The 114904-nt window shown below is 54.7% G+C and carries 109 protein-coding genes, 1 tRNA gene and 2 pseudogenes (2 of these 112 running past the window's edge); 49 read left to right on the forward strand and 63 right to left on the reverse strand.

Annotated elements, in window-relative coordinates; genetic code table 11:
- Together fbaA and pgk are read right to left on the reverse strand one after the other, a co-directional pair.
- Positions 1-22, reverse strand: the 5' portion of a protein-coding gene (gene fbaA / locus FA91_RS14690) for a class II fructose-bisphosphate aldolase (RefSeq protein ID WP_034916812.1). The gene continues 1058 nt to the left of window position 1, outside the view; 22 of the gene's 1080 nt are visible here — the first part of the coding sequence; the start codon lies at positions 20-22; its stop codon lies beyond the left edge, outside the window.
- 92 nt (positions 23-114) lie between these two features.
- Positions 115-1275: a phosphoglycerate kinase gene (gene pgk / locus FA91_RS14695; protein WP_034916814.1), complete on the reverse strand. Its 1161-nt coding sequence runs from the start codon at positions 1273-1275 to the stop codon at positions 115-117.
- A gap of 606 nt (positions 1276-1881) precedes the next feature.
- Between pgk and FA91_RS14705 the strand changes: the two genes are divergently transcribed.
- Complete coding sequence (locus FA91_RS14705; RefSeq protein ID WP_034916818.1) at positions 1882-2601, forward strand: polymer-forming cytoskeletal protein; 720 nt, start codon at positions 1882-1884, stop codon at positions 2599-2601.
- Between the two features lie 52 nt (positions 2602-2653).
- Here the strand turns inward: FA91_RS14705 and tkt are convergent, their stop codons facing one another.
- Positions 2654-4645: a transketolase gene (tkt, locus tag FA91_RS14710; RefSeq protein ID WP_034916819.1), complete on the reverse strand. Its 1992-nt coding sequence runs from the start codon at positions 4643-4645 to the stop codon at positions 2654-2656.
- 272 nt (positions 4646-4917) lie between these two features.
- Between tkt and FA91_RS14715 the strand changes: the two genes are divergently transcribed.
- Positions 4918-5670 carry a M48 family metallopeptidase gene (locus FA91_RS14715; protein ID WP_034916821.1) on the forward strand — a complete coding sequence of 251 codons (753 nt, stop codon included), beginning with the start codon at positions 4918-4920 and terminating at the stop codon, positions 5668-5670.
- A 48-nt stretch (positions 5671-5718) separates the two neighbouring features.
- Here FA91_RS14715 and speB read toward each other — a convergent pair whose 3' ends face one another.
- On the reverse strand, positions 5719-6642 hold the full coding sequence (speB, locus tag FA91_RS14720) for an agmatinase (protein WP_034916823.1): 924 nt from the start codon (positions 6640-6642) through the stop codon (positions 5719-5721).
- A gap of 38 nt (positions 6643-6680) precedes the next feature.
- Positions 6681-8657 (reverse strand): biosynthetic arginine decarboxylase, encoded by a 1977-nt coding sequence (speA, locus tag FA91_RS14725; RefSeq protein ID WP_034916825.1) that lies wholly within the window; start codon positions 8655-8657, stop codon positions 6681-6683.
- Between the two features lie 767 nt (positions 8658-9424).
- On the opposite strand from speA, the gene metK reads away from it, so the two are divergent.
- The 5 genes and pseudogenes from metK (at position 9425) to FA91_RS21070 (ending at position 13942) form a co-directional block, all read left to right on the forward strand.
- Positions 9425-10576, forward strand: coding sequence for a methionine adenosyltransferase (metK, locus tag FA91_RS14730; RefSeq protein WP_034919378.1), 1152 nt, complete (start codon positions 9425-9427; stop codon positions 10574-10576).
- Between the two features lie 413 nt (positions 10577-10989).
- A complete protein-coding gene (locus FA91_RS14735; RefSeq protein ID WP_034916827.1) occupies positions 10990-12387 on the forward strand; it encodes a sugar porter family MFS transporter in 1398 nt (465 codons plus the stop codon).
- A gap of 70 nt (positions 12388-12457) precedes the next feature.
- Positions 12458-12970 carry a SprT family zinc-dependent metalloprotease gene (locus FA91_RS14740; protein WP_051937203.1) on the forward strand — a complete coding sequence of 171 codons (513 nt, stop codon included), beginning with the start codon at positions 12458-12460 and terminating at the stop codon, positions 12968-12970.
- Between the two features lie 218 nt (positions 12971-13188).
- Positions 13189-13323: pseudogene (locus tag FA91_RS21495) on the forward strand (IS110 family transposase); the annotation flags it as partial.
- Positions 13324-13354: 31 nt separating this feature from the next.
- The gene (locus FA91_RS21070) at positions 13355-13942 is read left to right on the forward strand and encodes a metallophosphoesterase (protein ID WP_156103090.1); all 588 of its coding nucleotides are present in this window, start codon (positions 13355-13357) and stop codon (positions 13940-13942) included.
- Between the two features lie 249 nt (positions 13943-14191).
- Here the strand turns inward: FA91_RS21070 and FA91_RS20795 are convergent, their stop codons facing one another.
- From FA91_RS20795 to FA91_RS14755, 4 genes and pseudogenes are all read right to left on the reverse strand, one after another.
- The gene (locus tag FA91_RS20795; protein WP_051937205.1) at positions 14192-14569 is read right to left on the reverse strand and encodes an AbiV family abortive infection protein; all 378 of its coding nucleotides are present in this window, start codon (positions 14567-14569) and stop codon (positions 14192-14194) included.
- Positions 14547-14858, reverse strand: a complete 312-nt coding sequence (locus FA91_RS20800; protein WP_197060499.1) for an AbiV family abortive infection protein — start codon at positions 14856-14858, stop codon at positions 14547-14549. The genes FA91_RS20795 and FA91_RS20800 overlap by 23 nt, the downstream gene beginning before the upstream one ends.
- A gap of 251 nt (positions 14859-15109) precedes the next feature.
- Positions 15110-15601, reverse strand: a pseudogene (locus FA91_RS14750) (GNAT family N-acetyltransferase).
- Between the two features lie 234 nt (positions 15602-15835).
- The gene (locus tag FA91_RS14755; protein WP_034916831.1) at positions 15836-16576 is read right to left on the reverse strand and encodes an SDR family oxidoreductase; all 741 of its coding nucleotides are present in this window, start codon (positions 16574-16576) and stop codon (positions 15836-15838) included.
- Between the two features lie 388 nt (positions 16577-16964).
- Here FA91_RS14755 and FA91_RS14760 point away from each other — a divergent pair, with 388 nt between their 5' ends.
- Positions 16965-17501, forward strand: a complete 537-nt coding sequence (locus FA91_RS14760; protein WP_034916833.1) for a GNAT family N-acetyltransferase — start codon at positions 16965-16967, stop codon at positions 17499-17501.
- Positions 17502-17590: 89 nt separating this feature from the next.
- Here the strand turns inward: FA91_RS14760 and FA91_RS14765 are convergent, their stop codons facing one another.
- Both FA91_RS14765 and FA91_RS20580 read right to left on the reverse strand, forming a co-directional pair.
- The gene (locus FA91_RS14765; protein ID WP_034916834.1) at positions 17591-17905 is read right to left on the reverse strand and encodes a CcdB family protein; all 315 of its coding nucleotides are present in this window, start codon (positions 17903-17905) and stop codon (positions 17591-17593) included.
- The gene (locus FA91_RS20580) at positions 17906-18142 is read right to left on the reverse strand and encodes a type II toxin-antitoxin system CcdA family antitoxin (RefSeq protein WP_072032309.1); all 237 of its coding nucleotides are present in this window, start codon (positions 18140-18142) and stop codon (positions 17906-17908) included. It abuts the gene before it with no gap.
- Between the two features lie 231 nt (positions 18143-18373).
- Between FA91_RS20580 and FA91_RS14770 the strand changes: the two genes are divergently transcribed.
- Positions 18374-18967: a recombinase family protein gene (locus FA91_RS14770; RefSeq protein ID WP_034916835.1), complete on the forward strand. Its 594-nt coding sequence runs from the start codon at positions 18374-18376 to the stop codon at positions 18965-18967.
- Positions 18968-19072: 105 nt separating this feature from the next.
- Positions 19073-19564 (forward strand): DinB family protein, encoded by a 492-nt coding sequence (locus FA91_RS14775; RefSeq protein WP_034916836.1) that lies wholly within the window; start codon positions 19073-19075, stop codon positions 19562-19564.
- Positions 19565-19915: 351 nt separating this feature from the next.
- Here the strand turns inward: FA91_RS14775 and FA91_RS14780 are convergent, their stop codons facing one another.
- The 5 genes from FA91_RS14780 to FA91_RS14800 all read right to left on the reverse strand — a co-directional run bounded on the left by FA91_RS14780 (position 19916) and on the right by FA91_RS14800 (position 25704).
- On the reverse strand, positions 19916-20554 hold the full coding sequence (locus FA91_RS14780) for a TetR/AcrR family transcriptional regulator (RefSeq protein ID WP_034916838.1): 639 nt from the start codon (positions 20552-20554) through the stop codon (positions 19916-19918).
- A 224-nt stretch (positions 20555-20778) separates the two neighbouring features.
- The gene (locus FA91_RS14785) at positions 20779-23142 is read right to left on the reverse strand and encodes a hypothetical protein (protein ID WP_034919381.1); all 2364 of its coding nucleotides are present in this window, start codon (positions 23140-23142) and stop codon (positions 20779-20781) included.
- 15 nt (positions 23143-23157) lie between these two features.
- Positions 23158-23904, reverse strand: coding sequence for an ABC transporter permease (locus FA91_RS14790; RefSeq protein WP_034916840.1), 747 nt, complete (start codon positions 23902-23904; stop codon positions 23158-23160).
- Entirely contained in the window at positions 23901-24893 is a 993-nt protein-coding gene (locus FA91_RS14795) for an ABC transporter substrate-binding protein (protein WP_034916842.1), read from the reverse strand. The genes FA91_RS14790 and FA91_RS14795 overlap by 4 nt, the downstream gene beginning before the upstream one ends.
- Positions 24894-24909: 16 nt before the next feature.
- Complete coding sequence (locus FA91_RS14800) at positions 24910-25704, reverse strand: ABC transporter ATP-binding protein (protein ID WP_051937209.1); 795 nt, start codon at positions 25702-25704, stop codon at positions 24910-24912.
- Between the two features lie 117 nt (positions 25705-25821).
- Between FA91_RS14800 and FA91_RS14805 the strand changes: the two genes are divergently transcribed.
- The 3 genes from FA91_RS14805 to FA91_RS14815 all read left to right on the forward strand — a co-directional run bounded on the left by FA91_RS14805 (position 25822) and on the right by FA91_RS14815 (position 27728).
- Positions 25822-26538 (forward strand): GntR family transcriptional regulator, encoded by a 717-nt coding sequence (locus tag FA91_RS14805; RefSeq protein WP_034916844.1) that lies wholly within the window; start codon positions 25822-25824, stop codon positions 26536-26538.
- Positions 26539-26808: 270 nt separating this feature from the next.
- A complete protein-coding gene (locus tag FA91_RS14810) occupies positions 26809-27258 on the forward strand; it encodes a GNAT family N-acetyltransferase (RefSeq protein ID WP_034916846.1) in 450 nt (149 codons plus the stop codon).
- A 74-nt stretch (positions 27259-27332) separates the two neighbouring features.
- Positions 27333-27728, forward strand: coding sequence for a VOC family protein (locus tag FA91_RS14815; RefSeq protein ID WP_034916848.1), 396 nt, complete (start codon positions 27333-27335; stop codon positions 27726-27728).
- Between the two features lie 48 nt (positions 27729-27776).
- Here the strand turns inward: FA91_RS14815 and FA91_RS14820 are convergent, their stop codons facing one another.
- Entirely contained in the window at positions 27777-28226 is a 450-nt protein-coding gene (locus tag FA91_RS14820) for a VOC family protein (RefSeq protein ID WP_034916850.1), read from the reverse strand.
- 442 nt (positions 28227-28668) lie between these two features.
- On the opposite strand from FA91_RS14820, the gene FA91_RS20590 reads away from it, so the two are divergent.
- On the forward strand, positions 28669-29151 hold the full coding sequence (locus FA91_RS20590) for an NUDIX domain-containing protein (RefSeq protein ID WP_072032310.1): 483 nt from the start codon (positions 28669-28671) through the stop codon (positions 29149-29151).
- 132 nt (positions 29152-29283) lie between these two features.
- Here FA91_RS20590 and FA91_RS14825 read toward each other — a convergent pair whose 3' ends face one another.
- Positions 29284-30039, reverse strand: a complete 756-nt coding sequence (locus tag FA91_RS14825) for an SDR family oxidoreductase (protein WP_034916853.1) — start codon at positions 30037-30039, stop codon at positions 29284-29286.
- Between the two features lie 136 nt (positions 30040-30175).
- Here FA91_RS14825 and FA91_RS14830 point away from each other — a divergent pair, with 136 nt between their 5' ends.
- The 7 genes from FA91_RS14830 to ruvX all read left to right on the forward strand — a co-directional run bounded on the left by FA91_RS14830 (position 30176) and on the right by ruvX (position 35764).
- Positions 30176-30772 carry a TetR/AcrR family transcriptional regulator gene (locus FA91_RS14830; RefSeq protein ID WP_034916854.1) on the forward strand — a complete coding sequence of 199 codons (597 nt, stop codon included), beginning with the start codon at positions 30176-30178 and terminating at the stop codon, positions 30770-30772.
- A 547-nt stretch (positions 30773-31319) separates the two neighbouring features.
- Positions 31320-31793 (forward strand): hypothetical protein, encoded by a 474-nt coding sequence (locus FA91_RS14835; protein WP_034916857.1) that lies wholly within the window; start codon positions 31320-31322, stop codon positions 31791-31793.
- Between the two features lie 375 nt (positions 31794-32168).
- Entirely contained in the window at positions 32169-32882 is a 714-nt protein-coding gene (gene endA / locus FA91_RS14840; protein ID WP_034916859.1) for a deoxyribonuclease I, read from the forward strand.
- Between the two features lie 71 nt (positions 32883-32953).
- A complete protein-coding gene (gene rsmE / locus FA91_RS14845; RefSeq protein ID WP_034916860.1) occupies positions 32954-33685 on the forward strand; it encodes a 16S rRNA (uracil(1498)-N(3))-methyltransferase in 732 nt (243 codons plus the stop codon).
- A gap of 77 nt (positions 33686-33762) precedes the next feature.
- Positions 33763-34707, forward strand: a complete 945-nt coding sequence (gene gshB, locus FA91_RS14850) for a glutathione synthase (RefSeq protein ID WP_034916862.1) — start codon at positions 33763-33765, stop codon at positions 34705-34707.
- A 77-nt stretch (positions 34708-34784) separates the two neighbouring features.
- Positions 34785-35348: a YqgE/AlgH family protein gene (locus FA91_RS14855; protein ID WP_034916864.1), complete on the forward strand. Its 564-nt coding sequence runs from the start codon at positions 34785-34787 to the stop codon at positions 35346-35348.
- A complete protein-coding gene (gene ruvX, locus FA91_RS14860) occupies positions 35348-35764 on the forward strand; it encodes a Holliday junction resolvase RuvX (protein WP_197060501.1) in 417 nt (138 codons plus the stop codon). The genes FA91_RS14855 and ruvX overlap by 1 nt, the downstream gene beginning before the upstream one ends.
- Before the next feature lie 24 nt (positions 35765-35788).
- Here the strand turns inward: ruvX and FA91_RS14865 are convergent, their stop codons facing one another.
- The 3 genes from FA91_RS14865 to uxaC all read right to left on the reverse strand — a co-directional run bounded on the left by FA91_RS14865 (position 35789) and on the right by uxaC (position 40263).
- Complete coding sequence (locus FA91_RS14865) at positions 35789-37279, reverse strand: altronate dehydratase family protein (protein WP_034916868.1); 1491 nt, start codon at positions 37277-37279, stop codon at positions 35789-35791.
- A 10-nt stretch (positions 37280-37289) separates the two neighbouring features.
- The gene (locus FA91_RS14870) at positions 37290-38738 is read right to left on the reverse strand and encodes a tagaturonate reductase (RefSeq protein WP_034916870.1); all 1449 of its coding nucleotides are present in this window, start codon (positions 38736-38738) and stop codon (positions 37290-37292) included.
- A gap of 112 nt (positions 38739-38850) precedes the next feature.
- On the reverse strand, positions 38851-40263 hold the full coding sequence (uxaC, locus tag FA91_RS14875) for a glucuronate isomerase (protein ID WP_034916872.1): 1413 nt from the start codon (positions 40261-40263) through the stop codon (positions 38851-38853).
- Positions 40264-41168: 905 nt separating this feature from the next.
- Here uxaC and FA91_RS14880 point away from each other — a divergent pair.
- Complete coding sequence (locus tag FA91_RS14880) at positions 41169-42467, forward strand: MFS transporter (protein WP_034916873.1); 1299 nt, start codon at positions 41169-41171, stop codon at positions 42465-42467.
- 178 nt (positions 42468-42645) lie between these two features.
- Complete coding sequence (exuR, locus tag FA91_RS14885) at positions 42646-43422, forward strand: transcriptional regulator ExuR (protein ID WP_034916875.1); 777 nt, start codon at positions 42646-42648, stop codon at positions 43420-43422.
- 18 nt (positions 43423-43440) lie between these two features.
- Here exuR and FA91_RS14890 read toward each other — a convergent pair whose 3' ends face one another.
- Complete coding sequence (locus tag FA91_RS14890) at positions 43441-44436, reverse strand: PilT/PilU family type 4a pilus ATPase (RefSeq protein WP_034916877.1); 996 nt, start codon at positions 44434-44436, stop codon at positions 43441-43443.
- 14 nt (positions 44437-44450) lie between these two features.
- Here FA91_RS14890 and FA91_RS14895 point away from each other — a divergent pair, with 14 nt between their 5' ends.
- The 5 genes from FA91_RS14895 to FA91_RS14915 all read left to right on the forward strand — a co-directional run bounded on the left by FA91_RS14895 (position 44451) and on the right by FA91_RS14915 (position 48788).
- Positions 44451-45155, forward strand: coding sequence for a YggS family pyridoxal phosphate-dependent enzyme (locus FA91_RS14895; protein ID WP_034916879.1), 705 nt, complete (start codon positions 44451-44453; stop codon positions 45153-45155).
- An 8-nt stretch (positions 45156-45163) separates the two neighbouring features.
- Positions 45164-45715: a YggT family protein gene (locus FA91_RS14900; protein ID WP_034916881.1), complete on the forward strand. Its 552-nt coding sequence runs from the start codon at positions 45164-45166 to the stop codon at positions 45713-45715.
- Between the two features lie 25 nt (positions 45716-45740).
- Positions 45741-46331 (forward strand): XTP/dITP diphosphatase, encoded by a 591-nt coding sequence (locus FA91_RS14905; protein ID WP_034916883.1) that lies wholly within the window; start codon positions 45741-45743, stop codon positions 46329-46331.
- Positions 46328-47464 (forward strand): radical SAM family heme chaperone HemW, encoded by a 1137-nt coding sequence (hemW, locus tag FA91_RS14910; protein WP_034916884.1) that lies wholly within the window; start codon positions 46328-46330, stop codon positions 47462-47464. Before FA91_RS14905 ends, hemW begins: the two co-directional genes overlap by 4 nt.
- A 175-nt stretch (positions 47465-47639) precedes the next feature.
- Positions 47640-48788 carry an acyltransferase gene (locus tag FA91_RS14915; RefSeq protein WP_034916885.1) on the forward strand — a complete coding sequence of 383 codons (1149 nt, stop codon included), beginning with the start codon at positions 47640-47642 and terminating at the stop codon, positions 48786-48788.
- Positions 48789-48882: 94 nt separating this feature from the next.
- On the opposite strand, the gene FA91_RS14920 is transcribed toward FA91_RS14915, so the two are convergent.
- Genes FA91_RS14920 through trmB form a run of 3 tightly spaced genes read right to left on the reverse strand, consistent with a single transcriptional unit; the run spans position 48883 to position 50699 of the window.
- Positions 48883-49596: a DUF2884 domain-containing protein gene (locus FA91_RS14920; protein ID WP_034916886.1), complete on the reverse strand. Its 714-nt coding sequence runs from the start codon at positions 49594-49596 to the stop codon at positions 48883-48885.
- A 57-nt stretch (positions 49597-49653) separates the two neighbouring features.
- On the reverse strand, positions 49654-49980 hold the full coding sequence (locus FA91_RS14925) for a YggL family protein (RefSeq protein WP_034916888.1): 327 nt from the start codon (positions 49978-49980) through the stop codon (positions 49654-49656).
- The gene (trmB, locus tag FA91_RS14930) at positions 49980-50699 is read right to left on the reverse strand and encodes a tRNA (guanosine(46)-N7)-methyltransferase TrmB (RefSeq protein WP_034916889.1); all 720 of its coding nucleotides are present in this window, start codon (positions 50697-50699) and stop codon (positions 49980-49982) included. Before trmB ends, FA91_RS14925 begins: the two co-directional genes overlap by 1 nt.
- A 151-nt stretch (positions 50700-50850) precedes the next feature.
- Here trmB and mutY point away from each other — a divergent pair, with 151 nt between their 5' ends.
- From mutY to mltC, 3 genes are read left to right on the forward strand one after another with little or no spacing between them, the layout of a single operon-like run.
- Positions 50851-51939, forward strand: coding sequence for an A/G-specific adenine glycosylase (mutY, locus tag FA91_RS14935; protein ID WP_034916892.1), 1089 nt, complete (start codon positions 50851-50853; stop codon positions 51937-51939).
- On the forward strand, positions 51939-52211 hold the full coding sequence (locus FA91_RS14940; RefSeq protein WP_034916893.1) for an oxidative damage protection protein: 273 nt from the start codon (positions 51939-51941) through the stop codon (positions 52209-52211). Before mutY ends, FA91_RS14940 begins: the two co-directional genes overlap by 1 nt.
- 51 nt (positions 52212-52262) lie before the next feature.
- Entirely contained in the window at positions 52263-53342 is a 1080-nt protein-coding gene (mltC, locus tag FA91_RS14945; RefSeq protein ID WP_034919385.1) for a membrane-bound lytic murein transglycosylase MltC, read from the forward strand.
- 64 nt (positions 53343-53406) lie between these two features.
- Here mltC and FA91_RS14950 read toward each other — a convergent pair whose 3' ends face one another.
- The gene (locus FA91_RS14950; protein WP_034916894.1) at positions 53407-54234 is read right to left on the reverse strand and encodes a phosphoenolpyruvate hydrolase family protein; all 828 of its coding nucleotides are present in this window, start codon (positions 54232-54234) and stop codon (positions 53407-53409) included.
- A 1-nt stretch (position 54235) separates the two neighbouring features.
- Positions 54236-55462 carry a Tm-1-like ATP-binding domain-containing protein gene (locus tag FA91_RS14955; RefSeq protein WP_034916896.1) on the reverse strand — a complete coding sequence of 409 codons (1227 nt, stop codon included), beginning with the start codon at positions 55460-55462 and terminating at the stop codon, positions 54236-54238.
- 310 nt (positions 55463-55772) lie between these two features.
- Here FA91_RS14955 and FA91_RS14960 point away from each other — a divergent pair, with 310 nt between their 5' ends.
- Positions 55773-56357, forward strand: a complete 585-nt coding sequence (locus FA91_RS14960; RefSeq protein WP_343205762.1) for a TetR/AcrR family transcriptional regulator — start codon at positions 55773-55775, stop codon at positions 56355-56357.
- Here FA91_RS14960 and FA91_RS14965 read toward each other — a convergent pair.
- On the reverse strand, positions 56347-58491 hold the full coding sequence (locus FA91_RS14965) for an ornithine decarboxylase (protein ID WP_034916899.1): 2145 nt from the start codon (positions 58489-58491) through the stop codon (positions 56347-56349). The two genes, FA91_RS14960 and FA91_RS14965, sit on opposite strands and share 11 nt — an antisense overlap.
- 514 nt (positions 58492-59005) lie before the next feature.
- On the opposite strand from FA91_RS14965, the gene FA91_RS14970 reads away from it, so the two are divergent.
- Positions 59006-59081, forward strand: a tRNA-Phe gene (locus FA91_RS14970).
- Between the two features lie 491 nt (positions 59082-59572).
- Here FA91_RS14970 and FA91_RS14975 read toward each other — a convergent pair.
- Entirely contained in the window at positions 59573-60169 is a 597-nt protein-coding gene (locus FA91_RS14975; RefSeq protein WP_034919386.1) for a TetR/AcrR family transcriptional regulator, read from the reverse strand.
- A 117-nt stretch (positions 60170-60286) separates the two neighbouring features.
- Between FA91_RS14975 and FA91_RS14980 the strand changes: the two genes are divergently transcribed.
- Entirely contained in the window at positions 60287-61042 is a 756-nt protein-coding gene (locus tag FA91_RS14980) for an SDR family NAD(P)-dependent oxidoreductase (RefSeq protein WP_034916901.1), read from the forward strand.
- Positions 61043-61388: 346 nt separating this feature from the next.
- Here FA91_RS14980 and FA91_RS14985 read toward each other — a convergent pair whose 3' ends face one another.
- From FA91_RS14985 to FA91_RS15040, 12 genes are all read right to left on the reverse strand, one after another.
- Positions 61389-62066 (reverse strand): HAD-IA family hydrolase, encoded by a 678-nt coding sequence (locus FA91_RS14985; protein ID WP_034919389.1) that lies wholly within the window; start codon positions 62064-62066, stop codon positions 61389-61391.
- Between the two features lie 61 nt (positions 62067-62127).
- A complete protein-coding gene (locus FA91_RS14990; RefSeq protein WP_034916903.1) occupies positions 62128-63039 on the reverse strand; it encodes a tagatose-bisphosphate aldolase in 912 nt (303 codons plus the stop codon).
- A 39-nt stretch (positions 63040-63078) separates the two neighbouring features.
- Positions 63079-63612, reverse strand: a complete 534-nt coding sequence (locus FA91_RS14995) for an ATPase AAA (RefSeq protein WP_034916905.1) — start codon at positions 63610-63612, stop codon at positions 63079-63081.
- The gene (locus FA91_RS15000; RefSeq protein WP_034916907.1) at positions 63609-64046 is read right to left on the reverse strand and encodes a PTS sugar transporter subunit IIA; all 438 of its coding nucleotides are present in this window, start codon (positions 64044-64046) and stop codon (positions 63609-63611) included. The genes FA91_RS14995 and FA91_RS15000 overlap by 4 nt, the downstream gene beginning before the upstream one ends.
- A 6-nt stretch (positions 64047-64052) precedes the next feature.
- Positions 64053-64325 carry a hypothetical protein gene (locus tag FA91_RS15005; protein ID WP_034916909.1) on the reverse strand — a complete coding sequence of 91 codons (273 nt, stop codon included), beginning with the start codon at positions 64323-64325 and terminating at the stop codon, positions 64053-64055.
- A gap of 56 nt (positions 64326-64381) precedes the next feature.
- Positions 64382-65719, reverse strand: a complete 1338-nt coding sequence (locus FA91_RS15010) for a PTS sugar transporter subunit IIC (RefSeq protein WP_034916910.1) — start codon at positions 65717-65719, stop codon at positions 64382-64384.
- A gap of 14 nt (positions 65720-65733) precedes the next feature.
- A complete protein-coding gene (locus FA91_RS15015; RefSeq protein WP_034916913.1) occupies positions 65734-66024 on the reverse strand; it encodes a PTS sugar transporter subunit IIB in 291 nt (96 codons plus the stop codon).
- A gap of 9 nt (positions 66025-66033) precedes the next feature.
- The gene (locus tag FA91_RS15020) at positions 66034-67014 is read right to left on the reverse strand and encodes a 6-phosphofructokinase (RefSeq protein ID WP_034916915.1); all 981 of its coding nucleotides are present in this window, start codon (positions 67012-67014) and stop codon (positions 66034-66036) included.
- Between the two features lie 541 nt (positions 67015-67555).
- Positions 67556-68554 carry an alpha/beta hydrolase gene (locus FA91_RS15025; protein ID WP_051937212.1) on the reverse strand — a complete coding sequence of 333 codons (999 nt, stop codon included), beginning with the start codon at positions 68552-68554 and terminating at the stop codon, positions 67556-67558.
- 18 nt (positions 68555-68572) lie between these two features.
- Positions 68573-68887 carry an EthD family reductase gene (locus FA91_RS15030; protein ID WP_034916916.1) on the reverse strand — a complete coding sequence of 105 codons (315 nt, stop codon included), beginning with the start codon at positions 68885-68887 and terminating at the stop codon, positions 68573-68575.
- 32 nt (positions 68888-68919) lie between these two features.
- The gene (locus FA91_RS15035) at positions 68920-69870 is read right to left on the reverse strand and encodes an alpha/beta hydrolase (protein ID WP_034916917.1); all 951 of its coding nucleotides are present in this window, start codon (positions 69868-69870) and stop codon (positions 68920-68922) included.
- Positions 69871-69914: 44 nt separating this feature from the next.
- Positions 69915-71051 (reverse strand): MFS transporter, encoded by a 1137-nt coding sequence (locus FA91_RS15040; RefSeq protein WP_231566809.1) that lies wholly within the window; start codon positions 71049-71051, stop codon positions 69915-69917.
- Between the two features lie 226 nt (positions 71052-71277).
- On the opposite strand from FA91_RS15040, the gene FA91_RS15045 reads away from it, so the two are divergent.
- Positions 71278-71895: a TetR/AcrR family transcriptional regulator gene (locus tag FA91_RS15045; protein ID WP_034916921.1), complete on the forward strand. Its 618-nt coding sequence runs from the start codon at positions 71278-71280 to the stop codon at positions 71893-71895.
- A 68-nt stretch (positions 71896-71963) separates the two neighbouring features.
- Here FA91_RS15045 and fhuE read toward each other — a convergent pair whose 3' ends face one another.
- A complete protein-coding gene (fhuE, locus tag FA91_RS15050) occupies positions 71964-74177 on the reverse strand; it encodes a ferric-rhodotorulic acid/ferric-coprogen receptor FhuE (protein ID WP_082212596.1) in 2214 nt (737 codons plus the stop codon).
- Between the two features lie 350 nt (positions 74178-74527).
- Positions 74528-76315 (reverse strand): GGDEF and EAL domain-containing protein, encoded by a 1788-nt coding sequence (locus FA91_RS15060; protein WP_034916925.1) that lies wholly within the window; start codon positions 76313-76315, stop codon positions 74528-74530.
- Positions 76316-77016: 701 nt separating this feature from the next.
- Here FA91_RS15060 and FA91_RS15065 point away from each other — a divergent pair.
- On the forward strand, positions 77017-77265 hold the full coding sequence (locus FA91_RS15065; protein WP_152601422.1) for a transcriptional regulator: 249 nt from the start codon (positions 77017-77019) through the stop codon (positions 77263-77265).
- A gap of 17 nt (positions 77266-77282) precedes the next feature.
- Here FA91_RS15065 and FA91_RS15070 read toward each other — a convergent pair whose 3' ends face one another.
- Positions 77283-78200 (reverse strand): LysR family transcriptional regulator, encoded by a 918-nt coding sequence (locus tag FA91_RS15070; RefSeq protein WP_034919397.1) that lies wholly within the window; start codon positions 78198-78200, stop codon positions 77283-77285.
- 116 nt (positions 78201-78316) lie between these two features.
- Here FA91_RS15070 and FA91_RS15075 point away from each other — a divergent pair, with 116 nt between their 5' ends.
- The gene (locus FA91_RS15075) at positions 78317-79333 is read left to right on the forward strand and encodes a zinc-binding alcohol dehydrogenase family protein (protein ID WP_034916927.1); all 1017 of its coding nucleotides are present in this window, start codon (positions 78317-78319) and stop codon (positions 79331-79333) included.
- A 36-nt stretch (positions 79334-79369) separates the two neighbouring features.
- Here the strand turns inward: FA91_RS15075 and FA91_RS15080 are convergent, their stop codons facing one another.
- The 6 genes from FA91_RS15080 to FA91_RS15105 form a co-directional block, all read right to left on the reverse strand.
- Positions 79370-80638, reverse strand: a complete 1269-nt coding sequence (locus FA91_RS15080) for a glycoside hydrolase family 27 protein (RefSeq protein WP_051937214.1) — start codon at positions 80636-80638, stop codon at positions 79370-79372.
- Between the two features lie 86 nt (positions 80639-80724).
- Positions 80725-81630 carry a DMT family transporter gene (locus FA91_RS15085; protein WP_231566777.1) on the reverse strand — a complete coding sequence of 302 codons (906 nt, stop codon included), beginning with the start codon at positions 81628-81630 and terminating at the stop codon, positions 80725-80727.
- Positions 81620-82600: a BadF/BadG/BcrA/BcrD ATPase family protein gene (locus FA91_RS15090; RefSeq protein ID WP_156103091.1), complete on the reverse strand. Its 981-nt coding sequence runs from the start codon at positions 82598-82600 to the stop codon at positions 81620-81622. Before FA91_RS15090 ends, FA91_RS15085 begins: the two co-directional genes overlap by 11 nt.
- On the reverse strand, positions 82597-83469 hold the full coding sequence (locus FA91_RS15095) for a tagatose bisphosphate family class II aldolase (protein WP_034916931.1): 873 nt from the start codon (positions 83467-83469) through the stop codon (positions 82597-82599). The genes FA91_RS15090 and FA91_RS15095 overlap by 4 nt, the downstream gene beginning before the upstream one ends.
- A gap of 9 nt (positions 83470-83478) precedes the next feature.
- The gene (locus tag FA91_RS15100; protein WP_034916932.1) at positions 83479-84621 is read right to left on the reverse strand and encodes an SIS domain-containing protein; all 1143 of its coding nucleotides are present in this window, start codon (positions 84619-84621) and stop codon (positions 83479-83481) included.
- Between the two features lie 20 nt (positions 84622-84641).
- Positions 84642-85916, reverse strand: a complete 1275-nt coding sequence (locus FA91_RS15105) for a D-tagatose-bisphosphate aldolase, class II, non-catalytic subunit (protein ID WP_034916934.1) — start codon at positions 85914-85916, stop codon at positions 84642-84644.
- A 317-nt stretch (positions 85917-86233) separates the two neighbouring features.
- On the opposite strand from FA91_RS15105, the gene FA91_RS15110 reads away from it, so the two are divergent.
- Together FA91_RS15110 and FA91_RS15115 are read left to right on the forward strand one after the other, a co-directional pair.
- Positions 86234-87031 (forward strand): DeoR family transcriptional regulator, encoded by a 798-nt coding sequence (locus FA91_RS15110; protein WP_034916935.1) that lies wholly within the window; start codon positions 86234-86236, stop codon positions 87029-87031.
- Between the two features lie 359 nt (positions 87032-87390).
- Entirely contained in the window at positions 87391-89331 is a 1941-nt protein-coding gene (locus FA91_RS15115; protein WP_051937216.1) for a methyl-accepting chemotaxis protein, read from the forward strand.
- 56 nt (positions 89332-89387) lie between these two features.
- On the opposite strand, the gene FA91_RS15120 is transcribed toward FA91_RS15115, so the two are convergent.
- The 6 genes from FA91_RS15120 to FA91_RS15145 form a co-directional block, all read right to left on the reverse strand.
- The gene (locus FA91_RS15120; protein WP_034916936.1) at positions 89388-90467 is read right to left on the reverse strand and encodes an ABC transporter ATP-binding protein; all 1080 of its coding nucleotides are present in this window, start codon (positions 90465-90467) and stop codon (positions 89388-89390) included.
- The gene (locus FA91_RS15125; RefSeq protein WP_034916938.1) at positions 90460-92229 is read right to left on the reverse strand and encodes an iron ABC transporter permease; all 1770 of its coding nucleotides are present in this window, start codon (positions 92227-92229) and stop codon (positions 90460-90462) included. The genes FA91_RS15120 and FA91_RS15125 overlap by 8 nt, the downstream gene beginning before the upstream one ends.
- A gap of 63 nt (positions 92230-92292) precedes the next feature.
- Positions 92293-93381, reverse strand: coding sequence for an ABC transporter substrate-binding protein (locus FA91_RS15130; protein WP_034916939.1), 1089 nt, complete (start codon positions 93379-93381; stop codon positions 92293-92295).
- 311 nt (positions 93382-93692) lie between these two features.
- The gene (locus FA91_RS15135; RefSeq protein ID WP_034916940.1) at positions 93693-95357 is read right to left on the reverse strand and encodes a methyl-accepting chemotaxis protein; all 1665 of its coding nucleotides are present in this window, start codon (positions 95355-95357) and stop codon (positions 93693-93695) included.
- Positions 95358-95474: 117 nt separating this feature from the next.
- Positions 95475-96920, reverse strand: a complete 1446-nt coding sequence (locus FA91_RS15140; protein WP_051937218.1) for a methyl-accepting chemotaxis protein — start codon at positions 96918-96920, stop codon at positions 95475-95477.
- A gap of 355 nt (positions 96921-97275) precedes the next feature.
- A complete protein-coding gene (locus FA91_RS15145) occupies positions 97276-98850 on the reverse strand; it encodes an ABC transporter substrate-binding protein (protein WP_034916945.1) in 1575 nt (524 codons plus the stop codon).
- 158 nt (positions 98851-99008) lie between these two features.
- Between FA91_RS15145 and FA91_RS15150 the strand changes: the two genes are divergently transcribed.
- From FA91_RS15150 to ftnA, 9 genes are all read left to right on the forward strand, one after another.
- On the forward strand, positions 99009-100043 hold the full coding sequence (locus tag FA91_RS15150) for a dipeptidase (RefSeq protein WP_034916947.1): 1035 nt from the start codon (positions 99009-99011) through the stop codon (positions 100041-100043).
- Between the two features lie 171 nt (positions 100044-100214).
- Positions 100215-100286, forward strand: a complete 72-nt coding sequence (gene pqqA / locus FA91_RS20595; protein WP_072016902.1) for a pyrroloquinoline quinone precursor peptide PqqA — start codon at positions 100215-100217, stop codon at positions 100284-100286.
- A 56-nt stretch (positions 100287-100342) separates the two neighbouring features.
- The gene (gene pqqB, locus FA91_RS15155; protein WP_034916948.1) at positions 100343-101254 is read left to right on the forward strand and encodes a pyrroloquinoline quinone biosynthesis protein PqqB; all 912 of its coding nucleotides are present in this window, start codon (positions 100343-100345) and stop codon (positions 101252-101254) included.
- A 10-nt stretch (positions 101255-101264) separates the two neighbouring features.
- Positions 101265-102020, forward strand: coding sequence for a pyrroloquinoline-quinone synthase PqqC (gene pqqC, locus FA91_RS15160; RefSeq protein ID WP_034916950.1), 756 nt, complete (start codon positions 101265-101267; stop codon positions 102018-102020).
- A gap of 5 nt (positions 102021-102025) precedes the next feature.
- Entirely contained in the window at positions 102026-102304 is a 279-nt protein-coding gene (gene pqqD / locus FA91_RS15165; RefSeq protein WP_156103123.1) for a pyrroloquinoline quinone biosynthesis peptide chaperone PqqD, read from the forward strand.
- Positions 102291-103430, forward strand: coding sequence for a pyrroloquinoline quinone biosynthesis protein PqqE (gene pqqE, locus FA91_RS15170; protein WP_034916953.1), 1140 nt, complete (start codon positions 102291-102293; stop codon positions 103428-103430). The genes pqqD and pqqE overlap by 14 nt, the downstream gene beginning before the upstream one ends.
- Positions 103430-105748 (forward strand): pyrroloquinoline quinone biosynthesis protein PqqF, encoded by a 2319-nt coding sequence (gene pqqF / locus FA91_RS15175; protein WP_034916954.1) that lies wholly within the window; start codon positions 103430-103432, stop codon positions 105746-105748. Before pqqE ends, pqqF begins: the two co-directional genes overlap by 1 nt.
- A gap of 135 nt (positions 105749-105883) precedes the next feature.
- Positions 105884-107545: a methyl-accepting chemotaxis protein gene (locus tag FA91_RS15180; RefSeq protein ID WP_034916956.1), complete on the forward strand. Its 1662-nt coding sequence runs from the start codon at positions 105884-105886 to the stop codon at positions 107543-107545.
- Between the two features lie 266 nt (positions 107546-107811).
- Positions 107812-108315, forward strand: coding sequence for a non-heme ferritin (ftnA, locus tag FA91_RS15185; RefSeq protein ID WP_034916958.1), 504 nt, complete (start codon positions 107812-107814; stop codon positions 108313-108315).
- 200 nt (positions 108316-108515) lie between these two features.
- Here the strand turns inward: ftnA and FA91_RS15190 are convergent, their stop codons facing one another.
- The 3 genes from FA91_RS15190 to FA91_RS15200 all read right to left on the reverse strand — a co-directional run bounded on the left by FA91_RS15190 (position 108516) and on the right by FA91_RS15200 (position 110838).
- The gene (locus FA91_RS15190) at positions 108516-109016 is read right to left on the reverse strand and encodes a GNAT family N-acetyltransferase (RefSeq protein ID WP_034916959.1); all 501 of its coding nucleotides are present in this window, start codon (positions 109014-109016) and stop codon (positions 108516-108518) included.
- A gap of 13 nt (positions 109017-109029) precedes the next feature.
- Positions 109030-109470, reverse strand: a complete 441-nt coding sequence (locus tag FA91_RS15195; protein WP_034916960.1) for an SRPBCC family protein — start codon at positions 109468-109470, stop codon at positions 109030-109032.
- Positions 109471-109566: 96 nt separating this feature from the next.
- Entirely contained in the window at positions 109567-110838 is a 1272-nt protein-coding gene (locus tag FA91_RS15200) for a phosphatase PAP2 family protein (RefSeq protein WP_034916962.1), read from the reverse strand.
- A gap of 188 nt (positions 110839-111026) precedes the next feature.
- Between FA91_RS15200 and FA91_RS15205 the strand changes: the two genes are divergently transcribed.
- On the forward strand, positions 111027-111965 hold the full coding sequence (locus FA91_RS15205) for a LysR family transcriptional regulator (RefSeq protein WP_034916963.1): 939 nt from the start codon (positions 111027-111029) through the stop codon (positions 111963-111965).
- Here FA91_RS15205 and mdcH read toward each other — a convergent pair.
- The 4 genes from mdcH to mdcE all read right to left on the reverse strand — a co-directional run.
- Positions 111940-112845, reverse strand: coding sequence for a malonate decarboxylase subunit epsilon (gene mdcH / locus FA91_RS15210; RefSeq protein ID WP_034916965.1), 906 nt, complete (start codon positions 112843-112845; stop codon positions 111940-111942). The genes FA91_RS15205 and mdcH overlap by 26 nt on opposite strands.
- Positions 112842-113459 (reverse strand): malonate decarboxylase holo-ACP synthase, encoded by a 618-nt coding sequence (locus FA91_RS15215; RefSeq protein WP_034916967.1) that lies wholly within the window; start codon positions 113457-113459, stop codon positions 112842-112844. The genes mdcH and FA91_RS15215 overlap by 4 nt, the downstream gene beginning before the upstream one ends.
- 1 nt (position 113460) lies before the next feature.
- On the reverse strand, positions 113461-114420 hold the full coding sequence (locus FA91_RS15220; RefSeq protein WP_034916968.1) for an AEC family transporter: 960 nt from the start codon (positions 114418-114420) through the stop codon (positions 113461-113463).
- 129 nt (positions 114421-114549) lie between these two features.
- Positions 114550-114904, reverse strand: partial view of a biotin-independent malonate decarboxylase subunit gamma gene (gene mdcE, locus FA91_RS15225; protein WP_034916970.1) — the 3' end only. 446 nt of this gene lie beyond the right edge of the window; 355 of the gene's 801 nt are visible here — the last part of the coding sequence; its start codon lies off the right edge, out of view; its stop codon occupies positions 114550-114552.

Here is a 114904-nt window from a genome sequence, read left to right on the forward strand (position 1 = left end):
CGAAATCAAAAATTTTAGACATGTTTGTTGTCCTGTTTCGTCGGTCATATTAAGAGATTTAGCGCCTGTCATGCAGGCAAATTACCTTGCGGGAGCGCGGCTCCCGCCGAAAGCTTACTGTTTTGCACGCTCTTCGAGCATAGCAACGGCTGGCAGTTTTTTGCCTTCCACAAACTCAAGGAAAGCGCCGCCGCCGGTAGAGATGTAGGAAATTTTATCTTCAATACCGAACAGATCGATGGCAGCCAGCGTATCACCGCCGCCCGCGATAGAAAACGCATCGCTCTCTGCAATGGCTTTTGCAACAATTTCAGTGCCTTTGCGGAAGTTAGGGAATTCGAACACGCCTACCGGGCCGTTCCACAGAATAGTTTTGGCTTCTTTCAACAACTTAGCCATAGCCTGCGCGGTTTCGTCGCCGAAATCCATGATCTCTTCATCATCGTTTACGTCAGAGACTTTCTTCACCGTGGCGGGTGCAGTTTCAGAGAATTCCGTGCCTACGCGGGAGTCAGTTGGGACAGGAATTTTGAACTCGTCGCGCAGTTTTTTCGCTGCATCGACAAAATCAGGCTCATACAGGGATTTGCCGACGTTGTTATCGATTGCCACGAAGGTGTTGGCAATGCCGCCGCCGACAATCACGGTATCGGCGATTTTTACCAGCGAGCTCAGCACGTCGAATTTGGTGGAAACTTTAGAACCGCCCACCACGGCAACCATAGGACGCGCCGGGCTTTTCAGCGCTTTACCGAGGGCTTCAAGTTCATCAGCCAGCAGCGGGCCTGCACAGGCAACGGGGGCGAATTTACCAACGCCGTGCGTGGAAGCCTGCGCGCGGTGCGCGGTACCGAAAGCATCCATGACGAAAACATCGCACAGGGCGGCGTATTTTTTCGACAGTGCTTCATCATCTTTCTTCTCGCCTTTGTTAAAGCGAACGTTTTCCAGTACCACCAGCTCGCCTGCGGCAACGTCAACGCCGTCAAGGTAGTCTTTAGCCAGACGAACAGGAGAAGAAATTTTATCTTTCAGGTAGTTAACAACCGGCAGCAGCGAGAATTCTTCGTTATATTCACCTTCGGTCGGACGACCAAGGTGAGACGTCACCATTACCTTCGCACCCTGCTTCAGGGCCGCTTCAATGGTCGGCAATGAGGCGCGGATACGGGCATCGGAAGTGACTTTGCCTTCTTTAACCGGAACGTTCAGATCGGAGCGAATTAATACGCGCTTCCCAGCAAGATCCAGATCGGTCATTTTAATTACAGACATGGTGAATCCTCTCGTTGATTCTCATAGTGTTGACAGGCGCAAACCGCGCCCTGACTGAAATCGCCCGGGGCCAGACCAGCAAAGCCCCATGGGTTATCGCGCCACGCCAGCTTCTCAACCGCTGCCGACTACTGACCCGCATGCCTGGGGATCGTGGCTGAATTTACTGAAGACTGATGATAATTCCATGCGATCAACTATACCACGAAATGCGTATTTTGACGCGTTCGCGGCGGCAAGCCTGGTCAGCAGCATGGTATGCATTAAGGTTGCCGACACCTACTGAAACGGTTCAGCCAGAATAATAGAAGCATGGAATAATAGGAATGAGACAGATCAATCGCCGTTGTGTTTTTTCGACAGAGATCACATTCAGAAGAAGGCGCGCTGAAAACATTCCAGATGCCACGGACATCGTAGTATGGTAACTACAGCGTTAATTTTCCTGATGAATTATTCGGGAAAATAAATGAAAGGTAATTTTAAGTTAGTGTTCCAGGGAAGGAGCATCAAACGGCACTGTCATCGCATGCCGTTCTGGCGCATCGGGAATCGCGCTTCTTCAGCCCCTCCCTTTCCTCTCTGGTAATGAACAGAAACGGAAATATGAACTTCAATCTGCTGTGGTACGTCTGGGCGATCTGGGCTTTTGCTCTGATTGTTTATGCCATCGGCTGGGAAAACCTGCTATCGGTGTGGCGACATCGCACGCTGACAACGGTAACTTTCCTGGCGATAGCGACGTCCCTGCTGGTCGGTAAAACAGCACTTAACAAGGGAATGATTATGTTCAAACGTAAAGAAACGATACTCACATCGGGCGGCGAGCCGCTTCCTTCCACCGCCATTCAGGAGAGCGAGCCCGTTGACGAAGGCGTGGGCAGCGTCACGGTTTCCAGCAGCATCGCCCCTGCGATGGATACGACCACTATCCCCGATACCTGCCTGATCGCCGGCGATATCAGCGCCGCGGGCGATATTAAAGTTAACGGCACCATCGAAGGCAAAATCTTCTCCGATAAAACGGTCTTCGTGATGAAAAACGGCCGGGTTGAGGGCGAAATTTACGCGCACCGCGTTGAGATCAGCGGCACGCTGAAAGGCACCTGCCGCAGCCGTGAAATGGCCATTAACGCCGAAGGATTTATGGAGGGCATTATCGAATGTGAATCGCTGTCGGTGAACCAGAGCGGACGTTTCTATGGCACGTCAAAACCCTGGAAGGAAGAGGAACGCCCCGCGGCGGAGCACGCGCTGAAAAAGCGCGTTGAGCCGTTACGCGCGACGACCGATATCTCTCTTTCTGAAAATCTGCTGAATTTTTAGCGAAGGATGTGGCAAGAAAAGGGTTCGCCTGCGGCAGGCGAACCCTTAGCGGTTACATCACCGATTTTGCCGTTGCCACCACGTTGTCCACGGTGAAGCCAAACAGCTCAAACAGCTTGTCCGCAGGCGCAGATTCGCCAAAGGTGGTCATGCCCACTACCGCGCCGTGCAGGCCAGTATATTTCAGCCAGTAATCCGCAATGCCTGCTTCAATCGCCACGCGCGCCGCCACGGCTTTCGGCAAGACCGCTTCACGATAGGCCGCATCCTGCCTGTCAAACACGTCTGTCGAAGGCATGGATACCACGCGCACCCGGCGACCTTCTGCCGTCAGCCTGTCATAAGCGCTGACGGCCAGTTCAACTTCCGAACCGGTGGCAATAAGGATCAGCTCAGGCTGCCCTGCACACGCTTTCAGCACGTAGCCGCCCCGCGCGATGTCAGCCAGTTGCGCGGCATCACGCGTCTGCTGCGCCAGGTTCTGACGGGAGAAAATCAGTGCGGTCGGCCCGTCCTGGCGCTCAATAGCGTGTTTCCACGCCACTGCTGACTCAACCTGATCGCACGGACGCCACAGGCTCATATTTGGCGTCAGGCGCAGGCTGGCTATCTGTTCAACCGGCTGGTGGGTTGGACCATCTTCGCCAAGTCCGATGGAATCGTGGGTGTAAACCATCACCTGGCGAATTTTCATCAGCGCCGCCATACGGGCAGCGTTGCGCGCGTACTCGACAAACATCAGGAAGGTGGCGGTGTAAGGCAGGAAACCGCCGTGCAGCGCGATGCCGTTAGCGATAGCCGTCATGCCAAATTCACGCACGCCGTAATGGATATAGTTGCCCGCAGCGTTTTCATTGATCGGCTGAGAGCCTGACCACATGGTAAGGTTGCTGGGGGCGAGGTCGGCAGAACCGCCCAGGTATTCCGGCAGCAGTTTACCGAAAGCGTCCAGCGCGTTTTGAGACGCTTTACGGCTGGCGATGTTTGCCGGAGTGGCCTGAAGGTGGTCGATAAATTTCTGTGATTCACTGTGCCAGTTTTCCGGCAGTTCGCCGCGCATGCGACGCTGGAACTCAGCAGCCAGCTCAGGGTGCGCCTGGGCGAACGCGTTAAATTTCGCGTTCCAGGCCGCCTCTTTCGCCTGTCCGACCTCTTTCGCATCCCATTCGGCATAGATTTCAGAGGGGATGTCGAACGGGGCGTGTTGCCAGCCGAGCTGTTTGCGCGTCAGTGCGATTTCATCATTGCCCAGCGGCGCGCCGTGCGAATCATGCGTGCCCGCTTTGTTTGGCGAACCGAAACCGATAACGGTTTTGCACATCAGCAGCGACGGCTTGTCACTGACCGCTTTCGCCTCTTCAATCGCTTTTTTAATGGCGGCGGCGTCGTGGCCGTCAACGCCGCGCACCACGTGCCAGCCATAGGATTCAAAGCGTTTTGCGGTATCGTCGGTGAACCAGCCTTCTATGTGACCGTCAATGGAGATACCGTTGTCATCGTAAAATGCGATCAGCTTGCCCAGCTTCAGCGTTCCCGCCAGCGAGCACACTTCATGCGAAATGCCCTCCATCATGCAGCCATCGCCAAGAAACACCCATGAGTAGTGATCGACGATTTCATGGCCCGGACGGTTAAACTGCGCCGCCAGGGTGCGCTCTGCAATCGCCATGCCCACCGCATTGGCGATACCCTGGCCCAGCGGCCCGGTGGTGGTTTCCACGCCAGCGGTATAGCCGTACTCAGGGTGACCCGGCGTTTTAGAGTGAAGCTGACGGAAATTTTTCAGTTCGTCGATGGGCAGATCGTAACCCGTGAGATGCAGCAGGCTGTAAATCAGCATCGAGCCGTGGCCGTTCGAGAGGGTGAAACGATCGCGGTTGGCCCAGTTTGGGTTGGTCGGGTTATGGCTGAGATAGTCGCGCCAGAGAACTTCAGCGATATCCGCCATGCCCATTGGGGCGCCAGGATGGCCGGAATTGGCCTTTTGAACCGCATCCATACTTAACGCGCGAACAGCATTGGCAAGCACTTTACGAGAAGACATGTTCTACTCCGGTAGGATTAAACGCTTCGCCGTCCTTAACCTCTTTTAATCAATGAGTTATCAGGCAAAGTTGAAAAAGTCGGCACTCAATGTACATGAAATGCGTGGCGGCTGTACATGACATAGCATGGAAAAGTGAGGGAAAAAACTTGCGCTTTAAGAGCGTTGCGCTATGCATTGGCGCTGAAGGCGGCTATAAAGATTTTGCCTGAACCACTTTTCTCTGATGCTTTATCAGCGAATTTCCCCTTGTTACTTAATGGATGAATGACATGAAGATACGTATCTCACTGCTGGCGGTGGCATTAGCCAGCGCGCTTTCTGGCTGCGCGAATCTCGACAGCAACACGCTGATGCAGTCTGGCGCTCAGGCCTGGCAGGCTGCGACGCTGAGCGATGCGCAGGTGAAAGAACTTAGCGTGAAGTCCTGCGAACAGATGGACAGCGAGGCGAAGATTGCGCCAGCGGACAGCGAATACACGCAGCGGCTTAACAAAATCGCCGCCGCTCTGGGCGACAACATCAACGGCACGCCAGCGAATTATAAGGTCTACCTGACTAAAGACGTAAATGCCTGGGCAATGGCAAACGGCTGCATCCGCGTGTACAGCGGCCTGATGGATATGATGACCGATAACGAAGTAGAGGGCGTGCTGGGCCACGAAATGGGGCACGTTGCGCTGGGACACACGCGCAAAGCGATGCAGCTTGCTTACAGCACCACCGCTGCGCGTACTGCCGTTGCGTCCGTTGGCGGCGTTGCCGCATCGCTGTCGCAGTCTCAGTTGGGCGATCTTGGCGAGAAACTGGTTAATGCCCAGTTCTCACAAACGCAGGAGTCGCAGGCGGATGACTACTCGTTCGATCTGCTGAAAAAACGCGGCGTTAATCCGCAGGGGCTGGTCACCAGTTTTGAAAAACTGGCGAAGCTGGAAGGCAGCCATCAGAGCAGCATGTTCGACTCGCATCCCTCTTCCGAATCGCGCGCCGCACACATTAAAGCGCGCATCGCTGCCGGGAAATAAGCCATAAAAAAGCCGGGCGCGATGGCCCGGCTTATTCATTGCGGTAAGCTATTCGCCTTTGTTAACGGCCTGAACGTGCAGCATATCCAGCGCCAGCGTGGCCGCCGCCAGCGACGTCAGATCGGACTGATCGTAACCCGGCGCCACTTCCACCAGATCCATCCCCACGATATTCAGCCCTTGCAGGCCGCGCACCAGTTTGGTGGCTTTGTCCGTGGTCAGGCCGCCAATCACCGGCGTGCCGGTGCCCGGCGCATGTGCAGGATCGAGGCAGTCGATGTCAAAGGTCAGATACACCGGCATATCGCCCACGATCTGCTTCACCTGGCTGAGAATGTCATCCACGCTGCGATCGTTGATCTGCGCTGCATCCAGCACGTTAAAGCCTAACGACGCGTCAAACTCGGTACGAATACCAATCTGTACCGAGCGTGTCGGGTCAATAAGTCCTTCCTTCGGCGCATGATGGAACATGGTGCCGTGGTCGAACGTTGGGCCGTTAGAGTAGGTGTCGGTGTGCGCATCGAAATGCACCAGCGCCATTTTGCCAAAATATTTCGCATGGGCGCGCAGCAGCGGCAGCGTCACATAGTGATCGCCGCCGAAGGTGAGCATGCGCTTACCGTTTGCCAGCAGTTTCTCTGCATGCGCCTGTAGCTTATCAGTCAGATCCTGCGAATCACCGAAAGCGTAAACCAGATCGCCGCAGTCAATCACCTTGAGGCGCTGACGCAGATCGAAGTTCCACGGCCAGCGGCAGCCTTCCCAGGCGAGGTTGGTTGAGATTTGACGGATCGCGCCCGGCCCCAAACGGCTTCCCGGACGGCCGGACGTTGCGGCATCAAAAGGTACGCCGGTGATCACCCACTCCGCGTCGCTGTCGTACGGTTTAAAATTAACCGGAAAACGCATAAAACCAAATGCGTTAGAAACCAGAGAGTTATCGTACTGGTTATCCAGGGTGTTATACATGCCACATCCTCTTATACTATTAAGCAAGTCGCTGACGACTACTCGTCTTCCAAATAGGTATAACCGTAAAGGCCCGCCTCAAACTCTTGCAGGAACTGCGCGCGAAGGTCTTCGTCAAGATCGGTCTCTTTGATCTGATTGCGGAAATGCGTCAGCAGCTCCTGCGGATCGAGCTGCACGTACTCCAGCATGTCCGCCACGGTATCGCCTTCATCGGAAAGCTGCACTTCCACGCTGCCGTCAGGAAACGCAAAGACGTCCACGGCTTCAGTGTCACCGAACAGGTTATGCATGTTGCCGAGGATCTCCTGATACGCGCCCACCATGAAGAAGCCCAGCATCGGCGGATTATCAATATCGTACTGCGGCATCGGCATGGTGGTGGCGATACCGTCGCCGTCAACATAGTGATCGATGGTGCCATCCGAGTCACAGGTGATATCCAGCAGCACCGCGCGGCGCTCAGGCGGCTTGTCCAGCCCTTCCAGCGGCAGCACCGGGAACAGCTGATCGATCCCCCACGCGTCCGGCATTGACTGGAACAGCGAGAAGTTAACGTAAATTTTGTCCGCCATCCGCTCCTGCAATTCGTCAATAATTGGACGGTGCGCGCGGTTGCTCGGATCAAGATGCTGTTGAATGTAGTGACAAATGCTCAGATAGAGCTGTTCCGCCCATGCGCGCTGGGTAAGATCGTACGTGCCCTGCGAGTAACCCGTATGGATGTCGAACAGATCCATCTGGCTGTCATGCAGCCATTCGCGCAGCGAGCGGCGGGTATCAGGCTGATGCATCTCCTGCCAGGTATCCCACATGCTGACAATCGGGCGCGGTGAATCATCCAACGGCGCCTGCGGCTCACTGAACTCATTACGCTCAACGCCGATGATATTGGAAACCAGCACGGTATGGTGCGCCGTTACCGCGCGGCCGGATTCGGTGATCACCGTTGGATGCGGCAGATTGTGCTCATCACAGGCGTCACCAATAGCCCAAATCACGTTATTGGCATACTCATTCAGGCCATAGTTTACCGAGCAGTCGGACTGCGAGCGGGTACCTTCATAGTCCACGCCCAGACCGCCGCCGACGTCGAAACACTGAATATTCACGCCCAGCCTGGCCAGTTCAACGTAAAAGCGCGCCGATTCACGCACGCCGGTAGCGATATCACGAATGTTAGACATCTGCGAGCCAAGGTGGAAATGCAGCAGTTGCAGGCTGTCGAGACGACCGGCTTCACGCATGATCTCAACCAGTTTGAGTACCTGCGTGGCAGACAGGCCGAACTTCGATTTCTCGCCGCCGCTCGACTGCCATTTGCCGGAGCCCTGTGACGCGAGACGTGCGCGGATACCCAAACGAGGCACCACGTTCAGCCGCTCGGCCTCTTCCAGCGCCAGCTTCACCTCGGTCATTTTTTCCAGCACCAGATAGACTTTGTGGCCCATCTTTTCCCCGGTCAGCGCCAGGCGAATGTACTCGCGATCTTTATAGCCGTTACAGACAATGACCGAACGTGTCATGCCCGCATGCGCCAGCACCGCCATCAATTCGGCTTTTGAACCCGCCTCCAGCCCCAGCGGTTCGCCAGAGTTGATCAGGGATTCAATCACGCGTTTGTGCTGGTTGACTTTGATCGGATAGACCAGGAAGTAGTCGCCGCGATAGCCGTAGGATTCACGCGCGCGACGGAAAGCGGCATTTATCGAACGCAGGCGATGTTGCAGAATTTGAGGGAAGCAAAACAGTGCGGGCAGGCGCTGACCGTCAGCCTCTCGCTCTTTTACCAGCTTCGCCAGGTCAACGCGCGCTTCGGGCACGTCAGGATCGGGACACACGCTGATATGCCCGAGTTCATTCACGTCGTAATAGTTATTACCCCACCAGGCAATATTATAGGTGCGCAGCATTTTGCTGGCATCTTGATCGCTCATGGCCACCTCCTGCATTGAGCGGAGTACACCCTGTTCGCCTGCTGACGAACCTTTGATTGTTTTGATGTCGTCAGACATTGCGAGCCTCAAATTTTAACAATACGGAACAGTCGCCTACTATCGCAGGGATAACCCGCAACAACAACCCATCAAACAGCGCGGAATCCAGCACAAAACGCTGAGATTTCACGCTACTCAGTAACTGAAGTATAACATTAATCATGCTGCGGACTCCGTAACGGGCCAGCCGGTTCAAGCACACCAGCGAGAGCGCTTGCAGAAAGTTAATCTGTCGTCGTGTCGGAATGATGACCGGCGCGGTAACAACAGCCGTGGCGCGCGCGGACAGAGTGAGAACAGGGAGAGAAATGCCTCGCGTCAGAATGACGCAGGAAAATGGCAGTCAGCATTACGGTTATCACCTCCCCATGTGCGGATGCACCTGAATATTATAAGCCTGCGTGTAACCGCTTCGGCTGACGCGCTCGCTCTGCCCTGTCAATGCAAGGTTAAAAGCAGCGGCGTTTTATACAGCCGCAGGCGTTTAAATGCAAAATTTAAATGTGCGGAATTCGATGCCTGTCAGGAATTTATTCCACTTCCGTGTACAGGCAAATATTTCTCTCAAGAAAAAAGGCTGGCAATCCGATAAATGAGTAACCTAAAATAGCCGTCCAGATGTTAATCCATCTATATCGGTTAACTTCCAAGCGTCTCAAAGCTTAAGAACTGCTCATGGCTTTGCCTGAGGGGGCGCTGAGAAAAGGCCGCTTCAATACTGACTGGCCTCAGTCTTTAGCGCTATGCAGTCGATTTCAACCCGTATTTTTAAGGTAAAGAATAAAATGGCTAAACACCTTTTTACGTCCGAGTCCGTCTCAGAAGGACATCCCGATAAAATCGCCGATCAGATCTCTGATGCCGTGCTTGATGCCATCCTTGAGCAGGATCCAAAGGCGCGCGTGGCTTGTGAAACCTATGTGAAAACCGGCATGGTGCTGGTTGGTGGCGAAATCACCACGTCTGCCTGGGTCGATATTGAAGAGATTACCCGTCAGACCATTCGCGACATTGGCTATGTCCATTCCGATATGGGCTTTGACGCCAACTCCTGCGCCGTACTGAGCGCTATCGGCAAGCAGTCGCCGGACATCAACCAGGGCGTTGACCGTGCCGATCCGCTGGAACAAGGCGCGGGCGACCAGGGTCTGATGTTTGGTTATGCCACTAACGAAACCGATGTGCTAATGCCTGCGCCGGTGACTTACGCGCATCGTCTGGTGCACCGTCAGTCTGAAGTGCGTAAAAATGGTTCACTGCCGTGGCTGCGCCCGGATGCGAAAAGCCAGATCACCTTCCAGTACGATGCCGGTAAAATCGTTGGGATTGATGCCGTGGTGCTTTCCACTCAGCACTCTGAAGAGATTTCGCAGAAAGATCTTCAGGAAGCGGTGATGGAAGAGATCATTAAACCAGTGCTGCCGGGCGAATGGATCAACGCCTCCACCAAATACCACATCAACCCAACCGGTCGCTTTGTGATTGGCGGCCCGATGGGCGACTGCGGCCTGACCGGTCGTAAAATTATCGTCGATACCTACGGCGGTATGGCTCGTCACGGCGGCGGCGCGTTCTCTGGTAAGGATCCGTCCAAGGTTGACCGCTCGGCTGCATACGCCGCGCGCTACGTGGCCAAAAATATCGTGGCCGCTGGCCTGGCTGACCGCTGTGAGATTCAGGTTTCTTACGCTATTGGTGTGGCAGAACCGACGTCCATCATGGTGGAAACGTTCGGCACCGAGAAGATCCCAACCGAGCAGTTAACGCTGCTGGTGCGCGAGTTTTTCGACCTGCGCCCATACGGTCTGATTCAGATGCTGGATCTGCTGCATCCGATCTACCGTGAAACGGCGGCCTATGGCCACTTTGGCCGCGAACATTTCCCATGGGAAAAAACCGACAAAGCCGCACAGCTTCGTGATGCTGCCGGTTTGTAATTTTTGCGGAACATGGTAGTTAAGGGCGCCTTCGGGCGCCTTTTTTATTGCGCTCGTCTGGCGCTTTATCCGCCGCTGTCTACACTCTTCAGGCTCAATCAGCAGTTATTGTTAACGGTTACAATCATAAACCGCTTCTTTCACAGGCAGTTACCAACTTGCCTTTCTGAAAAATCACGCAGTAATGCGCTGTTTTCAGCGCTGTCTGATTGAGCTTTGACAGGGAAATGAATCAAAATATTTACGGCTATGACTTACTGGTTATAAAGCGTAAGCGCGCATGAATGGACATACTTTAAGACATTTCCGGCGTGTAACCGATTACACCAATGTGATCTGTGGCACAGTCTTGCGCGTAAAGCTTTTCTAACATCTATAACAACAATATGCGGCATCACTCACATGGAGGCTTTATGCCTGACAATAAAAAGAAGAACAGAACATCGAATAAGGCTATGACCTATTTCGTCTGTTTTCTTGCAGCACTTGCTGGCCTGCTGTTTGGCCTTGATATCGGCGTTATCGCTGGTGCATTACCTTTTATCGCGAAAGATTTTAACGTTACTCCACATCAGCAGGAGTGGATCGTCTCGTCGATGATGTTCGGCGCGGCCGTTGGCGCAATCGGCAGCGGCTGGATGTCCTCACACCTTGGCCGTAAAAAGAGCCTGATGATTGGCGCGATCCTTTTCGTCATCGGTTCGCTGTGGTCGGCAATGGCGCCAAATCCGGAAATGCTGATCGTTGCGCGCGTGCTGTTAGGCCTCGCCGTCGGCGTGGCGTCTTACACGGCGCCGCTTTATCTTTCTGAAATCGCGCCGGAAAAAATACGCGGCAGCATGATTTCGCTGTACCAGTTGATGATCACCATCGGTATTCTTGGCGCATATCTTTCCGATACTGCGTTCAGCTTTACCGGCAACTGGCGCTGGATGCTGGGCGTTATCACGCTTCCTGCGGCGCTGCTGCTGGTAGGTGTGTTCTTCCTGCCAAACAGCCCGCGCTGGCTGGCGGCCAAGGGCAACTTCCGCGACGCGCAGCGGGTGCTGGATCGCCTGCGTGATACCAGCGAGCAGGCCAAACGCGAGCTGGATGAGATCCGTGAAAGCCTGAAGGTGAAGCAGTCCGGCTGGAGCCTGTTTAAAGACAACGCCAACTTCCGTCGCGCGGTTTACCTGGGCGTGCTGCTTCAGGTGATGCAGCAGTTCACCGGTATGAACGTCATCATGTATTACGCGCCTAAGATTTTCGAAATCGCCGGCTTCACCAATACGACCGAGCAGATGTGGGGCACGGTAATTGTCGGCCTGGTCAACGTGCTGGCGACCTTTATCGCTATTGGTCTGGTGGATCGCTGGGGCCGTAAGCCAACGTTAAAGCTGGGCTTCCTGGTGATGGCGGCGGGTATGGGCGTTCTCGGCACCATGCTGCACATGGGCATTCATTCGCCTGGCGCGCAGTACTTTGCTATCGCCATGCTGCTGATGTTTATCATTGGTTTCGCTATGAGTGCCGGCCCGCTGATTTGGGTACTGTGTTCAGAAATCCAGCCGCTGAAAGGCCGTGATTTCGGTGTCACCGTCTCTACCGCCACCAACTGGATTGCGAACATGATCGTCGGTGCCACCTTCCTGACCATGCTGAACTCACTGGGTAATGCGAATACCTTCTGGGTTTATGCCGGCCTGAACGTGCTGTTTATCATTCTGACTATCGTGTTGATCCCGGAAACCAAAAACGTTTCTCTGGAGCACATTGAACGTAATCTGTTAAGCGGCAAAAAGCTGCGTGATATCGGTCAGCAAGACTGATTCACCTCCGGCCGGGGCAACCCGGCCGGTTCCATTGCCATCCGCCCTTCTCCGTCGTATTCTCATCGCTATGAAATCCCTCAGACTCCCCATTTCTCTGCAACAGGCGGTAATGCGTACGCTGCGTGAGAAGCTTCAACAGGCTAACCAGCACCTTGACCGCCACTATCCCGAACCGAAGCTGGTTTATCAGCAGCGCGGCACCGCTGCGGGCACGGCATGGCTGCAAAACTGGGAGATCCGCCTCAATCCCGTTTTACTGATGGAAAATCAGCAGGCCTTTATTGAAAACGTCGTGCCGCACGAGCTTGCTCATCTTCTGGTATGGAAACATTTTGGCCGGGTGGCGCCGCACGGCAAAGAGTGGAAATGGATGATGGAGACGGTGCTGGGCGTGCCCGCGCGCAGAACCCATCAGTTTGGCGTCGACTCCGTTCGCAGCCGCGCTTATCCCTACCGCTGTGGCTGCCAGCAGCATCAGCTGACCGTTCGCCGTCATAATCGCGTGCTGCGCGGCGAGAGTGAATATCGCTGCGTTCACTGCGGCGAGCGGCTGCTGCCGGGCGAATTTATCGCCAAATAAATCCCTCCCTTATATCTAATATCATGTGGTGATTAGCTACCACCACATGAAGCAGAGTGAGCCGGGCCCCTCCCTGAAGGTAAGTTAACAATTAACCTTACTTTGCAGCTTATGGCCCTCCGCTTCCCCTTTCACGCCAGCACAGTACATCGAACGGTTACCGGGAGCTCGACTCCGTATGAATAAGGCGAACAGGCGTGACGGTTTTTACGGATGCGCATTTTTACGAAGTGCTCTTGCTGAGAGGCAAACCTACAATGGTCGCTTTCGGGGCAGTAATGCGAAAGCTGGTTCACTGGTGCTATGGCGTACTTCTGTCGGGAAAAACATTCAAGGCTGATTCTGACCGGTGACCTGACGGACGGGTGCTGGTCAGAGGGATACGTGGAGATAGCTGCCCGGCTTAAAGAACAGATCTCTACCTCCCTGCTGTTGCCTGGCAATTCAGACAATCACAGCCTGATGCGACAGACGTGGGATAAAGCCCCCTGGGCATGTGATTCACCGGGCATGTATCTGCACTTCAGTTATGACGCCGGCGATATTCGCCTGACAGGCCTTGATTCAACTGTCAGCGAAGAGAGCTATGGTTCCGTATCAGGTCGTCTGAAGGGGCTGAGAAAGCAACTGAGCGAGGGTGGAAATACCCCGATGCTACTTTTCCTTCATCATCACGTTTTCCTTTCCGGCATACCCACGCTGGATGAAACGATGTGTAAAGGGCTTGATGAGCTTGAAGAACTTATACGAAGCTCCCCGCACAGGATACTCGCTGTTTCTTCAGGACACGTTCACCGCCCTGTAGCTGGCACTTTTGCCAGTATTCCGGCAAATATCTGTGGTCCAGTCTGTCATGCCAATCCTTTATGTTTCGGCTCAACGTATGCTCCACCTGCGCGGGAAGCACCAATGCTGATGATTCAACGATATGATCAGGGAAAACTCAGTAGTCACCATGTCTGTGTGAGCTGACGATATTGTTTCTTACAATGGCATCTGTGGCAGGAATCTGAACATCTGAATATGGAATATCAGCAGATTTCGCAGATCAGCCCAAATCGGGCGCAAGGTCCGCTATGAGCGAGGAGCGGAAGTTCGCAGTTGATCTCGTAGCCAAACAGTCACGTTACTAATATTGCGGCGTGTTGATCAACGGGGAGCAGATCAACCATCTCTGGTCTCTCGCAGCGCCAACAGTAATATCCCTAAAGAAATATTGATTCAGATGCTCAAGAATGCTGAGAAGGCAGTTTTATTTGAAAGTAGTCCTTTTGCGGACATGGCATCGAAGTAACTTTTTAATGCCTCACGCTTAAGAGCATCATCAGTTTTCCACACAGGTCCCAAGTACTTCACCCAGAGTTCAACCTCCTCGACTGTGTGTAATTTTGACGACACTAAAGGTTTAGCGGCTTCTATGATGCTTATAGCTGTATCTCTATCGATTACATTGTCTGGTATCGACCAATGTGCCTTACCAAGACAATCCGTATAAAATGATAATTGCTTTAATTGATCCAATACAAAGGGATGTTCTGATTCATCGCTAAAAATTGGCGCAAAATCGTTGAGATTCCTAGCGCCTTTTTTTAATTGCATCAAGAAACACCCACATCATATTTTTTTCAGTATGTGAGCGATACTTGTGCCAAATCTGTTTGATATCTTTGCCATCGTTCAACAGCGACATCTCTCGAAGTATTGACACCTTTCCTGCTTCTTCTATAGCCAAGATTGCTAGAGAGGTAGCAGAGGGATAGCGTTCTAAATCAAACAAAGCAGAGGCATCGTTCAGAAGCCTTCGTGCGTTAGATGATGCAGCATTCATGCCCTCTACAATTTTCTCAACGGCAAGTGTATTTTTCCATTGCTCTAGTTTTTTTGCCATAACGTTTGCTCGAGTTAAAAATTTCATCAATCTTAGGACACATCATTCCTGCTGAAAAGCTAGATGCTCTTCCCTCAATTACATTACTGATATATGTCATCTAAATTGTAAGTATCCCTGCGAAAACGAACCATCAATTTTTACAGGACCTCTAGCACTTCAGATTCCGCTCTTGGCACGAGGCTGCCCATCAAGACGTAAGGAAGGGGTAGCTATGTGCGAGCAGCAGAAGTGATTTCTAATTACTCAAACTATTCTTTATTATTCTCGTCCACGATAACCTTGCTCATGTTGATACCCGTGACTCCAAAACCGTTGCTCTCGTAAATATGGCGAGCACGAGTATTATTGCCTGCAACGCGCAGTCTAATCTCTTTAAAACCCTTCTCACGCAGGTTCTCTTCAAAAGCGCGAATTGCCTGTTTACCCAGCCCAACTCCCTGGAAGAGATTAAAGATATAAAAGTCATAAATAAAAGCTGTACGTCCAGCCGCATCTGGTTTGTACCAGAGGTAGCCTATATGCTTTTCAGTTTTATCTAATCGTGCAACAAGGGCTAATAGAACCTGGCCAACCGTATTAACTCCTTCCGCAAGCGCTTCCGAGATTTCCTGTTGCGCTCTGGCAAGAGAATCACTCTAGGATAGTCCATAATTTTTTACGATTTCAGCGGCATAATCAGGAATAAAGTATTCCAGATAAGCAGGGAGTTCGTCTTCCGTTAATAAGCGGAATGTGAACATCTCTAACTCCTTAGTGATGAATTTTGCTGAAAAATTATACAATCCTAATATCTAATCAGTCGTTCAAATTTTGAAGGACCTTACGATATCAATTTGGTCTTGAAATACAATATTCTGTTTACCAACGTCCGCTTCTGGCACAAAGCGGACTGACGGAAAGACCGATGTCTGCCTTGAGCTAAAAAGCTGACGTTATGGGATTAATTTCAGTTGCTTGTGAATCCGAGTAAACGATCAGTAATGTACGAGCCCGCCGTCTACAGCATACTGGCTGCCAGTAACATAGGATGCGTCATCGGACAGGAGGAAGAGTGCAACCGCAGCGGCCTCTTCTGCTGTTCCTGCGCGGCCCAGGGGAACCTGGCTTACCACAAAATCTTCAAACTGCTGACGCGACTCTTCTGACATAAAGTGCCTGAAATTGGTTTCAATCGGACCGGGCACCAACGTGTTGGCGCGGATACCTCGTTCAGCCAGCGCAGATGCCCAGCTTTTAACCATAGCGATAACTGCGCCTTTCGTCGCTGCATACAGGCTTGTCATCGCTGCACCTTCATAAACAGAGGAGGATGACGTTACCAGAACAGATGCGCCCGAATTGAGTGATTTGGAGAGGGCTGCAAGCTGTAGCATTGGGCCGCGCACATTAGCGTTCATCATACGATTAAACGAATCTGCTGTTACCGATTCCGGAGCACTTACCTCAGCGAAGCCAGCATTTAGCCATAGCCCATCAAGTGAACCCCATCCGCTAAGGGCTTCCTTAAGCACATTGATGTCAGTTTCGTTTGCAGCATCGCTTTTCAGAATAAGCGATGTTTCAGGCAGCAGAGTGCGGGCGCGTTCCAGTCTTTCTTCACTAAGCCCTGTAATGGCTACATGCCCCCCTTCAGTAACAATACGCTGAGCGCCTGCCAGTCCCATGCCACTTGTACCGCCAGTAATCAGTATCCGTTTACCCTGAAATTTGCTCATACTTACTCCTTTTTGTTGGCTGCGGGATTAGCATTTACCTTACGTAAACAAAACACTCTTCGTCATCTGTTTCATTACGCAACTAAGACATTGCAGATTGAACGGCTGCTCCCCGCACGGAGCAGACCTGCTCGCTGGGTTAGATCCGCTGTGAGCGAAAAGCGGACGTCAAAATCATTATGGCAGGGTAGTTCTGCCACATTAAACATAACAACTTGGCCGCAAAATAATCTCAGCGCTCTCTCCAGTGCATGTTTTGAATAACAACCTTGTATCCATCTATATCTTCGAAGGTAACGCCATTGCGGTCCCAGTCTTGTGCACTCAGCATATACCGTCTATAAAACAGTAAAATAGCCACATTTAAATCTGTAAACAGGAGGTTGTTTTGCCGCAACAGCACTCAAGACTGTATCTTCGCCCTGTAAATGCATTAGATGCGGATGATCTCTTCAGAATTTATGGCGACCCTGCTACGAATACGTTTAACCCCGCAGGACCGTACCCAGATATTGATCATGCACGTAATGTGTTGGCTCGCTGGCTCAGCCATTGGGAAACTTACGGTTTCGGGGACTGGGCTATCTCGCTTAAGGATAATCCCGAAAGGATCATTGGCTTTGGCGGGCTGAGTATCAGCAGTTATGCCGATATCTCTATCAACAACTTGGGATATCGTTTCGCCACTGAGTCATGGGGAAAAGGCCTGGCGACAGAGTTCGCTAACTATGCGGTCAGCTATGGGTTCGGTGAAATAAAACTGCCTGAGATATCTGCCGTAGTAAGAGCAAACCACATGGCATCACAGAAAGTCCTGAAGAATGCCGGACTCAGGTATATAGGGAACATTCATGATGTGAAAAATGCACCCGCCAGCATGTTATTTACACTGACTCATGCCGAATGGGACAAAAAGTCAGAATGAGGGGGGCTACTCAATCCCTTTTAACATAACAGTGCTTGGGCAAACCAATTTTTCAAGATATTTGGTAAAAATCAGTTACGAAAAAAAGATTAAATACCATCAAAGAGAAAATCAATCGCGGCTTTTATCTGCACACGATAAGGGGATGCATCGCAGAATTCAGCCCCCAGCGAACGGGCAGGGATACTCGCCATTTCATGGGTCATAACGGCATAGTCATTACCGTCAGTCAGTCTGATTAGCGGAATCAGTCGTTCCGGCCGTGTGCTGCCGGGATACTTTTCAACAGGCAGCAGTGGGATCACAATCCTGCGGTTTAGCTGACCAATAATGTCGCTCGTTATATCGAGTAGCAAAGGATAGAGCGCGCTTTTCCCGGTGTTGCTGTATACAGTGAACTGCATTCAAAAAGTCCTGTATTCATCACTGAAACAACCATGTTCGTCATGAAAGCGATTAAGTGCTTCCAGCGCTTCGTTATTCTCTTCCTGCCATTTCATGGATTCGTAATGACGCAATTCAGCATCAAGCGCTGCAACGAATGTGGCACTGAGATTGATTCCAGCTTCACGAGCCCGGGTAAGTAAAGAGCGTTCCAGGGTCATGGTAACGCTTTGCGTTGCTCGTTGTTTGACAGACATAATTACCTCGCTTTGAATCCCGTTTAACTTACACGGCTCATTAGACGTAATGATAACACTTAAAAATGATGTGTGCTGAAAAGACGGCGATGCTACCGTTTCGCGATTAAACCTTCCGTACGAAAACGACCGGTTTAGTACATGTTAAATATCATATGTACGAAAGTTAGTGTTTTTATTTTCGTACATGGCTTACAATACGTACATCCATTTCGTACATAAAATAACGCCATGTCACGAGTTTTTGCCTATTGCAGGGTATCGACCCTTGAACAGAATACTGAGAACCAGCGTCGTGAGATCGAAGCGGCCGGATTTGCCATTAGACCCCAGCGACTGATTGAAGAGTACATTAGTGGTTCAGTCGCGGCGGCTGAGCGCCCCGGATTCATGCGTCTGCTTGATAGAATGGAAAACGGTGACGTTTTAATCGTAACGAAGCTGGATCGTCTCGGACGTAACGCTATGGACATCAGACAAACCGTTGAGATGCTTTCTGCGTCAGAGATACGGGTTCACTGCCTGGCACTGGGCGGGGTAGATCTCACCAGTCCTGCCGGTAAGATGACAATGCAGGTAATCTCTGCAGTCGCGGAATTTGAGCGGGATTTGCTACTTGAGCGTACGCATGCAGGTATCGCGCGTGCTAAGGCATCCGGAAAGCGTTTTGGCCGCCCGCCAGCTCTGAATGATGAACAAAAGAAAGCGGTATTCCTGCGTATTGATGAAGGGATAAGCATCAGCTCAATCGCGCGCGAATTTAACACTACACGGCAGACCATTCTCAGAGTAAAAGCGGCAATGGAAGATACAGATGCTCACTAATAAGATGCTTTTTCAGTGAATGTCCGTTTTGTGCCAAAAGCGGAAGTTAGTAGAGAGCCCCACATGTTACTGATATGATCATAAAATAGATAAAGGAGGTAATGCATGGATAATGGCACGATAGTCACGCTTTTTAGATATAAGCGCTGGATCGATCTTGAAACTCTACAAGCTATTAAAAGAATTGATGCGTCCACTAATACAGAAAGGCGCCATCTGACGCTCAGATTGATGAATCACATACATGTGGTTGATATGATCTTCGGAGCCAACATTATCGGTCAGAAGCATTCCTACACTGCACTAAATACGCCTGAGACCCCCTCTGCTGATGAGCTTCTGATAACGATGACTGAATGTACAGACTGGTATATTCAACATATCAATTCTATGTCCCCCATTGACCTTGCTGAAACCATTAAATTCCAGTTTGTTGATGGCGGATATGGTGAGATGAAGGCGATGGATATGCTCAATCATGTGCTGTTTCATGGGACATATCATCGCGGCGCCGTAGGTTGGCTACTTTCAGAAAGTGGTGTAACCCCACCCAAGGACGTGCTGACCGTTTTTCTAAGAGATCATAACCACGAGTAAACGAGTGACTGGGTCATATAAATTTAAAATATCATTGGCCCGTTAAGCAAAAAATTAAGCGAATAAATGACAGTCTGCTCCTCGCTCAAAGCGGAACTTTACAGCGCGTAAGTCCCTTTAGTGCCAGGAGCGGATGTCAGTATCAGGCACCGGATAAGGACATTCCGGCGCTTTAAGTAAGAGGCCAAAAGTTTGAGTAAGGCACACATGTCTTTAACTGAGGCAATGGAAAGCGTCTTTTGAAAAACTTTCCGTTATCGACCCAACCACATAAAGCCATGCCATTTTCACATTCGAGCACAACCATTGTATTTCTTCTTTTTCGACGCCGAACAATTGTGCCCACTTCCATTATGTTGATGCCTGTCTGGAGAGGCATTTTCCATCTTCATGTCTGTTTAAGAGCACCGTTCTGATAATAAATTCATTACACCTATTGAGTTCGTCAATTTCGGGCTGAATTTTTCCGTAAACTCGCATCCCTTCCAGCATCATAAAAATGCTTATTGCCATTGTTCGTGGGCTTTCATCGCACCGAAAAAGCTGCTGCGTCTGACCTCTGCATAATATTTTTTCCAACTGATTGATTATTGAATTGAATTTATGATGAACCTTACTTTTTATCTCTGAATCACCCGGTAGAAGTTCACTGGCCGCGGCAATGGTAAAACAACCTTTTTCTCCATCAGGAGAAGATGATAAAAGCGCTACAAATTCTAACGTTTCGCGCAAAGCCTTTTCTGGAGATAACTCCGCATCGCGTTCTGCTGCTCTGGAAACACCTTCATCCATGTATTGCTGTAAGGCCGCGAGATAGATTGTGCGTTTATCAGGGTAAAGCTTATAGATACTGGCACTTGCAAGACCTGAGGCTTTCATGAGGTCTGACATTGATGTTGCCCGATATCCTTTTTGCCAGAAGCATTCCAGCGCGGTATTGAGAAATGTTTCAGGGTCGAATTCTCGGGGTCTGCCCACAGATGCTTTCATTAATCCTCCAGAAGTGAGAAATGATTGTAGATCGATCAATCTACAATTAAAAGCACCTTCTCAGATTTACCTGACAAACTTGTCCAAGCTGCAAAGCTTGATGAGAATATGTCCGCTTTTCGCTCATATGGGACCTTAGCTCTACGTCAGTCCGCTTGGTGCCAGGAGCGCACTTTGCACTTTAAAAATGATTACAGCGGCGCCTCAGACGCCGCCGAAGGATGTTAACGCGTGAGGAAAAGAGCCGAGGTCCAGATACGCGACTGGTCTTTTTGCCTCGCACTGATAAACAAAGCATGTTCAGACTTTTCAGGCAGATTGAGGTCTGAAAGCAGTACATCACCCTGGAGGTCACGCGGTAGGGGCTGTTCTGTCACCAGCTCGATCTCTACCTGCAGCTCAGTGCCCGCCAGCGTAAAAGTCTCTTTGCCTGATAACAGAAGAGCCTTCCCATCAATCTCTGCGTCAAAAAGGGGTGCCCATGAATGAGGTTGAGGTGTAAGTGGGTCACCTACTTTGATGTAGCTGCTGATTTCCAGATGCACGCGTACCGTTGCCCCATTTAGTCCACCCGTGCTGACTGTTACCGTGTCGCTGTCTCCATTGGTGTCCGTACGAAAACCAATCTGTGTATGGCTCTCGCGCCACACGGTCTGTTCAGGGTGGTCAGCGCCAGTCAGGGAAAAGCCATTGATGGGGGTCCCTGTTACGTCAATATGCCCTGTCCAGTACGCGCCTCGATAGCGGTCTTTGATACGCGCGCCACTCAGGCGTACACGGAAGTGGCGCTGTGAGCGGCCCAGTTCCGCGTGCAAATCCCTGTGCCACACCTCTTTTTCACCGTCATAAAGCGTTATCGACTCCCAGCCGGCATCGCCTAACAGCCGGTAGCTCAGTGCCTCAGCGGAACTGTATGCAGCCACGTCACCCATCAGCGCATTTCCGGCCCGTAGTTCGGCATAGCTGCGTTCACCCGTGGTGGCAAAAGTGTGGCGGGATCGCAGCGCGGTCGCCACGCCCTTACGGTCAAAACGTTCGGCCAGTACGCCGGTCAGTCCCCCACGTGAACCGAATACCGCCGTGGCGGGCACGCCACCCCCGCAGCGTCCCTGATGTTCATCACTGTTAGCAGTCGCACCCAGCCGGTAACCACGCTCCAGCGCCTCAGCATAGACCCAGTGGAACTGTCCCCATGCAGAGCCGACTTCAATCAGTCTCTCCAGTTCAGGGTGGTGCCAGTCAAGGTTACAGCGCCGCCCGCCGACGTGCGGGATAAGCAGATGTTTATGCGGCTCGCGCGCATAGGCGGCATAAAGCTCGTCAAGCGGCCATGCTCCCGGCTTAATAGTGCCGGCAGTAAACTCGTTCCACTCGAAAGAACGCACCAGCCGGCCCTGATTATCAAACGGAAACTGGGGTTCATCATCTTCAAGAAACACCACATTGTGGTCGCCACCGGCACAGGTATTGCCGCACCACTCGGTACCGGAATAGCAGACAAAGCTCTCTGGCTGGTTCAGCTCATTAATCAGCTTTACCGCCTGTTTCCAGCGCGCTTCGGTGACGTTAAAGTCGTTTGCGGTATAACCCAGAATATCGAGACCGGCAACGTCACGTCCGTAACTCAGGTTATACAGCGTGTCATTGGTGCCGACGGTGTCGTCAGAATGCACATGAAGATCGGCATACAGCGGGCGCAGGCCTGTCGCTGTCTCTTCGGCCGTGACCCACGCTTTACCTTCCAGCAGCGGGAGTGCGTCCAGCGTTGTACTGACTGACCACTCTCCAGCAGAAAGCTGCAAATCAACGATACGTGCAATCGCCCAGCCCTGTCCGGCCAGTTGGAAGTCATGGTGCTGCGTTTCCCCTTCCGATGAGGTCAGCGCCAGGCGTCCTGACAGCGGCATTTTCCGGCAGGTATTACCCCAGCTGTCATCCAGGCGGATGATTACGGAGAAAGGGGTGTGGGGAGCCAGTAGCCGGGGGGCAATGACGGAAAGGGACGCAGGGGTACCGGGAACGATATCCAGCAGCGTGTCCCCCGGTACTTCAGCAAATTTTGAGCTGCCCAGCGGGTCGACAAACAGACGGAAACGGAAATCTTTCTCGACAAAACTCTGTATGCGGGTCCCGCCTCCGCCCCGGCGGCGGTCGCCCAGACGGATAATGATTTTATCTCCAGGGTTGACGTAGCCGTCGACGATATCAATCAGAATCGCCTTTTGAAACGGCCGCTCATGCCCTTTCTGGTCGAAACGTATTTTCAGGTGCTGCACTGTGGCAGGGCTTTGTCCCGGCAACAGAGGGCCGGTCTGATACTCGGCGCTGACATAGTTCGCAGCAGCAGGGTCACTGGTCTGAAAGAGCGCCCAGTCTGAGTAAAATTTAAAAGCTAGCTTCAGCCATGCGCCATCTGCGAGGCCGCTGGCCCCCACGGTATAGACCAGTTGGATCTCTTCCCAGGCACCTGCCGTTAGCTGAGTATGTGAGCTGGTGACACTGCCCAGAAACGGACGCGCTTTATTTTGTTCATATAAACCTTTAGGGGCGATGTAATCACCTGCATCACGGATATCAAACTGACTCACATTAACCTCACACAATTATTGGGCACGCCAGCGCTGGTAGCGCTGCTCGATGCGACGAAACACAAGATTTTCCATCAGCCACGCAACGAGCCCGATCAGGCATATCCCCAGCAGCACCTGACTGCTGTTACCTGTCTGCCCGCCCATCGCTACCATCCAGCCAATTCCACGGGAGGCTCCCAGCATTTCAGCCGCCACCAGTGCACGCCACGCCTGGCTGAATCCAATACGTAACGCGGCAGTAATAAACGGTAATGAGCTCGGCAGATAGACATGAAGCAGCAACTGAGCAGGACGGGCACCCAGCGTGCGCGCCGCGCGCACTTCTCCGCCGCGAATGCCCCGGATGCCTTCCTGAATGGTCAGACACATCGGGAAGAGCGCGGCGATGACAATCACCACTACGATAGAGACGATGCCCAGGCCAAAAATAAGCAGCATAAGCGGTGCCCATGCAATGGGCGGGATGGCCATAAACAGGCTGTTCAGCGGCGTGAGAAAATCCCTGAATCGATCGGACAGGCCAGCGCTGACGCCCAGGATCAGCGCCAGCACTACGGCGAGAACAAACCCGGCAAACTCCTCCAGCAGGCTCGAACCCAGCTGAGCCCATATTGAGCCATCACTGAACCAGCGCACGGCTTCATGCCAGACATCCCAGGGTTGCGGCAGCACGTAAGAGGGATATTGACTGGCCACAGCAATCCAGACCACCAGCAGGGCGGGGAGCGACGCCCAGCCCCAGTTTGGCGTTAACTTCACTGCGGGATCCCTGCTTTTTTCAGCCACTGCGTATCAACAAACTCATTCACCCCAAGGGCTTTCTGCATATAGCCGAGTGACTGAGAATCCTTCATCAGCTGTTCAAAGAACGCCCCGTCCTTCTGCGTCAGTGACACTGACCACTGGATGCGTTTACGTGCCTCCTCTACCAGTGCCTCCGGCGGCAGGATTTTGCCGTCTGCGGTTTTGATGGACTGCAACTTAAATGCTTCGGCCATAATGCGATCGGCTTCTGCCGGGTGTTGGTTGATGAAATCCACCGCCTTCTGGTGGGCGCGGATAAGTTTCACCGCATCATCAGGCCGGTCTTTTAAGGTCTCTGGGAGCGCCATCAGTACGTACCACGGATAACCAGGCTGAACTTTATTCACGTCTAGCAGCACTTTTGCATCACCGCGCAGCAGCGCTTCGCTGATAAAAGGCTCCCATGTAAAGGCAGCGTCCACCACACCCTGCTGCATTGCAGCGGGCATGTTACCGGGTGGCATACTCAGCACCTGCACGTCTTTATCCGCGATTAACCCGGCAGGCTGCAGCACGACTCCGCGCAGCAGCACATCCATCCCGCTGCCCTTTTTCACTCCGGCGATACGCTTGCCCTTGAGGTCAGCCAGCGTTGAAATGCCACTTTTTGCCGGAACGATTAGTGCGGCCTGCCCGCTGTTCACTTTGGCAATGATTTGCCCCTTCAGCCCGCGAGAGAACCACTGAAACACCGGTGTCGCACCGATGTAAGCCGCATCCAGCTCGTGCGCGGCCAGCGCCTGACTGATAACCGGCCCGTCGCCAAAGGACTTCAGTTCGACATTCAGCCCTTCCTGCTTATAAAAACCTTCTTTTTCGGCAATCAGCGCCGGTGCGTTTGCCAGCGCATAAACCCAGCCAATGCGCAGCGGCTGTGAGTCCGCTGCGTAGGCCGCTTGAAATAAAACCCCTGATATCAGCACAGCAAGAAATGATTTACCCATTCGGCGTTCCGTTTTATTAGATTGAGTGACTGTGGGACTGCTGCATTACGTCTGTAATGCGCTTCAGTAATTCATTGCGATACGCAGCAAAAGCCGGAAGCTGACGCGTCTCCAGATTACTGCGCGGACGCGGCAGAGAAATGGTGAGTTCGCTGTGCACGCCCCCCGGGGCACGATTCAGGACGATGACGCGATCGGCAAGGAAGACGGCTTCTTCAATGTCGTGAGTGATAAAGACGGTGGTCTGGCCGATGGCAGACCAGAGGCGAAGCGTTTCTTCGTTCATATCGCCGCGGGTGATGGCATCAAGGGCAGCGAACGGCTCATCCATCAGTAAAACATCAGGCTCCAGTGCCAGCGCACGCGCCAGCGACACGCGCTGCTGCATTCCTCCGGACATCTGATGCGGAAACTGATGGGCAGCATGCGCCAGCCCCACCCGCTGCAGATAAGACAGCGCGCGTTCACGCTGGGAAGCGACGTCCTCGCGTCTCTGCATACGCAGGCCGAACCGGACGTTCTCCAGCGCGCTCAGCCATCCAAAGAGTTGCGGCTGCTGAAACACGTAACCCAGTTGGTTATTCTCTGGCGTCGTCCGCTGCCCGTTAATTTTAACGGCACCCTCCTCCGGCTCGGTGAATCCCGCCAGCAGGTTAAGCAGGGTACTCTTGCCGCAGCCGGAAGGCCCCAGCAGCACAACAAATTCGCCCTGCCGTGCTTGGAAACTGAAATTGCGGAACACCGGTGCGCTGCCGGGGTAACGAAAAGTGATATTGTCTACCGCCAGTGCAGATGACGCAGAAGTTGTCATGCTCGACATCACGTGTAAGTAAATTGACATGTGGTTATAATACGTATTAATACAAGTCGGTCTAAGATCGCTTCTGACTAAACTAGATCCGAACGGAATACGAGAGACGAAACCTGAATGACACTGGTGCGTGAAAACATGACATCGCTGTACCGGCAGATTGCCGATACGCTGCAGCAGGAAATTGCCGCTGGCCACTATCAGCCAAACGGAAAGCTGCCCTCTGAATCTGCGCTGGAAATGCGCTTCTCTGTCAGCAGGGTCACGGTCCGGCTTGCGCTTAAGTCTCTCACTGAGCAGGGTATTGTTGAACGAAAACAGGGGAAAGGCACCTACGTCTCAGGCAAAAAAGTAGCGCACGGCATTAACGTTATGCGCAGCTTTCATGAGTCTCTCAAGCAGCAGGGGCTGAACGCGAGTATGCGTCTGCTGGCTAAAGAGCAGATCCCCACACCCGAGCCGTTACTCAACCTGTTTGAGATGGCACGGTCTCTGACCTTTATCTCACGGTTGCATATGGTGGATAACGAGCCGATTGCCGTGGGTTACAGCCATTTTCTGGCTTTCCCTCATGCGCTGAGCTGGGAAGAGACTGAGCAGGAACCCACTTGGGCTTTGCTGGAAAAAGCCACCCAAAGTGCGATAAGCCGTTCTGATATCGCCATCCGGATGGACTTTGCCGATAAGGCACTTGCCAAAGTGCTGGACATCGCTAAAAATTCGCCGCTCTTCCTGCTGGAGAGGACGTCCTGGTTTGAAAACGGTCAGTGCGCGGAAAGCTCGCGTTTCTTCATACGCCCTGAACGTTATGAGTTCACATTAAGTAACGGCTGAAATCCCGCGGGTTTTCATCCATTAAAGCACTTCAGATATTGGCCCTGCCATTCAGCCCTCAAGCGAGGCGAACCAGACATGACGCCTTTCTATTAATGATACTCGCCTTTCACGAGCCTTTTACTGAAAAAAAACAAGAGGGGGCTGATTGGTATGGTTACTTCCGCTCTGTGCCAAAAGCGGACGTTTCCTGACTCATGCAATTCCGATGGATGTGCTTTGTAGTGTTATGTTAAAAGAGTATGACTGGGCCGTTACAGTGGCCAGTTTTTGTTGACCACTACAACCACTACAAACATTCGGAACCAGGCTATTCGCCATGGATGCAAAGGCTGCTACGACGTTGTGGTTATTGAAGCATGGACACCGGGAGTAATGCCCGAAGGTTACAGAACGGCTATAGCGTCGAATCCTTTTTTCGTCATTGATGGACCGGATAATAGGCCGGTGGCAACAGGTTTTCTGGATCTTTCTGCGGGTAGCGTTGAAGCTGTTTTCACATTGCCAGAGTACCTTGGAAAGGGTTTAGGCAGCCTGATTATCGACGCTATCAAAGACGAAGCGCGTAGACAGGGGTTTAAGGAATTGATTTTATCCTCTACCCCAAATGCACAATCTTTTTATGAAAAGCACGCTTTTACTCTTATCAGTGAAAGTCTTTACCCATCAAGTCTTGCTCAGACGGAGCTGCGTTGTATGGATATGAGCATCAAGCTATAGGCTGTCGCAGGTAGAGGTAATAGCGGTTCATTATCGAGATGTTAGGTAAATCAGGGCAAAAAAGGGAGGTGTCTATGGCATTGCAGCATCTGAGGATAGCCAGACCTGTCAGCGCACTCAGTAAAAGCTGTGGAATGTACTGTAACGGGCTTGGAATAGAAAAAATCGGTGCTTTTACAGATCACGATGGATTCAGCGGATACATGTTAGGACTGGACGGCTTGTCCTGGCACCTTGAGTTTACCCAGTGCCATCATCATCCGGTGCTACCTTCACCCTCAAATGAAGATCTCCTGGTTCTGTACATTCCTGAGAAAGACAGTTGGCGAACCACCTGTGAAAATATGGATAATGCTGGCTTCGCCAGAGTTAAATCATTCAATCCCTACTGGGACCGCGATGGCGTTACCTTCGAAGATACGGATGGATACAGGGTTGTTATCCAAAACATGCACTGGGGCAAGCTCTGAGTTCCGTCCGTGGCCGGGTTGTTATGGTAAATCCGGGTGACTCCCATACTACAAAGGGGTAATCGCAGGCCCGGAATTTTTGATTTCGCGTTTACCTAAATGTTGATAAAAGCGAAGTAAGTAACCATCAGGATCTGCAACAATAAACTGACGATTCCCGCTTTCCTCTGCATCTACACGATACCAGCGATCCTCTACAGGAAGGTATAGGCCAATCCCATGCTGAGACAGAGACTTTAACAAAGTAGTAACTGAGGGAACCAGAATCTGAACGTTCAGTCCTCTTCCGTATGGGTAGCTGGTTGGCTGATGCCCTTCATCAAACGTCCGGCCTTGACCTATCTGGTCAATCATGAGTTCTGCTTCACCCAGCTTTAGGTAACAGAAGCCCTCTTCGGAGCGTTCATATACGCATTTGAAGCCAAGGATCTGACAGTAAAATCTTTTTGAATCACGCCAGTCAGATACGGCAAACTCGGGCACTAGAGCACTGCTCATGGTGTTAACTCCGTTTCCTATTTCAGTTGTTTCTCAACCGGTACAGCATACAACGGGCAGGTTGAGGTTCGTTAGCGGGATGTTATGGTACATCCGGGATACAAGAGAGGGGGAATTGGTGAAACCTTTGAGACCGGAACCACCTCCGTTCAGGTGAGTGTTTATCATGCCGGAATTCTGTTTCTGAATGGAGCGGGATTTCGGGTCAGGATCAGTTAGATGCAGCGTCAGCGGCATGAAGGAACCAACTAAGGGTTCACTGGCGCCGGTCGCGCAGCGCAGCCGCCATGCTATGACAGATTTCTCAAATCCAACTTTTTATGCCAGGTTAACCCTGACGATCCTTCAGCTGTGAGCGATAAGCGGATGTTAAGTCGGGTTAAAGTTGTTAGAAAATGCCAGCCTGATGGTGACTCAGGCTCTGTTTATCTAAGGTGGCTTTGTGCGTATTCGTCCCTCATCACGATTGATAATCCTCTCGCCTGAAAATCATGTGCTGCTCTTTAGCTTTTGTCATAAAAATGATGCTCTGACTGGCAAATCATACTGGGCAACACCGGGTGGTGGGCTTGAACGCAATGAATCTTTCGAGCAGGCTGCTTTACGTGAGTTGTTTGAAGAAACAGGTCTGACAAGAAGTACCACAGGACCGCAGATATCATCCAGGTCCTTCACAATGATGTTGCCAAGTGGAGAAACGGTTCTCGCAGAAGAACGTTTCTTTATTTTCGATACAGATAAATCAGATATCGATCGCTCAGGTTGGAGCAGTACTGAAAAAGCAGTCATTCGCGACCATCATTGGTGGACATTAGAAGAGCTCAGAAACACCGGTGAAACTATATTCCCACTGGAATTGATCATTAACATTCTTGAAAGCAATTTACCGGACGCCTCAACATTTACCGCATCGCGGTGTATTTAATGTCCGCTATGAGCGAGTAACAGACATTAGTATTTAATTAAAAGGCTACTTTAAACAGCCTTTTATCCAGAGATCAAAACAAGTCTTCGTTATGCTAAGCATTCAGCCATGACTTGTGCTTCCAACCGGAGATTAAGCGGTGAAACCGCCATTGACGTCTATGACTGAGCCAGTAATGAAACCGGCATCGGGTCCGGCGAGATATAGTATTGCTGAGGCGACTTCTTCAACCGCCGCGAAACGCTGGATAGCATGTGAGCCCATGACAATCGGAGGAAGGTGCCCTTTGGAGCCAGCAGCCATATCGGTATCCATCATGCCTGCCTGTACAATGTTAACCGTAATATTTCGTGCTCCAAGGTCCCGTGCGGCACCCTTAGAGTATGCAACAATCGCAGCTTTACTGGCTGCGTAATCGGTCGTACCAGGGAACGCAATACGAGTGCCCAATCCAGAGCCAACGGAAATGATTCGGCCTCCTTCTGGCAACACTCTGGCTGCGGCGCGGATAGTAGATATCACGCCAATAGTGTTAATGGTCCACTGCTTATCCATCGCAACATTATCAATATCTGGTGCATCAATTTTTTTACCCTGCCATGCAACAGCAGCGTTGTTGACAAGAATATCAAGCTGACCGAGCCGTTCCATCACCTCCTGAATCAAAGGATCAGATGAAGTCGGATCGCCCTGATCGGCTTTAATGGCAATCGCCCGCACACCTTTAGCCATCAGCTTATCCACCACTGCCAGTGCCTTATCCTCTGAGGATACGTAGCTGATGGCGATATCTGCGCCCTGATCGGCAAGAGTGCCAGCAATAACAGCGCCAAGTCCACGCGATCCGCCCGTGACCAGGGCTACTTTTCCGGTTAGTTTTCTCGACATTTCTTTATCCTGATTGGGCATGAAAGGTATAACCAATATGATACCATTAGGTATAGTATCGAACGGTATTTTAATTTACTCCAGCGGTCAAGAGTTTTATACTAAACGGTATTAAAAAATTGAACCGGAGTTGGCAATGGGGCGTCACAGACAATTCGATGAAAATGATGCGCTTGAGAGTGCGCTTGCTGTTTTCTGGCAGAAGGGTTACGAAGGCACCTCGCTTGACGATCTGACACAAGCGACAGGTGTTGCCCGTCCGGGCCTGTACTCTGCATTTGGCAATAAAGAGCAACTTTTTCTTAAAGCCCTGGACTTGTACGAAGCCAAATATATGGGGTTTATGTTAGATGCTTTAAAAGCAGCGACATCTCGGTTGGTAGTGGAACGTATTCTGAATGGATCTGCTTCATTACAGACAAGAAACTCTTCTCACTTGGGGTGTCTGGGCATAAATGGGGCTTTGGCTTGTTCTGAAGACGCGGAAAACATTCGCTGTGAGTTAATCCGACGTCGGACAGCCAATGAAGCAGCATTGATAAATAGATTTGAAAAAGCCAGACAGGAAGGGGATCTGGCTGAATCACAGGATTGCAAGGCATTGGCCTCATTCATTATGGTTCTGTCACAGGGAATGGCAGTTCAGGCAAAAGCAGGCGTCTCGCGTAAAACCTTAAATGGCATGATTGAACATGCGCTGGCAACATGGCCCTCACCGGCGGTGACAAAATGATTTAACACATCAATTAATTAATCCTGCTTTGATTAATATCGCAAATAAAGGATCATAAACTTTCAAGTTTGATCAAACGGCCGTTTTTGGCACAAATCCGCCATCTGATACGCGACAGGCGGCTATAAGCTCTTCCTGGCGAACAGTAATGCCAATTAATGGAGTCAGCATGTAGCCGCTCGTCTTGACGGCCATACTCCCGGATGACTATCGCTGAGGTTTGGCCTGGCAATTAAGTGTGGTTCGCATTCTTCAGCCTCCCACTTCCGTCATTTCTGTTGTCTCAAGCCGTTCATCTATACTGACTATTGCAATGGTCATTTGCACAGGAGGCCGCGCCCTATTCAGTATTCTCATTATGCTGACAAAGTAAGACGCGCATCGGCTGTAAAATCCTTATGACATTGCAAGATGCAACCCAGCGCTCAAATGAAAATCGTTTAAATAACGTGACCGTGTAAACACGTTAAGTAAACAGAGTGTTCCTGGCTTACGCCCCAATAAAGCTTAAAAAATAAAACACTTCGATTTATCCGGGAGATAACTAATGAAAATAACTAAGTTTGTTTATTCCGCCTTAATTGGCCTTGTTGCCAGCTGCCGTTCTATGACGCCGATGGCGGCCCTCGCTGCAGCACGCCTTGCCAGGCGCGGCACATCGGGCAATCTCGTGCTGCTGGACCGTCCGCTATTTAAATACGGCGCGTTAGCAATGGGTGTAGGTGAGCTATTTGGCGACAAGATGAAGTCAGCGCCAGACCGCACCGTGTTTTTGGGCTTGTCAGCACGTGTGGCCAGTGCAGGGATTGCGGGCGCCGCGTTGGCGCCCAGCGGAGAAGAAAAAACCGGGGCAGCGGTCGCTATCTCTGCCGCTGTGCCCCTTGCCTATATCACGCTTGCGGCACGCAAAAAGGCCATGGCAGAAATGGGGCAGACCAGGAGTGGCCTGATTGAAGATACGCTCATCGTCGCTATCGGAGCAGCTGTTGTTTTCTTCGCAACACGTCCAAATCGTATTTAAACGTACTCAGTCTTCAAAGGATGATATCTGCGAGCCATCATGAAGGAGTCGTAACTGCTTCTGGCCCATGGCGGACATAGCGTCTCCTTAGCATTCTCTCTCAAAGTTTTTCAGGCTGGCGAGCAGTGCGCAGCCTGCCCCTGTATGCCGCTTCAGCGATATGGAGGCGCCAGATGGAGTAACATAAGGCTTAGAGGCTAAACGGTGCCGTACGTCCGGCGCAGCCGGTTGATGACTCATAAAATTTGCCAATCCATCCCCCTCTCCTCGTATGCTAGTTTCGCAAAAATATCCGGCCGCTTTTCGACCCTAATTTCCTAAAAATGCGCATATTTGCTACTCTCGCTGCCCCGTTTTCATTCAGTGTTTTGGAATATGCTCCGCAAATTTATTATCGGCTTACCTGCGACTCTTCTGTTTACCGCCTGTTTCGCCCACGCGCTCAGCGCTGGCACCTTCCGGCAAAACAACTTCAGCCAGGCCAAAACCTGGGCGGCAAAGATTAACGCCGACGCGCCCGGTAGTTTTTACTGCGGCTGTAAAATTCACTGGCAGGGGAAGAAAGGCGTACCGGATTTGGCCTCCTGCGGCTATCAGGTACGTAAAAATGCCCATCGCGCGCAGCGTATTGAATGGGAGCATATTGTTCCCGCCTGGAGCTTCGGCCACCAGCGACAGTGCTGGCAGCAGGGCGGCAGAAAGCAGTGCGCGAAAGATCCGGTTTACCGCCGCATCGAATCGGATTTACACAATCTCCAGCCCGCCATTGGCGAGGTCAACGGCGATCGCGGCAACTTTATGTACAGCCAGTGGCGAGGCGGCGAAGGTCAGTACGGCCAGTGCGAAATGAAAGTCGATTTCAGGTATAAACAGGCAGAGCCGCCCGCCCGCGCCAGAGGCGCTATCGCCCGCACCTGGTTCTATATGCGCGATCGGTATCAGCTGGCGATGTCGAAACAGCAGACGCAGCTTATGGACGTCTGGAATCGGCAATATCCGGCAACCGCCTGGGAGTGCGAACGCGATAACCGCATCGCGCGCGTACAGGGAAACCATAATCCCTATGTACAGCGCGCTTGCCAGCGGTAAAATCACTGGCCTAAACTTAACCCTATTCCGGGCTGCAAAACAGTGCAGCCTGCAACGTAATCAGGACTTCCATGCGCATACCCCGCATTTTTCATCCCGAAACTCTTCCGTCGGGCGGCGAAATCGACCTCAGCGACGAGGCGGCAAATCATGTCGGTCGCGTGCTGCGAATGGGTGTCGGCCAGGCCCTGGAATTGTTCGATGGCAGTAATCTGACTTTTCCCGCCGAAATCGTGCAGGCCGATAAGAAAAAAGTGCGCGTTGCGGTGAGAGAAAGCCGTCAGGATGACCGTGAGTCGCCGCTTCATCTGCATTTAGGCCAGGTGATGTCGCGCGGTGAGAAGATGGAGTTCACCATTCAGAAGGCGGTCGAATTGGGGGTAAATGTCATTACCCCCTTGTTTTCTGAGCGCTGTGGCGTAAAGCTTGACGCCGAAAGACTGGCGAAAAAAATCCATCAGTGGCAAAAGATCGTCATCGCGGCCTGCGAACAGTGCGGCAGAAACCGTATTCCACAGGTTCGTGAAGCAATGACGCTGGAGACCTGGTGCGCCGAACAGGAAGCGGGCCTGAAGTTGAACCTGCATCCGCGCGCCAGTCAAAGTATCAATACGCTGCCGCTGCCCGTTGAGCGCGTGCGCCTGCTGATCGGCCCTGAAGGCGGCCTTTCTGCCGATGAAATCGCCATGACCTCACGCTACGGTTTTACCGATATTCTTTTAGGCCCGCGTGTTTTACGCACGGAAACCACTGCGTTGACCGCGATCACCGCGCTTCAGGTTCGCTTTGGCGATGTGGGGTAGCGCTACGGCGGGCGTTGAGGTTATAAAAATTTATCTGGGCCCTGCCTCCCTGAAACAGGCACCCACTGGAGAATAAAATGATCAAGCTTGGCATTGTGATGGACCCGATTAGCGGCATCAATATTAAGAAAGACACCAGCTTCGCCATGTTGCTGGAGGCGCAGCGTCGTGGTTACGAAATTCACTATATGGAGATGAGCGATCTCTTCCTGCGCGGCGGCGAAGCGCGGGCGCGCACCCGCAAGCTGAGCGTTGAGCAGAATTATGACGGCTGGTACACCTTCGGCAGCGAGCAAACCATCGCGCTGGCCGATCTGGACGTGGTGCTGATGCGGAAAGATCCGCCGTTCGATACCGAGTTCATCTATGCAACCTACATCCTTGAGCGCGCGGAAGAAAAAGGCACGCTGATTGTCAACAAGCCGCAAAGCCTGCGCGACTGCAATGAAAAGCTCTATACCGCCTGGTTTGCGGAACTGACGCCGGATACGCTGGTCTCACGAAGTGCTCAGCAGATCCGCGAGTTCTGGCAGGAGCATGGCGATATCATTCTGAAACCGCTGGACGGCATGGGCGGTGCGTCTATTTTCCGCGTGAAAAAAGAAGATCCCAACCTGTCGGTGATTATCGAAACGCTGACTGAACACGGTAACTTTTACTGCATGGCGCAAAATTACCTGCCCGCCATTAAAGAAGGCGACAAGCGCGTGCTGGTCGTCGATGGCGAGCCGGTGCCATATTGCCTGGCACGTATTCCGAAGTCAGGTGAAACGCGCGGCAACCTTGCCGCCGGCGGCCGTGGTGAAGCCCGTCCGCTGACCGAAAGCGACTGGGCAATTGCCCGTCGTGTTGGCCCTTCGCTTAAGGCGAAAGGTCTGATTTTTGTAGGCCTGGACATCATTGGCGATAAGCTGACAGAAATTAATGTCACCAGCCCAACCTGCGTCCGTGAGATCGAGGCCGCATTCCCGATTTCAATTACGGGTATGCTTATGGATGCCATTGAAAAACGTCTTGCCTGAGGGATCGCGCGGGATCCCGGATATTAACCCGCTAGCCGCGCGCCTTGCGCGGCTAACCTGAATACAGAAGCTTGATAATGAATTTACAGCATCATTTTCTCATTGCGATGCCTGGGCTACAGGATCCTCTTTTTAAACGCTCGGTGGTCTATATCTGCGAGCATAATGACGAAGGGGCAATGGGCTTGATTGTGAATAAGCCTATGGAAAATCTTAACGTCGACGGCATGCTGACCAGGCTCAAAATTATGCCGACGCCGCGCGCGCCTGAAACAAAACTCGACAAGCCGGTGTTCGCGGGTGGCCCGCTGGCGGAAGATCGCGGATTCATTCTGCACTCGGCGCAGCGTACTTTTGCCTCCAGCATTCGCGTCTCTGATAATACCGTTATCACCACCTCGCGCGACGTGCTTGAAACGCTGGGCACGCCGGAGCAGCCAGACAGCGTGCTGGTTGCGTTGGGGTACTGCGCGTGGGAAAAAGATCAGCTTGAAGAGGAACTGCTGGAAAACGCGTGGCTGACCACCCCTGCCAACAGCAACATTCTGTTCCAGACGCCCATTGCTGAACGCTGGCGTGAAGCAGCTAAAAGCATTGGCGTAGATATCCATACGCTCACCAGCGACGCAGGTCACGCCTGATGTCGCATCAGACGCTGTTGGCATTTGATTTCGGCACTAAAAGCATCGGCGTGGCCATTGGTCAGCAGCTTACCGGCACCGCGCGAGCGCTGAATGCCATCAAGGCGCAGGATGGCATTCCGGACTGGAGTAAAGTCGAGCTTCTGTTAAAAGAGTGGCAGCCTGATGCGGTAGTAGTGGGTCTGCCGCTCAATATGGACGGCACCGAGCAGCCATTGACGGCCAGAGCGCGCAAGTTTGCTAACCGCCTTCACGGCCGTTTTGGCATACAGGTTCATCTGCACGATGAGCGGCTGAGTACCGTCGAAGCCAGGGCCGATCTCTTCTCGCGAGGCGGCTTTCGCGCGCTGAACAAAGGCAGCGTGGATTCGCTCTCGGCGGTGATTATTCTTGAAAGCTGGTTTGGCCTCGCCTGAACGCTTCAGGCAAGACCGCTTCTGCTACAGCGTGACGCCGCTTTTAAAAATGGCTAACTCACGAAAGTCGTTCAGCTCATTTTTTGCTTTGCTGCCGTCCGCTATTGCCACAATCAGATCGACAAACTCCTCCAGTAGCTGATTCATACTGACATCGTGGATCAGTCGTCCGGCATCAAAATCGATCCAGTGCGGTTTTTTCGCCGCCAGTTCGCTGTTGGTGGCCAGTTTCACCGTCGGCACAAACCCGCCATAGGGCGTGCCCCGCCCGGTGCTGAACAGCACCATATGACAGCCCGCGCCCGCCAGCGCGCTGGTCGCTACCGCGTCGTTGCCCGGCGCGCTCAGCAGGTTGAGGCCAGGCGTACTCAGCCGCTCGCCGTACTTCAGCACGTCCATTACCGGGCTCTGTCCGGCCTTCTGCGTACAGCCGAGGGACTTCTCTTCCAGCGTGGTAATACCGCCCGCTTTGTTGCCCGGCGACGGATTTTCGTAAATGGGCTGATGATGTTCGATAAAGTATTGCTTAAAGTCATTGACCATCTGCACGGTCTTTTCAAACGTCTGCTCATCGCGGCACCGGCTCATCAGGATGCGCTCCGCGCCAAACATTTCCGGCACTTCCGTCAGCACCGAGGTGCCGCCGTTTGCGATAACGTAATCGGAAAAGCGCCCCAGCAGCGGATTGGCGGTGATACCTGACAATCCGTCCGAGCCGCCGCACTCCAGACCAAACTTCAGTTCGCTGAGCCTGCCGCGTTCGCGCCTGTCGTTACGCATAACGGCGTAGAGTTCACGCAGCCGCACCAGGCCCGCCTCAACCTCATCATCAAATTTTTGCAGCGTCATAAAACGCACGCGCTCGTCATCGATGTCGCCCAGGGTTTCGCGGAATACGTCCACCTGATTGTTTTCGCAACCAAGACCGATGACCAGCACCGCCCCGGCATTCGGATGGCGCACCATATTTTGCAGCATGGTGCGGGTGTTAATGTGATCGTCGCCAAGCTGCGAGCAGCCAAACGGATGGGTAAAGAGATAGACGCCGTCGATCCCTTCGGCGTCGTTGGTTTCTTTTAAAAAACGCGTCTGGATCTGGCGGGCAATACCGTTCACGCAGCCCACGGTCGGGATCAGCCACAGTTCGTTGCGAATGCCCACCTGGCCGTTTTTACGGCGGAAGATCTGCACGTCGCGATCGGCTGGCTGCGCAGGCACGCTGACAAACGCCGGCCGGTACTGATAGCTATCCAGATCGCTTAAATTGGTTTTACCATTTTGCGAATGAATATGCGTCCCGGCTGCAATAGTCGTTTTCGCATGGCCAATCGGCAGGCCGTATTTGATGATATCCTCCCCTTCCGCGATGGTGCGCAGGGCAAATTTATGCCCGCGCGCAACGGGCTGCGCCAGCACAACCGCGTAGTCGCCCACCTGCACCCGATCGCCGGTGTCAAGATCGCGCAGGGCGACGGCGACGTTATCAGTGGTATGAATCTGAATAATACTTTGCATAGTGACTCTCTTAGCGATATGACGCCAGCGCCTCGCGCATGCCGCGATCTTCAATGGACTGCAACTGTTGGATCACGGCGGCGGTCAGACCCGGAACGGTATTGAGATCGCATCCCCAATGGTTTTCATCAGCCAGAACCGTTTCCACCAGTTCAGAAAGCGCGATCTCGCCGTTTCGCACGCCGCTCCACAGAGCAGAAAAACGACTCAGCCAGTGAGCATCATCCTGCAACGGATAGTTTTCGCCGTTGCGTTCACCACGGTAAAACGCCAGCAGCGCCGCCAGCGCGAAAGTGAGACGCGGAGGCAGCGTCTGATATTTTTGCTGGCTTGCCAGAAGCTGCGGCAGGATGCGGGTGCGATATTTGGTCATGCCGTTCAGCGCAATCGACAACAGCTGATGCTGGATAAACGGATTGCGGAAACGGCTGAGCACCGCCTGCGCGAATGAGCTCAGCTCCTCCTGCGGCAGATCCAGCACCGGCGCAATATCTTCAGCAATCGCCTGCTCAACGAACCGGCTGATTTGCGCGTCGTTCATCGCTTCGCCAACGGTGTTCAGTCCGGCCAGAAAGGCCACCGGCACCAGCGCGGTGTGCGCGCCGTTAAGAATGGCCACTTTGCGCGCTTTATAGGGCTTGATATCGTCCACCAGACGAATATTGAGCGGCAGCCGATCCAGACGCAGCGCCTGCGCCAGGTTTTTCGGCCCCTGAATGACAAACAGGTAGAAGTGCTCAGCGCTGTCGAGGAAGCTGTCTTTGTAGCCGAGTTCGTTTTCCAGCGACTCAGCCTCGCTGCGCGGATAGCCGGTCACGATGCGATCCACCAGCGTCGAGCAGAAGGTATTGCTCTCTTCAAGCCAGCGGGTGAAGGCAGCGGGCAGCGCCCACTGGCGGGCGTAGCGCAGCACCAGTTCGCGAAGCGCGTCGCCGTTGTAGTCAATCAGCTCGCACGGCAGCAGGATCAAGCCTTTGTCCGCTGCGCCGTCAAAGTGCATGAAGCGCTCGAATAGCAGGCGGGTCAGCTTGGCGGGGAAGCTGGCAGGCGGCGCGTCTTCCAGCCGGTCTTCAGCAACATAGCTGATGCCTGCCTCGGTCGTATTGGAGAAAACAAACCGGATATCAGGGTTACGCGCCAGCGCCAGATAGTCGTCAAACTGTTGATAAATATTGATTTCGCGATTCACGGAACGAACGATGCGGGTTTCGCGTACCGCTTCACCCTGCTCGTTCAGTCCGCTGATAATCGTGGTGTAGAGCCCATCCTGCGTGCTCAGCGACGGCGGGAAATCGGTGTCGATCGGCCGTACGATAACGATACCCGCATCAAGATCGGTATGTTCATTCAGCAGATCTATCTGCCAGTCGACAAATGCCCGCAGAAAGTTGCCCTCGCCGAACTGAATAATTTTGTCGGGATGCTGGCGGCCTGGAAAGTCACGGCGATTTAATTGCATATCATCTCTACCTTAATTTGCTCGCACGCCGGTCTTTGAGGAGAGGTTTGCTCTCCGCCGTCGCTGTCAAAGGGGGATTCAGGCGCACGAGCAGCCGCACGCCTGTTTGCTGTCAGTTCAGTTCGATTTGGAAGTACTGTTTGGCGTTATCAAAACAGATGTTTCTCACCATGCCGCCGAGCAGTTCGATATCCGCCGGTGCTTCACCTTCTTCCACCCAGCGGCCAATCATCTGGCACAGCACGCGGCGGAAATACTCGTGCCGGGTGTATGAAAGGAAGCTGCGGCTGTCGGTCAGCATGCCAATAAAGCGGCTGAGCAGACCAAGATTGGCAAGCTGCGTCATCTGCCGCTGCATACCGTCTTTCTGATCGTTGAACCACCAGCCCGAACCAAACTGCATGCGCCCTGGCATTCCTTCTCCCTGGAAGTTGCCGACCATAGTGCCGATGACTTCGTTATCACGCGGGTTCAGACAGTAAAGAATGGTTTTCGGCAGGCCGCCGGCCAGCCCCTGCGCGCCGAGCAGTCTGGAGAGCGGTTCCGCCAGCGGCTGGTCGTTAATGGAGTCAAAGCCCACGTCCGCGCCAATCAGCTGGAACATCCGGGTATTGTTATTACGCAGCGCGCCGATGTGATACTGCTGCACCCAATCGCGGCGCTGATACTCTGCCGCCAGCCAGATCAGGACGCCGGTCTTGAACTGGGCGATCTCCTCCTGATTTAGCATCGCGCCGCTGAGGCGACGTGAGAGAATACCGTCCAGCGTTGCGTCATCCGCTTCGCCGTACACCACCACGTCCAGCGCGTGATCGGAGACTTTACAACCGTGTGCGGCAAAGTGGTCCATGCGTTTTTTCAGCGCGTCGCACAGGTCGCTGAAGCGGGTTATCGACACGTCAGCCGCCTGCTCCAGCCTGCTGACGTATTCGCCAAAGGTTTCCGCCTCGATGTTGAAGGCTTTGTCCGGCCGCCAGCTCGGCAGCACTTTGATATCAAAGCTACCGTCCTGCGCAATCGCTTTATGGTGCTCGAGCGAATCAACAGGATCGTCGGTGGTGCCGACCAGCTTAACGTTCATTTGCTTCATGATGCCGCGCGCGCTGAAGTTCTCCTGCGCCAGCAGCGCATTACCGCGCTGCCAAATTTCATCTGCCGTTTGCGGTGAAAGCAGTTTGCCCGTAATACCGAAGGGACGGCGTAGTTCTAAATGTGTCCAGTGATACAGCGGGTTGCCGATAGTGTGTGGAACGGTCGCCGCCCAGGCGTCAAACTTCTCGCGGTCGCTGGCATCGCCGGTGCACATCCGCTCCGGAATGCCGTTGGTACGCATCGCACGCCATTTATAGTGATCGCCTTTCAGCCAGACATCGTACAAATTTTTGAACTGATAATTTTGCGCGATCTGCTCCGGCGGCAGATGGCAGTGATAATCAAAAATGGGCTCATCCCTGGCATAGTCGTGATAGAGACGACGGGCAATATCCGTGCTGAGCAGGAAGTCTTCCGTTAAAAACTGCGTCATTTTTCGTTCCTCGTCATGAACTCTTCAGATTTCGTTAAAGTTATCATACCAATTAAGTGGACCGTTCCGAATCCTGATAATGCAGAGCATTTTTAAGAAAACGGCCTCTTAGTGTATGAATCAATTAATTCACTGTTACCTATGATTTTTGCGGGTGATCAGGCTTGAGGCACATTATCCACACAACCTGCGGGTCATATTGTGATGCTCGTCAAACTTTAAATCTGTATAACAAGTTTATTAATTTGACGGAGGAGTGACGTGTTTGCTTTGAATAGGTGCACGAGAGGAAAAAAGCGTAAAATGAAAAATACCTCTATAAATTATTATTTATCAGCAAATTATAAAATAAAAACTTAGGAAAAAATCCTGTCTCGTTGAAAAATCACCAGGCCTTAGATGTAATCAATATGTAATCTTATTACACCAGTAAGGTTTAAAAATGGCGAATAATGATGTTAATCAGGCGCCTCATAATGTGAGTAAGATCGCCCTATTTTATCTTTATTGTTTTATATCATAGTGTTGAATGTTATTTAAAAAACTTAAATAAACGCCCACTTTAAATATGGTTTTGTGATGTCATTCAAATTTTAAATTTGTATGACAAGTTATCTTTGCACCGCCCGGACAACAACGCAGAGAAGACCCTTATCGTTGTCCGCGCAAACTTTTCGGGCGCGGTTGATCTGGCGGCGTAGTCACCGTTCAGAACGTTCACCGGGCCTGATGAGGCTGATAACAACAAAACGATACGCAAGGTAACGGGCAGCTCCCCAGCGAAGTTTTCTGGCGGCGAGGTTCCCGAAAACACATTAAGTCATGGCCAGTGGCGCAGGTGAAATGCAATGCGCCCTTATGGCCGCCTGTCGCCATCGACGGAATACGAACTGGGAGAGAGTTAAATGCGTAAGATCAGAGGGTTGCGCTGGTACATGATCGCACTGGTAACAGTCGGTACCGTTCTGGGCTACTTAACACGTAACGCCGTTGCCGTCGCAGCGCCCACGTTGCAGGAGCAGCTTCACATTACCACGCAGCAATATTCCTACATCATTGCTGCTTACTCAGCCTGCTATACGGTGATGCAGCCAATAGCAGGTTATATCCTTGACGTGCTGGGCACAAAAATCGGCTACGCCATGTTTGCGCTCTTATGGGCCGTATTTTGTATGGCGACGGCGCTGGCAAGCAGTTGGGGCGGCCTCGCCCTTGGCCGCGCAGCGGTAGGCGCGGCGGAAGCAGCGATGATCCCGGCGGGTCTGAAGGCCAGTAGCGAATGGTTCCCTGCGAAAGAACGCTCTATCGCCGTGGGTTACTTTAACGTTGGTTCATCCATTGGCGGCATGATTGCGCCTCCTCTGGTGGTGTGGGCCATCGTAATGCACAGCTGGCAGTTAGCGTTCGTCATTACCGGCGCGCTGAGCCTGATATGGGCAGTCTGCTGGCTGATTTTCTATAAGCATCCTAAAGACCAGAAGAAACTCAGCGGTGAAGAGCGCGACTATATTCTCAGCGGTCAGGAAGCGCAGCATCAAACCTCAAATGCGAAAAAAATGACGGCCTGGCAGATCCTGCGTAACCGACAGTTCTGGGGCATCGCGCTGCCACGCTTTCTGGCCGAGCCCGCATGGGGCACCTTCAACGCCTGGATCCCGCTGTTTATGTTCAAGGTTTACGGCTTCAATCTGAAAGAGATTGCCATGTTTGCCTGGATGCCGATGCTGTTTGCCGATCTCGGCTGTATTCTTGGTGGTTATTTGCCTCCGCTGTTTCAGAAGTACTTTCACGTGAATCTGATCGTCTCTCGTAAGCTGGTGGTGACCATGGGCGCGGTGCTGATGATAGGTCCGGGCATGATCGGCCTGTTTACCAGCCCTTACGTTGCTATTGGCCTGTTGTGCATCGGCGGTTTCGCTCATCAGTCGCTCTCAGGTGCGCTTATCACTCTGTCATCGGACGTATTTGGCCGTAACGAAGTGGCGACGGCCAACGGGCTAACCGGCATGGCCGCGTGGATGGCGAGCACTATGTTTGCGCTGGTGGTCGGCGCGCTGGCTGATACGCTTGGTTTCAGTCCGCTGTTTGCCGCACTGGCCGTCTTTGATTTGATGGGCGCGGTTATCATCTGGACGGTATTGCAGAACCGTTCGGCTATTGAGCCGGCGCCTGCGCAGATTAAGGCCAAAACGGCGGATGCCTGATACGCGCTGTTTCGCCCGGCAGCGCAGGTTGCCGGGCTCTGCTTTTTCGCTTTGCTCCCCTCTCTTTCTGTAAAGTGCACGGTGCATCAATGTTTCGTAAAACGTATACTGCTACTTGTATAACAGGTTTACCCGATACAGGGTTGTTGCAGGCTTTACTACTTTAAAGAGCACCCACATGGAATCCACAGACACCAGACGTCTCTATCAACAGCTGGCCGCCACGCTCAGGAAACGCATTGAGTCCGGGCAGTATGCGGTTGGCGAAAAGCTTCCCGCTGAACGTCTGATCTCTGACGAAATGAATGTCAGCCGAACCGTGGTACGTGAAGCGATTATTATGTTGGAAGTTGAAGGATTCGTGGAGGTGCGCAAAGGTTCGGGCATTCACGTGATGTCTAATCAGCAGCGTCATCTGGTGGTCGCAGACAGCGGCAGCGAGTTCGGCACCGCCGGCCCTTTTGAACTGCTCCAGGCGCGTCAGTTGATTGAAAGCAATATCGCCGAGTTTGCCGCCACGCAGGTCACCCGGCAGGATATTATGCAACTGATGGAGATTCAGGAGCACGCGCGCCAGGAAGACCGGTTTCGCGACTCCGAATGGGATCTGAAGTTTCATATTCAGGTTGCGCAGGCGACGCAAAACAGCGCCCTGGCGACCATTGTTGAGAAAATGTGGAGCCAGCGGCTGCATAATCCCTACTGGCGCAAGCTGCATGAGCACATCGACGAGAGATCGATCGAGAGCTGGTGTGAAGAGCATGATGTGATCCTCAAAGCGCTGATCCGCCGCGATCCTTACGCGGCCAAGCTGGCGATGTGGCAGCATCTGGAAAACACCAAGCAGATGCTGTTCCGCGCCACCACCGACGATTACGAGTTCAACGTTGACCGTTATCTCTACGCTGAAAATCCCGTCGTGCATCTTGATCCGCCGGTTGCGAATTCAAAATAGCCTGCTGACGACGGAGGGTTAGTCGATCAATCCCTGCCTGCGGCGCTCCGCGAGGCTCTGCTCAAAGGTCTGCATTCCGGCCTGCATGCCGGTCTGTAGCGTGGCGGGTAGCTGATAGGTTTTGCCTTCCCGAATTAAATTCGCTACCGCCGTGCTGTTCAACAACACCTCAAACAGCGCCACTCTGCCCGCTTGCTTTGAGGGCACCAGACGCTGGGCGATCACCGCGCGCAGGCTGCCCGCCAGCTGGCTGCGGATCATGCTTTTTTCTTCACCGGGGAAAGCATCAATCAGCCGCTCCGTTGCCTGCGCCGCATCGCGCGTATGCAGCGTAGCCAGCACAAGATGCCCGGTTTCCGCCGCCGTCAGCGCCAGTCTGATTGTCTCGCCGTCGCGGATCTCCCCCAGCAGGATAACATCGGGATCTTCACGTAGCGCACCGCGCAGTCCCTCGCTGAAAGAGGCGCAGTGCCGCCCTATCTCACGCTGTTGGATCAGTGATTGCTGACTGTGATGAATAAACTCAATGGGATCTTCCAGCGTAATGATATGGCGATCCTGCTGCGCGTTCAGCGCGCCAGTCAGCGCCGCCAGCGTGGTTGACTTGCCGCTGCCGGTAGCACCGGTGACCAGCACCAGTCCTTCCCGTAGCTGAAGCAGCGCCGACACCGCAGGCGGAAGCCGCAGCGACGCCAGCGACGGGCAGTCGCACGCAATCACACGCATGGCCAGCGACAGCCCGAGCCGCTGCTGAAAGAAGTTGGCGCGCAGCCGGGTGCCGTCGGCCATGGTCAGCGCCAAATCGACCTGCCCGCGACTCTGCAACTCCGCTTGCTGCGCAGTATCCAGCCAGGCGCGGGCCAGCGCATCCAACGCCGCTGCGCTTAGCGGCTGACAGCCCCTGATTTTTTCCAGCCGCCCTTCTCGTCGCCAGAATGGCGAATGGTCGCTGCACAGGTGTAGATCCCCCGCTTTATGCTTTACACTAAGGGCCACCATCTCTTCAATATCCATATTTTTCCCTGACTATGAGCCTGATTCAGCACAATCTACAGCATGTCCGCGAACGGATCTCAGCGGCGGCGCAGCGTTGCGGCCGCTCTCCACAAGAAGTTACGCTTCTTGCAGTGAGTAAAACAAAACCTGCGAGCGCGGTCGAAGAAGCGGCGATCGCCGGGCAGCACTGCTTCGGAGAAAACTACGTACAGGAAGGCGTTGATAAAATCCTGGCATTGAACCCGGAACTTGAATGGCACTTTATCGGCCCGCTGCAATCCAATAAAAGCCGTCTGGTGGCGGAGCATTTTGACTGGTGCCACACGGTGGATCGCTTTAAGATCGCCGCGCGCCTGAATGAGCAGCGCCCCGACAGCCTGCCGCCGCTGAATATCCTGATCCAAATAAATATCAGCGATGAAAGCAGTAAATCTGGCATTATGCCGGAAGCGCTTAACGAACTGGCGGCGGCCATCGCACCGCTTTCGCGCCTTCGGCTGCGCGGGCTGATGGCTATACCGGCGCCGGAAGCGGATTATCAGCGTCAACTGGCCGTGTGTCAGCAGATGGCGGATATTTTCAACACGTTAAAACAGCATTATCCCTCCGTTGATACGCTCTCTCTGGGAATGAGCGACGATATGGATGCGGCAATTGCGGCAGGCAGTACGATGGTGCGTATCGGCACCGCTATTTTTGGCGCGCGTGATTACGCCGCCGCTCACAACAATAACTGAGGAACCTCATGCTGACGCTGACTTTTCTGGTAACAACCGTGATCAATCTATACGTCAAAGTGTTGTTACTGCGCATCTGGATGCAGTGGGCGAGATGTGATTTTTATAACCCGTTTTCACAGTTTGTCGTGAAAATCACCCAGCCGGTTATCGGGCCGCTTCGGCGCGTGATCCCGGCAATCGGGCCACTTGATACCGCATCGCTGCTGCTGGCCTACGTCCTTAATGTGCTGCTGTTCGTGCTGGTCTTTGCGTTACAAAGCCGGATGTTTATTTTTGATCCGGTGTTTCTCTATTTCGGCCTGGTGGCGCTGGTTAAAGCTGCGGGCGTGCTGGTGTTCTGGATCATTATCATCCGTTCGTTGATGAGCTGGATTAGCCAGGGACGCAACCCGGTGGATTATGTTCTGCTTCAGCTTACCGAGCCGCTGATGGCGCCCTTCCGCCGTATCATTCCGGCAATGGGCGGCATCGACTTTTCAGCCATGGCGGTCATTCTTATCCTTTACCTGCTGAACTATCTGGGCATGGATCTCATCCCAGGCTGGACGCAGCTGTAATTTTTTACTGGCATCAGGATCTGTTATGCAAAAAGTTGTACTCGCTACCGGCAATCCGGGCAAAGTGCGTGAGCTGGCCGATTTACTGGCTGCGTTCGGGCTGGATATCGTGGCGCAAACCGGGCTTGGCGTTACGTCGGCCGAGGAAACCGGCCAGACTTTTATCGAAAACGCGATTCTTAAAGCGCGCCACGCGGCAGCGATTACCGGTCTGCCCGCTATCGCCGACGACTCCGGTCTGGCGGTGAATGCGCTGGGCGGCGCGCCCGGCGTCTGGTCTGCACGTTACGCAGGTGAAGAGGCGACCGACCAGCAAAACCTGCAAAAGCTGCTGAGCGCGCTGGAATCGGTGCCGGACGGCCAGCGTCAGGCACAGTTTCACTGCGTGCTGGTTTACATGCGTAGCGCTGCCGATCCGACTCCGCTGGTGTTTCATGGGCAGTGGGAAGGCGAAATCAGCCGTACCGAGGCCGGTACGGGCGGCTTTGGTTACGATCCCATTTTCTATGTTCCCGCGCTTGGCAAAACCGCAGCCGAACTGACTCGCGAGGAGAAGCGCGCCGTTTCCCATCGCGGCAAAGCGCTGACGCTGCTGCTGGATGCGCTGGGCAGATGAGGTTTCCCCCGCTCAGTCTCTACATTCATATCCCCTGGTGCGTGCAGAAGTGCCCCTATTGCGACTTCAATTCTCACGCGCTGAAGGGCGACGTGCCGCATGAAGAGTACGTCCGGCATCTGCTGGCGGATCTTGATGCGGATCTACCGCTGACGGCGGGCCGTGAAGTAAGCACGATTTTTATCGGCGGCGGTACGCCAAGCCTGCTCAGCAGCGCAGCAATGCAGATGCTGCTGGACGGCGTCCGCGCCAGGCTGCCGCTGCGGCCCGATGCGGAGGTAACCATGGAAGCCAATCCGGGCACCGTGGAGGCCGACCGCTTCAGCGGCTATCAGCGCGCCGGGATCAACCGTATCTCAATCGGCGTGCAGAGCTTCAGCCAGCCGAAGCTTGAGCGGCTGGGGCGCATTCACGGGCCTGATGAGGCGAAGCGCGCGGCGCTGCTGGCGGAAAGTCTCGGCCTGCGCAGTTTCAACCTCGATCTGATGCATGGCCTGCCCGATCAGTCGCTGGAGGAGGCGCTGGACGATCTGCGTCAGGCAATTGCGCTCAATCCGCCGCATTTATCGTGGTATCAACTGACCATTGAGCCGAACACGCTGTTTGCCTCGCGTCCGCCGGTGCTGCCCGATGACGATGCGCTGTGGGACATATTCGAGCAGGGCGACAGGCTGTTGACGGCGGCGGGCTACCAGCAGTATGAAACGTCAGCCTACGCCAAACCGGGTTACCGCTGTGAACACAATCTCAATTACTGGCGCTTTGGCGACTATCTGGGGATTGGCTGCGGCGCGCACGGCAAGCTGACCCAGGCCGACGGGCGGATCGTCCGCACCCGCAAAACCCGCCATCCGCGCGGTTTTATGGCAGGAAACTATCTGGATGCGCAGTATGACGTAGCCGAAAGCGAAAAGCCGTTCGAGTTTTTTATGAACCGCTTCCGTCTACTTGAACCCGCGCCACGCGTGGAATTTGCTCAGTTAACCGGCCTGCCGGAGCAGACGATTCGGCCACAGATCGACGAGGCGCTGGCGAAAGGTTACCTGACTGAAACCACGGAGAACTGGCAGGTCACGGAGAAAGGAAAGCTGTTTTTGAATTCGCTACTCGAATTGTTCCTGGCCGACGATTAAACGAAAACGGCGACAGGCATGTCTTGCCGCTCCGCTTTAAGCGGACGAAACGGGCTTTGGGCTTAAGGAAAGTCTTATAAGTCCGGCCCGCTCTGAGTAACAATGGCATCGTGGAGAACAATTCTTTAGGCTGTCGCGGTATGTAAATTTACGTAAACCACGACAGAGGTATAACATGTCAACGACTCGGGGCTGGTCAACGGAGCTGGAAGGATTACGCGGGATTGCGTCTCTTTGGGTGCTGATAGGTCATATCAGTCTGCTGGTAAACTGCCACATCAAACTTATCTCTTCCCCCGGCATAGGTGTCGATCTCTTTATTCTGCTCTCAGGCTACCTGATGGCAAAAAACTATATCGAACGCCGCGAGAAAGAGCCATGGACCGCAACCAGTACAATCAGGAAATTCTGGACGCGCCGTTTCTTTCGCATCGCGCCACTCTATTATCTGCTGCTGGTGATAGCGCTGGCGGGCGGTCACTGGTTCGGTGAAATGCGTGATATTATTGCGCATTATTATCCGGGAACCGCGACCGAAACCTCCCGCTATGCCGATCGGTCGCTGGCCAATATTTTAACGCACTTCAGTTTTGTTTACGGCGTCCTGCCCGCGTACAGCTTCAACACCGTGCTGCCTGACTGGAGCATCGGGCTGGAAATGCAGTTCTATGTTCTTTTCCCTTTCATCATGCTGATTACCCTGCGCTTCGGTTACGGCCCGACGCTTATTGCATTGATGGCGCTGTGCTGCGTGGGGCGCTTTGTGTTTGCGGATTACTACGAAGCCTTTCCTATGCCTTCGTTAATTCTGATTAAGCTGAATATTTTTCTCTCCGGCATGTTGCTGGCCGAAGCGGTTCGCAACAGAAAGATCCTCTATGTCGCACTCGCTCTGCTCGGCCCGGTCGCCAGCGTGGTCATCGGGCTTGAAGCGATTAAACTTCAGGTGGTAATGGAAGTGGCGATGATCCTCGGTATGGCGGCCATTCTCTGGCAGCATCCGCCGCACAGCGCGACAGCTTCGCTTGTCCGCCTGCCGCGTAAGCTGCTTAATAATCCGCTCAGTACCTGGCTCGGTGATGTTTCCTACTCGGTCTATCTGCTGCACCTGCTGATTGTTATTCCTGCCATCGGCTTAATGCTGCACTATCACGGGCTGAGCAACCATAGCGCGCTGGCGCGTTTCGCCATCATCAGCGCGATCGCTGTTCCGGTGGTTTATCTGCTGGCGACCCTGCTCTATCATTTCGTCGAGAAGCCCGGCGTCAAACTGGGTAAACGCATGCTGGCGTCTCCTGAAAGAATGCAGCGCCAGCCGGGTTAATCGCTTCCGCTATGGCAAGAACCGGCAAAAAAAATCCGCAAACGCAGCGTTTCCGGATTGAAATTATCGCCAGACCCGCCCACCGGCGGGTCGATTATTTAAGCGTGCTCACCAGCGCCTTACGCTGTGCCTCAAGCGCAGTGACGCGATTGCAGACTTCATGACCAAAATTCTGGAAATCCTGCTCCTGATTACGCCATTCCGCCTGAATCGCCTGCTGTAAACCGCCCAGATTGCCCATCATCGCCTGAAGCGGATTATCGCTTTTACCTGCACTGCTGCTGCCCATCTCGTTCAGGCTGTCCTGCACCACGCCGCCCATGGCGTTCTGCACCAGTTTTTCGCCATCCTGACGAACCTGCTCAATCGCCTGATGATGGAAGGTCAGGCCGTCGCTGCGGTGTTCAATGATGCGATTCATCTGCTGTTTAAGCTGCGTATCCAGCGAGGTCAGCCGATTGCGCACGTTGCTGTTCTGCCCAAGCTTATCGACGATAACGCCATCCAGCGCCGTTCGTCCTTTTTCCAGACGCTGGCGCGCGCCCTGATCGACCCACGGCAGATCGCGTCGCAGCGCGGCCTGATAATCAATCGCCTTCTGCCGCGATTCGGCGTTAACCTTCACCGCTTCGCCATTGCGCTGCACCTCGCCGGTAGGCGAAATCACCAGGTTGCCGCTGGCGCCCACCACCTGCACGGATTGCGGCGAAATGACAATGTCATCCTGCGGGTTCACGCTGCACTGATAATCTGCCTGCGCCTGACCCGCTGCCAGAAGCAACGCGCCCATCATCATCGCTTTACGCATGTTACTGTCTCCTGAAGAGAGGAAGCCGTGTTGCTCCATCGGACATCTGTTAAGGTATCAGCCCCACCAGACGTCAAAAAGTTCGGTCACCTGCACGTTGCTAAGTTTGCGGTCTTCCAGCCATTTGCGCACCAGCTCGCGGTGCTCTTCGGTACATTTTCCGGTCTGTTGCAGGCAGACCAGCCCTTCCCACTGCAAATAGCCGCTGCCGTCAAAGGCCAGGCCGTTGGGTTCGATCGCTTCATTAATCAGCGCGTCGACGGTTTCGTCGATAGTTTCGCTGCTGCTGCCCTCCGGGAAACTGAACGCCACCGAGAAGCCCAGCTCCTGAAACTCATCAATGTGCATTTTCTTGCGTAAACGACGACTGCGTTGGGTAGCCATTATTTAATCCTCTCAAACATCAGATCCCAAACACCGTGGCCCAGACGCTGGCCGCGCTGCTCAAATTTTGTTAGTGGACGCGTTTCCGGACGCGGCACGTAATCCTGCGTCGCCGACTGATTTTTATAACCTTCGATGCTGCTCATGACGTCGAGCATATGCTGCGCGTAGGCCTCCCAGTCGGTTGCCATATGAAATACGCCGCCGGGCTTGAGTTTGCGCATCACCAGCTCAGCGAACGGCACCTGCACGATACGGCGCTTGTTGTGGCGCGCTTTATGCCAGGGATCGGGGAAGAATAGCTGCACCATCAGCAGCGAATTATCCGGGATCATCTTCTCCAGCACGTCGACCGCATCGTGGCACATAACGCGCAGATTCTCCACGCCCGCTTCCTGCGCGCTGGCCAGGCAGGCGCCTACGCCCGGCGAATGCACTTCAATACCCAGAAAATTCTGCTGCGGTTTGACCTGCGCCATACTCACCAACGACGCGCCCATACCAAAACCGATTTCCAGCACCACCGGCGCATCGCGACCAAAAAGAGCCGCCAGGTCAACGGGTTGAGGCTGGTACTCCACGCCCATCACAGGCCACAGCGTATCCAGCGCCTGCTGCTGACCTTTGGTCAGCCGGCCCTGACGACGAACGAAGCTACGAATACGGCGCATTGGCCGTCCGTTTTCATCAAACTCCGGTGAAATGACATCATTATTCATATTTCTGCCTGCTGGTCTGCGATATCTGGAAAACGGGCATTATGCAAAGTTACGCCGGTTAAGCAAGCCCCGGAAACTTCCGGTTTACAGCATAGTTGGTCTGTGCTGGAATCCCAGCCAGATTTTCAACTATCGGGGAAACCTCTTTAATATGATGCAGGCGCCGCAGTTCTCACGGCAGGTCCTGGACTGGTATCAGCGGTTTGGCCGCAAAACCCTTCCCTGGCAGCTCGAAAAAACGCCTTATAAAGTCTGGCTCTCCGAAGTGATGCTGCAACAGACGCAGGTCGCCACGGTTATCCCCTATTTTCAACGCTTTATGGCGCGTTTCCCGACGGTTACCGATCTGGCGAACGCGCCGCTGGATGAAGTGCTGCATCTGTGGACCGGCCTTGGCTACTACGCCCGCGCGCGCAACCTGCATAAAGCGGCTAAAACAGTGGCGGAAAAGCACGGCGGCGTTTTCCCACAAACCTTTGACGCGGTGGCGGATCTGCCCGGCGTTGGCCGTTCGACCGCTGGCGCCATTCTTTCACTGGCGCTGGGCCAGCATTTCCCGATTCTTGACGGTAACGTGAAGCGGGTGCTGGCGCGCAGCGCAGCCGTTTCCGGCTGGCCGGGCAGAAAAGAGGTAGAGAAGCGGCTGTGGCAGCTCAGCGAGGCGGTGACGCCGGCTGAGGGCGTGAGCCAGTTTAATCAGGCGATGATGGATCTCGGCGCGACGGTCTGCACGCGATCGCGTCCGAAATGCGAAATCTGTCCGCTCAATAACGGCTGCATCGCTTACGCCCACGGCACCTGGGCCAGCTACCCCGGCAAAAAACCAAAGCAGATCCTGCCGGAAAGAACCGGCTGGATGCTGATGATGCAGCACGGCGATAACGTCTGGCTTGAACAGCGTCCGCCGGTCGGCCTGTGGGGCGGACTGTTTTGCTTCCCGCAGTTTGCCACCGAGCCGGAGCTGCAAGCGTGGTTGCATCAGCGCCACATTGACCCGGGCAAAATGCAACAGGGCATCGCCTTTCGCCACACCTTCAGCCATTTCCATCTGGACATTGTGCCAATGTGGCTGGCGCTGCCTTCAGCGGGCGCGGCAATGGATGAAGGCGCAGGTCTCTGGTATAACTTAGCGCAGCCGCCGTCAGTCGGGCTGGCCGCTCCGGTGGAACGCCTGCTACAACAGTTGCGTCAGCCGCAACAGATCGCAATGAGCATGCGCGCAACAGAAGAGGAAGAGTAATGAGCAGAACTATTTTTTGCACGTTCCTGCAACGTGACGCTGAAGGTCAGGACTTTCAGCTCTACCCCGGCGAAACGGGTAAACGTATCTATAATGAGATCTCGAAAGAGGCCTGGTCGCAGTGGATGAGCAAGCAGACCATGCTGATTAATGAGAAGAAACTGAGCATGATGAACCCGGACGATCGCAAACAGCTTGAGCAGGAGATGATCAAGTTTCTGTTTGAAGGTCATGACGTACACATCGAAGGTTACACCCCGCCAGAAGAATAATCGTTGGGCCTCATCAATGAGGCCCGCTCAATTTGGGCGATGCAGAATAAGATGAATAAAAAGCTGATAGGTTTGCTGGTTATTGCCCCGCTGTTGATATCCTGTTCCGGTAACAAAAAAGCGGCTTTTCACGAAGAATGGGTGAAGGATACCAACGGATTTGACATTTTAATGGGCCAGTTTGCCCATAATATTGAAAATATCTGGGGCATCAATGAAGTGTTGATCGCCGGTCCTAAAGACTACGTAAAATACAGCGATCAATATTACACACGCAGCCACATTAACTTCGACGCGGGCTCCATCACCATTGAAACCATCGCCGGAACCGATCCGACGGCCAGCCTGCGTCAGGCGATTATTACCACCCTGCTGGTTGGCGAAGATCCCGGCAATGTCGATCTCTACTCCGACGCCAACGATATCCAGTTGGGTAAAGAGCCGCTGCTTTACGGGCAGGTACTGGACAACACCGGTCAGGCAATCCGCTGGCAGGGCCGTGCGGCAAGCTTTGCGGACTACCTGATCCAGAACAAGCTCCAGCGGCGCCAGTCCGGTCTGCACGTCATCTGGTCGGTCACCATTCCGATGGTGCCAAACCATCTGGATAAGCGTGCGCATAAATACCTGCCGATGGTGCGCGAAGCCGCCGCCAAATATGGCGTCGATCAGTCGCTGATCCTGGCGATTATGCAGATTGAATCCAGCTTCAACCCTTACGCGGTCAGCCATTCGGACGCGCTCGGTCTGATGCAGGTGGTTCAGCACACTGCGGGCGTCGATGTTTTCCGTATGAAGGGCAAATGGGGCAAGCCGAGCCGCAGCTATCTGCTCGATCCTGAAAATAATATCGATGCAGGAACGGCCTATCTTTCCCTGCTTCAGGGCAGCTATCTGTCAGGGATCGCCAATCCGACGTCGCGTCGCTACGCGGTGATCACCGCCTATAACGGCGGCGCTGGCAGCGTGCTGCGCGTCTTCTCCAGCGATAAGAATCGGGCGTTCGATAATATTAACACGCTGTCGCCGTCTGAAGTGTATCAGACGCTCGCCACCCGCCACCCTTCCGCCGAATCACGTCGTTACCTTTACAAGGTCAGCAACGCGCAGAAGAGCTATCACCGTTATTAGCGCATAAAAAAAAGCGGTGGACCGGGGTCCACCGCTAAAGAACATCCCCTGGTGTTGGAGATTCTTATCGACTCAATTGTTTGAATGATTTTGTCGTTTCAGTCAGTGCGATTTCCGTCGGCAAACGTTCCATGGAACTCGCGCCGTAAAAACCATCGCACTGGGGACAATGATGCAGAATGTACTGTGCATCTTCAGGAGTGGAGATCGGTCCTCCATGACATAACACGATGACATCTTCGCGTATGGTTTTTGCGTCCTTTGCCCACTGGTTAATAAGCGGCACGCAGTCCGCTAACTTAAATGCCGTTTCCGCACCAATGTTCCCGCCGGTGGTCAGCCCCATATGCGCCACAATAATATCCGCGCCCGCTTCGGTCATCGCCACCGCATCTTCCGGGCTGAAGACGTAAGGCGTGGTGAGCAGCCCTTTCTGATGCGCCAGGCGGATCATCTCAACCTCCAGCCCATAACCCATCCCGGTCTCCTCAAGGTTGGCGCGGAAGTTGCCATCGATCAGGCCGACGGTCGGGAAATTTTGCACGCCGGAGAAGCCCATCGCCTTCAGCCGATCGAGAAAGAGATCGAACTGGCAAAACGGATCGGTGCCGTTTACGCCAGCCAGCACCGGCGTTTTTTTCACCACTGGCAGAACCTCTTTTGCCATATCCACCACGATGTCATTGGCATTGCCATACGCCAGCAGCCCGGCCAGCGATCCCCTTCCCGCCATCCGGTAGCGCCCGGAGTTGTAGATAACAATCAGATCGATTCCGCCTGCTTCCTCGCAGCGGGCAGACAGACCGGTGCCCGCGCCGCCGCCAATGATCGGCTCACGGCGCGCGATCATCGCCTTAAAGTTTTCCAGTATCTTTTCACGACTAAATATCATTTCAGACTGCCTTTTCAACCAGCGCGCGGAAATGGCTGACCGCCGCGCTGGCAAACTGTTGATCGTTGATATGCCACGGAAGACGCACAATCCTGCGGCGATCCGTCTGTTTGAGATCGGCTTCCAGCGTATCGATAAACGCCCTGTCCGCCTCGGGCGACCAGAAAGGCTGCCCCGCTTTATCCAGCGCGGAGAAACCGCCTTCAGGGATCAGCACCACGACATCGCCTTCGCAGCGGTTCAGCTTTTCCGCTATCCACTCTGCCATGCGCACGTTTTCGTCGGGCGTGGTACGCATCAGCGTGACCTGTGCATTGTGATGATAAAAAAGGCGATCGGCGTATTTTTCCGGTACGGAGGTCGCGTGTCCAAAATTGACCATATCCAGCGCGCCGCAGGAGATAACGCACGGCGTGCCGGTATTCGCAATCGCATCAAAGCGCGTGTCGTCGCAGGCGAGTACGCCGCCAAACAGCAGATCGCAGACTTCTGTGGTGGTCAGATCCAGCAGCCCCGTCAGCATGCGGCTGTCGGTCAGTTTTTCCATCGCATTACCGCCGCTGCCGGTAGCATGGAACACCAGGCAGTCATAATCCGCCTCCAGTTCAGCACTGACGTTCTGGATACAGGGCGTAGTCACGCCAAACATAGTCAGTCCAAGAGCGGGTTTGTCCTGTTCGTTCTCATCCTGTTGAAACAGTACCGCGCCGGCAATCTGATGGGCGGCATTGCCCAATACGCGGCGGGAGATACGGTTAAGTCCGGCGACATCGGTTACCGAATAGAGCATGGCGATATCGCTGGAGCCGATATAACGGGCGATGTCGCCCGAGGCCATGGTGGATACCATGATCTTTGGTACGCCGATTGGCAGCGTCTGCATGGCGGGGGTAATCAACGCCGTTCCGCCTGAGCCGCCAAGACCGATAATGCCCAGCAGATCGGATCGCTGGGCGATAAAGATCTTAAACGCTAACGCCATTGCGTCGATCGCTTTACCTCTGTCGCCGCAAAACACCGCTTCACGCCCCTGCGGATGGAGATCGGCAATCATCTCAGCGGGGAAATCGACTCCCGCAGACGATGGATTGATCTGCGTGGAAAGATCGACCGTGACAACCTCAACGCCGGTTTTGGCTATCAGTTGGCTGACAAAAAACAGTTCTTTTACTTTAGTATCTGCGGTAGCGACAACGTAGATGAAACCTGTATTTTTACGCTTAGTCATAACAACACCCTGTTATCAGACGAAATAACGCCTTGATTAAGCTATAATAAAGAAAGTGAATAACGTTGAGAACATCTCAGGCTCATTGCTATGAGATAACAGTATCATTTTAATTAATCATAAATCAATCGAATGTAATGTCGAATCAGCCAGCAGATTGACTAAACTTATAACGGCGCTATTGGCCAGTATCATTCATCGACCAGACAGATAAGAGGTTAACGTGGAGCAAAGGGAATCGGTGGAGGGGAAAAAATTTTCTGCCACCCGAATAAGAACGCGTCGTTTGCTGATTGAGACGGCTATCAGGATGTTCGACGGCGGCGCATTTCCATCCATTACTGAAGTTGCTCAGGAAGCGCGACTTTCACGCGCGACGGCTTACCGCTATTTTCCTTCGCAAAGCGCGCTGGTTTCTGGGGTGGTGACCGAGACGCTCAGCCCGATGAAAAGCTGGCGCGCCACGCGCACCGATCCGGGCGAACGTATCGACGAGCTGCTCTCTTTTGCTTTTCCGCGCCTGCTGGAGCACGAAGGCACGCTGCGCGCGGCGCTGCATCTCTCTCTGACGCAGTGGGCGCAGTCGAGATCGGCAGAAAACACCGACAAAGAGCGGCTGGTGAGGGGAAACCGTAAAGCGCTGTTGCAGCATGTGATGGAGCCGCTTCATCAGGAGCTGCCGACGGAAATAGTCGAACGGGTGATCAAGTCACTGTCGCTGGTGTACGGTTCGGAGATCTTTCTGGTGATGAAAGATATCTGGGGCTGCGACGATCGGCAGTTGCAGGATATTGGCAAATGGATCGCTAAAGCCATCATTCGTCAGGGCTATGAGGATGCAGAAGCTGTGCGGGCATCGGCAAGTACCGACGCCCGCACGGCGGTTACGCGTTGATCATATAGCTAACGAGACGCTTACTACCGGCCTCGTCTGCTTCGGCGTAGACGCCCTGAAGCTCAGGTGAAAAGCCCGGCAGCAGGTTAAGCCCCTCTTCCAGCGCAAGGAAGTAGCGCTGCACCGCACCGCCCCACTCTTCGCCGGGCACCACGCAAAGCACGCCCGGCGGATAAGGCAGCGCGCCTTCAGCGGCAATTCGCCCCTGCGCCTGCGCGATGGGCACCAGCTCAACGTTGCCGCGAATAAATTCCCGATTGGCGTCCTGCGGATTCATTACCACTTTAGGCAGGCTCTCCTGACGGAACATCGCTTTCTGCAAATCCTTCACGCCGTGGCTGACATAAAGCTGGTGCATCTCCTGACAGAGGCGGCGCAGCGTATAGCCTTCATAGCGTGCGGCATTTTTACGGTAAATGGTCGGCAGCACGTCGCGCAGCAGCGCATCTTCGCGCATGTGCTGCTCAAACTGCGCCAGCTTGCTGACCAGGCGCGCCATTTTTTCCACGCTTTCGGCGGGCGTCAGCAGGAAGAGAATCGAATTGAGATCGCATTTTTCCGGCACTACGCCATTTTCCCGCAGGTAATTCGCCAGAATGGTGGCCGGGATGCCAAAAGAGGCGTACTGCCCGCTGGCAGCATCAATGCCCGGCGTGGTCAGCAGCAGCTTGCAGGGATCGATCAGATACTGATCTTTCTCATAGCCGGCAAAACCGTGCCATTCAGCGCCGGGCGCAAAGCTGAAGTAGCGGGGATCGGCCGCGATCGTCGCCGTTGGCGCATCCTGCCACGGCTGCCCGTCCACTTCATCGGGCAGAAAAGGCTTAATCATTTCGCACTTCTGAAGAATGGCTTTGCGCGCATCAATCCCCAGCGTGACGCAATCATGCCAGAGACGGCGGCCCGCCTCGCCCTGATGCATTCTGGCGTTGATATCCAGCGCGGCGAACAGCGGATAAAACGGGCTGGTCGAGGCGTGCAGCATAAAGGCGTTATTCAGCCGCTTGTGGCTGCAAAAACGCTGCTGTCCACGGATGTGATTATCTTTTTTATGGATCTGCGACGTCTGCGAGAAGCCCGCCTGCTGTTTGTGCACCGACTGGGTGACAAAAATGCCCGGATCGTCAGGGTTCAGCTCAAGAAGCAGCGGTGAACAGGCTTCCATAACCGGAATGAACTGCTCGTAGCCTACCCACGCGGAGTCAAACAGGATGTAGTCGCACAGGTGTCCAATGCTGTCGATGACTTTGCGGGCGTTATAGACCGTGCCGTCATAGGTGCCGAGCTGGATCACCGCCAGGCGAAAAGGTCGCGCATCGTTCTCGCGGCCTGGCGCGCGTTCCCTTATTTGTTGGCGTATCCACGCTTCGTCAAAGCAGTGGGCATCGATACCGCCGATAAAACCAAAAGGATTACGCGCCGTTTCAAGGTAAACCGGCGTGGCGCCGGCCTGAATCAGCGCGCCGTGATGGTTCGATTTATGGTTATTACGATCGAACAGCACCAGATCGTCACGCGTCAGCAACGCATTGGTGACCACTTTATTAGCGCTGGAGGTGCCGTTAAGAACAAAGTAAGTTTTATCGGCGTTGAAGACTTTCGCCGCATACTTCTGCGCGTCCTTGGCCGATCCTTCGTGGATCAACAGGTCCCCGAGCTTGACGTCGGCGTTGCACATATCGGCACGAAAGATGTTTTCGCCAAAAAAGTCATAAAACTGACGTCCCGCCGGGTGCTTCTTAAAAAATGCGCCGCCCTGATGGCCCGGACAGGCGAAGGTGCTGTTATCCATCGCGACATATTTGGTCAGCGTCTGGAAGAAAGGTGGTAACAGTTTCGCCTGATAATCTGCCGCAGCGGCTTCAAGCAACGCGGCATCGCTCTCATCGCCGGTCAATACGCCGGTAACCGGTGGCAAATCCTGCGCCTGCTCTGCCTCATCCACTGCAATAAACACCGGCAAGTCGAAGCCGGTCTGGCGCAGCAGCGTCAGCACGCCGCTACGTGAATCGGAAACGGAAACAACAACCGCCGCCACGTCGGTAAAATCAGTGTTATCCAGCGTCACAACTTCGCGACCGGTCTGGAGGTGAATAGCCACGGTGGTGCTGGCCGCAATTTTCAGTGGTGTCATAGCACAAATCCCTAACGGTCAAGGATGAGTGGGTGCCAAAGGCACGGCAATGGGAGAAGGCACAGCCCTCGCCCGGCGATGGTGTCTGGATAGTAGCCAGTAGAATGGTTTCGGCGCTGACCGCCAGACATCAGTAAAATCAGATCGCGTCTGTTTTTACGCATGGCCAAAAGTCAGGCTTAAGGAGACCTCACCGCATAATGCGCGGGGTGTTGAGCAGGAAGTGACGCGCGCGCGACGAAGCGTGGGAAACTGCGCTCAGTATCAGCAGCGATTTTCTCATGGCGGCGGCCTCTGGAAGTTATCGGTTGAATGCGTCAGGAAGTGCGCAATAATGGCACTTTTCATCTTCAGGTTCAAGGCGGAACGGCTGTCGTAAAGGGCCACACAGGCAGAAATATGCGCAGAAAAGTGGCATTTCCTCTCATAAATGATTGAAAAGAGCGCAACTGATTACGTTTCCGTGATAAAGCCATTGACGCCATTCAGACAGTAAGGTTTAATGCGGCCCGTTGCCCGGATAGCTCAGTCGGTAGAGCAGGGGATTGAAAATCCCCGTGTCCTTGGTTCGATTCCGAGTCCGGGCACCACTTTCAAAGCACGTTGGTCAGAGGTTAAAAAAACTGACGGGCGTTTGCGATACTTGTTGATGTTGATCCCCCATCAGTTCGTTGGACATAAGCGCTTCTCTCGCTGTTACTCTCTCCTTTCTTTAATACCCTTTACTTCGATGTATGCTTTAAGTCATCCGCTAGCCGATCATCCGACAAAGCCCCTGAGCAGCCATTGTATTTAGCGAAGACGGGCTCCCCTTTCCATTGACCTCGCGTCATCTGTCAGGTCAGCGTGTCCGCCAATATGCTCGTCATTCCCGGATGGCCCCATAAGCGCAGAACAGGTCGCTGCTTCCCTGGTATCGCATCATTGAAAAGCGATCCGGGGCCTGGATCAGAGGACGTGCCCGGCTATTAAAAACAGGACTGATAAGGGTCTGGCTGACTCTTGCCGCCCTATGTGGCACTGAGATTCAGCGCAGCGATGAAATCAATCTGCGCTGGCGTAAAGCGAGCCTGATAACGGCCTACGGAGAAACAGCACGTTGCGGCGCCCCTGCGCGCAGCCCCGCCATAACGATGTCGATGAGCCAGGCGAGCCGCGGTTGCCATTCGTCATTAAAATCAAGCTGCCATATACCCGCAATGGCCAGGAAGAAGTCGTCAGTGGTAACACCGGCGTGGATGGTCCCGGCTTTCACATTTGCATCGAGCAGCAGTTGGGCGGCAGCGATCACGGGCGCATAGCCCGCATTTTCCGAGCAGTCCCGCGCGAGCGATACCTCACGAATTGCTTTAGCCAGGCCAGCTTTGGTCATGGCGTATTCGGCAAGGCGATTCATCCACTCACGTAATGCCCGATCGGGCGTGAGCGTCTGGAGCAGGTGCTCTGCATATTGAGTAACCTGCAACATCTCATAGTGATAAACCTCCATCACTAATACCTCTCGTGACGGAAAATGACGATAAAAAGTGGCTTGTCCCACGCCTGCCTTCTTCGCAATCGTCGTGAGCGGCACGTCTGCGGAAACGGTCAATTCCTGAAGCGCAACCGACAGAATACGTTCGCGATTTTGCTGCGCGTCAGCGCGCGCCGGGCGCTCCATCTTTTGTTGCTGTGTCACCAGTCCTCCGATCAAAAACATTAAAACTTGCTAAGCGGACAATTGTCCGTTAAATTTCGCCTTAACGGACACCTGTCCGCTTATCATACTACCCTTTTAATCAAACCGGAGAAACATATGAAAACTTCAGGTAATACGATCCTCATTACGGGTTCCACATCGGGTATAGGGTTAGGCCTTGCGGTGCGCTTTCACGAGGCAGGCAACAAGGTTATTGTAGCGGGCCGACGCAAGGCTTTACTTGATCAAATCACAAGCGATTATCCTGGCATTGAGGCCCTTGAACTCGATATTGCTGACGCCAGGTCTGTTATTCAGGCGAGCGAAATTGCGGCATTGCGATACCCCGACCTGAATGTTGTCATCAACAACGCCGGCGTCATGTTGAGCGAAAATGCGTTGGATCCGGATTCAGTGGAGATTGCGCAGCAGACCGTCGCGATCAACCTCCTTGGCACCATTCGTATGACTTACGCGTTCTTACCCCAACTGACTCAAAAGAACGACAGCGTCATCATCAATGTCAGTTCCTCATTGGCGTTTGTACCGTTGCCCCTTGCGATGACCTATAGTGCCACAAAGGCGGCCGTTCATGCCTTCACTGAAAGTTTGCGGGTTCAACTCGCCGATACCCCTGTGCGCGTGATTGAGTTAGTTCCGCCTGGTGTGCGCACCACGCTGTTCGGTCAGGAAAGTGACGAACAGGCCATGCCCCTGGATGACTTCCTCAATGAGACGCTCGACCTTCTGTATGCAGACCCCACCCCTGATGAAATCATCGTTGAACGCGCTAAATTCTTACGCACTGCCGAGGCTACGGGTAACTACGGCAGCGCCCTTGAAATGCTTTCTGCGTGGAAGATGCCGGAGTGAGGTTATGGGTGCGAAGGCAGGAACCTCAGTACTTGCCGTCAAGGATGTTGCCACTAAGATGGCTTCCGATGAGCCGGATTAACGTGTTACTCAGGAAATGATGGGAATAAATCCGCAGTACAGTGGGGGAACAAACCCAATATTATTATCAGGGAATTATGCGGCAGAGCGCATAAAAAAGGACGAGATGGAGAGACAGAAAAGTCTACCGATAATATTTTTTTATTGGAAAATCCCTTATTTAATAAACAGAACCTGAGTTGTCACGTTCCCGGTTTCGAGCCGGGACAATCATTCTTACGCGTCAGAGCCTGAACGCAGGTTGACCATTGACAGGTAAGACTTATCAGCGTGCAAAACGCGCAATTTCCCCAGGCAGCAACGTCATAGCATGAATCACCACGTCTGCACCGGCAGCGGTAAGCCGTTGCTGATGGTCCGGCGTGGTGTGCGCGCCGCCGGTAAAGCCAATTGCATACATGCCGGCTTTTTTGGCCGCAATCACGCCATGCACTGAATCTTCAATTACCAGCGTGTTTTCCGGCGCGGCATTCAGCTCACGGGCCGCATGCAGGAAAATATCCGGCTGAGGTTTGCTGCGGCCCGGGCCCAGATCAACAGCCGAATAGATGTGGGGAGAAAACAGATCCTTCAGGCCGGTCAGCGACAACATATAATCTAACTGCGCTGAGCCTGAGTTTGAGCAGATGCATTTTTTAAGCGGGATTTCACTGATGATTTCAACGGTGTTGGCGATCCTTACCAGTCGTTCGGCGAAAGCAGCCATTAATAAGGGATAAAACTGCTGGTGAACCGTGGCAGGAATAGCGATCTCTTTCTCCGACTGGATTTTAGTTATCAGTTCATCCCATGCCAGTCCGCTATAGCGACTGGTGAACTCCTCAATACCGATTTTTGCCCCGTGTTGATTCAATAAAGCGAGGGTTAACTCAATACCGATGATTTCAGAATCAACCAGCACGCCATCACAATCAAAAATAACCAAATCTGTACTGCGCTTCATTGCGTTCACTCCATTGTTAGCTGGCCACACGGCAAACCGCGCCGGTGGCCAGAAGATCTGATTACGCGCTGACAAGCTCTTTTCTGTATTTCACTAAAAGCTGCTGAATATCACGCAGTCGCGATACCGCAACAGAAGAAAGTTTCTCTTTAGAGACATTACGGTCAAGTGAAATACAATCCTTCCACAATGAACGTCCGGCGATAACGCCTGAGGCGCCGTTTCTGAGAGAGATATCAACCTGCTTCAGGAACGTGGCGTGATCGACACCGGCAGAAAGCACCGCCCAGGGAATATCACCACAAATTTTTGTGACGTTGGCGCAGGCTTCTTCTGTTCCAGGGTAAGGGATCTTCAGCACTTTTGAACCGCACTCAATACAGGCTTTACAGCCCTCTTCAATAAGCTGAGGAATTTTACGCTGGTATTCTTCTTTACTTTCATTCTCAAGTTGATAAGTCAGGAATTCCACCACCAGGAACAGGTCTTCACGGGCAAAATCAGCGATGACTTCGCGCAGCGTCGCCAGGTTAGCGGTGTTGGCTTCCGGCGTATCCATACGTAAATAGATCATGATCTTGCCGCCCGTCGCGCCCAGTTCGCGTACTTTACGGGCCGTGATGCCTTCCACCATTTTAGAGATACGATAGCCTTCTGACGACGTATCCCAGCCGGACGCATCAAGACCGACCAGCAGGCCTGTATTGCGCGGTACAACCCCTTCATCAACAATGCCGGGGACGGCGCAAATAGGGTCGACTAATACGCAACCCGCTTCTGACGCCAGATAACGGGTAATATCATATTTGGTTTTACCCAGCGTCTCATTACTGATTTTGGCCTGCTCTTCAGCGGTGGGTGCCAGCAATGTTCTCATTCCGCCGCGCTGATCGCAGGCCACAACCATCATTGAACCTGTCGCATCGCAAATCATCTGATAGCCACGGCGTTCTGCTGTTGTCATTTTATTCATTACTCTTTCCTCATTAAATTGTTTATCACGAAGTCAGGATTAATTAAGATGTTTTTCCACCCATGGAATAAGGTCGGCGCTGTTACTCCCTCGATCGTGATTGAGAGTAAATACGTCGCCCAGCGCCATAGGCTGTGCTTTTTCAGCCAAGGTCATCAACTCAGGTATATATTCCTCACCGGGATGCCCTTTAACTCGGCAGTGACAGCGTTGCTTATATCTTTCTGCCACAAGGGCGGGCGAAACCTGATTCCATATTTCCAGCGTTTTTTCGCAGCCGCTCATCGTGAGATAATCCGTTAAAATCGTTTTATCTCTGAAGCCAAACCAGGCGTCCATAACGAATACCGCATCCGGCGGTGATCCTTTTACAATATTGAACATCGCTTCATAGGCCGCATAGCCAAGTTTACGATTCAGTGGCCTGTCAATAACATCCGCGAACTGAACCATGAAGGGCTCTTTAATCTCATCGATACTTAATACGGGAAGATTAAAGTATTCAGAAAGCGTTTTTGTCACGGAACTCTTACCGGATGCCGGTATTCCATTAACTAAAATCAGTTTTTTCATAGTAACCTGAGAATTTCACCAATTGTTGTGGCTCGTCTGATCTGAGACAGCGTCTCTTCCTGTTCAAGCAAATTGACTATTGATGCGATACCGTCGGTAATATGTGAATCACTGTCGACGCCGGCAAACATAACAATAATATCTGCCGGTTCACTGCCTTTAAATGACACCGGTTTGGCAAGCGTCATCATGCTAAAACAATTTTTAATCACCCCACATTCGGGCCTTGCATGCGGTATCGCAATGCCTTCATCAAACACATAATATGCGCCAAACTCCAGGGTGTTGCTGATAACGGCTTCTGGATATTCAGCAGTGATGAAGCCACCATTGATCAATGGCTTCGCCGCCTGCTTAATGATGTCTTCCCATGAGTCAAGATCCATCCGAACCTGAATATATTCGTTCTGAGAAAAAAACTCTTTAATACTCATAACACCTCATATATTTTTGCGGATGGTATTTCTTAATTCATCCATCTTTAAGAATAAATCATCGACTTTTTGACGATACCGTTTGTTCTTTGAAAAAATCTTTATGGCCTGGTTATACTTCACCATCAGATTTTTTTGAACATCACCGTTTGAGGGATTCTTTTCTAATTCAGCTTCAAGCACGGAGAGTTCGGCTTCAATCCTTTCTGCCTCTTCATTATTCCCCTGCTCCTCTTCCGGGGCTTGCGAATTAAACATCTGTTTTAATTTTGCAAACATAGGGTCTCCTCATCACTTTATGATTCTTTTGTTGCCTGCCATTATTGGATACTGATTCAGTCATTCAGTTTTCTGTTGACGAACCAGACAAGTGCAATGACAAAAACAATAAAACCCAGGACAAACGGCCAGTCATGCTGGAAGGCATGGCCGAGAACTAAACCCGTACTGATAACGTCGGAATCGCTGAAGGTCACGCCTTTAAAGCCGAAGGTTTCAAGGAGCGGTACTAAAATAGCGGGTAAGAAAGTGATAAATAATCCATGAATGACACCGCCAATCATGGCTCCCTTTCTTCCTCCCAGCGCATTGCCAAATACGCCTGCGGCGCCACCCGCAAAGAAATTGGTCAGCAGGCCCGGCAGGATCATGGCAAGACCAAACATCGGGAAGACGATCATGCCAATAATTGAGCCCACCGTGGTGGCGAGGAAGCCCACAACCACGGCATTCGGCGCGTAGGGGAACAATACCGGGCAATCGAGGGCCGGTTTAGCGTTTGGCACCAGGCGCATGGCAATGCCGCGGAAGGCCGGTACCAGTTCATTCAACAGCAGACGCACACCGCTATAGAGAACAAACACGCCCGCCACGAACTGCATCGACTGCATAAATGAATACATGATGTAGTTCGTTTCGCCAGAGAACTGACCAATATATTCAGGGCCGGCAAATATGGCGGGGATGATATACATCGGCACCATAATTACCGCCATCGACAGATAGGTATCCTGTAAAAATTTAAAGTTATCGGGCAGCTCTAAATCTTCGGTTGAGCGCGAGTTTTTGCCAATCACGCGCGCAACGGCGGCCTGAACCAGATAGCCAATGGTACAGAAATGGCCCAGCGCGACGTCGTCCGAACCGGTAATTTTGCGCACAACCGGCTGGGCGATAGCGGGCATCAGTACGGCCATGACACCGCCAAAAATACCGCCGGTCAGGATCAGCGTGGCGCCGGTCAGTCCCGCTTTATAACCTATAACGGTGCCGATCGTTGCCATCCACAACAGCGCCTGACCGGTCAGGAAGATGTATTTGAATGGCGTGATGCGCGCGATGATAATGTTGACCGCAAAAATGACTAACAGAGTGAGCGCAACTTCTGAACCCAGCTCCCGGTTAGCCACACCGGCAATGGCTGCGACATCGGTAATGTATCCCTGCATACCAAAACCGTGGGTAAAAATATCATTGAGGAAGGTCAACGCGGCGACAATGATATTGATACCTGCCATCATGATCAGGAAACCCAGCAGGGTCTTAAACGTCCCTTCTATTGTTTTCCCGACAGATTTTTTTTGCAGGATCAATCCAAGCATCGCGATCAATGCAATTAATATGGATGCCTGGCCTAAAAAATCCTTAACAATAAAATGAATAATAGCGTCCACTTAACACCTCATTATCAGTTTGAATTCATATAAGCGAGGATTTTTTCTTCAATTTCTTTTTTGTCAGTTAACTTATTTAGAATGATTACCTTTCTCTTATTTTCCTCAGTGGCGTCAGATGTCAAAATATCTGCAAACATCTTTTGCGTAAGAATAATGTCATATTTGTAGGATGATGCTTCCGATACCGTGGTGTGATCGATATCGGCATCAATGCCTAAATTTTGCAAAACGGATTTTGCGCTCATTTCAATAGCAAAGCTTGAGCCGAGGCCGCAGCCACATACGCAGAGTACTTTAAGCATATTATTACCTCAGATAAGGTTGTTTAATTTAGCCAGTTTGTAGAGGTTACTATCTTCATCAACTAAACGTTTGTCAGAGTTTTCAAGATCGAGTGGTATTGCTTTATTATTGTTGTTAATGACAATTATTTTATTGGTCAGTCCGCTATGAATACACCTGACCACTTCTTCAGCCAGTATCGCGCCCTGAATAATCTCCTCTCCGGTTGGTGTGCCATTTCTTAATCCGTATCCCAGGATGGTTTTTCTGATCCTGATACCGATTTTATGTTCCAGTTTTCCAATCATGGTATCAATCGCGCCCTGGAAGCCCGGCGTATATTCTTTGGTGTAACCTTCAGAACATAAAATAATGACGCTGTTTTGCACTTCAATTTTGTCAGTGATTTTTTTCGCCAGCGCATCAATATCCCATGGCGATTCCGGAATAAGCGCAATATCGGCATTGCTTTTTAACGCAGCCTGTAGTGTCAGTTCACCGCAGTAGCCGCCAAGCAGTTCAATCATAAATACGCGGCCCGGCAGGCCCCGTCCGGTATTACGTAATTTCCCGACTTCGCCTATTACCTGTTCACAGGCGGTTGAAAACCCGATGGTATAATCGTTCCCGGTGATATCATTATCGATGGTCATGCCTACGCCATAGCAATTCACACCATAGCTGCTGAGTGTTTTTAAAAACTGAAATGAACCATCGCCGCCGCCCATAATCAGGCAATCAATTTTCTTTTGCCGGATATTTTTTATGATCCTGTCATAATCCGACTTTTTACATTTGTCTTCTTTTCTGCCTGAAGAGAGTAAAGGCACCGACGAGATTGAATAGTCGACCAGATCGCGGCGCGAGATCTCTTTCGCTCGGTTATCAATCAAACCATTAATGCCGCCATCAAAAACGATAATGTCCGATTCAATCATCCTGTTAATCTGGAACAGAAAGTTATTCATACCGCTGACGTCGCCTCCGCTTATTACCAGTCCAATTTTCATCGACGACCTCAGCTAAATTATTCGTGAATATGGAATTTAGAGTAATGATGGCAGGATTAATTTTTTTGAACCGCGTCACAAAAACGCAACGAATTAACTTTAGAGCCTCTCTTGACAGGGCTTTTATGAGCTTATTTTTGTGATCTGAATCACTTATTTTTTTCAGGCGACGAATACTATTTTTACTTAATATTTTGTTTTAATTGAATTTTCAGGCGGCAGGCTAATTTTGTGGTTTTCTTGTTAACAGGGCGAATTAACCGATAACGATTTTGTGACTGCTTTCACAATAATTGCGGCACCCACCTGAGCGTTATATCAACGTCAGGCGGGTGTTCTTTTAAGCCTTATTTACGGTGGGGATTTTTAAGATGAAAGATAAGCCTGTCAGGCGCTATCGCCGTTGAAAACGCTGAAGCCATGTTTCTGACCCTGACGCAGGTTAACGTGCAGAAACGGGTTGAGAAACAGAGTAGAAAGCGTTTAAACAACCGCTGCCTGACGTCTCTTCCCTGCCGTGCCAAACCGTGCGGCCCGGTTTTCAAACACTATTTTGCAGCCATTGCAGAACCGGCAGCAGCGCCTCATCAGAGTTCTTTTCGTAGATCAATCCATGTCCGTTGCCATACACACCCCGATCCGCCAGATGCAGTAGCTCTGCCGATGCCCCTGCCGCGTTCAGAAAAGACGCAGTCGGCGGGCTGGCAGCTGCAAACGCCGACGCTTCTGCGGTAACAATCAGAATCGGCAAACCGGTTAAAGACGGTAATCTTAAGCTGCCCGGCTGCGCATCACGCACGGCCTCGGCGCTGACAGCCGGCGGATCGAAGCGCATCGGCGCTGCCGTTATGCCCCACGCCAGTAACCCAATATTGGGGATTTCCGCAAAGGGTGGCCCCATCGGCTCGATAGCGACAATGGCCTTTACCTGTTCTGGCCGACGATCCGCTATCAGCCAGCCGTCCGGGCCCGATGCAGAATGCGTCACAAGAATGGCAGGCCCAATGCGATCCAGTAGAACCGCCACGCGATCTGCATCCAGGGTCTGTGAAAGCGCCAGATCTTTGGGTAAGGGGCCATAGCCGGCAATAAATTCGTCCATGGCGTCAGGATCGTCCGGGGAAAAAGGCCATTGGGTATGACGTTCATCGCTCTGCGGAAAATAGATATGCTGTCCGCCCTCATACGAAAATGGCGGCCCCATTTCGCCAAGCGTCTCTACGTGGAAGGGCGAGCGGCCGTGTCCGGGTCGGTCGATGACCAACACCGCATACCCCTTCTCTACAAACCGCTGTGCCCAGCCAGGCCTGCCATCCGGCGTGTCAAACCACTCCGTACCCTGAAACCCGCCGCCATGCATCAGCACAACGGGATACGGCATGCTCACTACCTCTGGCGCTTCCCATTCCACATACATCGGGCCGCGTTGATACGTCAGGCCGTTCTGTGCAATTCGTTCACCGGGGATCCAGAAATGCCCGCGCCGAATCGTGCGTGGCACTGCTTCAGTCCAGGGCGCGTAATGTTGATGTTTTTGCATTTTTTTCCTTTGTGAACGTCAACCCTGAAGGGCGCGAGCCCGTACGGGCGAGATATCGGTAAATCGTGAAACGTCTGCCATAACTTCAGTCGATTCCGGAGAGGCAAAAGCTGTTTCCGCTGCTTTCTCATCCCGGAAGATGCATTCACAGAGGGCGATGGTTCCGGCCTGCTCCGCTGCCGGAAAAAATGCGGCTGCACTGAGAAGCCCGTACTGACGCCACGCTTTCATCACCAGCGGAAGATGTCCATTTACGTAATATTCCCTGTCAAAACGGTTCTGAGAATCACCCTGGTAGGTGACATAGATGGTTACCGGTGCATTCATATTCATCTTTTTTCTCCTGCCATGTCGGCCAGCGCAACTTATTGCGCATTGAGGAATGACATAACCGCATTGTTAAGCTGCGCGGGGCACTCTTCCGGTAGCCAGTGGCCGCACCCTGTAAGAACTTTACCTGTCACGTTGGTTGCAAAGTGACCGATCTGTTCGATTTGATACGTTCCCATTCCGCCGTGGCCGCCTCCGCCAATCGCCAGCACCGGCAACGAAATTTTGGTCCGTGACAACGCTTTGTTATCCTCAACGCCCTGATTAAGAACGCGGTAATACTCAAAAGCGGCGTGAAGGCTGTGCGGTTTGGCATAGGAGCGGGCATACAGATCAAGCAACTGCGGGGTGAATACCGCTTTATTGGTCGCGTGCTCTTTAATGAAGTGTTCAAAAAACAGGCGTTCCTTCCCTGCAATCAGCGTTTCCGCAAGGTCGTTTCTGGCGGTGAAAAAGCTGAAATGCCATACCAGCGACTCGCCTTCAGGGGTAAAGGCCGGAAAAGAATAGAGGCTTTCATCCGGTATAGGCGCCTCCATGAAAATAACACGGCGCAGGTTATTTTCATGTTTTACAACAAAAGGATAGGTATTCCAGTTCCCGATATCATGGGATACCAAATCAAAGGGCCGGTTACCGTTGAACTGCAACGCGAGCTTGTATAGCAGCGAGGCGACATCGGTGGCCCGGTAAGAAGGCGGCACGTCCGATTCGCCGAGTCCCGGCAGATCGGGGGCGACGACAGTGTGGCTTTTAGCCAGTTCAGGCATCAGACGATGCCACTCATACCAGGACTGACCGAAGCCATGTACCAGATAGACCAGCGGCCCCTGGCCTCCCTTAACGTAATGGAGACGCACGCCGTCAATGACTTTGTACTCGCTGGTAAAGCCTGACGGGACAGGGAACTCATTGCTGGCGAAAGAGGGTGATACCACCAGCAATGCAAACAGAGCAGACAGAGAGAGCGCTACACGTTTAAACATAATTTTTCCTGTAAAAGAGAAGGGAAACGCAACTAACAGCATGATTACTTTTTGATATCAACCTGCCGCAACCCTGGCCTGAAGCCCCGTTTGCGCGACAGCCATGCGATAAGAAAGGCAGTCATCAGAAGAATGAACAACACGGGCGAAAACGCCTGTGCTCCCCAGTTATCCAGCAAAAGGCCGCCAACGATGCCTCCGCCAGCAATCGCGCTGTTCCATGCCACGACATTCATCGACAGGGCAATATCAGCGCCCTCACCTGCGGTATCCGCCAGCGCCGTCTGAAGCAACGTCGCCGCACCGCCGAAGGTTAATCCCCAAATCGCCACGCCCGTGTAAATCACTGCCGGGATCTGTGACACCCAGACGAACAGCAAAGAGACAGCGGCAAAGGTGGCCAGGCTCGCCAGCACGCTGATACGCAGGTGGCGGTCAATCACGCGCCCGGTGATGCCGATGGCAATAAGCGCTGCCAGCCCAAACACCAGCAGCACCACATCCACATGGGCGCCCAGCCCGGCCTGTGCGACGAAGGGCGCAATGAAGGTATAAAGAATGTTGTGAGCCAGCATCCAGGCGATCACCACGCTCAGTACCGGCCTGACGCCCGGCGTGCGAAAAACCCTGTAAAGAGGCAGGCGTTCATGGCTGGCCTGACCGGGGTAATCAGGCACTTTGGCAAGCACCCAGATAATCAGCATCAACGTCAGGGCGGAGATCCCGGCGAATGCGCTGCGCCAGCCGATGACTGCCCCCAACCAGGTTCCAAGCGGTACGCCCAGCGATAAAGCGACCGGCGTGCCCACCATCGCTATCGCCATGGCTTTTCCCTGTTGACTCACCGCCACCATGCGACGCGCATAGCCTGCCAGCAGGCTCCATGCCAGGCCTGCGGCCACGCCCGCAAAGAATCGCGCAGTTAAGGTTAATCCGTAGTTTGCGGAGAATGCGGTGATCGAATTGAAGAGAAGAAAACCCACGATGGTGAATAACAGCACGTTCCTGCGGCGCCATCCCTGCGTGGCAATGGTTAGCGGGATGGCCGCGAGAAGCGATCCCATCGCATAGGCGGTTACCAGTTGTCCTGTTAAGGCGTGCGATACTTTCAGGCTCGATGCCATTTGCGGCAACAGCCCGGCAGGCAGCGTCTCAGTGATGATGCAGATGAAGCCCGTCATCGCCAGCGCCAACAGCGCGCCGATGGGAAGCGGCGCTTCTTTTGACGGATGGGGGGCCGAAACCTCAGCTTTCTGGTGAAGAGGGAGGGTATTTTGCGTATTCATAAATTCTGCTCAGGCTATTATGTACCAATTGGTACATTAGTGCCGCGCAAACTTTTTGTCAACGATTTATATATCGTTTGGTATAATACTCTCATACCTGCTTTTTTGACTGGAGTGAGCCATGGCGACAATGGGACGCCCAAGAACGTTTGATCGCGATAAAGCCATTAACGAGGCGATGTACCTTTTCTGGGAAAAGGGTTATGAATCAACGTCGCTGAGCCTGCTGAAAGCGGGTATCAATAACGGTATTTCCGCCCCCAGCTTTTACGCTGCCTTTGGTTCAAAAGAGGCGCTTTTCCGGGAGTGCGTTCAGCGTTATCTGTCAACCTACGGGCGGGTGACGGAGCCGTTATGGGATAACTCCCTGCCACCGCGAAGCGCTATTGAAACGACGTTACGGCTTTCAGCCAGCATGCAGTGTGAGAACGATCATCCGAAGGGTTGCATGGTTGGCTTAGGCGTGATGAGTGCGACTTCGGCAGAACATGCATCCGTCACCGAACCGCTGGCGAAATCACGTGAGCATACGCGTGCAGGTATTACCCACAATATCCGGCGCGGGATTGACAGCGGTGAACTCTGCGAAAGCACGGATGTCCATGCGCTGACAACCACCTTTGATGCGTTCTTACTGGGTTTGTCCACGCTGGCACGCGATGGTATTGCTCTGGCTGATATGAATAATTCTGTAACGTTGGTAATGTCTGCCTGGGATCTATGCAAGGCAGATCAATAAGATCGTTGACGCGCTACAGGCTGCCAGACCAGCCAAAAATGGCTCCGAAGCGGAGCCATTCTGGTCAATCAGAACTTATAGCTGGCGGTGACCGAAACATTGCGCGGTTCGCCATAAACAATGCCGCTACCGAGGTTGGTGTCGTACTCTTTATCCAGCAGGTTGTTGATGTTTCCCTGTAACGTTAACTGCTTAGTAAGCTGATAGCGACCGAACAGGTTAACCAGCGCATAGCTGCCCTGCTCCGCGCGCCAGGTGCCGTTACCTTCCGGTGCGCTGACGTTATCCCAAACGTGCGTCTGCCAGTTCACGCCGCCGCCCAGCGTAAGCTGTTGCAGCATGGGCAGGCGATAGCTGGTAAACAACTTAAGCTGCGTGCGCGGGAGAGTCGGATTGTAGGCCTCGCCGTCGCCGTCTTCGGCAATATAGCGCGTGCCGCCCACGGTCATCTGCCAGTTGTCGGTCAGCGCGCCGTTAACTTCGAATTCGATACCACGGCTTACCGTGCCGTCCTTACCTTCATAGGCGGTATCCGTCGTGCCCGGAATGATGCGGCCGGTGCTCTGCGCCACGTTATCAAGCTCAATGCGGAATACGGAGAGCGTGGTGGTCAGTCGGCTGTTATACCAGTCGGACTTCAGACCTGCTTCGTAGTTTTTACCGACGGCGGGCGACAGATAGCTGCCGTTGATATCACGCCAGGTCTGCGGCTGGAAAACTGAGGTATAGCTGGCGTAGGCCGACCAGTTATCATCAATGTCATAAATCAGACCGCCGTAGGGCGTAATATTGTTTTTCTCCACCTCTTCCGTCATGGTGTGCGCGTTCCAGCGGGTGTAGCGCGCGCCCAGAATCAGATGCAGCGGATCGGCCAGCGAAATACGGGTAGCCAGATAGGCAGATTTCTGACGGATCGTATCATCCTGAGAGGTGCTGCGCTGGCCCCAGTCCGTTTCACGGAACTGACCGTCGAAATCATTAAAGTTGCCGAGCATTTCGGAAGAGATATTTTCAAAGGTGCCGTGATAGGTATTTTGCTGTTTGGTGTAGTTTGCCCCCAGCATCAACTCGTGCTGGCGACCCAGCAGCTCATACTGTCCGTTGACGTAGGCGTCAACCGCATCCACCTTGCGCTTGCCGGTGTTGTAGCCCGTTCCGCCCACCACGGGATATCCCGCATAGCCCGATACGCCCTGCCCGCTGTTTTTATCGAAGAAGCCGTCGATATACATCATCTTACTGTCGAGCAGCGTTTCGTTATGGGTGCCGTTCAGCGTGAGCTGCCAGTTGTCCGCGAAGGTTTGCTTCAGCGTCACAAAGGTCTTCTTGCTCTCTTTATTGTTATAGGTCCAGTCCGGTGCAGTATTGAAGCCGCGACGGAAATCGGTCTGGCTGCCGTCAACGTACCAGCGCGGCACAGCGCCCCACGTCGGGCTGTCGGCATTGGTCTGCTGAAACTCGTAGCCCACCGACAGCGTGGTGGCATCGGTTAAGTCGGCATCAACCACGCCATAAATAAATTTTTTGTCCGCGCCGTAACGCTCAATAAAGCTGTTGTTGTCCTGCCAGCCCGCAACCAGACGACCGCGCACCGTGCCTTCCTGATTCAGCGGGGTGGAGAGATCGGCCACGTAGCGCTGCTTGTTCCAGCTTCCCCAGGTCGCGGAAACGTTGCCGGTAAATTCACGGCTGTCGGCATGCTTACGCACCATATTGACAGCGGCCGAAGGGTTGCCGGGCCCGGTCATCAGGCCGGTTGCGCCACGCACCACTTCGATACGCTCATAAAGGGCGCTGTCGGACTGTGCATCACCCAGATTCCAGCGCGGTTCAAAAACGGTAGGAATGCCGTCGACCATATAGTTGTCGATCAGGAAGCCGCGTGAATAGTAGGTACGACGATCCATATCAGCCACGTTTTCCATGATGGCAGTGGTGTTGTTCAGCACCTGGCCGACCGACTGAAGCTGCTGGTCTTCCATGCGCTGCTTGCTGATGATGCTGACGGACTGCGGAATGTCGCGGGCAAGCAGATCCATTTTGGTACCGGCACGGGTAACCGGCACGCTGTAATCTGTGGCAGCCGTCTCGCCAGCGCTCGCTGCTGACGCATCAGCGTTTACCGTTAACGTTTGTTCTTTATTCGTTTCAGCCGCCTGTGCAAACGTCGACTGAAGCACCACGGCGACCAGTACGGCGGTAAGTGAACAGGGGGTGGCGATATAAGATGATGCGGCGTTGCCAGCGCGCTTTTCCCGGTTAAATCGTGGAGTTGTGAACAAAACTACCTCCGAAACACGCTAATTAATAAGGTGAAATTCATCTGAGCGACGCATAAAAAAGGTCGATGATGACGGGCTCAAACCTGCTTCGCACGCGAACGCAAATGAGAATGCGAAATATAATCCTTTTTATTACTCGTGTAAAAATTTATTAAGGAACTTTTCAGGATTTTGATAAACACGCGGAAAACGTGAATAAAGGTGATTGTCACGGTCAGGAAGAGTGTTAAGTTGCACCCAGGCGTAACAGGCTGAGCGATCGATGATAAGGAATAAAAAAGCGGGTAAAAAACAGGGGATTGCGCGGGGCAGAGCGTGAGGATTGACGCGGCCGAAGCCGCGTGAAGACATTATCCGTAGAGCCGATCGCGTAGTTTCCAGGAGAGCCAGCTCTGAAGTTCCTCTACCGGCAGCGGCTTAGAGTAGAAGAAGCCCTGGGCCTGATCGCAGCCGTATTGCCGCAGGGTTGAAACAATTTCCGCATTCTCCACGCCCTCGGCCAGTACGGTATAATCCAGATCTTTCAGCATTTTAATGATACTTCTGGCAATAATGCGCGAGGCGGTATCGGAAGAAAGTTCGCTGATTAACGACTTATCCAGCTTGATCACATCCAGCGGCATTCTGCGCAGGTAGCTGATATTACTGTAGCCAATGCCAAAATCATCCAGCGACAGCGCAAAACCGCGCAGCTTCAGCATCTCCAGCCCCTTCAGCGCTGCCGGGCTTTCAAGAATACTCTCCGTCTCCATGCACTCAATGCCCAGCAAAGCGGTGGGCAATCCGGCCTTGATCATTTTGTCTTCCAGGTAGTCAGCGTAACCTTCGCGGGCAAAATCCACTTCGCTGACGTTAACTGAGATCGGCAGGCTGATAGAGGTACCACGCCACGCTTTCTGTTGAGTAATGACGCTGTTGATCACCCATTCGGTTAATGCAGACACCAGGTTTGTCTGCGAAGCAAGGGGGATAAACATCGCGGGCGAAAGCTCGCCTCTGGTGGGATGCTTCCAGCGGATCAGCGCCTCCAGCCCCAACGGGACGCCGGTCCGCAAACAGACTTTCGGCTGATAAACCAGATAGAGCCCTTCATTCTTCTCCAGCGCGACGGACAAATCGTTCATCAACAGAAAATCGTCCGTGCGGCTGGCATCGAAGCTTTCATTAAAGCTCATCGACGAAACGCCCTGCCCAATCGCCTCGTGCAGCGCGCTGACGCCCTGCCGGAGGATCTCCTGGGCGGGGAAACTGCCTGGCGTAAAAGCGGTTTCGCCCGCCCAGGCCGTCAGTTCGACGGAGATCCCCTCTTCCAGATCGGCACTGATCCCCTGTAGTACAGTCGCCACGTAGCTGGCGCTGAGGCGGCTGTTTGCACCGGTCAGAATAGCAAAACGACCGGTTGCCACGGTATAAAACCGGTCATCAACGCCCGGACGCAGACGCAGCGGCAGCAGCGTCGCCATATCCTTCAGTAAATTTTCGACCGGCAGCATGCCCATTGAGCGGGCCAGCTCGTAAGCGCGCGGCATATCAATACAGTCGATCAGCACCAGCCTGCGCGACGTCGTATCGCCAGCCGCGGCCAGAAATTGCAGATCGCGGATCAACCGCTGACGATTTGGCAGCCCGGTGACCACATCGGTAAAGCTCGCCGCGTGCCACGCTTCAAGAAAAGACATCACCAGTTCGCCCAGCAGTTTGAGCGTGGCCAGCTGTTCTGTACTGAAGGTATGCGGGCGGGTATCGGTTACGCAGAGCGTGCCCAATACGATACGTTCGCGATTTTTAAGCGGCACGCCGGCATAAAAACGAATAAAGGGCTCGCCAATAATAAGCGGATGGGTAGCAAAGCGCGCGTCCTGAAGCGTATCGGGTACCACGACCGGAATGTCGCTGTCCACCACATGACGACATAAAGAGTCATCGCGTGACGACTCTTTAAGATCAAAATTACGTGACGCGCGAACAAACTGATGCTCATCATCAAGGACAGAAATAAAGCTCCCCGGGATCCCCAGCGCCTGGCTCGCCAGCTGGACGAATTTCCGTAGCACCTCGTCCCGGCTTTCGTCGGGAGCAAGAAGCGCCTGGAGAGCTTTTATACGGCGGGGCTCATCACCGCCAAGATTCATTAACATGCTGTCCTCCCCCAAACATAAGGATGGGGTGAAATAAAAAGTAAATTTATAATAACCGTTAGAAAAAAACGTTTGGGAAGGAGAATATTCCGATAAATTATCGGGATAATAATAGGCCTGTTATTGCCTGTTGTCATCACCAATCAGTTAAGAAAGGCATCAGAAAATCGCTATGCCTCTAATGAATAAGTAATATATATTTTCAGTAAAACGGCGCAGCCGCACTTTAACAAAAATTTCAATTACATAAATGTTTACGCCGATCGGCCAATACATTCTCCTGATTTCAACGTTAAAATACGCGTTATTCAACATATTAATCTGTCAGTTTACCTTATACTGTAATGAGCGTTTGACGTAACACCCTCCTCCGGAACATGTGATTTTTTGTAAGACAGAATATTGTCGAAAAGGTGGGGTTTTGTCGCTAACGGGAACAGGTTAACCAGATATTTTCTGAATGTTTACGACTGCATCAGATAAATTACGTCAACTTACTGAAAAATATAATATTTTATCAACAATAGCGTTCAAATATCGATAATAATTTCATCGCGGTGAGCGCTGAAAATAATACTGTCAATTTCTTGACATAATGGTCGCAGTGGTTAACTTTTCTTAACACAAATGTTTTACTGTAAAACGCTGTTTTGATACTCACACGATTGTTGCGAACAAATTCGCGCGTGGCATAACTACCGGTGGGAGGCTTTCTGAATAATAAAGCAAAATTAAGGCCCGTCATTGTCGCGGCCGACGTCAGGGAGCTAAGGATAGCGGCAGGTCTTACGCAGGAGAAAGCGGCCGAGCAGTTTGGATTCAGCCTGCGCAGCTGGCAGACCAAAGAAGCGACGGGCGCGGACGCCAGCCTGCTGCGCCAGACCGAATATGAATACCTGCTGCTGCTGGCCGGACGTCACCCGCACTACGTTCTGAAACCGCGCAACTGACCGCACCGCGCAGACCTCTACTCACTTTCGGGCAGCCGCGCCTGTAATGCGCGGCAGCTCTCCCGCAAAAATTCCAGCAGCTTCACTACCAGCGGCGTCATTTTTGAACGGTGCGCACACACCAGATGCAGCGGCGAAGGTTCGCACCAGTTGCCAGGGAACAGTTCGACCAGCCTGCCGGCAACAATATCCTCAATCACATCCAACCGCGATTTATAGACCACGCCTTCCCCGGCGATGGCCCAACGTCTGACCACGTCTGCGTCATCGCTGATGCGGTTTCCCGCGACGCTCACCGTTTGTTCACCTGTGGGTGGCGTAAAGCGCCAGCGCTCGTGCACCTGCTCGCTCCAGATAAAGCGCAGACAGTTGTGCTGCAAAAGTTCGCCCACCTCCCCCGGCCTGCCGCAGCGCGCCAGATACGCGGGCGACGCGCACAGCGTACGGCGGTTTTTACCGGCGATCGGCATGGCGATCAGGCCGGAATCGGGCAGTTCGCCATAGCGGATCGCCACGTCCAGCGGCTGTCGAAGCAGATCGGCTGCGCGATCGCTGATCTTCAGGTGTAGAGACACTTCCGGGTGCTGACGCTGAAACCTGTCGAGCCAGGGCTGCAACAGATTTCGGCCAAAATCGGACGGTGCCGACAGCGTTAATCGCCCGGAGAGCGTGCTGCGGTCCAGCGCAAGCGCCTGCTGGCTTCTCGCTAACGCCGCCAGCATCTCGCGCGCGTGCGGCAGATACTGTTTGCCGTTTTCAGAAAGCTGCATGCTGCGCGTGGAGCGCAGCAACAGCGATACGCCAAGCGCGCCCTCAAGGCGCTGAATCGCGCTGCTGGCGCGACCTGGCGAAATATTCAGCTGACGCGCGGCTTCAGAAAAACTGCCCGCATCGGCGGTTTGAACAAATATCTGTAAATCATCAAGTCGGATCATTTTCATCAAATCGCGGAAAGTGTTCTTCTTTATAGCGTGTTTTTCCGTACTTTGAAAAAAGTCATGATGTAAAGCTGCATGGCGCGCCGCGCCGGACTCACGACAGGAAAACCGTTATGAAAGCCGTTGGATTTTATCAGAACCACCCGGTCGACCACGCTGACGCACTGGTCGATGTCGAGATCGCCACGCCGGAACTGCGCGACTATGACCTGCTGGTCGAGGTGATGGCCGTGTCGGTCAACCCGGTTGATACCAAGGTGCGTCGCGGAGGCACCATCCCGGACGGACAGCCACGCATTCCGGGCTGGGACGCGGCGGGTATTGTGCGCGCCGTCGGCCCGCACGCCACCCGTTTCAGGCCGGGCGACAAGGTATGGTACGCGGGCGATATCACCCGGCCGGGCAGTAATATGGAACTGCACGCGGTGGATGAGCGGATTGTCGGGCCGATGCCGACTTCGCTGGACTTCGCCGAAGCCGCCTCGTTGCCGCTGACCACCATCACCGCCTGGGAACTGCTGTTCGACCGGCTTCAGGCGCACGCCGCCGATCCCACCGATCACAATGTGCTGCTGATAACCGGTGCGGCGGGCGGTGTGGGATCGATCCTCACCCAGCTTGCGCGCCGCCTTACCGGATTGACCATCATCGGCACCGCGTCGCGCGCAGAAACACGCGAGTGGGTACTGGCGCATGGCGCGCATCACGTTATCGATCATCATCAGCCATGGGCGCCGCAGCTTGCCGATCTGGGTATTCAGGCGGTAACGCACGTGATTGGTCTGAACGACAGCGCGACCTACGTGACGCAAATTGCAGACGTGCTGCGTGCCGAAGGGCAATTCGCGCTGATTGACGATCCGGTCAACCTTGATATCGGGCCGTTCAAATCCAAATCCATCTCCATTCATTGGGAGCTGATGTATACCCGGCCGATCTACACCACGCGCACAATTGAACGCCAGCACGCGCTGCTGCGCAGGGTAGCCGAACTGGTTGACGCAGGCGATATAAAACACACGTTAACCACCCGCATTGACGGCATGGACGCGGCCGCGTTGAAAGAAGCGCACCGTCTGGTTGAAGCGGGGAATATGATCGGCAAAGTGGTGCTGGTGAAAAAAGCTTAACGCAATAAGCCGCGCCCATCGGCGCGGCTTACAACCTCACCATCCGCTGCGGATCACCAGCATTTTGGCCTCATGGGACTGCACCTCCGTGGTATAGCTGTCTTCAACGGTTCCCTTGTCGCTGTGCTGCCACAGGTCGCGCACCCGCGTTTTTTTCCAGGGCAGATCGAGATCCTGATGGATATTCAGCGACATGGAAGCCGTCTGACCTGAGCGGTTAAGCATCGCCACCGCCCACGAGCCGTCTGCCAGCGGTTTGGCGAAAATTTGCAGATCGCCGTTACTGACGTAACGTTTCGCCTGAAGGCCGAGCGGATCCTGGTTCAGCGCGATAATTTCTTTATTGGTCAACGTGGTTATGTCTTCAGCGGTCAGGTTGTCGAGCGAGGCCCCTATTAATAGCGGCGAACTGAGTATTGACCACATGCTGAAGTGAGTACGGTATTCGGTGTCTGATGCGCCGGTGCCAACCAGTTCCTGCGAATGGCCGTGCAGGCCAATGATCAGCATGTCGTAGTCGTTCCAGTGGCCTTTACCGCTGTATTTTTCCAGCCCGACGCCGCGATCGATCATATCCAGCACGTCGAAATAGTAACCTTCACGGTTTCCCGGATAGTTAAAATCATCGCTGATATCCTGCCCGATCCGCCACTGATTAGCGCCAACCGACGCGCCCCACTGCCAGATGTTCTGCCAGCCGCAGTGGCAGGCGTGATACACCATCGGACGACCGGTTGCTTCCAGCGCGGCGGACATATCGCCAAACACCTTCTTCAGCACCGCCTTACCGGCCTGCTGGTGGCTACAGCAGGAGTCATATTTAAGGTGATCCACGCCCCAGGACGCAAACTGAGCCGCGTCCTCTTTCTCGTGGCCTGCCGAACCGGTATAGCCTGCGCAGGTCATATCGCCTGGCCCGCTGTAAATGCCCAGCTTTAATCCTTTGCTGTGCGCGTAGTCGGCAATATATTTTATGCCGCGCGGAAATTTCTTTTCATCCCATGTCAACGGATGTTCGGCGCGCGATCCCTTATATTTTTGCCAGCCATCGTCGATATTGACATAGCGGTAGCCCGCCTCGCGCAATCCCATTGAAACCATCTTATCAATGGTATCGATAATGACCTTTTCATTTATTCTGTCGCCGTAATAGTTCCAGCTCGACCAGCCCATCGGCGGCGTTTCCGCCAGCTTCGCACCGGATTCAGACGTTTTTTCGCTGACCGTTGCCGTTTTATTTTCCTGCTCTGCATAAGCTATACCGCTGATCAGTACGACAGAGAAAATGGCATAACGTAATTTCATAATAACTGGCTCCGGTTGAGTGAATAAGCGCAGCTGGCCCCTGTGTTGACACAGTAATAATGAAACGATTAATAAAAAAAGAGGCGTCAGACAGGTTCAGTTAATTTCACGGCATTTTGTTTTTCTTCTGAATAGACCATCAGCGTCGAACCGGAAATAGCCAGCAAAATACCGAGCAGCGCCCAGGTTCCGGGCATTGATTGATAGACAATCAGTGAAATCACTGCGGTTAACACCGGCGCTAATGCATTGGTGCAGGGTGCGATAATCGTCGCTTTGCCGCGCGACAGCGCCATCACCAGGCAGAGCGCGCCCACCGCGTTCAGCACCTGGATCAGCGCGGTCGCCACCGTCGCCATCGCCGGATAGCTGGCGCCCTTATCGGCCAGCATCAGCCACGCGACCGGCGCCAGCAGAATGCCGGTCAGCGTCATATAACCGAAGAGGGAGCTGTCGCTGACGCCAAGATTGGAGGCGCGCTTCATAAAGAAGGCCTGCACGCCCCAGGCGGCGCAGATGATCACTGAATAAACCAGCCACAGCAGCCCGGTGCCCTTGTCGCCGTCGCTGCTGCTGATGCTGAAGGTCACAATCGAGAGCAGCGCCAGCGTCACGCCGATAGCGCCCGGTTTATTGACCCGCTCTTTCAGCATCACCAGCGACATCAACACGGTAATAGCCGGCGAGATCGAAATAATAGGGAAAACCAGATAGGCAGGCGCGCCCATCGCCAGCGTTTTAAATAACAGCAACTGACCGCCCGCGCCGGTGAAGCCAATCAGGCAGCCATACAGCACCGCCGTAAAGGATCGGTCGAAGCGCTGACCGCGCAATGAAAAATAACAGGGGATCAACATGGTTAATGACCAGATAATATAGATCCACTGGTCGGGATAGCCGTAATGCGTGGTCGGCCAGGCGCTGAATGCACCCCAGACGCCCCACGTAATAACGACCATGAAGGTATAAACAATCCAGGATTTATTGCCCATCATAACCTCCGAATGAAATTTTTTTCAGCGCCTGTGCAGAGAGCGGCGTACCGTTTATTTTTGCTGCATAAATAGCGGCCCCGAGCCCTGGATGATATTCAGGGAGGCTGATATGATAATTACCGTTGAGTTTTGATAATTCATAGGCGAAGGCTTCAAGAATAACGTCACCGCATTTAAAGACGCCGCCGGAATAGGAAACGCGGATTCTTTCGTCCTGAGTAAATTGCAGTGATTCGCGCAGCGCATCGACCATTAATGCCAGCTCTTTTGCCGCATGAAAAAATATTTCGCGGCTGTGCTTATCGCCCGCAACGGCGGCTTCGCAGGCAATGGGTGCCAGCGAAGCAATTTTCCCCCGGTCGCCTTTCCACTGGTTAAAGACCAGATCGCAAATATCCAGATCGTTATTACAGGGAAAGTTTTCACGAATAAGATCGTAAAAGAGATCTTTCTTCAGCCGGCCGTCCGCCATGCGGGAAAAGAGATTCAGCGACTGACAGCCAATCCAGTAAGCGCTGCCCTCGTCGCTGAACAGCTCTCCCCAGCCGCCACAGCGGGCGCTGCGCCCCAACCGCTCGCCGTAGGCGATGGAACCGGTGCCAGACACCACGTTGATGCCGTCCTTGCAGCCGAGGCTCGCCGCCCAGCCGCAGATCATGTCGTTGTTGCAGCGATAGCGCGCGACATCCAGCACCGGCTGCGGCAGCGCGTCCAGCGTCGCGGTATCGGCTGAAACCTCGCCGTAGGCAGGCAAACCGAGAAAGCTGTAGGTGATATCGGCGGGCGTAATGCCCGCGCGATAACAGATTTCACTGATGCCGTTCGCAATCACGCTGCGCGCGCTCTCCATGCCGACGCTCAGATAGTAGCAGGTGGCGGCCTCATGCCGCGCCAGCACCTCGCCCTCGCTGTTGAGCAGCACAAACGCCGTTTTGGTGCCGCCGCCATCCACGCCCAGGAAAATCACAGTGCACCTCCGGGGTTCAGACGATCTTCAGAACCGCACAGGGTGATTTTTTCATGGATCACTTTTTTCATCGCGTTCATTCCTTCGCGCATGTAGTAGCGCGGATCGCTGCCGTCCGGGTGAGCGGCAAACCACGTTTTCACCGCAGCGGCAAAAGCGATTTTCAACTCGGTGCCCACGTTGACCTTCGCGATGCCAAGCCGGATAGCCTGCATCACGTCCTCATCGGGCACGCCGCTGCCGCCGTGCAGCACCAGCGGAATACTCACCTGCTGGCCGATCTCTTCCAGCCTGGCGAAGTCAATATTGGGCCGCTGCGCATAGAGACCGTGCGCGGTGCCGATGGCCACCGCCAGGCTGTCGATACCGGTGCGCTCAACGAACGCGACCGCCTGCTGCGGATCGGTCAGAAAGGCGTGGGCCGCATCGACATTTTTATCGTCCTCGATGCCGCCGAGCTGGCCCAACTCCGCCTCCACGCTGCAATCGTGCAGATGGCAATACGCCACCACCCGACGAACCAGCGCAACGTTCTCCTCAAACGGCAGATGACTGCCGTCGATCATTGCGCTCCTGACGCCCGCATTCACCTTAATCACGATATCGTCATAGTCTTCATGATGATCGAGATGCAGGATCCCCGGCACGCCGAAGCTGTGGGCATATGTACCGCCCAGCGCCAGCATCTCCTGACAGGCAATGTGTTTGAAGGTGCCTGGCGTGCCGGCAAGAATGGCCGGAGAGCGGCGCTCACGGCACGCCTCCATTACCGCCTGAACGGTTTCTGCGTTATGAATGTTAAATGCCGGCACCGCCCACCCCTCTTTCCGCGCGCGCGCCAGCAGATATTTTGTTGAAATAATCGCCATGATTTTTCCTCAGTTCTGTTGCCCGTCGTTCCACGGATAGATATTGATGCCCTGCACCACGCGATTTACCCGCCCTTCCGGCGACGGATTGTCGGGCGTCATGCCGAAGCCAAAGGCGCTCGCCAGCGCGTAGGTTTGCGCCATCACCAGAAAGCCGAACGCCAGTTGACTGTCGCTGAAGGTTTCTGCCTCAGGCAGATAGAGATGCTCGCCCTGCTCGATTTCTGCCGCTTTTGCGCCCGCCAGCGCTACCACCTGCGCGGCCACGCGATCGCGCCGCAGTTCAGTCAGCAGATCGAGGTCGTAGCGGCGCGTGTAGGGATCGTTGGAAATCAGCACGATAACCTGCGTCGCGGCGTTAACCAGCGATTTCGGCCCGTGACGAAAGCCAACCGGCGACTCATGGAAAGCCGCTATCTGTCCGGCGGTCAGCTCCAGCAGCTTGAGCGCGCTTTCGTGCGCGATGCCCTGTAGCGCGCCGCTGCCCAGCCAGATAACCTGTTTTATGCCGCGGCGTTGTAAAGGCGAGCGGGTGAAATCCAACTGCGTCTCCAGCAGCGAGGCGGTACTTTGCGACAGCGCCTGTACGGCTTGCGCGTCGATGCGATGAAACGCCAGCAGGCAGGCCAGCATCATGCTGCTCATGCTGCTGGTCATTGCGAAGCCGCGGTCGCAGGTTTTCTCCGGCAGCGGCAACGCCAGCACGCGTGGACGCGGGCGATAGCTGCGGTACAGCTCGCCCTGCGGATTGCAGGTGATCAGCAGATGATGGCAGTGGGCGTTGCGGCTGTCCGCCAGCTCAAGCGCCGCAATGCTTTCGGGGCTGGAGCCGGATCGGGCAAATGAAACCAGCAGCAGCGGGCCATTCGCAGGCAGATAGCCAGCGGGATCGCTGACGATATCGGTGGTGGAAACGGACATCACCGGCACCTGTAACGTGCGTGACAAAATCGGCGCCAGCGTATCGCCGATAAAGGCGGAGGAGCCCGCGCCGGTCAGTATCACCCGCAGGCCGGGCAGCGCGAGCAGCGGTTGCAGAAAATTGTCTGTCTCCGTTTGCTGCGCGCGCAGGTTGTGCAGCGTCTCCTGCCACATCTGCGGCTGCTGACGGATCTCCTGCCTGGTCCAGCAGGGTTCAGCGTGTATTGTCATTATGCGTTCCTCAAAAGCAATCAGTGGCAGGCGGCTGCGTAATCCCGCAGCACGTCGGTAATGTGATCCAGCGCCAGCGCGCGGGCGTCGGCGGCGAGCTGTCCGGCCCTGACCCGGCGATACTGATCCGGGAGATACTGGCTCAGCAGCGGCAGCGGCAACGGCTGCGCATCAAGGTTAGCCAGCAGGCAGTCGACCGCCGCCTGTACCTGCTTATCAGGCCAGTAGTAGCGCAGCCGATCGGAGTAGCTGAAATGGCGGGCAAAATGCTGTTGCGTTTCGCTGCCGTGATAATATTTTTGCCAGGCGGCGGCATCGCTCAGCATCGCCTGCTCAAGGCAACCGCGCAGGTTGCTGCACGACAGCGCGGGCAGCAGTTCGCGCTCAATATTTTCCAGCGCGTAAAGCGCCTCGCGAAGAGCGAAGGTCAGCGCCGGGCCGACTTTCAAAATGGCGAAGTGCCCGTGAACCAGCGCGCGATACGCCTGTGGATGCTGGTAGTCGGTTGAGTGCGCTTCAAAAACCATGTGCGGGTAGCGTTCGATAGTGCGGCTGAGCATCTGTGCCTTTTCAGGCTGGAAATCCGCGATGTCGTCGTGGGAGAACTCAACGCCCGGCTGCACCACCAGGCCAATGACGCGCGGCCAGATATCATCCAGGCCCTGCTCTTCAAATGCCTGCCGGTGCGCCAGCAGCGTTTTTTCGGCTGCCGATTCACGGGTTACCGCCAGCGTATCCAGCGCTTCGTGCGCGCCGCCCGGCACCGGCACCTCGGTGCCGATGACGTAAACAGTCTGCCGCTGGCCGAAGCACGCCTGACTGCACCGTTCGCCGACCGCCGCCAGCCTCGCCGCCCGCGCCGCCACTGTTTCATCAGGCAGCGGCGTGGGATCGTCCGCGCAGGACATACTGCAATCCAGATGGATCTTCTGAAAACCGGCGGCAACATAGCGCTCTATCAGCACGTCGGCACGGCGCATCGCCTCGTCCGCCGTTAGGTGCTGCCAGCGGTTTGGGCCAAGGTGATCGCCACCAAGCACCAGCTGCGCCGGGTCAAAATCCATCTCTGCCGCCAGCGCCAGCAGTCGGTCATGAAAATCCTGCGGCGTCATGCCGGTGTAGCCGCCATCCTGATCGACCTGATTTGAGGTGGCCTCAATCAGTAACAGCGTCTTCTCTTTACGGGCAAAGCGCATCGCCGCTTCAAGTACCCAGGGATGCGCCGAGCAGACAGACGTTATGCCCACGTGCTCGCCCTGTTTGTGCCGGGCAATTAGCGCCGTCAGTGCGTTCATTTCATCCTCTCAACTTTCGTTTTATTTCATTACGCCGTAAAACTGAACAAAAATGACGTTAAAGGAAACAAAAAGAAAGATCAACACTTGTTACAGGCGCAACCAAAAGAAAATGAAATAGTGTGATCGGCAGCTGATTTCCCGTACGCCCGGCAAAGCGAAAGGTAAATGGCAAAAAAAAGGGAAACGAAAGAAAGGTTTTACTTATGATTGCCGTGGCTGAGGGAATATGCCAGGCTTCCACACAGGGCGCCCGCGCGGGCTGGAAAGGGATTTGTCACATTGCAGTGTGGCTGAACAGACAACAGAAGATAAGTATGAGTGAAAAGAAAAGCGTACGCGCCACCAGTGAACGACGTGAAAAGATCATTTCGTTTCTGAAACAGCAGGGAGCCGTTCAGGTCAGCGATCTGGCAAGCCATTTTAACGTGTCCACGGTGACCATCCGTGGCGATCTGGCCTTCCTGGAAAAGCTGGGCATTGCCACCCGCGCCTACGGTGGCGCGCTGCTTAATGAACAACCGGGGATTGCCAGCGAGCGCAGTCTTGCCACCAAGCAGACTGAGCATCTGCTGGTAAAACAGCGCATTGCGCGCGAGGCGGCAGCGATGATCGTGCCCGGCAGCGCCATTATTCTTGACTCAGGCACCACCACCTATGAGATCGCCCTGCAAATGGGTGATAAGCAGGAGATCATCGTAATGACCAACGGCATGAACGTCGCTAATGCGCTGCTCGACGCGGTGGATATTGAGCTGCTGGTCACCGGCGGTCACCTGCGCCGCAGTTCACAATCTTTTTATGGTTCACAAGCCGAACGCTCTTTAGAAAACTACCATTTCGATATGCTTTTTCTTGGCGTGGACGGCCTGACGCTGACGCAAGGCGTGACCACCCACAATGAAAATGAGGCCCGCCTTAATCGCAGGATGTGCGAGGTAGCCAAACGCATCGTGGTGGTGGCCGATTCGAGCAAATTCAACCGGGTCAGCCTGCATCGCATCATTGATACCGCGCGTATTGACGTCCTGATCACCGACACCGGTATCAGTCACACCATGCACAAAGGACTGCTCGAACTTGGGGTGGATATTGTGCTGGTCGACAACCTCTGAATTCGGGGCCTCGCTGGCCCTGCCTTTCCCCTTCTTGTCACAAAGCCGTTCATTTTTGTTGTTAACGAAGAAGTGACACTCGTCATTATACTGGATCTGATTTATCAGCCATTCTTATACAAGAATGCGCACTCTTGTACAGGTTTTACTGGCATTATTAAGAATTAATCGTGTTTAAAACGCTACAAAAGACAAATTTTGCCGTTTTTAGCAAAAAAATATTTAAAACAAACAAGCAATTGATACATACATTTCAAAAGAATCATTTGGCATTCTAATGTTTAAAATTTCCTGGTCGATACTTTCAATGTTGGTGCAAAAGCCTCCGCTAGCACTTTTCTGACATCGCAGGAGTTCCCATGAGACAGGCCGGACCATTCAGTTGGTTTGCAGATATGAAAGTCGGTCATAAGCTGGCTTCAGGGTTTTCAGTAATTATCGTTTCGCTGATATTGATCGGAGCGATCTCTGTGCTGGCACTGAAGGGAATTCAGGATAACTCACAGCGACGCGCGACAACCATTGATATGGTGGGATCGTTTGGATCGGCCAAGCTGAACCGAACGCTCTATCAATACACCAATGATATTGAATATGCTGACAAGAACGGTCAGGCGCTTCAGGATATGGTGGGTCAATACAATAAGCTACAGAGCTTCAGTTGGGACAGTGAAGGACAATCGCTGGTGACTGAAATTGGTCAGGCGCTGAAGGACTACACTAATCTGCGCGATATTCTGATTGCCGACATGAAAAGCATGATGGGCAAAGCGATTACGCTGCGCGATCTGCCTTTCCTGGTGATTGCACGCCAGCTTGACAGCATCCCGGCCGGTACGCTTTCGCCAGAACTCGCGCTTAACGTGGCGCAACTGTCAAGCGAGCTGAAAGAGATCAAACTGGTCATTCTGGAAGCGACAACCACGCCGACGACGGAAAACCTGAGCGCGCTTAATGCGTTAATGAGTAACGTAACTGCACTGACCGCTGCTTTTGACGCCAGCGGTAACCCGCAGCTTTCGCCGATCGACACCGCTGTTCGTAATGCTATTACCAGCGCAAACCATGAACTGGCCGGCTTCGACGATATCTGGCAGGCACACGGCAAAGCGGCAGGCGATCTGGCCACGCGGGCAAAGCAGTTTGATAATACCATCAAAAATATGTTTGTTTATCAGTCACGGATCTCCTCGCATTTTGTTGATTCATCAAAATGGACCATCGGCGGCATCGCGCTGGCGGCCGTGCTGGTGAGCATTATCATCGCCCGCCTGATCAGCAGCAGTATTACCCAGCCGCTGCGTCAAACCCTGGCCGTGGCGCAGCAGATCGCCGCCGGCGACCTGACGGCCGATGTTCACAGCACGCGTAAAGATGAGCCGGGCCAGCTTTTGCAGGCCGTGGCGACGATGAACCACAGCCTGAAAGACATCATCTATAACGTCAGAAACGGCATTCAGAGCGTGATGCTGGCGTCGGGCGAGATTGCCGTCGGCAACAATGACCTCTCTTCTCGTACCGAGGAGCAGGCGGCCGCCGTGGTGGAAACCGCAGCCAGCATGGAGCAGCTGACCGCCACCGTGAAGCAAAATACCGATAACGCGCGTCATGCCAGTACTCTCGCCGTTAACGCCTCGACGGAAGCCGCGCGCGGCGGCGATATCATAGGGAAAATGACGTCGAGCATGAAATCTATCAAAGAGAGCTCCGCGCAGATTGCTGATATCACGTCGGTAATTAACAGCATCGCCTTCCAGACCAACATCCTGGCGCTCAACGCGGCGGTAGAATCCGCCAGAGCGGGTGAACACGGCAGAGGATTCGCCGTGGTAGCTGAAGAGGTGCGTGCACTGGCGCAGCGCAGCGCGACCGCCGCCAGAGAGATCGAAGGGCTGATCGCCAAATCCGTGGCGCAGGTTGAAGAAGGCGCGTCTCACGTTGACGGCGCCAGCGAAAGCATGGCCGGGATCCAACACTCAGTCGCGCAGGTTAGCGAACTGATGACGGAGATCGCCACGGCGTCGGAAGAGCAGAACCGCGGCATTGAGCAAATTGGTCGCGCAATGACGGAAATGGACAGCACCACGCAGCAGAATGCCGCGCTGGTTGAGCAGTCCTCCGCCGCTGCCAACGCGCTGGAAGATCAGGCGCAGCAGCTCAACGGAATGATTGCCGTATTCCGTATTGATGAAGGCCAGCCCGCGCCTGCGCCGGTCAGAGCAGCACCAGCCGCGACGCATTTCAGCGGCAGCAGAACCGTCGCGGGTAAAGATGCCTCATGGGTGGCGTTTAATTCGTAGGCAGAAAGCAATACGTTAAGAAAGGCCGTGGCGGCATATAACGCCACGGCTTTTTTTTAGCGTGCGGCGTGAGGGAATATCCAGACGTGCTCCTCAGGCAGCGACAGGTGGCAATGCGCCGGATCGCGTAGCGCATGCCCGTAAGCGCGAATGGCGATGTTATCGCCCGCCGTGCGGAACAGATATTCCCAGCGATCGCCGAGATACATGCTGGTCAGCAGCGGCAGCGCCAGCGCGTTTTCGCCGGGCGCGCTTTCGCTCAGCCGCACCCGTTCCACGCGGATCACCGCTATCCCCTCCTGCCCGACGCTGACGCCTTCGCCCGCTTTCCCCCACAGCGACCAGCCCGCGCCCTCAATTTTCGCTCTGCCATTGTCACACGCCGTCACTCTGCCCGGCAGCCGGTTATTGCTGCCCATAAATTCGGCGGTGAAAAGCGTCGAGGGCGATCCGTACATCTCCTGCGGCGTGCCCTGCTGTTCAATAACGCCATTATTCAGCAGCAAAATGCGATCGGAGATCGCCATCGCCTCATTTTGATCGTGCGTCACCATCAATGCGGAAAGGCCCAGTTTAACGATCAGTTCGCGCAGGAACACCCGCGCCTCTTCGCGCAGCTTGGCATCCAGGTTCGACAGTGGCTCATCAAGCAGGATCACCGGCGGGTTATACACCAGCGCCCGGCCAATCGCCACGCGCTGCTGCTGGCCGCCGGAAAGCTGGTGCGGATGGCGTTTGGCAAGGTGGCCCAGCCCCAACTGCTCCAACACGGCCCCAACCTGACGCGTGATTTCAGCAGCGGCGATCTTACGCAGCTTAAGGGGATAGGCCACGTTCTCGAAGACCGTTTTATGCGGCCAGAGCGCGTAAGACTGAAAAACCAATCCCAGGTTACGCGCTTCGGCGGGCACTTCGCTGCGCGGGCTGCCGTCATAAACGGTGGAATTGCCAATAATAATCTTTCCGCCTGAGGGCTTTTCCAGCCCGGCGACCGCGCGCAGCAGCGTGGTTTTACCGCTGCCTGACGGCCCCAGCAGCGAAACCACTTCCCCCTTCTTAAGCTGCATGGATACGCCCTTCAGCACCGGGTTGTCGCCGTAGGTGAGATGCAGGTTTTCTACTGCTAATTCAGTCATGTAATTTCACTCCAAAGCGCAGAGCCACGCCGAGGCCAATGACCACCAGCAGGATATTGATAAATGAGAGCGCCGCGACGATATCAATCGCGCCCGTCGCCCACAGCGAAACCAGCATCGAACCGATGGTTTCCGTGCCGGGCGAGAGCAAATAAACGCCGGTTGAGTATTCGCGCTCGAAAATCAGGAACATCAGCAGCCAGGAGCCGATCAGGCCATAGCGGGCAAGCGGAATAGTCACGTGGCGGGTAATTTGTCCGCGCGAGGCGCCCGCGCTGCGCGCGGCCTCTTCCAGCTCCGGCCCCACCTGAAGCAGCGTGCCGGAGATCAGTCGCAGGCCGTACGCCATCCACACCACCGTATAGGCCAGCCAGACGCTGAAGATGGTTTGCCGTAGCGATCGCAGCCACGGGATCAGGTTGTCGTGCAGCCACGGCGCCACCGGCAGGCCGGACAGCCAGCCGTGTTTAAGCGACTGATCCAGCCACAGCGGCAGAAACAGAAACACCCACAGAAACGCCAGACCGGCCAGCAGGCCCGGCACCGCGCGCGGCACCAGCACGCTGTAGTCGAGAAAACGCGTCACGTTATCCGGCTTGCGGTGCATCGCGATGCCGATAAACAGATAACAGACCACCGCCACCGCGCCGCCAATCACGCCAATCGCCATGGAGTTGACGATGGCGCGCAGCAGGTTGGGCTGCTGCCAGATAGTACGGAACGCACTCAGCGACGCTTCATCCCAGAAAGAGACGCCAACGCCCCAGTTAGAGATAAACGCGCGCAACGCCACGCCGATCAGCGGCACGCCGATGGTGACGGTCAGCCAGAAAGCCACTATCGCGCCCGCCACCCAGCGCCACTTGCCGAGCGGCAGCGCTCTGGCCTGCGAGGCCTTGCCTTTGAGGGTGACGAAACGGTTAGCGGTACGCATCAGCCTGCGCTGTAGCATCACCAGCGGAACGGTCAGGCAGATCAGCACCACCGCCACCGCCGCCATCAGGTGATACGACGGCGTGCCAAGCTTGTTGGTAAGCTGATAAAGATAGGTTGCCAGCACCATATTGCCTTCAGGATCGCCAAGCACCAGCATCAGCCCGAACACCTCCAGCCCAAGGAAAAACAGCAGTACGCTGGCGTACAGAATCGACGGGCGCACCATCGGCAGGCTCACCGCCGTCATCACCTGGAGCGGCGTGGCGCCTGCCGTGCGCGCGGCTTCCTCAACGTCCGAACCGACGCTGCGCAGCGCCGAAGAGATGTAAAGGTAGGCGTGCGGGACATGGGTCAGTCCGGCAATCACCACGATGCTGGCCATTGAATAGATATTCCACGGCACGAAACCGATCGCCGCCTGCGCCCACAGCGACAGGAAGCCCACCGGCCCGGCAGCGACCACATAGCCGAAACCCAGCACCATCGGCGAGACAAAAATTGGCACAAGGATCAGCGGCTCGATAATGCGTCGGCCGGGCAGATCGGTTCGCACCATCAGAAACGCCAGGATGCCGCCAAGCGGAATGGCGATGATCACCAGGCCAAACGCCAGAATAAAACCGGATTTCAGCGCTTTGTAGAAGTCAGGATCGGTAAAAATAAACTCAAACGACTCCAGACTGAACACCTTTTCAGGTGAAAAGAACGGTGCCGACAGGAAGCTCTGAATGATAATAAACAGCAGCGGAATATAGATAACCAGCGTGGTGATCAGCACCACCACGCTGCGCGGTAGCCCCTGCCATCTTCTGTGCAATGCTTTCATGGCTGTTCCCTTTGAGACAGACGCCGCGCGCGCCGATGAAGGCCGCGCGGGCGGCACAGAAGGTTATTTAGCGGCAGCGGCGCGCCACTGTTTGATGTAGTCCAGACGTTTTTTCGGCTGGAGATACTCCAGCAGCGACTCGTCAACGGGGATCGGCTTCAGCGCTTTACCGAGCTTTTTGGTCAGGCCGTCGATGTCATTTTCACCCTCGATATCGTTGCGAATTGAGGGGATATCAGACTTGTTCGCCAGAATGCTTTGCCCTTTTTCAGAGAGCACATAGTCCAGCCACAGTTTCGCCGCGTTGCCGTGCTGCGCTTCCTTACTGATAAAGGAGACGCGCGACAGCACCAGGGTGTAATCCTTCGGCATCGAAATACCGAGCGACGGATCGCCTTTCGCACGCGTTTCGGCATAGGAACCCAGGATGTTAAAGCCGATCAGATTCTCGCCGGAGGAGACGCGCTCCATCATCGTGCCGGTAGAGGATTGCACGGTCAGGCCGCCTTTCGCCACGTCGGCCAGCGTTTTGAAGTAGTTAGCATCGGCTTTGCTGTCCTGCACGGAGAGCATAAAGCCCAGCCCGGATTTCTCAATATCGTAGGTGGTGACTTTTCTGCCGAACTTTTCAGTCTGACTGGCCACCAGTTTCGCCAGCGCCGCATGAGAATCCGGCACGTCCTCTTTCGGGATCAGGCGCTTGTTGTAGATAAACACCACCGGCTCATAGGTGGTGCCATAGGCTTTTTGCTGCCATACCGCCCATTTCGGCAGCTTGCTCACCTCCGGCGACGCATACTCGTCGGCATAGCTGGTCGCCAGCTTCAGGCCGGTATCCATCGACGAGCTCCAGATAACGTCGCTGCTTCCGCCGCCGGACGCCTGCTCACTGATATAACGGTTGTACAGTTCGGTGCTGTTCATGTCGTTATATTCCACCTTCACGCCCGGGTAAGCCGCTTCAAACCCCTGAATCAGCGGCGCGGCGGCTTTGGTATCGGTCGTGGAATAAACCACCACCTTGCCCTCTTTTTTGGCCGCATCCACCACCTTCTGATAGTCCGCCGGGTAGCCTTCCGGCAGCGCCGCAGAGAGGGAAGAGGAAAATACCGCCGCAGCGGAAACTGCCAATACGCCAAACTTTAAATACATAAATTTAACCTCTGGTTACATTTAATGAACTTAAATTCAACATATAGACGTTATTTGAGCAGTGCCAGGCAAGATTGCGTTTAAAGTTTCGTTTTGTGAGGAAGGGAGGTTTTTGCGCTTTCAGAAGGCAGTGGTTAAGGAATTTATCGACAGCGCTTTGTTCAGAGAGGGAGCGCTCTTTCGCCCTTGCGCAGGGTGCGGCAGAGCAGAATGGGATGAAGTTGCCCACGAGTCACGGTGTTGCGGGCGACTTCTCATGCTGTATGAGGCACGATCTGACTGTCCGTGCCTCATTCTGTCGTCAACAAGGATCAGAAGCTTTGCCAGCTTTCTTCCAGATCGGCGGACGTTTTCTTCGCTGGCAGGCTGGCAGGGCGTGGTATCAGGGTCGCTGCCGCAGCGCGTGCTGGTGTCAGCACGCTTCCCGCTGAGGGTGATTCAATCACAAAGGTGGCGACCAGCTGATTGAGCACCGCTGCCTGTTCCATCAACGAGTGCGAGGCCGCCGAGGCTTCTTCAACGAGCGCCGCATTCTGCTGCGTCACGTCGTCCATCTGATTAACCGCCTGATGTACCTGGCCTATGCCTTGAGTCTGTTCATGAGCGGCGGCGGCGATTTCACTGACCAGGTCTGCAACCTGACCAATCGCTTCCTTCATATTACCCATATTCTGGCCCACCTCTTCCGCCTGCCCCGCGCCCATCGCCACGAAACGCATTGATGACTCGATCAGCTCTTTTATCTCACGCGCTGAAGAGGAGGAGCGCTGTGCAAGGTTGCGGACTTCGCCTGCCACGACGGCAAATCCGCGGCCCTGCTCGCCGGCTCGCGCGGCTTCAACCGCAGCATTGAGCGCCAGAATATTGGTCTGGAAGGCGATACCTTCAATCAGCGAGATGATATCGGTGATTTTTGCAGAGCTGTTTCTGATATCAGACATGGTGCCCAGCATGGTGCTGACCTTGGCCGCGCTGTCTTCCGAAAGGGTGCGGGCCTTTTGTGAAAGCTCGCTTGCCATATTGGTATTTTCGGCGGTCTGGCGCACCGTTTCACTCAGCTCTGACATGCTGGCGGCCGTCTGCTCCAGGGAAGCCGCCTGCTGTTCGGTTCTGGACGAGAGATCCTCATTACCTGCCGAGATTTGTGCCGAGGCGGTACTGACCGACTGAGAGGACGCGCTGACGGACAATAGCGAGGCGGCAACGTTTTCCACCAGGTCATTGAATGCGCTTGCCGTCCGGCCAATTTCATCTTTACGGGAGCTGTCCGCGCGCAGGGTCAGATCCAGACGAACGCTGGCCTGCTCCATGGTGGAACGCATAGCGTTAAGGCTTCTGCGGATGCCGGTTATTGTCATCACAGCGAAGAAGCCCAGCAGCAGGATCACCACCGTTGAACCTGCAATCATGCCCCAGAAGGTGAACTGATAGATTTGGATATTCTGCTTTTTGAGCTCTTCACCGATGTCCACGTTCAGCTGGAGCTGTTTCTGGTAGCCAGCGATAAGGTTTCGGGCGGCTGCGCCTGCGCCGGCGTCTCCCTGAATCTCGAGCAGCGAGACCGCATTATTATGTTCCCGGGAGCTTTTTAGCAGGGCGGGAAGTTTACTCTCAATATCATTAATGGTCACGGCGCCGGCCTCTGTCATTTGCCGGTCTTCTTCATTGGAAACATCGTTTTCCAGATAATATTGATTGAGCGCCTTAAGCTTGTTCACCAGCTCGCTGAGCTTTTGCTCAACCTCTGCCTGTCGCGCCGGATTTGCGGCGGTCTGATGGCGGTACATCCAGATAATCAGTTGGTTGCTGTCTTCGACCATTTTACCTAAGTCGATAATTGAGGGCACGGTATTGCTCTGCACATACTGAAAACGTGACTGGAAACCGGTCACGACCAGCACGGCAACGATCACCAGGCCGATAAGGGAAGCGGAAAGAAGAGAAAAAACAAGGAACAGTCGCTGTGAGATTGACATATATTTTTACCTGAAATATTGCCGGGCCGGAAGGGCTGCACGGTAGGAATCATGCAGCAGCACTTAACTATCGGCATCAGCCAAAAAATATTTAGCTTAAGTTTTACCTATTTCCCGTCAGGCAAAGCGAAACACGTCTATCGCCTGCTTCACCGCGTCAGCCTGCCGTTGCTGCTGACGCGCTACCTGCACCGTTTCCGCTACGTGTTCAACGTTATCCTGCACGCTGCGATCGATGCTGGCGATACTGTCCTTCATCTGCGCAATACTGGCGCGCTGCTGGTCGCTCATTTCCGCAAGCTCGCTCACCAGCGATGTCAGGCCGTCAATACTGCTGATAATTTCATGCATGCTGGCGCCCGCGTTTTCTACCTGCACAGAGCCGTTGCGCGTGCACTCCACCGACGCGCTAATCAACGTGCGGATCTCTTTGGCGGCGTTTTCGCAGCGCAGCGCCAGCGTGCGCACCTCGGTAGCCACCACCGCGAACCCTTTGCCGTGCGCGCCCGCGCTGGCGGCCTCCACTGAGGCGTTCAGCGACAGAATGTTAGTCTGAAAAGCGATGCTGTCGATCAGCTCCAGAATGGCATTAATGCGTCGCGATTCCTCGCCGATTTGCGCCATTGAACTGACCGCATCGCCGATGTTTTCCCCGCCTTTCTGCGCCATCTTGTTGGTATTGCTGGCGAGTTCGCGTGCCTGGCGCGCTTTCTCGCTGGTCAGGGTGGCGGCGGAGGTCATCTGCTCCATGGCGCTGGCGGCGTTTGCCAGCGCCGACGCCTGCTCATCGGTACGCGTCGACAGCGCGGCGTTGCGATTAAGAATATGTTCAGAGGCGGTCAGCAAATCGCTAACGCCCGCGCTCACCTGGCAAAGCGCGCTGCCCATGGTGCCAAGCGTATTGTTAAAGGTTTTGCCGAAATCGGTGCGCGTCGCTTCGCTGTCCTGCGCCAGAGTCAGCTTGCCCGGCTCGCGCGTGATCCACGAGGCGAGGTGCGCCACCTCGCTGGCAGAACGCGCATCGGCAGCCATATTTTGCGCGATGTAAATAAGAATGGCGGTCTGCGCCACCACGAACAACGCGTGAAACAGCACCATATGCCAGCCGGGATGCATAAACACGATCACCCCGAACATGTCGTTCGCCTGAAAGTAGTTGAACAGCGCATGATGCACCGCCGCGGTCGCTGCGCCAGCCAGAAGCGGGCGATAATCACGGTAGGCCAGCAGCGCGGAGAGCAGCACAAAAATGAAAAAATGGTATTCCGTGTCGCCTTCGCCTGACTGTATCAGCAGCGCGGCATAGGCAATCAGCACGAAGGCGAAGAACAGCCGCGTCACCAGCCTGCCGGGGAACAACGTTTTGACGACGGTGGCGGCGAGCGACAGCCCGATACCGACAATCAGCGCTAACGAAAGCGCGTCATGCCTCCAGCCGATAAACAGTGACACCGGCAGCAGTGCCCAGACGATAAGCAGCATCAGCCTGTCGGCCCTGCGCCAGATGTGCGACAGCGACACGCTGTCGGCCTGCATTGCCCGTGATGAAGGTTCAGCTAACATAGGTTGTTCCAGCGGGTTGGTATGCATCACGTTGTTTAACGAATGCGGGGCTCATTAATTGAGCATCAGAGTAAATTTGCTTGAGGATTATCGTCAACCGACTTTTTTGAGATTTTTCTTAGGAGTAACGGTGGTTACTGAGGGGGATTTTGCTTCGCATCGCCGTTAAATATCGTCTTACTATTTATTACGAGAGAATTAATGCATTAATTACCCATAAAGCCACAGAGAAAACTATTTACCGACCCACAAAATAAATCATTATTCTGGCTGAACAGAGTGCAACATTGATAAAAGAACGTTGAGGAAAAACGGAACGACGTGCGCCGCAGGCGGCACACGTCTGCATTATGCATCAGTTTTTGGTGAGTTGATCGAACCACAACAGGCTGTTGCCGATGCCCTGCTGCGCGCCCTGCAAATTGTCGCGTAGCGCCACCAGCTGCTGCCCTTGCAGGATAGTGACATAGGGTGAATTCTGCTGAAGCTCCGTCTGCAACTGCGTGTAGCGCGTGCGCCGCTGCGTCGCGTCGCTTTCGGCGGCGGCGGCGCGCGTTTCCGCACTGATTTTTGGGATCTCCCAGCCTGTGCGCCACGCGAGGGTTTTCGCGCCACCGGGAACGTTGCTGGCAAAGGCGCTGGCGTTGCTATGCGCATCGGGATAATCCGCTCCCCAGTAAATAAAGATCGACTGGAAATTCCGCCCGCGCATCTTGCCCCACAGTTCCGCTTCCGCCACGGGCTGAATATCAATATGCACATCGGCCGCCGCGAAGCTGGCCTGAAGCGCCTGCGCCACATCAATATAAGGCGGCTGATTGATTACCGTCAGAGAGAAATGGCTGCCCGGCTTGATCCCCGCCTGGTTCAGAATGGCCTTCGCCTTCTCCACATCGTAATGGAACGGCGTCGTGTTCAGCGCACCGTCAAAACCCTGCGGCAGGAAGCTCTGATGCACCTGATACTGGCCCTTCAACAGTTCGTCGGCGAGAGATTTGTAATCCACCAGCCAGCGCGCCGCCTGCCAGAATGCCGGATTGCCGAGCAGCGGCTGCTGCTTGTTCTGCGTGTTAAAACCGAGGTAAAACACCAGATCGGAGGGATAGTTTTCAACTTTTACGCCGGGCTGCTGCTTCAGTGCGGCAAACTGGTCCGGGCCGAGTTGATATGCCACATCCACATCGCCCTGCTGGATCAACAGGCGCCGCGAGCTGGCCTCTGCTACGTTTTTCAGTATGACGTTTTTCAACTGCGCGGCATGCTGCGCATAATTATTTTTCTCCAGCACCAGCGCCTGCTGCGGCACATACTGGCGGATGCGGTAAGCCGCGCTGCCCGCCGAATGCGTGCGCAGCCAGCCGTTGCCTTTATCGTCCTGCTGCTGATGCTGCGTCGCCAGTTTGCCGTCAACGATGGACGCCACCGGCGCGGTCAGCAGGCGTAAGACCAGATCGCGGCCGATGCCGGCATCCCAACTGATTTCAACCTGATTATCGCCCGTTGCTTTCAGATGGCTGTCTACGTTTTCCGGTGTCCAGCCCAGCTCCGCAAGAATGAACGCGGGCGACTTATTGAGCCTGACCGCGCGACTGAAGGAGAAGATCACGTCCTGCGGCGTCACGGCATTTCCGCTGGCGAAGCGCGCGCCGTCGCGCAGGGTGAAGCGCAGGCTGTGCTCGCTGCTGCCAGGCTGCCATGCGCTGGCAAGGCCGGGAACCAGCTTCTGCGAATCGTTGCGATCGAGCGTCACCAACTGCTCATAGATATTGCGCAGACTGCCGTTACTGACCGTCTCAAACGCTTCGGCAGGATCGAAACTGATAATGCCATCCAGCGGGATCGCCACGACCAGCGTGTCTTTTGGGGTTGCTGCCTGGGCCAGCCCGATTACCAGCGAGGCCGCCAGCAACGTCAGGGTAAAACGACGCATTTTCTCTCTCCCTTCATCATGTTATCCCACGACTATAGAGAGCGGCGCAGGACGGGCGAAATGCTATTTCCGGTAAACGATATGCGCCTGAGAGCTGCTACAGTTACGCTCATTACCGGGTGAACCGTTTTCGCCTGCCTGTCGGAGCCTGCTTTAAGATGATCCAGCCCCACGCCGTGTTTGACGGCCACAACGATCTGCTGCTGCGTTTGTGGCTGCAAAACGCGCCCACCGAAGCGGTCAACCGCTTTCTTACCGGTTCGCTGAGCGGCCATCTCGATCTGACACGTATGCGCCAGGGCGGCTTTATTGGTGGTCTGTTTGCGGTGTTTGTGCCGCCGGTCGGCTTTGTGAAGCAGCATCGCGACGGCTATGGCACAGAGCAGCATGACGCGCTGGCGATCGTCGAGGCGCAAATCGCACTTTTGCAGGCGATTGAGGCACAATCGACGGGGCGGGCGAAAATTTGCCGCAGCGCCGCAGAGATCGACCGCTGCCGCCGCGCAGATATACTGGCGCTGGTGCTGCATATTGAAGGCGCAGAGGCGCTGGACGGCGAACTGAGCCAGTTAGACGGCTGGATTGCGGCGGGCCTGCGCAGTATCGGCCCGCTGTGGAACCTGGCCAACCGCTTCGGCACGGGCGTAACGGGCAACTTCCCCGGTTCGCCCGACAGCGGCGACGGCCTGACGGAAGAGGGGCTTAACCTGGTGCGCGTCTGTAACCGCCGGAAACTGCTGATCGACCTCTCCCACATGAATGAAAAAGCTTTCTGGCAAACGGCCCGGCACAGCAGCGCGCCGCTGGTCGCCACTCACTCTAACGTGCACGCGCTCTGTCAGCAGCCGCGTAATCTTACTGCGCCGCAGTTAGAAGCCATTGCCGCCAGCGAGGGTTTCGTCGGTGTCAACTTTGGCACCGCCTTTCTGCGCGCCGACGGTCAGCGCAACGGCGACACGCCGCTCAGCGACATTATTCGCCACCTCGACGGGCTGATGGCGATTCTCGGTGAAGATCGCGTCGGCTTTGGTTCGGACTTCGACGGCATCAGCGTCCCTGACGCGCTGGGTGACGTCGCCGGACTGCCGCGCCTGACGGCGGCGATGGCTTCGGCTGGCTACGGCGAGGCGCTGATTGAAAAAATCTGCTGGCGAAACTGGCTGTCGGTATTGAAAAAAACCTGGGGCGAATAAGCCATTCGGAACATTTTGAGATAATTTCTGCCGTGATTATTCACGTTACAGGGTTGATCTCTGCGCCCGCCCGGCGCAACATTTGCGATGCAGAAATTTGACAATAAGCACATTACCTGCCGAACTTAACGTTCTTCGTTATCTGTTTGTTAACACCAAAAGGAGCCCGCTATGTGGACTAAACCTGCATTCGTTGATTTACGCTTAGGTCTGGAAGTCACGCTGTACATCTCTAACCGTTAATCCCTCGCGCCCGCAGCCCGCTGCGGGCACTTTTTTTCCCCTTTCCCGGTTACCTCATGCAGATAAACGTTCTCGGTTCAGCCGCTGGCGGTGGTTTCCCTCAGTGGAACTGCAACTGCCGAAACTGTCAGGGCGTGCGCAGCGGCAGCCTGAAAACCTCGGCGCGCACGCAGTCTTCCATCGCCCTCAGCGACGACGGCATCAATTTTGTGCTCTGCAACGCCTCGCCGGATATCGCGCAGCAGATCGCCGCCACCCCGGCGCTGAATAAACAGGATGCACTGCGCGGCACGGCCATTGGCGCCATCATTCTTACCGACAGCCAGATCGATCACAGCGCCGGGCTGCTGAGCCTGCGTGAAGGCTGCCCGCATCAGGTGTGGTGCACGCCGGAAGTGCATGACGATCTCAACAGCGGCTTCCCGGTTTTCACCATGCTGACGCACTGGAACGGCGGGCTGATACACCATGCGGTGACGCCCGGCGAGGCTTTCTCCGTTGCGGTGTGCCCGGCGCTGCGTTTCACCGCCATTCCGCTGCTCAGCAACGCGCCGCCTTACTCGCGCTATCGCGACAGGCCGCTGCCCGGCCACAATGTGGCGCTGTTCGTTGAGGATTCACGCAGCGGTAAAACGCTGCTCTATGCGCCAGGGCTGGGCGAGCCGGATGACGCCCTGCTCGGCTGGATGAAAAAAGCCGACTGCCTGCTGATTGACGGTACGCTGTGGCAGGACAACGAACTGGCCGCCACCGGCGTCGGCCGCAATACCGGCCGTGATATGGGCCATCTGGCGCTTTCGGAAGAGCGCGGGCTGATAGCGCTGCTTGCCTCGCTGCCTGCGCAGCGCAAAATCCTTATTCATATCAATAACACCAACCCGATCCTTGATGAAGACGCTCCGGAGCGCCACGCGCTGACGCAGCAGGGTATTGAGGTCAGCCAGGACGGGATGCGTATTGATCTTTAGCGAGTCAGACATGAAGCAAGAAAAGCCGATGACGCCTGACGCCTTTGAACAGGCGCTACGCGCCAGGGGCGCCTTTTATCACATTCATCATCCGTACCATATTGCGATGCACAATGGTAAATGCACCCGCGTGCAAATCCAGGGCTGGGTGGCGAACCGTTTTTATTATCAGACCAGCATTCCGCTGAAGGATGCGGCGATCATGGCGAACTGCCCCGATGCCCTGACGCGCCGTAAATGGGTGCAGCGCATTCTCGATCACGATGGACAAGGCGACAGCGAAGGCGGCATCGAAGCCTGGCTTCGGCTGGGTGAAGCGGTGGGCCTGTCGCGCGAGGTGCTGCTCTCCGAGCAGATGGTGCTGCCCGGCGTACGTTTCGCGGTGGATGCCTATGTTAACTTTGCCCGCCGCGCGGTATGGCAGGAGGCGGCATGCAGCTCGCTGACCGAGCTGTTTGCGCCGCAGATCCACCAGTCGCGGCTCGACAGCTGGCCGCAGCATTATCCGTGGATCGATGAACAGGGCTACGGCTATTTCCGCAGCCGCCTTGGCCAGGCGAACCGCGACGTCGAGCACGGACTGGCGCTGGCGCTTGAGTACTGCACCACCGTTGAAAAACAGCAGCGAATGCTGGAGATCCTTCAGTTCAAGCTGGATATTCTGTGGAGCATGCTCGATGCAATGACGATGGCTTATGAATTACACCGCCCGCCCTACCATACTGTGACCGACAAAGTGGTGTGGCATAACCGGAGGCTGCCGTAATGATCCTGAACGACGCAACCCTTCCTGCTTTCCGTCGCGGCTACCGCCTGCAATGGGAACCGACGCAGGAGAGCCATGTGATCCTTTACCCGGAAGGCATGGCGAAGCTTAATGAGAGCGCCACCGCCATTTTGCAGTTGGTGGACGGCACGCGGTCCGTCTCTGCGCTGATTGCTGAGCTGGATGCACGCTTCCCGGACGCGGGCGGCGTGGCGGAAGACGTGAAGGCGTTTCTCGTCCAGGCGGCTGAACAGAAATGGATAATTTTCCGTGAACCGGCCTGAATCAGCGGTCAAACCGCCGCTCTGGCTGCTGGCGGAGCTGACCTACCGCTGCCCGCTTCAGTGTCCGTACTGCTCGAATCCGCTGGATTTCGCACAGCAGGAGAAAGAGCTGACCACCGCGCAGTGGATCACCGTTTTCGAACAGGCGCGTGAAATGGGCGCCGTGCAGTTAGGCTTCTCCGGCGGCGAGCCGCTGGTGCGCAAGGATCTGCCGGAACTGATCCGCGCCGCGCGCGATCTCGGTTTCTACACCAACCTGATCACCTCCGGCATCGGCCTGACCGAGCGCAAGATCGATGCCTTTGCCGGGGCAGGACTGGATCATATCCAGATCAGCTTCCAGGCGAGCGACGAAACGCTGAACGCCGCGCTGGCCGGCTCGCAGAAAGCCTTCCGGACCAAGCTGGCGATGGCGAAAGCGGTCAAGGCGCACGGCTATCCGATGGTGCTGAACTTTGTGCTGCACCGGCACAATATCGATCAGATCGACCGCATTATCGATCTGAGCATTGAGCTGGACGCGGACGACGTCGAGCTGGCGACCTGTCAGTTTTATGGCTGGGCGCAACTCAACCGCGAAGGACTGCTGCCGACGCGCGAGCAGATCGCCCGCGCCGAAGCGGTGGTGCAGCGCTACCGCGAAAAAATGGCCGCCGGCGGCCATCTGGCGAACCTGCTGTTCGTCACGCCCGACTATTATGAAGAGCGTCCGAAAGGCTGTATGGGCGGCTGGGGCGCTATTTTCCTCAGCGTGACGCCGGAAGGCACGGCCCTGCCCTGCCACAGCGCGCGCCAGCTACCGGTGCAGTTTCCTTCGGTGCTGGAGCACTCGCTGCGCGATATCTGGTTCAACTCGTTCGGCTTTAACAAATATCGCGGCTTCGACTGGATGCCGGAGCCCTGCCGCTCCTGTTCCGAGAAAGAGCAGGACTTCGGTGGCTGCCGCTGCCAGGCCTTTATGCTGACCGGCAACGCCGACAACGCCGATCCGGTTTGCGGCAAATCGCCCCATCACGACACCATCCTGGCGGCGCGCGAGCAGGCCAACTGCACGCATATTCAGATCGATCAGCTACAGTTCCGCAACCGCGCCAACTCGCAGCTCATTTTCAAAAGCAGCGTGTAATGGAAGCTGAACGGCGGGTACTGGCAAACGGGCTGCGGATCGCCCTGATCCACGATCCTGACGCGTCGCAGGCGGCGGCGCTGTTCCACCTCGACGCGGGCAGCCTTCACGAACCTTACGCATGGCCCGGCCTGGCGCATCTGTTGGAGCACGTGCTGTTTGCCGGTAGCGAAGGCTTTCCCGGCGAGGCCCGACTGATGGCCTGGGCACCTGCCGAAGGTGCGCTGCTTAACGCCACCACGCAGGCGAACGCGACCGCCTGGTTTGTCGGGATGGCGGCAGACAAGCTGCCGGAGGCGCTGGCGCGGCTGGCGGATATGCTGGCGCGACCGCTGCTGGCTATTGACGCCGTGCGACAGGAAGCGAACGTTATTGAGGCGGAATACCGGCTGCTGGCGCAGCACGCCGGAGCGCAGTGTGAGGCTGCGCTGAGCCACGCTTTTGCGGCGCCACACCCTTTTCAACGTTTTCAGATTGGCAGCCGCGAGTGCTTCGGCGAGGATGCCATCGCGCTTCAGCAGGCGCTGAAGGCGTATCATCAGCGTTTTTTCCATGCCGGGAATCTGACGCTGTGGTTACAGGGGCCGCAACCCGTGGAGGAACTGGCAGCGCTGGCCGCGCACGTCGGCAGCGTTTTCCGCCTCGCCGTTCATCCCGCAACGCCGCCTCCCGCGCTTAAAGCCGGCGCGCAGCGGGCGTTTGCCATGCAGAGCAGTCGCCTGCGGCTGCTTCAGATCGGATTTCTGGTCAGCGCCTGCCACGCAGACAGCTTCGCCCTGCTGGAGGCGCTGCTTTACGATCCCGCACCCGACACGCTGCTTAACCGGCTGCGCCGGGAGGGGCTGTGTGACGAGGTAAAACTCCTGGAGCCTTACCGCAGCCCGTCGCAGTCGCTGCTGCTTTTTGAATTTCAGCTCTGCGAAACCGCCAGCGCCGGACGGATCGAAGCGCTGCTGCGGCGCTGGCTGGCGCAGCTTGACGCGCTCAGTGACACCACGCTCAGCCACTATGCTGCGCTGGCGCGCCAGCGCTTTCGCCGGCGTTCGCCGCTCGACCAGCTCCGCGCCAGGGCGTTTGGTTTTCCGCCCGCGTCAACGCAAGGCTTTGCCGGACTGCGGGCGCAGCTTCGCCCGGCGGACGCCGTTTCTCTGCACGTTGCGCCGGAGATCGTTGCGGAAAAGGTATGGCTGCGCGGTTTCCACCTGCGTTTTACCCCGACGCACCGCGAAGACGTCGCTCTTTTTCCTGCGCCCGTCATGAAATTTTACGGCGGCGGCAACCTTCCTGTCCTTTCTGCGCTGCCCGCCGATCGCGCTGCGCTAACGCATGTGCCCGCTGCGGACGCGACCCTGCTGCTGCTGAGTCCGCACCCTGACCTGCTGCTTCCCGCCACCCGCGCGGCGCAGATCGCGGCGGCGCTTGAGGCGCCGGGCGGCGAGTGCCAGCATGCGGGCGGCGAGGTGAGCTTCACCCGCGAGCAGGGCGTCTGGCTCCTTAAGCTCAGCGGCAGCGGCGAAAGGCTGCCGCTGATGCTGTACCGCGTGGTGCAAACGCTGCGCTCAATGGATGCGGCCGATATCGCCCGGGGCCAGCGGCTGGCCCGACGAATGCAGGAGGCGGCGTCCGAAGACATTGCGGTGCGCGCGCTGCTGGCGCGGCTGCCCGATCTGCTTCAGCGCAGTCGCGATAACGTACGGTGGCGCGCCGCGCTGTACGGCGGCGACGACGCGCTTGCCGATACGCTGAGCCGTCTGCTGTCGCACTTCCCCGCCCCGTTTGCTCCCGCCGACGCGCCGACGCGCCCGGCGGCGGTAAAGGCTGTCTGGCCGGTGGCGGGCAGCGATACCGCCGTGCTGGTTTACTGTCCGCTGGCCGACCACACGCCGCAAAATTATGTCGCGTACCCGGTGATGGCGGCGCTGTTCGGCCCACGCTTTTTTCAGCAACTGCGGGTGGAGCGAAATATCGGCTACGTGGTGAGCTGTCGCTTTCATCAGGTAGCAGGCACGGCCGGGCTGCTGTTTACGCTACAGTCGCCGACGCTGTCGGCCGCTGAACTTTTCGATCTGATTACGCATTTTATCAGCGAGGCGGGCGCGATTATTGACGCGCAGACTGCCGACAGCCTACGCGCGCTCGCGCTGCGCTGCCTTAACCCGGCGGCAGCACCGCGTCACGAGGCCGGGATCCTCGAACACTGGCAGACGCGTTACCCGCTGACGGCGGATCGCATTGACGCGCTCACGCCGGAAACGCTGCAAGCGAGTTACCGACAGCTCAGCGCATCGCCCCGCTGGCAACTGGCCAGCCGACCGTAACGGCGGCATCTTTTTAACTTACCCAAATCATCGGGTTAACATCTCTTTTACTTTACTTTCAAAACCTGCTTAAAGTTTATGCCGCGCCAGACCGATAATCTGTTACCGGGCAATCCCTTAATCTGAGTGCGCACTATGCTAAAAAATATAAAAGTCGTGACCTGCATCGCCGTGACGATGCTTGTTTTCAGTGCGCTTTTGCTGGTTTCCAGCGCGCTGTCCTTTAACGCCATCAGCCGTGACAAAGCGAACTTTACCCGCGCCAGCGTCCTGAATCATCAGCAGGGCGAGCTTAGCGATAGCTGGCAGACGCTGGTGAAAACCCGCGTCACCATCAACCGCGTCGCGATCCGTTTTCTGAAGAAGCAAACCGATCCGGCGTCGCTGGCGGCCATTGATAAGCTGTTAAACACCGCCGGGCAGACGCTCGATCAGGCGGCATCGCATTTCGATCAATATAAAAATTCGCCGGTACAGGCCGGACAGAGCGCCGACATCACCGCAGCCGTGGCGAATAATTATCAGCAGTTTTATGACACGCTGAAAATGTCGATCCAGTATCTCTCTGCCAGTAACTACGACGCCTACGGCAATCTCGATGCGCAGAAGGCGCAGGACGATCTGGAAAACAGCTACAACCTCTGGCGCAAGCAGAACAGCCAGCTTTTGCAGGCAGGTATGAACGATAACCTGGAAGGTTACAGCCATATGGCGTGGACGCTTGGTGTGGTGCTGCTGGCGCTGGCGCTGCTGGTGGCGGCGGTATGGGTGGCGATCCGCCAGGTTCTGCTGACGCCGCTGAAGCTGCTGCTTAAGCACATTCAGCGCATCGCCGGTGGCGATCTCTCTGAGACGCTGGTGCTGGAGAGCCGCAGCGAAATGGGTCAGCTCGCCAGCAACCTGACGGCAATGCAGCAGTCGTTGATCAGCACCGTCGGCAACGTGCGCGACAGTGCCAACGCCATCTACAACGGTGCCAGTGAGATATCAACCGGCAACAACGATCTGTCGGCGCGCACCGAGCAGCAGGCCGCCTCGCTGGAGCAGACGGCCGCCAGCATGGAACAGCTTACCGCCACCGTTAAGCAGAATGCCGAGAACGCCCGTCAGGCGTCGCAGTTGGCGAAAAACGCCTCGGATACTGCCGGAAAAGGCGGTCAGGTGGTAGATGGCGTGGTGCAAACCATGGGCGAAATCGCCACCAGTTCGAAGAAAATTGCTGATATTACCAGCGTGATCGACGGTATTGCTTTCCAGACCAATATTCTGGCGCTGAACGCGGCGGTGGAAGCGGCGCGCGCGGGTGAGCAGGGCCGCGGCTTTGCGGTGGTGGCTGGCGAGGTACGTAACCTTGCGCAGCGCAGCGCCCAGGCGGCAAAAGAGATCAAAGCGCTGATTGAGGCATCGGTCAGTCGGGTGAATGCCGGTTCGCAGCAGGTGGCGACCGCAGGTGAAACCATGCACGACATCGTCAACGCCGTGGTACGCGTTACCGACATTATGGGCGAGATCGCGTCGGCCTCCGACGAGCAGAGTCGCGGCATCGACCAGATTGGCCAGGCGGTCACCGAGATGGATCGCGTCACTCAGCAGAATGCTTCGCTGGTGCAGGAGTCCGCCGCTGCCTCTGCCTCGCTGGAGGAGCAGGCCAGCCGCCTTTCTCAGGCGGTGGCGGTGTTTCGCATTGACCAACACGCAGCCGCACTCACTGCCTCCGTGGTGAAGCCGCAGCCGCTGCGTCTGGCGGCGGCGCGTCCGGCTGCTGCCACCGATGCAGGCCACTGGGAAACGTTCTGATTTTAAACCGATCTGTCGTCACGGCCGCCTGATTCACTCAGCGGCCTTTTTTTTAACCGCGCATTAATAATAATCGTTCTCAAAATGATTCCAGAAACGGAATAATTAACAGCGCCGCGTGAATAATTATCAGTTAACTTTCATGATGTTACATTTCTGCTCAAATATCCTAAAAATAAAAACAAACGGTTTTTATTTCGACATCCGCCGTGCATAATGCGCTCAATTACTTATTATAAAATAAATATCATTTATGGAGCCGCGTTATGTTAACTGCTGATATGACCTCAAAACTGAACGATCAGTTGAACCTGGAATTCTTTTCCGCCAACCTCTATTTACAGATGAGCGCCTGGTGCGCTGATAAAGGTTATGAGGGCGCCGCCGTTTTTCTGCGCGGCCACTCCACCGAAGAGATGCAGCATATGCAGCGCCTGTTCAACTACCTGAGCGATACCGGCGCCATGCCGGTGCTCGGCAGCATCGCCGCGCCGCCGGTCACCTTCAACTCGCTGACTGAAGTGCTGGAGCAGGCCTATGAGCATGAGAAGCTGATCACCGGAAAGATTAACGAACTGGCGCATGCGGCAATGACCACGCAGGACTATTCAACCTTTAACTTCCTGCAATGGTATGTAGCCGAGCAGCATGAAGAAGAGAGGCTGTTCAAATCTGTCCTTGATAAACTGGCGCTGGCGGGCACCAGCGGCGAGAGCCTGTTCCTGGTGGATAAAGATCTGAAAACGATGGGTGATCACGCGCCGCAGTAGTCTTAACTGATTGAAAATCATGTTTAAAAAGGGCCATCGGCCCTTTTTTTATAGTTAACAACAATGTTTATCGGGCGTGCAGGGCGCGGTAAAGGCGTCAGCCCAAATCCGGCGAGGCACTGCATCTCTTCTTCGCTGATTTTAGCGAAAAACACGGTGACCTTGAGCAGCTGGCGTTAACCAGTTGCTCAAAAAAGGACTCAGGAAAAAAGGGATAAGCGATAAAATTTGCTGTCGACGGACATCAACGGGAAGGCGGCAGGAAGCGCCTCGCGAGTGACTTCGCTGAAGGCGTTTTTTTCGTAAAAGCGGTGCGCGGCAAGAAATTTATCGGTTGTGCCGAGGAAGATCTCCTTTACCTGCTGCTGACGGGCATGGGCAAGCAGCGTGGTCAGTAGCGCGCTGGCCACGCCGTACTGCCTGCCGCGCCAGGCCTGTGCCACAAACATTTTGCGCAGCGCCGCCTGCTGGTTGCCAATGTCCTTCAGGCCGATGCAGCCCACCACCCGATCGTCCACCACCGCCAGCCAGAAACCACCCTGTCCCTGCTGGTAAAAACCTGCGATGTCGCTCAGATCGGGCTGCTGCTCTGCGGTGATAGCAATGCCGAACTCCTGATTCTGGATCGGCAGGATCAGCGCGATAACGCCTTGCTGGTAAGCAGGCTGATAGCGCTGGAGGGTAACGTTATGACCAGACATATGCTCTCCTGATTCAGGCCCCGCCAACAAGCAAAGCGACATTTTGCAAACAGGTCGCAAATACGCCTTCACTGACCTCCTGCGCCACGTCGGCTTTGTCCACGCCGTCCGGCACGTCAAAATCGGCCCACCATTCGGCCAGCGTGGTGCCATCGTCTTTCGGGCTGAGTTTTACCACTGCAACATAGTCGGTCACCGGCATCACACCCTCGATGATCGCATAGTGCAGCTCCCAGCCGGAAACATCCAGTTTGAGCAAACGCTCGCGCACGAACCCGTCAGGCAGGGTCAGTTTACGGACTGCGCCCACGGCCGTTTCGGTAACGCCCTGCTCCAGCTCACTGTGTGAGATACCAGGGTGAATGCGTGGTAATCCGTTGAAATCAGAAAGAAACGGCCAAATCTGCGCAGGTGTGGCGGCGATAATACGGCTGGCATAAGCGGTATGAGACACGGGGAGGCTCCTTTTTTTGGGAATAAAAGACCTTAGCATGGTAACCGCGCTTTTTTTACTTCGCATTCACATTTAGAGCCCTGCCGCGCAATCGCGCTACCGGCGCGCAGCGTTTACCGCCGCCGGCAAATTCACCCGTTGCCAGAAGTTTTGTTCAGACGTTGTTCCCGACAGCGGATAGCCGCCTTCCAGCGCGGTAGCGACCATCAACTGGCGACGCTTCGCCGCAGAGAGTTGCGGCAGCGGGCCTTCCAGCAGCACTTCCGCCCCCTCAGGAACGATAACCGGTGAGGCGTTCACAGCGGCGTGCGGCAGGTGGTATGTCATCGTATAACGATAAAATCGATCCATCTGCGGTGAAGCGTAGGGGTCGGCATCGCCTGCCGGGCCTGCGCAGGCAGCGAGCGACGTTCCGCAGGCTTTTTCCAGTGCGCTGCGCAACTGCTGTTTCGCCTCGTCGAAAAGCGCGTGATATTTCACATCATTCAGATAGTGTGCCACGTTACGCTGCGCCACCATTCGCGAACCGATCAGATCGAGCGGATAGTGCACGCCCAGCACCATACGCGAATAGCCGTAGCGGGCGGCGCGATCCATCAGCGGCACAAAACGCTCCGGCAGCATTTCGCCCAGTAGCAGCGCATCGGTGTAACCGGTATTCGTATGGCCGCTGGGAAAGGCGCCTTCGGTGGCGCGATAGGGCTGATTGTCTTTCACTATCGATGCGTCAGGCACAAAATGAAGCGTATTGCCTGGCACTAAAAACGGTCGCGGATAGTTAAACTGTTTTTTTGCCGCGCTGGTGCTCACTTCGCTGGCCTTGATCAGCGCCGCCGCTTTATTGATTTCTCCGCGTTGATACGCAGCAATGAAAGCGCGTCCCAGTTTTGGCCCTAATGCATCGGCCAGAAAGAAGAGATGATCCTGACCTTCCGCGTCCACGATCGCCTGACGACGTTGGCCTTCAGACGCGTTCAGGTTAACCGCTTCAACCGTTTTCAGACTGGCGTCAAGCGTGGCCTGCGGCAGCGCAGAAAAACCGCTCAGCAGCATAATACCCGCCTGTTGGTTCGCGCGTTTGGCAAAGTCATAGCCGCTTGCTTTCAGCCAGGCGCTGTCGGCCAGCGTAGCGTTTTGTTTAACCTCTTTTAACTGCGCGCGCGTGAGCGTCGGCGCCTCGCCTTTCAGCGCATTCACCAATGATTGCCGCACGGTTTCTTCCATTGCGACAAGGTCGGCATTGTTACTGGCAGGCGTGGTGTTGTCGATCATTGTGTGAAGACGTTGAGGCGTCATCGCCTGGTTTTCAGCCTGGCTCATCGGGCTACAGATCAGGGACATAATCAACAGTGATTTGCGGATGCGCATTGCCGTTCCTTAAAAGAGAGAATAATCGCCTGGCAGGCTAAAAGACCGATGTGTCAAACAGATGAACGCGGGCATATTTTTCTTTCATGGCGTGGCAATCGCGAAGTCTGGCCCGGCAGCATGCTTATGACAGCGCGCGCCACCTTAGGCTAGAATTCATCCACGAGCATCTGTTGTCGGACACAATAATGAAAATTGATTTAGATATTACTTTCCGCAAGCTTGATATTTTTATGGCTTTTATGCACCGGGGAAATATAGCGCGCACCGCCGAGGCGCTGGGGATCAGCAGCGTGAGCGTGCACCGCGCGCTGCATACGCTGGAAGAGGGAATTCGCTGTCCGCTGTTTATTCTTCAGGGTCGCAACCTGGTGCCGCTGCCTGCGGCGCACACGCTTTTTCAGTACAGCCAGCAGGTGATGGATATCATGTCGCACGGCGTGGAAGAGACGCTGAAAACCGCCGGCATCGGGCTGGGGCGCGTGCGGCTGGGCACGCTCTATTCGCTGACGCTGGATACGGTGCCGCAGCTGATTATGGGTATGAAAGTGCGACGCCCCAGCGTTGAGTTCGATTTAACGATGGATTCCAACGAGGCGCTGCTCGGCAAACTGAAGTCCGGCGTCCTGGACGCCATTCTTATCTCACTAAACGACAGCGTTATCGATCGCCATCGCTTTGAGGTACTGCCGCTGTTTGAGGACGATATTTTTCTCGCGGCGCCGACCAGCGAAGTGCTGGACACGCGCCATAAAGCCGATCTGCGCGATTTCCGTCACCACAAATTCGTGTCGCTGGCGGAGGGGTTCGCCACCTATCACGGTTTTCAGGAAGCGTTTCATCTGGCGGGCTTCGAGCCAGATATCGTCATGCGGGTCAACGATATCTTCTCCATGCTGAGTCTGGTGCAGGCGGGCGTCGGCATGACGCTGATCCCCGGCCGCATGAAGCGCGTGTATGAAAACAGCGTACAGCTGCTGGAACTGGAGGCGCTGTATCAGATGCGGCAGACGCTGGCGATTATTTTTGAGCGTAACCGCGAGCACGATCCTAACCTGCTGGCGCTGGCCGCCGAGGGGCGCATGTACAGTCTTCAGCGCCTCAACGGGCGTGACGCAGTCGTTTAGCCAGCGTCAGGGCAAGCGTGGTGCCGCCCTGCTCAAGCGACAGCACCTCGCCGGCGGTAAATGCCTGGCGCGTCAGGCCGGTCAGTACCGCGCCCGGCGGCATCTCAATCGCCAGCTGCACCTCGCGCTCGTTGGCGGCGACCATCGCCTCGTGCCAGCGAACGGTACGCGACATATTAAACGCCAGATCTTCGGCAATCTGCGCCGGCTGCCAAAGCACCCGCGCGCTGCTGCCGCTCATATAGGCGAAGCGCGGGCGTTCCAGCGTGACGTCGGCAAAAGCGGCGGCCAGTTTTTTTGCCGGTTCGGCCAGCAGCACGCAGTGCGACGGCACGCTCACCCTGAGCCGATGGGCTTTCTCCGCGCCGGCGTCCAGCGCCTTTTGCGCCACCGCCTGCATTGCCGCTTCGCTGCCCGCAATCACCAGTTGACGTTCAGCATTGATATTGGCAATCCAGGTTTCCTCGCCCAGCAGTGGCTCCAACTGGTTAAGTGACAGGCCGACTACCGCCGTCAGGCCATAGCCTTCAGGATACGCCTGCTCCATCAGTTCGCCCCGCAGCGCCACCAGCCTCAGCGCATCGTCAAACGTCAGCGCTCCGGCCGCCACCGCCGCCGGAAACGCGCCAATCGACAGTCCGCAAACCATGTCCGGCGTCAGGCCGCGCGCCAGCAGATCGCGGGCGTGCGCCGTACCGGCTATCAGCAGACAGAGCTGCACCGCGCGGGTATGCCGCAGCGCATCGGCGCTGTCTAACTGCGCGGCCGGTTCGCCCAGCACCTCGCTGGCCTGCGAAAGGATCGCGTCGCCATCAGGCAGCCCCTGCAACATCCCGGGGCGCTGCGGCCCCTGCCCCGGAAAGGTCAGTAAAATTTTCATGCTATCTCCTGCCAGGGCGTTGCGGTCAGGCGCGGCCCGTCGTTTGTTTTCAGCATGACTCGCCCGTCGCGCAGCCACTCCGTCAGCGCAAAGGCGCCGTGCGACGTTTCAATTTGGGTGTCAACGCGGCACGGCAGCTGCTGGCTGAACTGCTGCCAGCGCATGAGCGCCTCGTGACTTACCGGTTCGGGGCCGCGGATCAGCAGATCGAGATCGCTGGCGCCGTGAATGACCGGCATGTCGGTCGCCAGCGCGTAGCCGACGCTACCGGTAATGCCCCATACCCACGGCCAGCGCTGCTGCGCCAGTTGGATCGCCGCCTGTACCGGCGGCAGCGAGACAAACGGCGAGCGAAGCAGAAACCCTGCCTCGCTCAGTGATTCTGGCGTCACCTGCCGCCGGACGGCGGAGATCGCAACCCAGGCGGCGGCGCGCTGCTCGCGCTTCAGGCCGCGAATCCCTACCGGCAGGCGTCCCGCCGCATCGCGATCGCGCCGGATCACCAGCGGCAGCGTCTGCCGCCACTGCGCGGCCACCCAGTCGGGCAACGCGCCGGTGAGGTCACTTTCGTGGGTAAGCCAGACCAGATCGTGCGGGTGAAACGCCTGTTGCATACTACATTCCTGAAGTTAACGAGATGAAGATCGGTAAGGTAATGATACACAGCACCGAGGTGATCAGCAGCACGGCTTCGGCATCGGGCGACTCCACGCCAAAGCGGTTACCGAATACCACGCCAAAGAAACCGGCCGACAGCGCAATCATCAGGATCGCGGTGATGGCAATCTGCCCGTGCAGCCCCAGCGCCATCACAATACCCCACGCGATCAGCGGCTGAATAACCAGCTTGGTCAGGCTGGCGACAATCACCGCCTGGTTGATCTTCAGCTGACGCGCAGAGAGGATCAAACCGGTCAGGAACAGTGCCGCCGCCGTGGCGGCCAGGCCCAACGGTTTGATGGTTGCCAGCACCATTTCCGGCATGCGAATGCCAATGGCGGAGAGCACCACGCCCAGCAACGGCCCCCACACGATCGGTTTGGTCACCGAACGCCACATCAACACCGGCAGCATCGCCAGGCTTGATTTCTGTACGCCGCCCGCAGCACGCGCTTTTTCGCGCTCAAGGATCAGCAGACAGAACGGCGTCATCAGTACCGATCCGCAGGCGATGGACACTGCCACCGACAGCGAGGTGCCCGGATTCTCACCCAGTACGCTACCGAGAATCGGCAGTCCCAGCGCCGCGTAGTTAGGCAGCGCCACGGTCAGCGTCAGCACCGCCGCATCCTGCGGAGACTTATGGAACACTTTTGTGCAGATAAAGTAGATTGCCGCGTAGGTAATCCACATCGCCAGCACTAACACGATAATCAGCGGCGACTGCTGCAAAATGCCCGCCCACGGCGTCTGCACGGTCGCGGAAAACAGCGCGGCTGGCAGGGCAAAATCCATTACAAAGATATTGAGAAGCGCCACATTGCGGTTATCGACCATCTTCGCTTTTCCGGCGTAAAAACCGAGCAGCATGATGACAAAAATCGGAGCAAGGGCATGAATAATCACGTAAGTCATAAAAATCACCTGTTAAACGTTAGAAATCGATAAGCACAGGCGCGATGAGTATTTTTTTTACAGGGTAGAACCATGAGCACGCAAAGCGTGCTCAGAAGATCGCCTGGCAGGTTTGTCTTTTTATGGGTGTTACCAGGCGGTGCGCATTTTTTCGCGTACCAGCGCAGAACTGCGTCGGTTTTCGGCCTGTAAGCGGCTGCTGAGGCCGGGGTCGCGACGGGCCGTCACTACGGCCTGTTCAACGGTGTGTCGTACGGTCGCGACGTCTTCGTCTGAAGGCGCATCGGCGTCGCCAATGTCCAGCAGATCCTCAAGCAGGCCGAGCGAGCGATAGTTGTCGATGTCGTAGGCCATCGGCGGAATGGTTTCCGCCAGCTTCTCCAGCGACTCGACGCTGCGCAGCGTGATACGCGCGGCGGCGTCTTTCCCCATCGCGTGGATCATCACGCCTTTGTCGTTAAAGGCGATAAGTCGGTTTGCCTGG

Origin of the sequence: Erwinia sp. 9145, assembly GCF_000745075.1 — a bacterium.
Classification (GTDB): domain Bacteria; phylum Pseudomonadota; class Gammaproteobacteria; order Enterobacterales; family Enterobacteriaceae; genus Erwinia; species Erwinia oleae.

What these genes read in the sequence shown, in the direction of transcription:
- pgk (WP_034916814.1), bottom strand. Translation starts at nt 1,275, where the DNA reads ATGTCTGTAATTAAAATGACCGATCTGGATCTTGCTGGGAAGCGCGTA.
- FA91_RS14705 (WP_034916818.1), top strand. Translation starts at nt 1,882, where the DNA reads ATGAACTTCAATCTGCTGTGGTACGTCTGGGCGATCTGGGCTTTTGCT.
- tkt (WP_034916819.1), bottom strand. Translation starts at nt 4,645, where the DNA reads ATGTCTTCTCGTAAAGTGCTTGCCAATGCTGTTCGCGCGTTAAGTATG.
- FA91_RS14715 (WP_034916821.1), top strand. Translation starts at nt 4,918, where the DNA reads ATGAAGATACGTATCTCACTGCTGGCGGTGGCATTAGCCAGCGCGCTT.
- speB (WP_034916823.1), bottom strand. Translation starts at nt 6,642, where the DNA reads ATGTATAACACCCTGGATAACCAGTACGATAACTCTCTGGTTTCTAAC.
- speA (WP_034916825.1), bottom strand. Translation starts at nt 8,657, where the DNA reads ATGTCTGACGACATCAAAACAATCAAAGGTTCGTCAGCAGGCGAACAG.
- metK (WP_034919378.1), top strand. Translation starts at nt 9,425, where the DNA reads ATGGCTAAACACCTTTTTACGTCCGAGTCCGTCTCAGAAGGACATCCC.
- FA91_RS14735 (WP_034916827.1), top strand. Translation starts at nt 10,990, where the DNA reads ATGCCTGACAATAAAAAGAAGAACAGAACATCGAATAAGGCTATGACC.
- FA91_RS14740 (WP_051937203.1), top strand. Translation starts at nt 12,458, where the DNA reads ATGAAATCCCTCAGACTCCCCATTTCTCTGCAACAGGCGGTAATGCGT.
- FA91_RS20795 (WP_051937205.1), bottom strand. Translation starts at nt 14,569, where the DNA reads ATGCAATTAAAAAAAGGCGCTAGGAATCTCAACGATTTTGCGCCAATT.
- FA91_RS20800 (WP_197060499.1), bottom strand. Translation starts at nt 14,858, where the DNA reads ATGGCAAAAAAACTAGAGCAATGGAAAAATACACTTGCCGTTGAGAAA.
- FA91_RS14755 (WP_034916831.1), bottom strand. Translation starts at nt 16,576, where the DNA reads ATGAGCAAATTTCAGGGTAAACGGATACTGATTACTGGCGGTACAAGT.
- FA91_RS14765 (WP_034916834.1), bottom strand. Translation starts at nt 17,905, where the DNA reads ATGCAGTTCACTGTATACAGCAACACCGGGAAAAGCGCGCTCTATCCT.
- FA91_RS20580 (WP_072032309.1), bottom strand. Translation starts at nt 18,142, where the DNA reads ATGTCTGTCAAACAACGAGCAACGCAAAGCGTTACCATGACCCTGGAA.
- FA91_RS14770 (WP_034916835.1), top strand. Translation starts at nt 18,374, where the DNA reads ATGTCACGAGTTTTTGCCTATTGCAGGGTATCGACCCTTGAACAGAAT.
- FA91_RS14775 (WP_034916836.1), top strand. Translation starts at nt 19,073, where the DNA reads ATGGATAATGGCACGATAGTCACGCTTTTTAGATATAAGCGCTGGATC.
- FA91_RS14780 (WP_034916838.1), bottom strand. Translation starts at nt 20,554, where the DNA reads ATGAAAGCATCTGTGGGCAGACCCCGAGAATTCGACCCTGAAACATTT.
- FA91_RS14795 (WP_034916842.1), bottom strand. Translation starts at nt 24,893, where the DNA reads ATGGGTAAATCATTTCTTGCTGTGCTGATATCAGGGGTTTTATTTCAA.
- FA91_RS14800 (WP_051937209.1), bottom strand. Translation starts at nt 25,704, where the DNA reads ATGACAACTTCTGCGTCATCTGCACTGGCGGTAGACAATATCACTTTT.
- FA91_RS14805 (WP_034916844.1), top strand. Translation starts at nt 25,822, where the DNA reads ATGACACTGGTGCGTGAAAACATGACATCGCTGTACCGGCAGATTGCC.
- FA91_RS14815 (WP_034916848.1), top strand. Translation starts at nt 27,333, where the DNA reads ATGGCATTGCAGCATCTGAGGATAGCCAGACCTGTCAGCGCACTCAGT.
- FA91_RS14820 (WP_034916850.1), bottom strand. Translation starts at nt 28,226, where the DNA reads ATGAGCAGTGCTCTAGTGCCCGAGTTTGCCGTATCTGACTGGCGTGAT.
- FA91_RS14825 (WP_034916853.1), bottom strand. Translation starts at nt 30,039, where the DNA reads ATGTCGAGAAAACTAACCGGAAAAGTAGCCCTGGTCACGGGCGGATCG.
- FA91_RS14830 (WP_034916854.1), top strand. Translation starts at nt 30,176, where the DNA reads ATGGGGCGTCACAGACAATTCGATGAAAATGATGCGCTTGAGAGTGCG.
- FA91_RS14835 (WP_034916857.1), top strand. Translation starts at nt 31,320, where the DNA reads ATGAAAATAACTAAGTTTGTTTATTCCGCCTTAATTGGCCTTGTTGCC.
- endA (WP_034916859.1), top strand. Translation starts at nt 32,169, where the DNA reads ATGCTCCGCAAATTTATTATCGGCTTACCTGCGACTCTTCTGTTTACC.
- rsmE (WP_034916860.1), top strand. Translation starts at nt 32,954, where the DNA reads ATGCGCATACCCCGCATTTTTCATCCCGAAACTCTTCCGTCGGGCGGC.
- gshB (WP_034916862.1), top strand. Translation starts at nt 33,763, where the DNA reads ATGATCAAGCTTGGCATTGTGATGGACCCGATTAGCGGCATCAATATT.
- FA91_RS14855 (WP_034916864.1), top strand. Translation starts at nt 34,785, where the DNA reads ATGAATTTACAGCATCATTTTCTCATTGCGATGCCTGGGCTACAGGAT.
- ruvX (WP_197060501.1), top strand. Translation starts at nt 35,348, where the DNA reads ATGTCGCATCAGACGCTGTTGGCATTTGATTTCGGCACTAAAAGCATC.
- FA91_RS14865 (WP_034916868.1), bottom strand. Translation starts at nt 37,279, where the DNA reads ATGCAAAGTATTATTCAGATTCATACCACTGATAACGTCGCCGTCGCC.
- FA91_RS14870 (WP_034916870.1), bottom strand. Translation starts at nt 38,738, where the DNA reads ATGCAATTAAATCGCCGTGACTTTCCAGGCCGCCAGCATCCCGACAAA.
- uxaC (WP_034916872.1), bottom strand. Translation starts at nt 40,263, where the DNA reads ATGACGCAGTTTTTAACGGAAGACTTCCTGCTCAGCACGGATATTGCC.
- FA91_RS14880 (WP_034916873.1), top strand. Translation starts at nt 41,169, where the DNA reads ATGCGTAAGATCAGAGGGTTGCGCTGGTACATGATCGCACTGGTAACA.
- exuR (WP_034916875.1), top strand. Translation starts at nt 42,646, where the DNA reads ATGGAATCCACAGACACCAGACGTCTCTATCAACAGCTGGCCGCCACG.
- FA91_RS14890 (WP_034916877.1), bottom strand. Translation starts at nt 44,436, where the DNA reads ATGGATATTGAAGAGATGGTGGCCCTTAGTGTAAAGCATAAAGCGGGG.
- FA91_RS14895 (WP_034916879.1), top strand. Translation starts at nt 44,451, where the DNA reads ATGAGCCTGATTCAGCACAATCTACAGCATGTCCGCGAACGGATCTCA.
- FA91_RS14900 (WP_034916881.1), top strand. Translation starts at nt 45,164, where the DNA reads ATGCTGACGCTGACTTTTCTGGTAACAACCGTGATCAATCTATACGTC.
- FA91_RS14905 (WP_034916883.1), top strand. Translation starts at nt 45,741, where the DNA reads ATGCAAAAAGTTGTACTCGCTACCGGCAATCCGGGCAAAGTGCGTGAG.
- hemW (WP_034916884.1), top strand. Translation starts at nt 46,328, where the DNA reads ATGAGGTTTCCCCCGCTCAGTCTCTACATTCATATCCCCTGGTGCGTG.
- FA91_RS14915 (WP_034916885.1), top strand. Translation starts at nt 47,640, where the DNA reads ATGTCAACGACTCGGGGCTGGTCAACGGAGCTGGAAGGATTACGCGGG.
- FA91_RS14920 (WP_034916886.1), bottom strand. Translation starts at nt 49,596, where the DNA reads ATGCGTAAAGCGATGATGATGGGCGCGTTGCTTCTGGCAGCGGGTCAG.
- FA91_RS14925 (WP_034916888.1), bottom strand. Translation starts at nt 49,980, where the DNA reads ATGGCTACCCAACGCAGTCGTCGTTTACGCAAGAAAATGCACATTGAT.
- trmB (WP_034916889.1), bottom strand. Translation starts at nt 50,699, where the DNA reads ATGAATAATGATGTCATTTCACCGGAGTTTGATGAAAACGGACGGCCA.
- mutY (WP_034916892.1), top strand. Translation starts at nt 50,851, where the DNA reads ATGATGCAGGCGCCGCAGTTCTCACGGCAGGTCCTGGACTGGTATCAG.
- FA91_RS14940 (WP_034916893.1), top strand. Translation starts at nt 51,939, where the DNA reads ATGAGCAGAACTATTTTTTGCACGTTCCTGCAACGTGACGCTGAAGGT.
- mltC (WP_034919385.1), top strand. Translation starts at nt 52,263, where the DNA reads ATGAATAAAAAGCTGATAGGTTTGCTGGTTATTGCCCCGCTGTTGATA.
- FA91_RS14950 (WP_034916894.1), bottom strand. Translation starts at nt 54,234, where the DNA reads ATGATATTTAGTCGTGAAAAGATACTGGAAAACTTTAAGGCGATGATC.
- FA91_RS14955 (WP_034916896.1), bottom strand. Translation starts at nt 55,462, where the DNA reads ATGACTAAGCGTAAAAATACAGGTTTCATCTACGTTGTCGCTACCGCA.
- FA91_RS14960 (WP_343205762.1), top strand. Translation starts at nt 55,773, where the DNA reads ATGTTCGACGGCGGCGCATTTCCATCCATTACTGAAGTTGCTCAGGAA.
- FA91_RS14965 (WP_034916899.1), bottom strand. Translation starts at nt 58,491, where the DNA reads ATGACACCACTGAAAATTGCGGCCAGCACCACCGTGGCTATTCACCTC.
- FA91_RS14980 (WP_034916901.1), top strand. Translation starts at nt 60,287, where the DNA reads ATGAAAACTTCAGGTAATACGATCCTCATTACGGGTTCCACATCGGGT.
- FA91_RS14985 (WP_034919389.1), bottom strand. Translation starts at nt 62,066, where the DNA reads ATGAAGCGCAGTACAGATTTGGTTATTTTTGATTGTGATGGCGTGCTG.
- FA91_RS14990 (WP_034916903.1), bottom strand. Translation starts at nt 63,039, where the DNA reads ATGAATAAAATGACAACAGCAGAACGCCGTGGCTATCAGATGATTTGC.
- FA91_RS14995 (WP_034916905.1), bottom strand. Translation starts at nt 63,612, where the DNA reads ATGAAAAAACTGATTTTAGTTAATGGAATACCGGCATCCGGTAAGAGT.
- FA91_RS15000 (WP_034916907.1), bottom strand. Translation starts at nt 64,046, where the DNA reads ATGAGTATTAAAGAGTTTTTTTCTCAGAACGAATATATTCAGGTTCGG.
- FA91_RS15005 (WP_034916909.1), bottom strand. Translation starts at nt 64,325, where the DNA reads ATGTTTGCAAAATTAAAACAGATGTTTAATTCGCAAGCCCCGGAAGAG.
- FA91_RS15015 (WP_034916913.1), bottom strand. Translation starts at nt 66,024, where the DNA reads ATGCTTAAAGTACTCTGCGTATGTGGCTGCGGCCTCGGCTCAAGCTTT.
- FA91_RS15020 (WP_034916915.1), bottom strand. Translation starts at nt 67,014, where the DNA reads ATGAAAATTGGACTGGTAATAAGCGGAGGCGACGTCAGCGGTATGAAT.
- FA91_RS15025 (WP_051937212.1), bottom strand. Translation starts at nt 68,554, where the DNA reads ATGCAAAAACATCAACATTACGCGCCCTGGACTGAAGCAGTGCCACGC.
- FA91_RS15030 (WP_034916916.1), bottom strand. Translation starts at nt 68,887, where the DNA reads ATGAATATGAATGCACCGGTAACCATCTATGTCACCTACCAGGGTGAT.
- FA91_RS15035 (WP_034916917.1), bottom strand. Translation starts at nt 69,870, where the DNA reads ATGTTTAAACGTGTAGCGCTCTCTCTGTCTGCTCTGTTTGCATTGCTG.
- FA91_RS15040 (WP_231566809.1), bottom strand. Translation starts at nt 71,051, where the DNA reads ATGACGGGCTTCATCTGCATCATCACTGAGACGCTGCCTGCCGGGCTG.
- FA91_RS15045 (WP_034916921.1), top strand. Translation starts at nt 71,278, where the DNA reads ATGGCGACAATGGGACGCCCAAGAACGTTTGATCGCGATAAAGCCATT.
- FA91_RS15060 (WP_034916925.1), bottom strand. Translation starts at nt 76,315, where the DNA reads ATGTTAATGAATCTTGGCGGTGATGAGCCCCGCCGTATAAAAGCTCTC.
- FA91_RS15070 (WP_034919397.1), bottom strand. Translation starts at nt 78,200, where the DNA reads ATGATCCGACTTGATGATTTACAGATATTTGTTCAAACCGCCGATGCG.
- FA91_RS15075 (WP_034916927.1), top strand. Translation starts at nt 78,317, where the DNA reads ATGAAAGCCGTTGGATTTTATCAGAACCACCCGGTCGACCACGCTGAC.
- FA91_RS15080 (WP_051937214.1), bottom strand. Translation starts at nt 80,638, where the DNA reads ATGAAATTACGTTATGCCATTTTCTCTGTCGTACTGATCAGCGGTATA.
- FA91_RS15085 (WP_231566777.1), bottom strand. Translation starts at nt 81,630, where the DNA reads ATGGGCAATAAATCCTGGATTGTTTATACCTTCATGGTCGTTATTACG.
- FA91_RS15095 (WP_034916931.1), bottom strand. Translation starts at nt 83,469, where the DNA reads ATGGCGATTATTTCAACAAAATATCTGCTGGCGCGCGCGCGGAAAGAG.
- FA91_RS15100 (WP_034916932.1), bottom strand. Translation starts at nt 84,621, where the DNA reads ATGACAATACACGCTGAACCCTGCTGGACCAGGCAGGAGATCCGTCAG.
- FA91_RS15105 (WP_034916934.1), bottom strand. Translation starts at nt 85,916, where the DNA reads ATGAACGCACTGACGGCGCTAATTGCCCGGCACAAACAGGGCGAGCAC.
- FA91_RS15110 (WP_034916935.1), top strand. Translation starts at nt 86,234, where the DNA reads ATGAGTGAAAAGAAAAGCGTACGCGCCACCAGTGAACGACGTGAAAAG.
- FA91_RS15115 (WP_051937216.1), top strand. Translation starts at nt 87,391, where the DNA reads ATGAGACAGGCCGGACCATTCAGTTGGTTTGCAGATATGAAAGTCGGT.
- FA91_RS15120 (WP_034916936.1), bottom strand. Translation starts at nt 90,467, where the DNA reads ATGACTGAATTAGCAGTAGAAAACCTGCATCTCACCTACGGCGACAAC.
- FA91_RS15125 (WP_034916938.1), bottom strand. Translation starts at nt 92,229, where the DNA reads ATGAAAGCATTGCACAGAAGATGGCAGGGGCTACCGCGCAGCGTGGTG.
- FA91_RS15130 (WP_034916939.1), bottom strand. Translation starts at nt 93,381, where the DNA reads ATGTATTTAAAGTTTGGCGTATTGGCAGTTTCCGCTGCGGCGGTATTT.
- FA91_RS15135 (WP_034916940.1), bottom strand. Translation starts at nt 95,357, where the DNA reads ATGTCAATCTCACAGCGACTGTTCCTTGTTTTTTCTCTTCTTTCCGCT.
- FA91_RS15140 (WP_051937218.1), bottom strand. Translation starts at nt 96,920, where the DNA reads ATGTTAGCTGAACCTTCATCACGGGCAATGCAGGCCGACAGCGTGTCG.
- FA91_RS15145 (WP_034916945.1), bottom strand. Translation starts at nt 98,850, where the DNA reads ATGCGTCGTTTTACCCTGACGTTGCTGGCGGCCTCGCTGGTAATCGGG.
- FA91_RS15150 (WP_034916947.1), top strand. Translation starts at nt 99,009, where the DNA reads ATGATCCAGCCCCACGCCGTGTTTGACGGCCACAACGATCTGCTGCTG.
- pqqB (WP_034916948.1), top strand. Translation starts at nt 100,343, where the DNA reads ATGCAGATAAACGTTCTCGGTTCAGCCGCTGGCGGTGGTTTCCCTCAG.
- pqqC (WP_034916950.1), top strand. Translation starts at nt 101,265, where the DNA reads ATGAAGCAAGAAAAGCCGATGACGCCTGACGCCTTTGAACAGGCGCTA.
- pqqF (WP_034916954.1), top strand. Translation starts at nt 103,430, where the DNA reads ATGGAAGCTGAACGGCGGGTACTGGCAAACGGGCTGCGGATCGCCCTG.
- FA91_RS15180 (WP_034916956.1), top strand. Translation starts at nt 105,884, where the DNA reads ATGCTAAAAAATATAAAAGTCGTGACCTGCATCGCCGTGACGATGCTT.
- ftnA (WP_034916958.1), top strand. Translation starts at nt 107,812, where the DNA reads ATGTTAACTGCTGATATGACCTCAAAACTGAACGATCAGTTGAACCTG.
- FA91_RS15190 (WP_034916959.1), bottom strand. Translation starts at nt 109,016, where the DNA reads ATGTCTGGTCATAACGTTACCCTCCAGCGCTATCAGCCTGCTTACCAG.
- FA91_RS15200 (WP_034916962.1), bottom strand. Translation starts at nt 110,838, where the DNA reads ATGCGCATCCGCAAATCACTGTTGATTATGTCCCTGATCTGTAGCCCG.
- FA91_RS15205 (WP_034916963.1), top strand. Translation starts at nt 111,027, where the DNA reads ATGAAAATTGATTTAGATATTACTTTCCGCAAGCTTGATATTTTTATG.
- mdcH (WP_034916965.1), bottom strand. Translation starts at nt 112,845, where the DNA reads ATGAAAATTTTACTGACCTTTCCGGGGCAGGGGCCGCAGCGCCCCGGG.
- FA91_RS15215 (WP_034916967.1), bottom strand. Translation starts at nt 113,459, where the DNA reads ATGCAACAGGCGTTTCACCCGCACGATCTGGTCTGGCTTACCCACGAA.
- FA91_RS15220 (WP_034916968.1), bottom strand. Translation starts at nt 114,420, where the DNA reads ATGACTTACGTGATTATTCATGCCCTTGCTCCGATTTTTGTCATCATG.